Here is a 115,343-nt window from a genome sequence, read left to right on the forward strand (position 1 = left end):
GAGCCGCGCGACACGCCTGTCGGCTTCACCAGCCGACACGCCGAGATAATCGGCAATTGCAGTGATGCCCTCATCGTTGAGAACATTGCACTTGGCCGGCTGTATCTCGCCCGCGACAGCCTGCTCGGCGAATGCCCGGCAGCCGGGAAGACCACAGGCTCCGCAGTTCACGCCGGGCAGCATCGCCGCAAGCACATCTATTCGCGGATCCTCCCACACGTGCAGCTTCGAGTGCGCGAGCGCGATCATGATCGCGAACACCAGCCCGACTCCGCCGAGGATCAGAACCGCGAGCAGCGTATCAGGCATGAGCCCTCAGGCGACGCCAGCGCGACTGGATTGATCGAGCAGCCAGGCGGTGAGCCGTTCAGCAGGATCCGCGTTGCCGCCCCCTATCGCCGCAATCAGTGCGTCAGCCGAATTCGCCGGCAGAACGGGTTGCTCGACGAGTGCTTTCAGGTGAGCCAGATCGTCGCGCTGCTGCCACGCGCTCCGAGTGCCAAGTGACTTTCGCGGCTGCGTGTCGGGCATATGAGTGACTTCGATGCGCTGCCATATCGCCGACCCGGCGCGCGGGTCGTGAACGAATCGCGCCTCGGTCCCTTTCATGACGGCGATGACCGCCGGTCCATCGAGGTCAGCCACTTTTTCGACGACTTTCATGTCCCCGGCTTGAGCGACGAAGACACCGGGTGAGACGAGGCGCGCAAGAGGCGCGGGCGGACACGGCTCGTCTACGAGCAGAACGAGGCGCACGCAGCCGTCAAGGAGCGGAGCGAGCTCGAACGCGTCGAGGTCACGACCGTCGACGCGCACCACAACAGGCGGGGCGAGCTTGCGCTCGCCGGCCGTCCATTTCTCGAAGGGATGTTCCTTGAAGGGCAAACCGTGCTGCACAGGATCGTAGGTACGCCGTCGTACCAGCTCGACCAGAGTCGCGGCTCCGAACGCGGAGCCAAGAGTCGTCATGCGCGCACGAATCGCGGCGGCGGGGGATGTCCCAGGGTGCACGTCCACGACGAACTCCTCGTCGCCCGCCCGAAGGAGAGATTCGAGTGCCTCGGCGGCGCGCTCGACGACCGCGCGGCCGATCACGTCGAGCGGGGCCGAGCCCGCGGAAACCATCGCGAAGCGGTCGGGATCTATGCGTCCGCCGGCGAAGTCACCCAGTGCGACGCGCGTCTGACTCGGGCCGGACTCGGAAGCTAGCGTGGCTCTGGCTCGCTCGAGAGTGCCGGAGACGGCGAAACGAAAGAGCGCGATTTGCGGACGAACGGCGGAAAGCGCCGCCACGACGCGTTCGTCAGACTGCATAGTGGTCGAGCTCCGCGTTCAGGAGTGCGATTCGCTCGCTGCTCGTCACCTTGGGCGGCTTCCGCAGCAGATCGTAGCGCGCCCGGGCTTCGTTCCTGTAGAAGAGGCCGAGCCGGATGTGACCGCCGTCTTCGGCGAGCCGTCTCGCGGCATCGAGATCCGAGGGATCGTGAGCAACGCGATTCTTGTAGATCTTGTCGAGCTCGGGAGCGACGACGCCGTCGTCGTGAACCAGGAGCTCGATCATCCCAGGATTTCTCACCGCTTCGTCGTACATCCCCTGCGTGAACAACGGACAGCGCTGAAGAATGCGCACGAAAGCGAAGCCCTGGTGCCGATATGCCGCGCGCAGTGTGGCGTAGAGATGCGCGGGAACCCACTCAGCCGTCTGCGCGACGAAAGATACGTTCGTGGTTCCCAGCGTCGTTGTCAGCGGATTCAGGGCCGGGAGGAAACTCCCGAACGGTTGAGTGTTGGTCTTGAATCCCTGCGGCGTGGTGGGCGACGTCTGCTTCTTCGTGAGGCCGTAGATGCTGTTGTCCAGCAGCATCACTACCATGCGGATGTTGTAGCGAATGGCGTGAATCCAGTGCCCGGCGCCGATGGAGCAGCAGTCGCCGTCTCCCATCACGACGAAGACCTCGAGATCGGGACGATGCAGCTTCACTCCGGTGGCGACGGGCAGCGCGCGTCCGTGCAGTCCGTGAAAGCCGTATGTCTTAAGATAGTGAGGGAATCGGCTCGAGCATCCGATTCCCGACACGAACACCGTTTGCTCCGGCTTGAGCTGCTCTGCGACGAGAAGTTTCTCGACAGCGGTGAGTACCGAATGGTCTCCGCACCCGGGGCACCAGCGGGCCGTGACTCCTTCGTAATCGTCGAGCTCGAACTCGCGATCGTCGTCGTCGAGGACCGGCAGGATGGCGCAGTGTGAAGTCATGGCTGGTCTCCGCCCGGCGTGAGCGCCGCGTCGCGTATCGCCTTGTGAATGAGTCCCGGGCGTAACGGCTCGCCTGGCACGCGTGTCCAGCAGTCCACGTCGCAGAGCGTCTGCGCGCGGAGAAGCATGGCGAGCTGCCCTCGCCGCCTGTTCTCTTCGGTGATGAATGGATCACCGCGCTGGTCGCTGTAGTTGATCTCGACCGTCATCACCTTCCGGAATCGCGAGAAGATCTCCTTGAGTCCCGGCTGCAGCGGCGACAGGAAAGTCAGATGCACCGATGATGCGCGAATCCCCTCTGCGCGTGCCCGGTCGACGGCTTCCTCGATAGCGCCCTTGGTGCTGCCCCAGCCGACGACGAGAAGGTCGCCGTCCTGGTCGCCATAGAGGGCGGGCCGGAGCAGCGTTTGTTGAAGGACCGCGAGCTTGCGGCTTCGCATCGCTGTCGAGTGCTGATGAACGCCTGCGTCGTACGCGACTTTACTCCCCTCGTCGTGCGAGAGCCCGGTCACGGTGAACATTCCGCCAGGCTGCCCTGGTATCGCGCGCGTTGAGGTGCCCATCCGCGCGTCCCACTCGTAGGGACGTTGCCCTTCCTTTACCGGCGCGAGGTCCAGCTCGGGAGCGAGCCACTCCTTCTTCAGCTGCGGACGGGGGAAGGGTTGAACTCCCGTCGACAGATTCGCGTCCGAGAGAATGATCACCACCGCGCGGAAGGTTTCAGCGATCTGGCGCGCGGTGATCACGGAGTGGAAGCATTCCTCGATCGTCGCCGGGGCGATCACCACACGCGGCGCGTCGCCTGGCTCGGCGAACAACGCGGCGAGGAGATCCGACTGCTCCACCTTCGTCGGCAGACCGGTGCTCGGCCCGCCGCGCTGCACGTTCATGACGACGAGCGGAGTCTCGGTCATGACAGCCAATCCGATGAACTCCGTCTTCAGCGCGAAACCGGGGCCGGAAGTGATCGTGAACGCGACCTTTCCGGCGTATGATGCGCCGATCGCGACACCGACGGCGGCGATCTCATCCTCTGCCTGATGCAGGATTCCGCCGAACTTCGTGAAGACTTCAGCCAGATAGTGGGAGACCGAAGTCGCCGGCGTGATGGGATACATCGCGCAAAGCTCCATTCCCGACGCAAGCGCACCCATGCCGAGCGCCTCGTTGCCGTTCATCACGACGAGGGCTTCGGTCGGCGGATGAGTTGGAACGTCAATCCTGAAATCGAGATTCGCGGCGGCCCATTCGACGCCCAGCCGCATGAGCGCCACGTTTCTCTGGAAGACCTCTTCGGATTTCTTGCGGAACGCGTAGGCGATCTGGTCTTCGATCCGCTCGAGGCTGCGGTCGTAGATGTACGCCAGCAGTCCCAGGGCGAACATGTTCTTTCCTTTCCGCGGATTCTCGTCGATGGTGAGGCACTGCTCTTCCATCGGGACTTCAATTATCCGGTACGACTGCGCGGAGAGCTCGGCGAGCGCCTTGTCCCAGGCGGCCCTGATGTCGGGATTCGAGTTAGTGGCCCAGGAGTTCTCGAGCAGAACAATGGCGTCGCCCGCCATCGTGCCGAGCAGATGGCGGCCGAGGAGGACCTGTTCGTTGAAGGCGATGACGAGGTTGGTTTCGTCGCCCCAGTTGGTGACGGGGCCCGTGCCGAATCGGATGCGGTTGCCGCTTGCCCCTTCAGCGGTCCGGGGCGGGGGCTGGATCTCGGCGGGGATTATCTCCACCGTCCACACCCCATTGCCCATCTTGGCGGAAACGGCGCCGAAGATCTGGCCGCATTTCTGCGCACCTTCTCCGGAGTCGGAGACTATTTCTACAGTATGCTCCGGCCGTTTGAGGACGGTCGGAGCGGGACGAAGCCCAGATTCAACAGGCACGGCGACGGCGGTCATTGGCGGAAATGCCTCCTCTCGAGAAAACCGCGGATGCCGTAATTTCCCCCTAAGGCATCATGGTATCAGTCGGCGATAAGTGGGAGATCTTGTCAGGGATTCCCTTGTATTACCGACTTTACGGGAGACATCGGGATTGTAAGCGTCGAGGAGATGAAGGCGATCGTTCACGAGTGGCTTGTGACGCCGTTCGATGGCGGCCGGCACGCGCGAAAAAGTCGCGAGATCGATCAGCCGGAAAACGCAAAGTTGTGATTGTATAGACAAAAAGGTATATTTCTAGAATCTCCTTGTCGTAGAGCTGGTTATGGCCTTCAGCATCAAGAACCCTGAAACGGATCGTCTCGCCAAGGAGCTCGCGAGAGTCACTGGCGAGAGCCTCACAACCGCGGTCACGATTGCGATAAGAGAGCGCCTGGACGAGGTCGGCCGAAAACCCGGGAGCCCGCGTCTGGTCGCGGAGATCCGTCGAATTCAGGAATACGTCGCATCGCTCCCCGACAGAGACTTGCGGAGTCCTGAAGAGATCATCGGGTACAACGAGACCGGACTGCCCCGCTGACAATGGTGATCGACACGTCGGCGATACTGGCGTTGCTGCTCGGAGAGCCTGAAGCAGCCGCGATGGCAAAAGCGCTGTCGGAGGACAACATGAGACTCGTCGGCGCGCCCACACTCGTCGAAGCCGCTGCCGTGATGCTCAACCGAAAAGGAAATGCCGGAGAAGTGGCGTTGGATGCGCTGCTTCAGCGTGCGGACATCACCGTCGTCGAGATGACACCAGCCGCAGCGGATTCAGCGCGCGATGCCTACGCGCGCTATGGAAAGGGAGTGGGGACGCCTCCGGTTCTCAACTATGGAGACTGCCTCGCCTACGGTGTCGCGATGGCGCTTGGGCAGCCGCTGCTGTTCAAGGGTTCGGATTTCGCGAGCACCGACGTGCCGGCAGTGCCGTATTGAACTTGAGGTGCCGGGTCGTCTACTGCACCGCGTTGATCATGTCGAAGATCGGCAGGTACATGGACACCACCATTCCGCCGACCACAACGCCGAGGAACACGATCATCACCGGCTCGAGCAGCGACAAGAGGTTGCTCACCGCTGCATCCACCTCTTCGTCATAGAAATCGGCGATCTTCGAAAGCATCTCATCGAGTCCACCGGTCTGCTCTCCGACAGAGATCATCGAGATCACCATCGGCGGGAACACGCCCGACTTCTTGAGCGGCGCGGCGATGGTGTCACCACCGGCAATGGATGCGCGCGATTCCATGATCGCATCCTGCACCACGCGGTTGCCGGCGGTCTTCGCCGTAATCTCGAGGCCGTCGAGAATGCTCACGCCCGAGCTCACCAGTGTTCCAAGTGTACGCGTGAATCGGGACACGGCGGACTTGCGCAGTACGTCGCCGAGCACGGGAACCTTCAGCAGGAGCCGGTCAATCTTGAGCCGACCGTCCGAGGTGGCGGCATACCTCTTGAACAGGAACACGCCGGCGCCGATCGTGCCAAGCACGATGTACCAGTAGCCCTTCAGGAACCTCGACGCACCCATCACGATTCGCGTCGGCAGCGGCAGCGCCAGGCCGGCGGAAGCGAACATGTTCTCGAACACCGGAATCACGAACATGAGCAGCACGGTCACGGCGATTCCCGCCACGGCCATGATGACGCCCGGATAGATCATCGCGCCCTTCACCTTCCGGATCAGCGCGTCGTTTTTTTCCATGAACGTCGCGAGACGCATCAGAATGGTGTCGAGAATACCGCCCGCCTCACCAGCCGCGACCATGTTCACGTACAGGTTGCTGAACGCCTGCGGGTGCTTGCCGAGCGCATCCGCCACGGTGTTTCCCGACTCCACGTCGAACACGACCTTCCGCATGACATCCGAGAGTGTTTTGTTCTCGCTTTGTTCCGCGAGAATCGTCATCGCCTGTACGAGCGGCAGACCGGCGTTGATCATCGTCGAGAACTGGCGCGTCAGGATGACGATGTCCCGCATCTTGATGTTGCCGCGCTTCGGCTTCTTCGGCGTCGCCTCGTCAATCTTGACGACGTTCAGCCGCTGCCGCCTGAGCTGGGCGATCACGTCATCGCGTGACGCCGCCTCGAGTGTCGCGGTCCGCATTTCGCCCGCGAACGACCGAGCAGTATATGTAAACGTCGCCATCCGGATTCTCCGTTACGTCCTTGAGTCGTCCCCCACCCGCACCGGCACCCCCTCTCGGCTGCCGGCACGGACGGAGGACACAGTTCTATCGCCTGCCCAGCCCGCCGGTGAGCGGCCTCGACGGCGGACCTGGCTTCTGCTCCGCCTCCGGCTCCTTTCCGATCATCCGCAGGAACGCCTCAGGCGAGGAGGTCACCTGGAGCGCGGCTTCCTCCGTGATGTCCTTGCTCATGTAGAGCGCATACAGCGCGTCGTTCTGCGTCTGCATTCCGAACTTCTTGCCGGACTGCATGGAAGAGTAGATCTGATGCACCTTGTCGTCGCGAATCAGCGCGCGAATCGCGGGCGTCACGACGAGCACTTCGGCGGCCATGGCGCGCCCGCGGCCATTCGCGCGGGGCACGAGCGTCTGCGTCACGATTCCCTCAAGCACGAACGACAGCTGCGTGCGCACCTGGGACTGCTGATGCGACGGGAACACATCTATGATTCTGTTGATCGCCTCGGCGGCGGAATTCGTGTGGAGCGTCGCTAACGCGAGGTGACCGGTCTCGGCAATGGTGAGCGCGGCCTGAATAGTCTCCAGGTCGCGCATTTCACCGATGAGAATGACGTCCGGATCCTCACGCAGCGCGTACTTGAGGGCGTTGGCGAACGACTTGGTGTCAGTGCCGACCTCGCGCTGATTGATCAGGCATCCCTGGTGCTTGTGGATGAACTCGATCGGGTCTTCGACGGTGATGATGTGACCCTTTCTCTCGCGGTTGATCTTGTCAATCATCGCCGCGAGGGTCGTGGACTTTCCGGATCCGGTGGGACCGGTGACCAGCACCAGGCCGCGCGGCTTCTCCGCCATTCTGGCGATGGAAGGGGGAAGCCCGAGATCCTGGAACGTCTTGATCAAAAACGGAATCTGCCGGATTACCATCGAGACGCAGCCGCGCTGCCTGAAGCAGTTTCCGCGGAAGCGCGCGAGACTCGCTATGCCGAACGAGAAATCGAGCTCGTCCTCGTTCTCGAACCGCTTCTTCTGGTTCTCGGTGAGGACGGAGTACGCGAGCTGAAGCGTGTCCTTGGGGCCGAGCACGCCGCCGGTGCTGGCGCTCGTGATCTCGCCGTCAATGCGAAGCTTGGGGGATTCACCGGCGACGATGTGCAGATCGGACGCGCCGGCCGAGACCATCTCCTCGAGGAGCGTGCGCAGGTTGAGGGCCATCGCCGGCGGCGCAGGCCCGATCACCGGAGGCGGCCGGGGCGGCTCATGAGCCGCCGGGCCGACAGGTGGTACTGGCGGGGCTCCCAGCGCTGGGCTCGCTTGTGTCGGGTCCGGCTGAAGGATGGCACTCATTCGGTGGCGCTCCAATCTCAGAGGTTACTCGAACAAGGACGATTATCGTCACCCCGGGGTAAACAGCGCCGGGAGCTAAATGCTCGTCTCCCGGACTACGTGACCAAGCGAAGCGATGCCCTTGATGACCTTGAGCCATCCGTCCATGCGCAGCGTCAGCATGCCCTCCGAGATCGCCGCGGCGCCGATCTCCGCCGCTCCCACGTTTTTCATGATGAGCTTACGGAGCGCCGGCGTCATGTTCATTGTCTCGTAGAGTCCCTGCCGGCCCTTCACGCCCGCACCCTGGCACGACTCACAGCCCCGTCCGCGGAAGAAGGGCAGCTCGCAGATCGGCGTGTCCAGCGTCACCTTGGCGAGATACGGCGCGGCGAACTTGGTGGCGCGGGGTTTGGTATCAGCGAGGGCGACGTCGCTGAACTTGAGATCGCGAAGCGTCATGCGCCCGTTGACCTTGGCGATCGCCAGCTCGGCGTCCTCCGGCATGTACTTCTCGGCGCAGTGCACGCAGATCTTCGGAACGAGACGCTGAGCGACGATGAGGTTGATAGCCGACGCGACGTTGAAGCTCTCGATGCCCATGTCGAGGAGACGCGTCACCGTCTCGGGCGCCGAATTGGTGTGAAGCGTCGAGAGCACGAGGTGACCGGTGAGCGCCGCCTTGGTGGCGATGCTCGCCGTCTCGAGGTCGCGGATCTCTCCCACCATGATGATGTTCGGATCCTGGCGCAGGAACGCTCGCAGCGCGGCGGCGAAGGTCATTCCGATCTCCGAGCGCACGAGCACCTGATTGATTCCGAACAGGTTGTACTCGACGGGGTCTTCCGCCGTCATGATGTTGACGTCTATGCTGTTGACCTTGGAGAGCGCGGAGTAGAGCGTGGTCGTCTTTCCGGATCCCGTCGGCCCCGTAACCAGAACCATCCCGTACGGATTGGCGATGGCGTCGAACACCTCGCCCTCGGCGCGGGGCTCGAGTCCGAAGCTGCCGAGGTCGAGGTTGAGATTGCCCTTGTCGAGAATTCGCAGCACGACCTTTTCGCCGAACAGAGTCGGAAGGGTCGAGACACGGTAGTCAATCACGCGGTTCAGGATCTTGAGCTTGATGCGCCCGTCCTGCGGTACGCGGCGCTCCGAGATGTTGAGGCTCGCCATGATCTTGAAGCGCGAGATGAGCGCCGACCGCAGCTTGAGCGGCGGTTTCATGATTTCCTGCAGCACGCCGTCAATGCGATAGCGGACGCGGAGCTCGTGCTCGAAGCATTCGAAGTGAATGTCCGACGCGCCTCGCGCGACGGCATCCGTGAGGAGGGCGTTGATGAGCTTGACGACGGGTGCGTCCTGAACGGCGATCGAGAGCGCCGCCGCCGACATCTCCTCGTCAATCTGCTCGACCAGCTCCACTTCGGTATCGCCGAACTTCGCGATATCCTTGAGGAGCGACTCCATCTGGACTTCGTTCGACTCGTAGTACCGCTCGATGGAGTTTCGGAGCGTATACTCGCCGGCGATGACGGGGAAGATGTCGCACCGGGTGATGAACTTGAGATCTTCGAGGACGCTCGTGCCGGTGGGGTCCACCATGGCGACGGTGAGCGTGCGGCCGTCGCGCTTGAGGGGGAGCACGAGGTGCTTGATCGCCATCTCGGCCGGAATCAGGCGCGCGATGCGCGGGTCGACCTCGAAGTTGGAGAGGTCTACCGCCGGCATGCGATACTGTCGGGCAAGCATTCTCGTCATGTCGGTTTCCTTCACGTACCCGAGCTTGACGAGGTTGTAGCCTACGCGAGTACCGTTTTCGGTCTGTTCCTGAAGAGCATGGTTGAGCTGTTCGCGCGTGATGAGTCCTTCACGTACGAGCATATCCCCGATGCGCTCGGAGATTACGGCAGGTGCGGTCAATTCTCTGTCTCCCCCCGACGCGGTTTCCGTCGGCCCTTGGCGTGACGGGAAGACCGCAAAGATTCTGTGCTTGAAGGACGTGGAAGGAGCGAAAAGGTCACGCTGGAGTCGATCTTCAAGGAGAGCCTGGGACCGATGCCTTTCACACGTTGCAGCTCGTTCAGGCTGCCGAACGGACCGAGGCTGTCGCGATCGGCGACGATCCTGCGCGCCATGGCCGGCCCGATGCCCCGCAGCGTCTCGATCTGCTCCGCGGTGGCGATGTCGAGGTCAATGACCGCGGGGACGACGACCTCGGGTTTCTTCGACTTCCTTCCCTTCCCCTTCTTCCGGCCATGCTTGCGAGCGGAATCCACCGCGTCTATCTGACGCTCGATCGCCGCCTTCGCCGCGGGATCGGCGTGCGCCTCTCCACCGATCGCTCGCGCGACCCGCACGCTTCCGCCGAGTACGATGACGGCGCTGAGGAAGAGCAGCGCCTTCCGTTCGCCGGGGGTTCCCATGTGCGCATCATATCGCTGCGTTTGCCTCTGCCGTCATCGTCTGGTCTTGCGCGACATTCCAATCACGCGCCGGAGCCCCGGAAAAAAGCGCTATCGCAATAACGCCTCGGCAACCTCGCCGACAATGGACAGCGACTTCGTCGAGATCTTGTCGATCGTATCAGTCGGCCGGTGATGGTACGGATAGTCGATGTCGATCACATCGATCACACGATAACCGGCCTGCAGAAGCGGAACGTGATCGTCGGTGATCGCTGACTGCTCCACCGGGAGAAACACCCGGTCGTAACCCAACTCCGCGGCCTTGGACCAGACGCGATCGACGACCTCGGGAGCCTGCTGAACCGAATATCCCTCCTTCTTGATCGCGAGATCCTTGTCGCCGATCATGTCCCACAGCACTCCAAAGATCGGCCTGTATCCCGGCTCGGGTGGATTCTTCGCGAAGAACGCGCTCCCGATCAGAACATCCGCGAGCTTCTCATCGAACTGACCGTAGTCCTCGCCATCCACGAACAGCAGATCAACGCCTGCCGTCGTGGGGTTCTTCTTCAGGGCGTCGCCGAGCGCGATGAACAGTCCGACACCTGACGCGCCATCGTTGGCGCCAGGAACGGGCAGCTGCCGCTGGTTCGGATCCTCCGCGTTATCGCTGACCGGGCGCGTATCCCAGTGCGTCACATAGAGAATGCGATCGGCCGCCTTCGGATTGTAGCGCGCGAGAATATTTCGCATCGGCAGCTGCTTTCCATCCAGCGTCACGTGCGTCCAACTCTGCACGATCACAGTGTCGGCGCGTGCGCGCATCTGCTGAATGATCCAGTCGCCGGCGCGTTGCGCGCTCGTGGTGCCCGGAATGCGCGGTCCAAAGTCCAGCTGCGCCTTCGCATAACGGAGCGCCCCTTCACCGTCGAAGTTACCGCCCTTCGGCTCCCTGCCGCGGCATGCAATGGCCGAGATCAGAACGACGACGGCAAGCGCCACCGCCGCGCGCGGCGAACGCACCCGCGGAATTCGTCGAAGCCTGGAAGAATTGCGATACGCGTGTTGCGAGGGTTCGGCGGATGTCACTTCATGTCCCCGGCAAAGAATTGAAGGTGCAGCACCGCGCTCAGCACGGTCTGGGTAAATCGGCGGTTCAGGTTCTTGTCGAAACTCTCCACGCGCGAGAATACGAAGCTCGAGGAAAGATTCTCGGCAACGTCCGTATCGGCGCTGAAGCTGAACGCACGCCGGCCGTTGTCGGTGAGCCGGCTTTCCTGGCTCAGAGCCAGCGGATTCAGAACGAAGTTATCGCCACGCGTGTCCTGATAGCTGAGCCGGGTACGGATATCGCTGCGCAGCTTCCAATCGGGCGGGACAGCCCACGGCTTTGACAGCTCCACGCTGATGTCGCTGTTCGCGTTCTTCGAGCTGAGCCCCGGACGGGTCTCGCTCCGCTGCGAGAACGCGTATCCCAGACTCGCGGACAGCGGCCGCTGGCCGGCGAACACGACTGCGAGATTCGCGGGATAGCTACGCACCACGGTCTCGCCGCGGTCTACCGCGAACGCCGGCTGTGCCAGCGCATCGGCGCTCTCCGTGCCCCCACCTGGCGACGTAAACAGCTCGGGCTGCCGGCTGTTGACCTGCCGCGTCTGCACGGCACGCGCGCTGCCGCCGATGCTCGATATCACGTTCCGCAGACGATCGGGCTTCATGCTCCACCTGAGGGACAGATCGGGGAACACGACCTGCGTGCCATCGGTCACTGCCTGGCCGTCATCGAGACGGCGCGTCCAGTTCCGCGCGCTGATGAGCTGATACCGGTTGGCGAGACTCGCTCCCAAGGGGAGCAGGATCGTGTGGTTCGCCGAAAGCTGGTTGATGATCCCCGCACTCGTGGCGGCGCTTCCGCCGATCTCCCTGAATCGCCCGACCCCTCCGAACGCCAGCTGATACGACAGTGGCGGCGAGAATGGAGTCTGATCGAAGACGGAAAGCAGACTGCGATTGTAGTTCACGTCAATGGGTTGAATTGCGGTGAGCAACCGGTGCACCCAGCCGGTGCTGTCCAGATAAAGCTGCGCCGCGCGCGGCAGATCCAGCGTCACGCCCGCGGTGCTCGTCTGCGAGCTGCCGAGCCGGCGTGGAAGGCGAACGGTCCCCGCCGAATCCTCGATTCGCAGCAAGCTCAACGTATTCGGATCGCGCAGCATGTTGTACGAGCTTCCGAAATCCACTCGCGGACGCAACCACGCGGAGAACGCCGGCGTGTAGCTGAGGCCCGCCTGCAGCTCTCGCTCGCGCTCGAGACCGGCGTCGGCGCCAAGTATGCGGACGCGGTCGCTGCCGGTGACGATCCCGAGCGGCGTATCGTCGCCATACCCGCGAAGATCCCGAACTGAATTGAAATCGAGTCGCCCAGAAAGCGATTTCGTCGGCCTGAGCTGGAATGACGTGCCGTTCCGCCAGGTACTCATGAGTCCCGCAATCTGACGCGGGATGTCGTCGCGCGCCTCGGCCGGCTTGAGGAATGTCAGACGGCGGTCACTGCCGCGCGTGTACACGCTCGTTACGTGAAGCTCCGCCGGGGACCAGCGCGAAAGCTCCGGCAGCAGCGCCCGCGAGAGATTGTAGTCGAGGCCGACAGTGAGATTGTGCGCTCGCCCGTTCTCGTACTCCGTGCGGGCGGTGCCGGACGTGTATGTGGCGGCGAGCGAAAGATTGTTCAGGAGCGGCGCGAAGCGGGAATTCTCCAGAGGCCTCGCGCGCGACATCGCGAACGTCACCGACGTCGCCGCCGACTTCGGGGTGCGCAAACCCTCGACGATGTCTCCCTCGACGTCGGTGCGCGAGACGAACAGCGGATCACTCGATGTCGCAGCGTAGTTGACGCTCACCGGCACGGACCAGCCGAACCCGCGCGGCAGCAGCTTCTCAAGATGGAACGCGGAGCTGATGTTGAGCGCGTTATCCGTGAGGAAGCTCGGCTCCTCCGCGAGCTGCCGAAAGTTGGGGTCGCGCCGGCTGACGTTCATGCGGATGTCGGCGAAGTCGCCGGCGAGAATCGAAAGCGCCATCTGGCCGGCGAATCCTGCTTCGTCCACGACTCCGCCGAGGCGGATGTCGTCCACCCACAGCTCCATCGTATCGCCCGGTGCGAGCGGACGCGCGGATACACCGACGCCGGTGCGAAGCATTCCAACGGCGAGCTCCTGCACGGACGCGAGATTGGGAGGACTGATTCCCGGATCCGACGTGTACGCGATGTAGCCATCGGAGCATGCCACGTATCGCACTCCGTCCAGGGGAAGCGGAGTCCGCGCGATCAGAACGGAATCGAGCGCGGTGCATGAGTTCTGCGTGATTCCCTGCAGATACGCGTTCTGGATCTCGCCGCGCAGGCGGAAGAGCCGCTGGAAATCCACCTTGACCTCGGGCAGCCAGGCCGAGCGATCGGTGCCGCCGTTCAGCGGCGTCCGATACATGTAGAAATTATTCGGATCGCGGCCGATCTTGACGAAGAATTGAAGGTCGCCGTCCGATCCCCATCCGTTGCGAACTCCGCGCGCCCAGAGCCGGAGCTCCTTGTACGCCATGAAGTTCTTCTGGCCCTCGGGAAAACGGAAATACGCCTCCGCGCGCTCGTACTGGCCGAGTCCTCCGGCGGTGAGACGCAGCGACCGCTCGTTGATCTGAACGCGATTCGTCTGGAAGTTGCTGCGTTTGGTATCGGGCTCGTCCACGACGCCGGGCGGAGACTCGTAGCTGATTCCGCTGGCGAGATTCCTGTCCTGCGTGCCGATGACGCCCGCGTTCACATAGCCGGACCCTCGCTCCTCGGCTCCGACCCCGCGCAAACCGGCATCGCTCCGCTTGAGCCACGGCGCGCCAGTGAGCCGAAGGCGCGCTATCGGCACTTGTGTGAATTCGTTGTCACCGATGCCCGCTCCGGAGATCATCGTGATGCGGAACGCGCGCATCCTTCTCAGCAACGGCGCGCCAAGCGAGTCATCGGCAGTCCGGAACGGAACCCTGAAGAGCACCCAGCAGACGTCCTCCGGCGGTGGTCCGACGACGGTGCGCGGGCTGGTCGAGCACCGTCCGACCCGGCTGAATCCCGCGGAGTCCGCCAGGTTCACGATGTAGCGCCGCAGCTCTTCGGCGTCACGCTCCCCGCTCGCCAGGTTGAGGACGTTGTCGGCGTCCAGGTCCTCTTCGTCGAGACGATTGTTGCCGACCGTGCAGTCGGTGCGCGAGTCGCCGAGTATTCGGATCAGCGAGTATCCGCCATGGCAGATCGCGAAGTTGCCAACCGTTGCCACGACAGCGGGGCGGCCGGGAAGAGTGTCGTTGATCACCGTGATGGCGCCGGCCACATCGCCCGCGAGACCGTTGTCATTCACTCCGACATTGAACGCGCGCGAGAACTGGTCGCGCTCGCTGTCGAGCCTGTCGAATCCCTGGAGCGACTTGCCCGTGTAGGTCGAATCGCGTGCCGAGGACTCCCCCGGCGTGCGTCGCACGGTGAGCGTATCCGGTGAGAAAGAGACTGAATTCTCGGAGATATCGCCAAAATCGAGCACCAGCACCGGATTGCGCGCGCGGCGCGCGCGGCTCACGGGAATCTGTGCCCAGAACTCGATGCTCTCGATGCGCGACAGGTCAGCGCCGGTCGGTCCGAGCGGCGTGCGGATGGAGCGCCATCTCCGCCCTGGCGGTGTCCTTCCCACCGTCCACTGAAACGCTCCCTCGCTGCGCAGCCCTCCGACCGAGAGGGGATAGAGCGTCATCCAGAGCAAGGGCTCGGGGGCCGACAATCCGGTTCCGATGATGTTGGTGAGAGGATCTATGTCCTCGATGCGCGGACGGATCGCGTTGCCGCGCGCGTCGAGGCCGTCACTCTGCCACGCCATCGTCGCCGCCCGGCTGAGATCCAGCGCGTCCGATCCGAAGCGAGCGGGAATCTGACGACCGCGTGCAGGCTGGCTGCTGTAGTACCACTGGGCGTCGGTCAGCGGAACCTGAATGCCGCCCTCGCCCTCGAACGATTCGATGAACGCCTGCCCGGTGGCGTTCGGCTTGGGACGGCTGGCGGCAAATTCACCGGAGACGTTGATGCGCGACGGCGCTGATGTTTCGCCATATGGAAGGCGCGACATGAGCGACGTCAACGCAGATGCATCGAAGCTGAATTGCGCCGTTACGCCCGCAACGAGCGACGCAGCGGGCTCGAATCCGAGCGGCGGACGGTTGAACGTGCTGTTCTGCGTCTGCGAGATGGCGGTGAAGTTCACGCTGCCGTTGGTGAGTGGGAACTCGGCCGTCACGCCCAGTATCGAAGTCGGCGTTTCCGCGAACAGCGGATTCTCCTCGAACTGCGCGGTGACTTGCCGCGGCCTTGGGAAAAGCGTGTCAGGCCGCGCGAAAGTCACCCGTCCGAGATCGTAATCCACCGAGTAGTCGGTCCCGCGAACGAGCGGAATCCCATCCACCGAAAGACGTTCGGAGTTGGGTCGCACCTGCACGGACCCCAGCATGAGCGAGCCGCCCTCCCCGCTTCCCTCGGCCTGGTATCGCACGCGGATGTGATACACCGACTGGGGGCGCTGCGCCGATTTCACGTACTCGGACGGCGTCGTGTAGATAGTGTCATTGGACGGATTACCGCCGCGGGCAAGGCCGTTTTTCGCGAATGGCCGCAACGATGGGAAAACAAGGAACTGATCCCGTATCACGGGGGCCGCGGATGCGCCAAGGCTGAGCTCGAAGTTGGGGTCGGAGGGGCGCGGCCAGAGTCGGTTCTCGATGTCGAACGTGGACGTGTTGGTCCGCTGCGCGAGACCGAACAGCTGCAGATAAGTGTTGGCCGTCTGCGTCTTCGATTCGACCGCCTTCTCCTGATCGTCGCTCGTTCCCGTCACGACCTTCACGACGACGCTCGGCCGCCGCATTTCCGGCCCGCCGATGCGGTAGACGCTGCGGATCTCGCGCTCGAACGCCGGGTCCGAAGGAGTCACCTGTGGATCCCAGAGGAGATTCGCGAACTGCTCGGCCTGCGACCGGTACTCGAGATCGGGGGTGCCGCCGGTGGAAACGTGAATCGTGTCCTGCCCGTTCACGCGGACGCGATACGCGACGATGAGGCGCTCGTTGTTGAGCGACAGCGGACGCACCAGCGCGATCCACAGCTGGGAAGGATCGACATAGTAGTCCACGCCTTCACGCAACCGCTCGTACACCGGGCCGCGCCGCGACCGTGGATCGCCGAGAATGCGGAATTGTGGCCCGCTCGGATTCGGAGGCTGTCCGCCGATCAGCAAACGGTAGAGATAGATGCGCGTGGGCCGCAGAGTGTCGGGCAGCGACATCGCCAGCTGCTCCATCCGGCGGCTGTCCAGAATGTCAATGTTGGGATAGGTCGCGCCGAGCAGCTTCGGCGGGATCGTGAAGAAGAATCGCCGCGCCTCGAACTGGTGATCCTCGATACGCCGGTCCACCGCCGACACCGTTCGGTCGCCGACCGTGAAGACGCGGTCACTCACGATGTTTCCCTTCTGTTGGGCGATGATTCCGCGGAAGCGGGCGGAGCCGAGCTTCGCGATCGCCTGGAGCCCGTAGTTGCCGCTGGGAATTCCGGCGGTGATGAACCGCGATACGGGCGGCTGGAAGGTGACGTTGCCGAGCTCGATCCGCTGGATCGTCTCGCTTCCCTTCCCTTCATAGCTCACCGAGATGTTGTTGGATCCGTCGAACTCGCGCTGCGTGTCGTAATCCACGTCCACGTGGACGCGGTCGGCGACCACGCCGCCGGAGCGCGTGTTGAACTGGAAGTCAATGAGTGGGAGGAAGTTGCTCTGGCAGTCGAACACGGGCTGCACGAATCCGCTGACTGCGCAGCGCTCGTTGAGATTCTTCTCACCGCGGAGCTCCATTCTCGCGTTGAGCTGAAGTGTCAGATCGGAATGCTCGGCGATGATGTCGCCGGCGCGGGCGGCGACTTTTCGCTGCGACTTGTCGTCCGGCTCGGTGGCGAAGGACGGGGGCTTCTCGGATGTGGCGAAGGTTGAGGCGGCGACCTGTCCCCATACCGCCTGGATGATGGCACGGGTGTTCTGCTGGAAGGCGGTCGCGCGGGCGGCCTCGATCTGCTCGACGGCGCGCCGATAGCTCTCGCGCTCGGCCCGGGACAGAACCGAGGGCAGGCGTATCGGGACCGAGTCCTGTCCGATTCGAATCCGCAGGCCAGGAGGCACGGCGACCGTATCGCGCGGCACGGGAATCGAGTCCCGGACGGGCGGCTTGACCGTATCCGCCGGCACGATTTGGGCTTCGGCGGGGAATGCCACGCACGCGAGCACGACGAGCGCGCATATCGCGGCCCGGAGGTGTACGAGATCTGACCGTGACCAGCGCGCCTCCGGCGCGGGGTCACAGGTGCATCGGCCCCCCGTATATTTCACCCCGTGAAGATACTCCACAAATACGTCCTCAAGGAGCACTTCGGACCCCTCGTCTTCGCAATGACAGCGCTCACGTCGTTGTTGCTGCTGCAATACATTGCGAAGCGGTTCGGAGAGCTGGTCGGCAAGGGACTCCCGTGGAGCGTCATCGCGGAGTTTCTCGTGCTCTCCATTCCGCTGACCGTCGCACTGTCGCTTCCGATGGCCGTGCTGGTTGCAACCTTGTACGCCTTCAGCCGGCTGGCGTCGGAGAACGAGATCACGGCGCTAAAGGCGAGCGGGGTGAGCCTGCGCAATATGCTCACTCCCGTCCTGTGGGCAGCCGTCGGAGTGACGCTGTTCATGGTAGCGTTCAACGACCAGGTTCTCCCACGCGCGAATCACCGGCTTCGCACGCTTCAGGGAGACATTGCGCAGAAGAAGCCGACGTTCGGGCTACGCGAGCAGGCGATCAACGAAGTAAGCCCCGGCAAGCTGTATCTCCGCGCCGGGCGGCTCTCCCAGACTTCCAACGTCATGCGAGAGATCACCATCTACGACCTCGGGGATCCGACACGCCGCCGCACGATCTACGCGGACAGCGGGCACATGGCGATGTCGGCCAATCAGGCCGACCTGCAGCTGACGCTATACAGCGGAACAGTGCAGGAGGTTCCGACCGACAAGCCGGAGCAGCTTCAGCGACTGTACTTCAAGACGCAGCTGATCCGCGTTGCCGGCGTGGGCAACGAGTTCCAGAAGACGACGAACGACACCTACAAGGGTGAGCGTGAGATGTCTGTCTGCGAGATGGAGCGGAACGCTGCAGATGCCCGGCGCCGCTTCGTCGAGGCGAGAAAGGAGTATCGCGAGAAGGTCGCACTGGCTGGGCAGCGAAAGGTGAAGCTGTCCAGGGAAGCGCTGGCGACGCGGACAGTGGAGCCGGTGGACATTGGCCTTGGTCACGCTTACTGCGCGCTCCTCGCCAGGACCAGGGTGAAGGAGCTGATCGCGCAGACGTCGGCGGTGCAGGATCCGGTGAAGGCGCGCACCGATTCGACGCGCGCCGGCGTGGATTCAGCGGCAGCCACGAGCCTTGTGCAGTCCGCGCCGGTGCAGTCCGCGCCAGTGCAGTCCGTGCCGGTGCAGTCCGTGCCAGTGCAGTCCGTGCCGGTGCACGCGCCGCCCGTGCGCGCTCCGTCGCAGGGCGTCTCCATTCCGGCACCTTCCCCGAGTGCGGCGAACACCGGCTCGGCCGTACCGCCGCAGGCGATTCCGAATGAAGTCATACCGGGTCAGGTCGAGGCCGCACGGCTTCGGCTGATCGACTCGCTCCGCAGCATCAACCGCTTCGACGTCGAGATCCACAAGAAATTCGCGCTCGCTGGGGCCTGCTTCATCTTCGTGCTCCTCGGCGCGCCTATCGCGCTGCGCTTCCCGCGCGCGGGGGTCGGCCTCACGATCGGCGTGAGTCTGGTGGTGTTCGGCCTGTACTACGTGGGCCTCATCGCCGGTGAATCGCTCGCACGGAGAGGTATGGTGCCCCCGTTCGTCTCGATGTGGATCGCGAACGCCGTATTCGGCGTGCTCGCGCTGGTGCTGCTGGCGCGGATGGGCAACGAAGCGGCCTCGTCACGCGGCGATTTCCGCGAGGTGCTCGACAACCTGAGGTATCGGTTCAGGCGCCGTCATCAGCGGGTGGCCATTCCGCGGAGCTCCCCTCGGGCCAGCGAATCGTGAGCCTGGTCCGCCCGTTGGACCGGTACGTATTCTCGGAGTGGTTCAAGATCTTCCTGGCGACGTCGCTGGGTTTTCCGCTGCTCGTGATCCTCTTCGACGCGACGGACAATCTCGACAAGTATCTCGCCAGGAAGCTGCCGCCCGGCGACATCGCGATGAGCTACCTGTACGGGCTGCCGGACTCGGTCTTCCTGATCCTGCCTGCGGCGGTTCTTTTCGCGACGGTCTTCTCCATCGGCTCGTTCACGCGTCACTCGGAGATCACTGCCGGCAAGGCCTCGGGAGTGAGCTTCTACAGATTCATCGCGCCGATCTTTCTCGGCGCGGTGATCGCCGCCGCGATGGGGCTCGTCATCGGCGAGTACGCACCCCTCGCCACCAAGCGGAAGCTCGAGTTGCTGGAGCGGCAGACGGTAAACACGACGAGCCAGCGATATAATTTCGCGTATGCCGCGGACGCCGGACGGGTCTACAAGATCCAGACGCTGTTCGTGGCGCGGAAAGCGATTGACGGCGTGACGATCGAGCGGAAGGGCATGGGCCCGAGCTATCCGTCATACATTCTCAGCTCGCGGTCGGCGACGTATGATTCCCGGAAGGGATGGAAGCTGGCGAACGGAACGATGCACGTCCTTCTCGATTCCCTGGACAACATGACCTACTCGTTCGACTCGGCGCGCGACAACAGGTTCACCGAGCAGCCGCAGGATCTGATGCTCACTCCCAAGGCGCCGCAGGACATGAACTTCCGCGAGCTGGGGCGATTCATCAGGGCGATGGAGCGCTCGGGCGCCGATGTCAACGTGCTCAAGGTCGAGCAGATGCTGAAGATCGTGATCCCGATCACCAGCGTGATAATCCTGCTGTTCGCGGCATCGCTCGCCACGAGCACGCAGCGCGGAGGAGCCGCCTACGGCGTGGGTCTCGCGCTCGGAACCACGGTGATCTTCATCTTCCTCGTGCAGCTCACGAAGGGGCTCGGCGGGAACGGTCTGATTCCGCCGGAGATCGCTGCGTGGACGCCGAGCATCGTATTCGGCTTGCTCGGCGTGATCCTTTTCGCGAGGGTCCGCACCTGACGCGCGCGCTCAAGACACTTTTCGCGCGCATCGGCGAGCGGGGGTATTTCCTTCGCGACATCGGGCGCGGCTTTCGGGATCCGAAGACGTACGGCGCGGAGACGATCCGCCAGATGAGAAACATCGGCGTGGATTCCCTTCCGCTCGCGGCGATCGTAGCGGCGTTCATCGGCGCGGTAACGGCGTTCCAGACGAGGTATCAGCTGTTCGGTGGGGTGCAGCTTTCGGTCGTCGGTCTGATATCGCGCCAGTCCATCATCCTCGAGCTCGGGCCGCTGCTGACGGCACTGGTGCTCACGGGACGAGTCGGGGCGCGCATCACGGCCGAGATCGGGACGATGCGCGTCACGGAGCAGATAGACGCGCTGGAGACGCTGGCGTACGATCCGATTGCGTATCTGGTGGTGCCGCGACTCATCGCTGCGATCATCATGGTGCCGATCCTGACGATCCTCGCCAATGCGATCGGCGTGGGGACGGCGTTCATGACGGCGGTCCTCGCGACTGACGTGACGAGCGCCGCGTTCTCCGAGGGACTGCGGCTGGCGTTCGCCCCGTTCCAGATCGTGTACAGTATCATTAAGGCCACGGCCTTCGGTGGAGCGATCGCCTTCTTCTGCTCCTACGAAGGGTACAACACGACCGCGGGCGCCGAGGGAGTCGGGCGCAGCACGGCGCAGGCCGTGGTCATCACATCCGTGGCAATCCTCGTTCTGGATGCGCTCACCGCACTCCTGCTCGCACCTTACCTACAGGCATGAAGAAACGCGACGACGTACTCGTTGGAATCGTAATGGCGGTCGCACTAATCGTGGCGATCATCGGCTCACTCTGGCTGGCGCGCGGTGGCCTCTCCAAGGGCTATGCGCTGTACGCCAAATTCCCCTGGTCATCGGGTCTCAAGCAGGGACAGCCGGTGCTGCTCGCCGGCGTGAACGTCGGCTACGTGGACCAAGTCGAGCTTCGCCAGGACGGAACGGTTCTCACGACTTTCCGCGTCGGGGATCAGTACAAGGTTCCGCAGGGAACTGTCGCGACTGTGATTCCGAACGGAATCTTCGGGGACATGGCGATCGCGCTCACCCCGAGGACGCCGAATTCGCTGTTTATTCCGAAGAACGACACGGTGGCGGTGGGCCCGAGCGCGCCGGGCCTCGCACAGCTCACGGGCAAAGCCGATTCAATCTCGACTTCGGTCAACGCGATAACGACGGCATTACAGAAGGAGCTCGTCGCATCGGGTGGCATCACCGATCTGCGCCGCAGCCTGGCGGCGTCGAATCAGCTCATGGTCAGCATGAACCGGCTGGTTTCGGAGTTCAGCGTCATCGCCGCGGAGCAGAACCGGCAGCTCACCGCCACCCAGGTGTCGCTTCGAAGCGCGACGTCAGGCGTCGATTCGGCGAAGATCGACTCGACTCTCAGGAACGTGCGCGAAACTTCCGCGAACATGGCGGTGCTGACGGCCGACTTCAGGAAGACGAGTACCCGGCTGGATTCGATCGTGAACAAGGTCAATCAGGGCACGGGCACCGTCGGACTCGCGCTCAACGATCCCGGCGCGTACAACGATGTCCGCGCATTGATTCAGCACATGGATTCGATACTCGTGGATTTGAAGCGCAATCCGCGGCGGTATATCAACCTCAAAATCTTCTAGAAGACCGTTACCCGCTACCCGCTACCCGCTGCCCGCTACCCATGCCACCGCGTCCATACGACGATGGCAGCGCAGTCGTTGGGATTGGGGCTGAACTCGGGGGGCACGGTGGCAATGCCGTGGTATACCTCAATCGCCTCGATATCGAGCGGGCTCAGCGAGAAGTAATCCCTGAACGGGTCGTGACTGCGAATACCGTCTATGTATACGTTGACCGTTTCGCAGCGCAGGAACTGGACTGACGGGGTATTCCCGCGATACCGGACGCGAACGCCGGTGACCATGCGTAGCAGGTCTTCCGATTTCTGCGCGTTTCTCGCGTCAATGATCTCGCGCGTCAGAAATGTCCCGAGACCCTGCGACCTCCTTCTATAGAAGTCGTCGAATCGCCCGGTCCTGGCGTAGCGCTCCGGCTTCAGAGCGCTCGCGCGCACAACCACCTTCTTCAGGTCGGCGGCGACCGACTTGAGCTGGTAGCGCGCATCCCGACTCACGCCAGGAGTGACGGAGATCGGTATGGACAGCTCGGAGAATCCGAGACGCCTGATGCGCAGCACGGCCTTGCCGGTTGGTACCGCGACGAGCACCACTCTTCCCGCGTCGTCGGTGCTCCCACGAAGCGAAGTGCCGACGACCTGAACCTCGGCCCCTGACAGAGGTCGGCCCGCGGTGTCGGTGACGAATGCCACCACGATAGAAGTCTGGTCCTGGAGCTGCTGCGCCTGCACGCTTGCCGGCCGCATGGCAGCGAGTGCCACGAGCGCCAGAAAAAGGCGCGCGACGGGTGGTGGGAATCCGAAACCGCGTGGTGTGGCTCTCATGTGCGGCTCTACGTCAGCTCTTTCTCTAACGTAGGTACCGTACCAAGGGCCCGCAACGGCCAGATTGGCTGGCGGGAGCGGGGCGTGTCGACGGCCTTCTATCTGGACCGGGGACCGATCGATACCGAGACAATGAAGGACCGCCCGGCCCCCGGCTCGAACGCCACCGGCACGCCGTTCACGATGTCCGGATTCACGAATGCGGATCCGATGTAACGCTGATCGGTCAGGTTCTCGACGGCGAGAAACGCCTTGAGGGACAGATTACCAAACGAGATTCCGCTTGCCGTTGATACGGTCGCCCCGAACGTCCGATATCCGGGCACGGCAACCATGTTCGCGTCGTCCACGAAATAGTCTCCGACACCGCGCATGCTGACCTGGAGGCGGAGCGGAATGTTCTCGCTCACCGACCTGCCCGCGGTCAGATTGTAGAACAAGCCCGGGATTCCGGCGACGTCGTTGTCGGCGTAATCCGCCGACCTGCCTGGCCGGCCGTAGTGAACGGAATCGACCGTGTAGTGGATGTAGCGGTTCTGCGACATCGTAACGCTCCCCGTAAGCTCGAGATCGCTCCCCCCAAGCACCGACGCCCCAAGCTCGGCTCCTCTCCGCCGCACTTTCCCGGCGGTGAAGTAGAATCTTCCGCCCCGGTACGGAACGATCTCGTTCGCAACGTCTATTTGATAGAGCGCGATGTCATATGAGACCGCCGAGATGCTGCCGCCGGAGAGCGGAAGCATGTGTCTCGTTCCGACTTCGTAGCTCGTCGAGCGGATCGGGTCGAGGAGAGGATTTATTGCGGTGACGGTGTCCTGCCCGAAGGTCGAAGCGGGATCGGTCTCGTTGCCGGCCGGGGCCTCGACTCCCCCGCCGACGTTGGCGTAGAAGCTGTGTGCGGGTGTGACGCGGAAGTTGACGCCGACCTTGGGCGAGATACGGGCGAAATCCTTCGCGTCGTTCAGCCGCGGATCCATGAAGCTTCGATAGTCGTAGCGGATCTGGTCCCAGCGCGCGCCGATGTCGGCGCCCAGCCGGTCTCCGAAAAGAAAGGATTGCTGGAGGAAGACGCCGGTGTTCATCGCCGCCTCTCCCTTGTTATCGCGGAGCTCCGTTCCGCGCTTGCCGTCGCTGGTGAGCGAGTAGAACAGGATGGTTCCGTTCTGGTATGCGCGATCGGCCCCGGCTACCGTGCTGGCCGAAATACCCGGCTGGATTTCGTAGCCCGCCCGATATATCGCGTTTCCGCCCAGGTGATACCGGTTGAAGTCGCGGAATGTCCCGCGCTCGGAGCGCTGGAGCACCTTGGGATTCACGAACAGCATTCCGGACAGCGAGCTCGCCTCGCTGAGCGCGTGGCGAAGCGAGACACCGATGCGGCCGACGCGATTGTAGCGTCTTTCGTCACGCGCCGCGTAAGTCGCGTTAGCACCCCGCGGATCGGAATTCACCTCGGCCAGCGTCAGAGGGCCCGGAATATGGAAAAGATCGTTGGCCGCGGAAATGAACAAGCCGAAGTCCGTGGATTCTCCGAGCGGGGACGTCATGGACACGTTGACGAGGGCGCGCCGGCTGTCGGAGTGCGCGCGATATCCCTCCTGCATCGTGTTCGTGAATGTGAGTGCGAGCGCGGCGGGGCCGAGATGGGTGCCTCCCTGAAGGGAGGTGCGCAGGAATCCGTAGCTGCCCGCCATCTGCTGTGCGGTCGCGAAGGAGCCATGGAACTCGGGAACCGTGCTGATGTTTATCACTCCGCCGCCGGCATTCCCCCACAGAGCGGAGGCATTGGATCGGACGACCTCGATCCTGTTCGCGGCGGCGAGGTCCACCATGTCGAACGAAGTCCGGCCGTCGGGCTCGGTCTCGGGAATGCCGTCAATCAGGACGCGGATGCCGCGCGACGTTCCAGCATTGGAGCGATCGCCCGCGCCGCGCGCGCCGAAGCCGCGAATGGTGAGCCGGATGTCGCTGGCTCCATACCTGGACTGCGCGAATACGCCGGGCACGGATGACAATGCTTCGTCGAGCGAATAGCCGCGCTTGTTCTCGAGCTGCGGCCGGCCGACGACCGTAACTGCCAACGGAGTGGAGAATATGGAAGTTGTCTGACGGGTAGCGATGATGGTCACGGGCGCCAGGCGCACCCGGGCGGAATCAGTGGAATCGGCGGGCGCGGCCTGAGCGCTCGCGCGCACCGGAAGCACCACGCCGGCAGCGAGAAGGACGAGGGACAAAAATCTCATGATCGATCGGGTATGAAAGCATTGCGGGCACGGACCTTCATCCGTGCCCGCAATGTGTCTGCACGCGTCGGATTCAGTCGAGCCGTACCGCTAGTTGAACGTGTACCTCACGCCGAGCTGCACCCTGAAGACATCCCCAATGCCGGCGGTCTTTTCCAGGGAAGTTGTCATCAGCTCATTGTTTATCGTGCGAAGCCTGTACTGCGCCCGTCCCTGGGCGTCGGCAGCACCGCCCTGGGTGCTGGACGGCACGATCAAGGGTTGTGTGTTGACGAAACGCTGGCCGACGCCCCAGTTCTTGTTGAGCAGATTGCCGACGTTGAGGATGTCGGCTCTGATCTGGAGAGAGTTCCGCTTGCCGGCCAGATCGGTAAAGACTTCCTGCGCGATGCTGAAATCCGCGCGGTTCACCATCGGCAGGAAGACCGCACCGCGTACCGCATACTGGCCGCGATGCGATTTCAGATAGTCGTCCTGCCCTATGTAGGCTTCCCACGCCGCCGCCTGCTGGGCGGAGGTGAACGTCTTGGCCGACGCACCCGATCCCGAGGTGAACTGCTGGAAGTTCATCTCGGAAATGTCGCGGGGGATGTAGATCAGGTCATTGCTGAATCCGCCATCGCCATTGAGGTCGCCGGAATAGGTATAGCCCGCGTTACCGATGGTAGCCGCCTGCCAGAACATGGAAAGCGTGGTAGCGCCGAAGCGGAAATATTCCCGCCGATAGGACGCGGCGGTGAAGAGCCGGTGGCCCGGTGATGCACCAGAAAAGCCAAGTCCCGGATTGTTTGGATCCCCAGCGTGCTGATTGTTGTTCCAAGACCCGAAGGCGATCGAGCCGGGGTCAACAGTGTTCTTCGCCTCGCCGTAGCTGTACGCGCCCTTGATGTAGAGCCCGTTGCTGAAAGGCTTTTCCAGCGAGCCGGCAATGTTCCACGAGCGGCCCTCGTTGGCATTTTTCAGGACCACCGCGTTTGCCACGTTGGAGTTGATGCGGTTGCTCGTAGTCCACCGCGGGCGGTTGTCCGCTCCACTGAACTGCGTGTTGGACGGGGCGAGATTGGCATTTATGTAATAGATGCCGTTGACATCGCGATTGTAGAGAAACTCCGCAGTTCCGATCAACCCGAACGGCAGCCTCTGATCCACAGCAAGGTCGGTTCTCCACAACTGAGGGAACTTGAAATCGGGATCGGTCAGAGCGAGCTCATAGCTGGATGCCGGAGCTCCCGTAACGTTCGTCGGCTTGTAATGATTCGGATCGGGATTGAACGGCCGCGTCTTCGTGTTGCTCAGATCCTGGAAGCCGGTGAGGACTCCAGTATTGCCGATCTGGTTTGAGATCCACACATACGCCGGACGTCCCGTGAACACGCCCGTGCCACCGCGGATCTGCGTGCTGCGATCGCCGCGAATGTCCCAGTTGAAGCCCAGGCGAGGGGAGAACAGAAGCTTCGGATCGGGCAGCTTGCCCGTCGAATACTTGACTGTTTTCCCGTTCTCGTCCCTGAACGACAGCGCGTCGGCGCTCGGGTTGTCAAACGCGGTATTTCCGAAGAACGGCACGTCGACCCTCAGGCCGACGTTGACCTTGAGGTTCGGCATTACCCGCCACTCGTCCTGCCCGTAGAGTCCCGTGTATACGACATCCAGCGGCTGCAAGGGCTTCTCGCTGCCCGGGATATTGTTCCACCGCACCTGGAATCGCCGCAGGGTGACCGGAGAGAGGGTACGATTCGGATTCGCAAGGTAGTCGTTCGCGTCGGTGTAGAAGTCCGCGAGCGAGTTGTAGATGTAGACGCTCTGAGAGCCTGGGAAGAACACGTTCTCCGAGTGATACTTCTCCGCGGTCACGCCGAATGTGAGGTCGTGATTGACGCCGTAACGGGTGAGGTTGTCCTGGAACTGGTACGTGCCGTAGCGAAGCTCGTTGCTCGGCGTGAACGGCTCAAAGCCAAAGGACGTGTAGGTGGAACCACTTTCAAGCACATCGACCAGCGGGAAGAACGTGCCTCTCGACGCGCGGCTCTCGTCCTGGTACGTGTAGCCCGCAATCAGGTTGTTCGCCATGTTGGAGCCGATCGTAGAGTTCAGCTCACCGACGATGGATCGGATGTTCTCCAGAATCTGGTAATTCGAGTTCTGGAAATTCAGGCTGGTGGTGTTGCTACGTCTGCTGCCGAAGCCCAGCGACGACGAGTTGGACTCCAGTACATCGGTGTGAGAGTCGAGATGGTTGTAGCGGAGACTCACCTTGTTCCGCTCGTTAAGGTTGAGGTCGAGCTTGCCCAGGAACCTCATCGCGGGCGTCTCGCCGCTGTAACCCTGATACGGCCCCGGATCGTAGTTGAGCTTGGACTTGAGGAAGGCGGAGAGAGCGTCGAGATCGGAAGCCTTTACTCTCGTGACGCTTCCCCCTACTGTCTCGGTGCCGGTATTCGCCCTGAACGTGGTTCCCGGCTCGGTCAGCCCTTCATTCTCGTAAGTCAGGAAGTAGAAGAGCTTGTTCTTGATGACGGGCCCCGCCACCCAGCCGCCGATATTGTTGTAGTTGAAGGTGCCCGGGTCGAACTTCTGCGAGCCCGCCTTGGTGCCGACGAAGCTCTCGTCGCGCTTCGAATAGTAGAGCGAGCCGCGCAAGTTGTTGGTTCCGCTTCGGGTCACAGTATTGATCGCGGCACCGATGAAATTGCCTTGGCGCACATCGAACGGAGCGACGTTGACCTGGACCTGCTCGACTGCAGCGAGGGATATCGGAGCGACGCCCGTCCGGTCGCCGGGGGTGCTGGCGAGGCCGAACGAGTTGTTGAAGTAGGATCCGTCAACGGTGATGTTATTGAGCCGGCTGTCCTGTCCGGCGAAGGACATTCCGCCGCCGGACTGGGGCGTCAGGCGAACGACCGACTCGAGTCTCCCCGAAATGGTGGGAAGAGTCGCGAGCGCTTCCCGGCTGACGAAAGTTGCGGCCCCGGTTCTCGACTCGCTGAACGTCTCGCTGCTCCCGGTGACCGTCACGTCACCCAGCTGCGTCGCGGCCTCACGCATCACGAACTGCAGATCCGTCGAAACACCGAGGGTCAGGAATACATCTTGTTGCATCTCGCTCTGGAGACCGATGAAAGCCGCAGTAACTCTGTAAGGCCCGCCCACTCTCATTCCCGCGAGAGTAACGCGACCATCGGCCCGCGTGCGTCCCTGATACCGTGATCCTGACGGCTCGTGCACCGCCGTCACACGCACGTCCGGTCGCGGTTGACCCTGGGCGTCCCTGACGATCGCGCTGATAGCAGAGGTTGTGACACCCTGCGCCGCGACCGACGTGCACGGTACGATCACAAGTAATGCCGCGATTGCGGTAAATAACGAACGCCTTCGAATCATAGACTTAGGCTCCTGTACGAACGGAACGGGTTAAGGGACGTCTGACCAGGAAGGAGGGCAGAGTGTGTAGTCAGCGGCGGGTTCCGAATCGCGTAAAAATATCCCGCGGGACCCATCCCGGCAAGCAAGAAATCGGGTCGCCAGGTAACGCTCCGGCAACAGTGCCGCGGACAGGATTATCCCCGCGCTCGATTCGGCCGCCGTCCCACAGTCATATAGTAGACGGGAATTCCCGCGACGATGCCGCCGAGGACTCCGAGAGTCGGCCACCGGCTCGACGGATCGAGGATCGCGTTCACGAGGAGAAGCACGGTTGACACGATGAAAAGCAGCGGCACGACAGGGTATCCCGGGACCCTGAACGACGGATCATAATCCGGCCTCTTCCGCAGCACGAACACGGACGCCACCGCCAGCGCGTAGAACGGGACGATCGCCGTCACGAAGGCATCCGCCAGCTGCTCGAACGTCCCGGCCAGTACGAAGATCGCCGCCAGGATCGCTACGACCGTGATGGACACGTAGGGAGTCCGGAAGCGCGGATGCACCTTCGCCATCCCACCGAAGAGCAACCGGTCTTCGGCCATCGCAAAGAGAATCCTCGGCCCGGTGAACATCGAGCCATTGAGGCCGCCGAAGGTCGAGATCATCACCACCGTCGCGACGAATGCGACGCCGGTGCGCCCGAGAAGCCGGTCAGCGACGTCCGCCGCCACGAGCTTGGACGTCCGGATCTCCTCGACGGGAAGGACCGCGAGGTAGCCAAGGTTGGCGAGCAGATAGATGACGATGATGCCGCTCGTGCCGAAGATCAGGGCGCGAGGGAGATTGCGCCGCGGATTCTCCACCTCGCCCGCGACGAAGCTCAAATCCGCCCACCCGTCGTAGACCCACAGCACCGAGACCAGCGCCAGCCCGAAGCCAGCAAGAGTGAAGCTGCCCGATGGCGCGACCGGAACATAGTGACCCCCTGTCTGCGGCAATCCCATCCCGAATGCGAGCACCACGATGAACAGAAGACCACCGACCTTCGCCAGGGTCGTGAGATTCTGCACGGTTCCCGCCGTGCGCACCCCCACATAATTGAATGCCGCTGTGATCAGGATCGCCGCCGCGGCAACGTAGTGCACATATGCCGAGTAGGGCGCGACTCCCGGATCGTGCCCGGTGACTCTGATGAAATACTCGGCGAAAGTCGTCGAGATCGCCCCAAGCGCAGCGGCGCGGATCATCACCAGCTCCGACCATCCGAACAGAAAGGCGCAGAGACGGCCCCATGCTTCCCTGATGAAGACGTACACCCCGCCCGTCTTCGGAAACGCGCTCGCCGCCTCGGCAAGCGTAAGCGCACCGCACAGTGCGAAGATGCCGCCCACCAGCCATACGCTCAGAAGCGGGAGCGGTCCGGGCAATCTGTTGGCGATGCCCGCGGGCGATCTGAATATCCCGGAGCCGATGGTGGAGCCGACCAGTATCGCGACAGCCGTCCACAGTCCGATGCGACGCGGCAGGCCGTCGGGAGTGCTGATGTCGGGCGATGTTTGCGGCGCGTCCGCTGTGCGAATAGCGGAGGAAACGCTCGGAATCGGCTCTGTCATGCGCAAACGGTACTGCAAAGCGTTCGGGTGCGCGAGTAGTTTTACCCGCGATGAACACACTCCCCGTGGGAGCGAGCGGCTCTGTATCACACTGACGGAATAGCTCACACGCTTGCTGAGCCGATCTTCTGGATCTCCGCAGCGCTGTGTCTGATCGCCGAGCTGGCGATTCTGCGCGCCGCGTTCACTCCGCGTAGCGACGACGGCTGGTCGGGGCCGATCCCGCATTCACCCCGCGGCGCGGAGATGATGTGGGCCGTCATTCCCGCGATCGCGCTCATTTTCCTGTTCGCCGCCACGTGGCGCGCGATTCACTGATAAATCGCCAATGCAAACACTGAAGCGTCTATCCGCAGTCGCACTCGTACTCGCGTTCGCCGAGATCGTTTTCGGCGCCATCGTCCGGATCACGGGATCGGGAATGGGATGCGGCGAACACTGGCCGAAGTGCGCCGGGCTGTGGTTCCCTCCGCACGACCGCATGGACCTGATCATCGAGATCACGCACCGATACATCGCGCTCGGTCTGTCGCTCGTGATCGTCGCGCTGCTCGTGGCGGCGTTCACGCGGCGCAATGAGCCGGGAGTCGCCGGAAAGGGCGGAGTGCTGCGCCCGGCAACTCTCGCCGGGACGCTGGTCGTAGCCGCCGCGCTCCTCGGCGCGGTCACGGTGAAGATGGCGCTCAATCCGCTCGTCATCGCGTCGCATCTCACTATCGCGATGTCACTTCTGGCGACGCTCGCGGTAGCTCTTGGCCGCGCTGGCGGTCTGGGAGCGAACGCCGATCTGACAGGCGGGACACAGCGGACCTTCAGATCGGCGAGAGGCGCCGTCGGGCTCGCCATCGTTACGCTGGTGCTCGGCGCGCTCACAGCGAATCTTCCGGACGCAGCGGCGTCGTGCGGCGGCTTTCCGTGGTGCCGCACGATCAACTTCGGCGGGACGGCTCTCTGGGTGAACATCATCCACCGAATCATCGCGTTCGCGCTTTTCGGTCATCTGTGGAGAATGGCTGTCATGGCGGGCAAGCGCCACGATCCGGCCATCGTCGTACGGGCGGCGCGGTTCGCGTTCGCCGCGGCGGTACTGCAGGTGCTCGTCGCCGCGGCGATGGTCGAGATGCATTTCCCGGCGTACCTCAGATCGCTGCACCAGGCGGCGGGCACACTGGTGTGGCTGGCAGTCGTCATACTCGCGATCGTCGCGACGCGAGCCAGACGCTTCGCCGAATCGCAACCCGTGGTGCGAGCAGCGGCTTGACATCTGCGCAGGTGACGCCGGCGGCGGAGCGCTCGCTGCTCCAGGACCTGGTGATGCTCACCAAGCCGAGGATCATCTCGCTGCTGCTGGTGACCACCATCGCGCCGATGTTCGTAGCGGGCAGTCCCGGCTGGCTGCTGGTGCTCATCGTGGGCATTGGCGGATACCTGATGGCCGGCGGCGCCAACGCGGTGAACATGTACATGGACCGCGACATAGACGACAGGATGGCCCGCACGCGGCTGCGTCCCATCCCGAGCGGGCGCATGAGCGGAATCTCCGTGCTCGCCTTCGGCGTCGCGCTGGCGACTGCGGCGACGTTCCTGTTCGCGTACTTCGTCAACGTCCTCTCCGCGGCGCTGGCACTGGGCGGATTCTACTTCTATGTCTTCATCTATACGCGTTGGCTGAAGAGGACGACGCCGCAGAACATCGTCATCGGCGGGGCCGCGGGAGCGTTCCCGCCCCTCGTCGGGTGGGCGGCGATGACCGGCGGCATTGATCTCGTCGCTGTTTATCTCTTTCTGATTGTGTTCTACTGGACGCCACCGCACTTCTGGGCGCTGGCGCTGCTGAAGCAGGGGGATTACGCCAGGGCCGGCGTACCGATGGCGCCGCTCGTGTGGGGCGAGCGCGAGACGATGAACCAGATGCTGTGGTACACGCTGATCCTCATCCCGCTGACCGTGCTGCCCTTCACCTTCGGCGCGTTCGGACTGCTGTATCTGGTTTCGGCCGTGCTGCTCGGGCTGATACTTCTCGTGGGAGTCGTGCGGATGCGTGCCGCGAGGGAATGGACTGCTCCCGCGTGGTGGGTTTACAAGTATTCCCTGCTCTATCTCGCGCTCCTCTTCGTGGCCATGGCGGCTGACCGCAAGCTGGCCGGTCACGACGTGAGGACGCTGTCGCTCGAGGATCTTCGCGGCGCGATCGGGATGGTGCCGCAGGAGCCTGCGCTCTTCAGCGGGACCGTGCGTGAGAACATCGCATATGCGCTGACTGATGACGGGCGCATGCCCCCCGATGAGGACATTCGGCGCGCGGCGTCGGCCGCACACGCGACCGAGTTCATTGACCGGATGGTGGAGGGGTTCGACACGCTGGTCGGAGAGCGGGGAGTCAAGCTGTCGGGCGGACAGCGGCAGCGGCTCGCGATCGCGCGCGTTTTCCTCAAGGATCCGGCGATCGTGATTCTGGACGAGGCGACCTCGAGCCTGGACAGCGAGAGCGAGCGGCTGGTCGAACAGGCGATGCAGGAGCTGCTTCGCGGACGCTCCACGATGATCATCGCGCACCGCCTGAGCACGGTTCTCCGCGCCGATCGTGTGGTGGTGCTGGATCGCGGGCGTGTGGTGGAGGAAGGCAGGCACGCCGAACTGGTGGCGTCCGAGGGAGTGTATTCGCGGCTTTATCGCGGGCAGTTCCGCGATGACGAGGCGTTCCTCGCGCGCTAGCTGGTTGTCGCATCCCCGAGGCAATTCAAAAACTTTGCAACGCTCTTGATCTTAGCGCCACGATACTAGCGCGGCGCGGCACCGGAATCAGACACAGGCGCGGGCGCTGCGACCCCAAGCTTCAGTGGGACAGTAGCGGGCTGCCCCGCGACGAAGGTGACGGTCTGCTCGGCGACGCCCAGCAGCGGGTGCCAGGCCTTAATGTGCCAGGTGCCCGGCGGAATGTCGTCTATCGTGAACGTCCCCGTCTTCTCCGACACCGAGAAATACGGGTGATCGAACACTAGAATCCATGCCTTCGACCATGGATGCAGGTCGCAGGTGACCTCCAGCTGCGCGGGCTTGTCCAGCAGCCGATCGAACGGCACGACTTCGCCATTGTCGTTGAACGGCGCGATGGCTTCGGTCTCACCGGTTCCAACATTGACGATGCGATTTCGGTGCATCGCCACATCCTCGCTCGCCATGTTGAGCGTGCCGGGGGCGAATACCGCCTGGACGCGCGGGCTGAGGAGGCAATCCGTGTTCACGAGCTCGAAGCGACGCTCGACGGGCAGACGCTTGCCGGCGCGGATGTCCGTAAGCCAGACCACAACGCCACCGATTCGTGTACCGGTACGCTGGATCGAGGGGTCGGTGATGGACCGGCCGCAACCCGGCTGATCCGTCGGCAGCGTGATGACGGAATCGGCGGGAACCGGACCGTCGAAATCGATCGTTCCGGTCAGGCGCGCACCGCCGGTGACCGTCATCTGCCTGTACGCCTCCGTTGGCGTCGAAACGACCGTCGGACGCGGAGCGACATCCCCTTCCTTCAGGCGCGCGGGCTGAGCCGCGTCGGCTTTCTTGTCGGTTGAACAGCCCGCCAGCAGTACGACGGACAACAGTAATGTGCCGGACAGACGCTGATTCATTCTTGATTTCGCTTGCATCGATGCGGTGTGGAGGGGCAACGGACGTGCCACGCCCACAACTACGGACAGTTATCTCTTCTCGTACACGCTTCGCCCGCCGAGCCATGTGGACATGACGCGGGTCTGAAGGATTTCGCTCGCGGGAACGGTCATGATGTCGCGATCGAGTACCACGAAGTCCGCGTATTTCCCGGGAGTGATGGAGCCCATCACGTTCTCCTGGAACGCGGCGTAGGCCGGCCAGATCGTCATGGACTCGAGCGCCTCCGAGCGCGTCATGATCTGATCGGGATACCATCCGCCGGGGGGCCAGTTCGACGCATCCTGCCGCGAGACGGCGGCGTGAAACGAGATGAGCGGGTTGACCTCTTCGACGGGGAAATCGCTCCCGTTCGGAATTATCACGCCGGTATTGAGGAGCGATCGCCACGCGTACGCTCCCTTGATCCGGTCGGGCCCGACACGTACTTCGGCCCAACGCATGTCGCTGGTCTGGTGACTCGCCTGCATTGACGCGATCACACCGAGGGTCGCGAACCGCGGGATGTCTTCGAGAGAGATGACCTGGGCGTGCTCGACGCGGAAGCGGTGGTCGGCAACGGGCACCGCTTTCAGCGCGGCATCGAAGGCGTCCAGTACGACGCGATTGCCGCGATCGCCGATGGCGTGCACTCCCACCTGGAATCCCTTGCGCAGCGCCAGAGTCGCCACGCGCTGGATGTGAGCCGTCGCGGAGACGAGCAGGCCGGTGTTGCCAGCGTCGTCAGCATACGGAGTGAGCAGCGCCGCGCCGCGGGAGCCGAGCGCGCCGTCGGCGTAGAGCTTGATGCTGCGAATCCAGACGCGCCCATCGTAGAGAGCGCTTTGCGGTCCGCGCGACATGTAGTGCATGATGGCGGCGCTGTCGTCGGATATCAGGACGTAGTTGCGCAGGTTGAAACGTCCCGCCCGCGCAAGCGACTCGTAGATGTCTATCGTGCTTCTGCTCGCGCCGGCATCGTGAATTCCGACGAGGCCCCACTTGTTCGCTTCGGCGATCGCCTCGAGAATCGCCTGCGTCGTCTGCGCGCGCGTCGCTCGAGGCACCGCGCGTCCCACGAGACCTTCGGCGTTGTCCACGAACACGCCGCTCGGGGACTTGTCCGGCATCCTGATGATGCGCCCACCGGAGGGATCAGGAGTCGCGGCCGTCACGTTGGCGGCGCGCATCGCCATCGCGTTTGCGAGAATCGCGTGGCCGTCTATGCGAACGAGGACCACAGGATTCTGCGGCACCGCGAGAGAGAGAGCTTCGTGCGTCGGGAACTGCTTGTCGGGCCACAGGTTCTGATCCCAGCCGCGCCCCTCGATCCATTCGCCCGGCTTCATCTGCTTCGCGCGCGCGACGACGCCGGCGATGACCTCGTCGTAGGATTTCGATCCTGCGAGCTGCACGTTTCGAAGCGACGTTCCGAGGCCGAGGAGGTGCGCGTGCGCGTCTACCATCCCGGGAATGACTGCGCCGCCTCCGGCATCTATCACACGTGTCCGCGGTCCCGCGAGTGAACGCACTTCGCGCTCGGAGCCGGCGAAGAGAATCCGTCCACCCTTCACGGCGAACGCGGAAACCATTGGGCGCCTCTCGTCCACCGTATAAACGCGTCCGTTGACGAGTATGAGGTCGGCGGAGCCGGAGGGACGCACCGCATTGGACGTGGCGGAAGCCTGCGCGATTGCCGGAGCGGGCGCCGCGGCGACCAGCGCGCAGATCAGAGCACGAAAAAGATTTGTCATTCGCATGTCGGGATTTTGGCTCCGGGACGGAGCGATTGCCAGATCACGCGCGGCAAAGCTTTGCCATAATTTCCATGATGCTCATCAGCAAGAGGAGCGCGGTGGCGCTCGCCGCGACAGTGATTGCGGGCGGCGGTCTCGCCTGCGCGAGGCTGCCGGGAGCACTGCCGACGCCGGCGACGGTGTGGCTCGTGCCCGCGCCCGGCGCGCGCGACGCGCTCACGGCGAGCGGATCGGTGGGCTCCGCTTCGCCATTCGCGGGACCACTTATCGTACTCGACAGCACGACGCTACGGCCGGTAGCGCTCCTCACCTCTGCGCGCGAGGTGAGTCGCGCGGGAGATTCCGCGACAGCTCGGATCGCGGTGGTGACGACGTATCAGGGAGGACGCTACCGACCAGAATCGGTTCGGGCCCTGTCGGACGACAGAGACGTTCTCGCTGCATCCGGGGGCGCGATCGCGCTGGCCGTATCCATGGTCGCGGGCGGAGTGTTCATGGATTTTCAGGGCGGAACTCCGAACGATCTCCCCGGTCTCGTCGCCCTCGCGCGGGCGACCGCTGACTCCGCGCGTGCGCGCGGGCTCGCGCCGGTGGGAATAGTGGTTCCGCCGGGAGACACGGTCGGATATCCGACCGCGGTCCTGGCGCGCATTGCCGATCTCATCGTGGTGCGGCTTCAGGGAGAGCACCGGCCGGGCACTTCACCGGGGGCGCTCGCTTCTCCTGGCTGGGCGGCGCGTCAGCTCGCGCTGCGCACAGTCGAGATCGGAGCGAATCGCGTGGTCGCAGAGCTCCCGCTGTTCGGCTATCGCTGGGATGCGGGCGGGAGCGCCCGACCGATCACGTTCGCTGGCGCGCAGGCGCTGGTCGCGGCTGAGTCGGGCAGCTTCAGACGTGATCCGGCGACGGGATTCCTCACCGCCGTGGGCCGTGACGGATGGACGATATGGGTCCCTGACTCGCGCTCGATCGAGCTGCTCATCGCGGCAGCCCGCCGAAGCGGCGTGCACCGGATTGCGCTATCCGGAATCGAAGGCGCCGATCCGGCCATCGTTGACCGGTTGCTCGGGTCGATCAGACGATGATCAGCTCTTTCTGGTATTGGTCCGGCGTGATGACGAGCTGACGCTCGCCGATCCAGCCGTTGACCTCGCTTCGCATTCCGACATCGCCCGTGAGATAGATCCCCGGCTCGATCGAGAACCCGACGCCGGGAATCAGCAGACGCTCTTCTCGCGTCTCGAGATTGTCTATATGCGGCCCCGAGCCATGCAGGTCGCGGGGATCGATCGAATGTCCGGTGCGGTGGATGAATCTCTCGCCATGGCCGCGTGAGGTGATGACCGCGCGTGCGGCATCGTCAACTTCTCCTCCCTTCACCGGAATGCCCGCCGGAATCCGTTCGCGTAGAAGCGTGATGGCGGCATCTCTCGCATCGCGAACGGCTTCCCAGATTCCGATCTCGCGCTCGCCCGGCTGGCCGAGCGATCCCATCCAGGTCTGATCGGCGAAGACGCCGTTCTCTTCCCTCGCCCAGAGATCGATCAGCAGGATGTCTCCATTGCGGATGAGCGCGCTCTCTTCCGCGGGCGGACTGTAATGCGGGTTGGCCGCGTTGGGACCGATGGCGACGATCGGACCGTGGTCCGTCTCCAGCCGGTTTTTTGCGAATTCGCCAAGTATCCATTGCTGGAGGGCGAATTCGGTGATGGGGGAGCCGGACCGGGCCGCATCGCCGGCACGCTGCATCGCTTCGTGGGCAACGCGAGCGATGACCACCGCTGCTCGCCGATGCGACGCGAGGTTCTCCTCTGTCCAGACCGCGTAGAACCGGCTCACGAGGTCCGCGCTCGATACAACCGTCGCTCCGGCGCCACGAACCATCTCCAGCACCCCAGCTGGAACCCTGTCGAGATAGGGAACCGCGTCGCCCGGCGAATACTCCATCGCTACCCGCTTGCCCTTTACCAGTGTGGCGAGCTGCGACTCGAGCTCGCGCCAGCCGCTGTATTTCGTGCGGCCCCATTCGGCGGGCCAGAGCCGCCATGGACCCTGTTCGATGGCGTGCGTGATGGCGACCGGACTGCCGGACCTTGGTATGAATGCGAAAATCCTGCGCGTCGCCATGCCCTCGAGGCCGAGCATTCCAAGGGCAACCGGATTGAGTCCGTGGAAATCGAAGATGAGCCATCCATCGAGGTCCGCGTCGGCGAGTGCCGCCTGAAGCGGGGGAAGCAGTTCCGGATTCAGCATGGTTCGGTGGTCACTCGTTGTGGCTTCGCCATTCCGCGCGCCATTCGCAGATGCCATCGCCGCGCTGAACGCAGTGGACGTGATCTATCTGTCCGCCGCCATTGATAAGCAGTCGGATCAGCTCGCGGAGGGCATATTCGTAGAAGACGCAGCCGCCGGATTTCGGGGTCCCGTTGACCGTCGCGGAATTGGGGATCTTGAGCGTAATGAAGGAGCCGCTGCGCTCGAGCGTTCCGCCGAATTTTTTCTCGACGACGACGCGGAGCTGCTTGAGCGCCATCCGCCGGCTTATGAAGGCCGGGCCGACCCGGATCGTTCCGCGACGCGTCGGCGACAGGGATTGGTAAATATCGCGCGCGAGGATGACACCCGCGTTCCTGAACAGCTCCTCGGCATCGGGGCGGCGTCCGATCAGCGTGCCCAAGCCTTCGGCTTCGGCGAACGGGACCTGCTGGCCGCGCTTCATCGCGTCGGTGTACCGCCTTATCTGGGTGTACACCGTATCGCTCAGCCCCAGTCGCTTGTTTCGGAGCTCAGGGACATATTCGGCCTCCACCTGATCCTCCGGTGTATCTATGCGGCGAATTGCTTCGAGAAGGCTTAGCGGGATGCGAGCGTTGACTGTCGGGGGCATTTGCTCCGTAAGATGGGTCCGGCATCGGCCGGCGACAGCGAAAGTTATTGCAAACCGGTCGAAGGTGAACGACTGACAGACATCTTTTTCGCGTCCGCGGCGGCCCGCGTTCTCGCCGGAGTCGCCATGGTGACAGTCATCGCCCTCGCCGCGCGCCGGCTCGATTCGCTGTCCGGGAGTGGCGCCGTGGCGGCAGTCGTCATCGCGACCGCGTGCATGGCCGCGGGCCGGACCTGGGCACTGCTGCTCATCGCGTTCTTCATCACCGGCGTCGGACTGTCGGCAACATGGAAGAAAGCGAAAAGCGTGCGCACCGGAGACGTCGTCGAGAAGGGTGGCGCCCGGGATGCGTGGCAGGTGCTCGCGAACGGTGGCGTGCTCGCCGGGGCGGCGATGGGCAGCGTGCTTTGGCCCTCGCCTTCATGGCAGGTGCTCGGCGCCGGTGCGATCGCGGCGTCCACCGCCGACACGTGGGCGACCGAGATCGGCATGCTGTCGTCACGGCCTCCCCGGTCGCTGGTTTCGTTCGCCACGGTAGCGCCCGGCACCTCCGGCGGGGTGACGTGGCTCGGAACGATTGCGGCGGCCGGAGGAGCGCTCTTCATCGCGCTAGCTACGTTTCTTTTGAAGTGGCCCCTGCACGCTGTCTGTGCCGCGGCGATCGGGGGATTCGCCGGTTCCATCCTCGATTCCCTGCTCGGCGCAACACTCCAGGCCACACGCTGGTGCGAGCACTGCGGTCGCGCCACGGAACGAGAGGTGCACTCGTGCGGTACTGTCACACTTGCGACTGGAGGCATTCGCTGGCTCGACAACGACGCAGTCAACGCCCTCAGCTCGCTCGGCGGAGCGATCATCGGGATGCTCTGCCTGTTGTGAAGCGATCCTTGGGGGCTCGATGAGATCCACCGATTCAGCGAGCTCTTGCCCGCGCGACGGAGCCCGAGTCCTGCTCGTTAGCACCAACCGCGAGAGGCAACCCTACCCGGTGGTGCCCAACGGGCTGGCATGCGTCGCGTCGGCTCTCGAGCGAGCCGGACATGAAGTGCGGTTTCTGGACCTGTGCTTCGAAGCGGATCCAGTCGCGGCGGCATCGCGCGCGGCGCGCGAGTTCCAACCGACTATCGTCGGAGTTTCGGTGCGAAACATAGACAACAGCGACGCGATCGCGCTCCGTCATTACATGCCTGAGGCGCGCACCATCTTCGCTGCGCTGCGAGAGGCGGTTCCGGCGGCGAAGATCATCGCCGGAGGAGCGGCGTTCGGCGTCGCACCCGAGGCGCTCTTCCGCGATTTCGGCGTGGACTTCGCGGTCGCCGGAGACGGCGAGCGCGCGAGTGTCGCACTCGTGGGAGCGCTCGCGCGCGGCGAAGACGTGACGGCCCTGGCGGGTGTCGTTCGCTCCGTGGATGGAAGAGTGCACTTCACTCCGCCCGGAGAGGACGCCGACCTCGACGCCCTGCCATCTCCATCGCTTCACCGCTGGATAGACCTGAGGCGCTACGAGAGGCATGGCGCAACGATCCCGATCCAGACGAAGCGCGGATGCGTTTACAAATGCGTCTACTGCACCTATCGGAACGTCGAGGGGTGGGGATATCGCACCCGCAATCCGGAGCGCGTCGCCGACGAGATCGAAGAGCTGTGGCGAAGCGCCGGCGTTCGCAACTTCGATTTCGTGGACTCGACGTTCAACTCGCCTCAGGGGCACGCGATCGAAGTGTGCGAAGCGATCATCCGCCGGAACATGGGCGTCCATCTGGACACGACCAATTTCACACCCGCCGCGGTCTCCGATGAGCTTCTGGACGCGATGCGTGGAGCGGGCTTCCGCACGCTCGGCATCACCGCCGAGAGCGCCAGCGATCCGGTCCTCGAGCGCCTGGAAAAAGGATTCAGCGCCGCAAAAGCGCGCGACGCGGCCGAGAGGGTGGAGCGGGCGGGGATTCGCGCACTGTGGATCTTTCTCGTCGGCGGGCCGGGAGAAACGCCACACACGCTCGAGGAGACGCTTGAGTTCGCGGCGTGGCGGCTGCGCCGGGGCGACGCGGTTTATCTGACTGTCGGACTGCGCATCTATCCAGGCACGACGCTGCATCGAATCGCAATTGACGAAGGGGTGGTGGTCGCGGAAGCGTCGCTGCTCGATCCGACATTCTATTTCAGTCCCGGGCTCGGGTTCGACGCTGCGGTAGATCGTCTTCGCCGTTTCTCCGCCGATCACCCCCGCTTCATGTTCTCGGCTGATTCGCGATCGGTGCTCCTCCCATACCTTACGCGAGTGGCGTCCATTCTTCGGCTGCCAAGGCCGCACTGGCAGTACATGGGAATCTTTCAGCGCGTCTCGCGCGCCGTTTTGCGACGTCCCGCCGCGGTATCGCATGCCTGACGCGCAGGTGATCGTAGTGGGCGGCGGCCCCGCAGGCTCGTCCACCGCGTTCTTTCTCGCGCGCGCCGGCGTGGATGTACTGCTGCTCGACCGCGCGTATTTCCCGCGCGACAAGACGTGCTCCGAATACATGAGCCCACAGGCATCGCGGATCCTGGCGGAGATGAACGCTCTCGACGCAGTCGAGGATGCGGGCGCCGCACAGCTCGCCGGGATGCGGGTTCACGCGCCCAACGGGTCAGTCATTCACGGGGAATTCGCGGCTGCCCACCGATTTCGCGGATACCGCGACCGGGGGCTGGCTGTCCGTCGGACGATACTCGACGCAATTCTTCTCGAACGCGCCCGCGCGGCGGGCGCGACAGTCGAGGAGGGCACGCGCGTGACCGACATGATACGGGATGACCGCGGGCGCGTCAGCGGCGTGATCACCGCCGGCGCAAGTGGAGTCGCGGAGAGGCGTGCGCGGCTGATCGTCGGCGCGGACGGCCTTCGCTCAGTCGTCGGACGACGTCTCGGTCTCATCCGCTCGTCGCGATGGCCTCGGCGAATCGCGCTCGTCACCCACTATTCGGGGGCAGAAGAAGTTGGCCGGTTCGGTGAGATGTTCGTGGATCGCGACGGCTACTGCGGAGTCGCCGATGTCGGCAACGGGCTCACCAATGTCGCCGTCGTCGTTCCCGTGTCGCGCGCCGCAGAGGTCGCGGTGGACCGCACGGAGTTTCTCGAGAGCTGGATCGCCGAGCGGCCACGAATCGCGGCGATGTTCGCGCGCGCGACGCGCGTGGATCCGGTGCGCGCCACTGGCCCGTTCGCGACGTCGGCCCGAAGGGGATGGGCAAGAGGTGCCGCGCTCGTCGGCGATGCGGCGGAGTTCTTCGACCCGTTCACCGGCGAGGGCATCTACACCGCGCTGCGTGGCGGCGAGCTGCTGGCGGATTTTGCGGCCGAGTCGGTGCGCGCCCGGGACGGCGCGACGGCGGATGCCCCGCTCCGCGCCTACGAATCAGCGCGCCGCGCCGAGTTCTCGGGCAAGTGGAGGGTCGAGCGCCTTGTCGGAGCAGCGGTCGCAATTCCCGCCCTCATCAACCGCGCTGCCGACGTGCTTTCACGACGGCGAGACATGGCCGACCTCCTCGTCGGAGTGGTCGGGGATTTCGTTCCCGCGCGGGAGGTTCTGCGGCCCGGCTATCTTCTCAGTCTCATATTCTCCCCTTCGGGCCGCGCATGACCGTAGACCAGGACTCATTCCGCTCTGTACTCGGCCGCTTCGCAACAGGTGTGACCGTCGTCACGACCGTGGACGCCAGTGGTCGCGACGTGGGGATGACCGTGAGCGCGTTCGCGTCGGTAAGCCTGAATCCGCCGCTCGTCCTCATCTGCGTAGATCACGCGGCTTCCATCTACGACGTGCTGTCGAAGGCGAGCCACTTCATAGTCAACATCCTGTCAGAGGGACAGGAAGCGCTGGCGCGGCGGTTCGCGGAGAGTGGACAGAACCGGTTCGACGGAATCGGCTACGACCGCGGCCAGACCGGTGCGGCAATCCTCGACGAAGTGCTTGGGTACATCGAATGCAAGGTGGTGACACGGCGCGAGGCGGGAGACCACGACATCCTGACAGGAGCGGTAGAGGTCGCGGTCGCGAACGAAGGCAAGCCGCTGCTCTACTATCGCGGGGGTTACGCGCAGCTGGAGCGCTGATTGTGACCGGACTACTGACGCCTGCGCGGCGGCGCGGTATCGAGATACTCGACGATCCCGCCGTGGATCCCGCACTGATGACGCGCTCGATGCGCGACGTTGCCCGCGCCAACATCCTGTTCGGCGGCCGGAGGGCGGCGATCACCGAGCTGATGCCCGCGCTGCGGGAGATGCATGGATACGGGTCAATGCTCGACGTCGGAACAGGCGTCGGCGACATACCGGCCGCCGCGAGGCTTGCCGCAGCCGGCCTCGGCGTGAAGCTGCGCACCATCGGCATGGAGATGTCGGGTCCACTCCTGTCCGCGTACGGGAGCGCCAACGACACCGTGGTGTGCGGAGATGCTGTCGCGCTGCCTTTTCGCGACCGCAGCGTGGACGTCGTGATGGCGTCACAGCTTCTGCATCACTTCATTGCCGCTGACGCCGCCGCGCTCGTCCGCGAGATGAATCGCGTGGCGAGGAGCCGCGTCGTGATCAGCGATCTTCGTCGCAGCTTCGTGGCGGCGGCGGGAATCTGGCTCACATCGTTCCCGCTGCGCTTTCACACGGCGAGCCGGCACGATGGTGTAGTTTCCGTGATGAGAGGGTTTCTTCCCGATGAGCTCGCGGACATCGTCGAGGCCGCGACCGGCGAGCGGCCGGTCGTGCGACGGCGCTTGGGCTATCGCATCACCACGAGCTGGATACCGCGGACATGACGGCGATCGAGAGACAGCCGTTCGAGCTCGGACCGATGCCTCCTGGCCGTTGGATGGAGACGGTGGATGAGCGGCTCGTTCGTGCGCCATGGCGCACCATCTTCGGACTCGCGCGCAGAGTCGAGGAGTGGCCGGCGCATCTTCCGCATTACCGGTACGTGCGCTTTCGCGAGCGCGCGAGGGACGGCGGCGGAATCGTGGAGATGGCAGCGGACCGGCCTTTCGGACCGGTCGCCTGGCCGACGTGGTGGTTGTCCGAGATGTCTGTGGATGATGGAGCGCCGGTAATCCGATTCCGTCACATCGCGGGTATAACGAAAGGCATGGACGTGGAGTGGACGTTCCGCGCGGAATCCGGCGGAACCCGGGTAAGGATTCTGCATGTGTGGGATGGCATCCCCGTTCCGTTCATCGGAATTCCGGTGGCCACGATCGTAATCGGGCCTGTCTTCATTCACGGTATTGCGTCACGAACGCTGGCGGGGCTGGCAGCGGTCGCGGAGCGCGAAGCGGGCAGTCGCAGCGGCGCCGGCCCGGGATAACTCAGCGGAGCAGCGATTGTCGAAGCGGAGAGTGGTAATAACTGGAATCGGTGCCGTCACCCCGATCGGATCCACCGTCGAAGGCCTGTGGGAAGGCCTGCGTCGCGAGCGGTCCGCGGTGGGGGCTGTCACGCGCTTCGACCCGTCGATCTTCAAGAGTCACAATGCCGCGGAGGTGAATGACTTCGTCGCGACCGATCACCTCGAGCGGAAGAAAGCCAGGCGGCTCGATCGCTTCGGGCAGTTTTCCGTGGCGACGGCGCGAATGGCGATCGAGGACGCGGGCATCCATCTCGAGAGCGAAGACCGGGAGCAGATCGGCTCGACGATGGGGAGTGCGCTCGGCGGGCTCGAATTCGCGGAAAGCCAGTTGAATCTGTATCTGAAAGAGGGGGTCCGCGCGGTGGATCCGATGCTCGCGCTTTGTGTCTTCGGCGGAGCGGCGAGCTGCAACATCGCCATCGAGCTCGGTGTGTCCGGACCGAACTCGACGAACTCGATGAGCTGTGCATCGGGCACGCTGGCGATCGGCGAAGGATTCCGGTTCATCCGCGATGGATACGCCGACGTGATGATATGCGGCGGTGCAGAGGCGCCGCTCGCTCCGCTGTGCTTCGGCGCGTTCTCGATCATCCGGGCAATGTCAACGCGGAACGAGGACCCGGGAAGCGCATCGCGTCCGTTCGACAGGGACCGCGATGGCTTCGTGATGGGAGAGGGCGCGGCCGTAGTGATTCTTGAGGAATACAATCGCGCAGTCGCGCGCGGGGCGAAGATCTATGCGGAGGTGGCGGGATTCGGGTTCACCAACGACGCGTACCACATGACGGCGCCGCGGCCTGACGGCTCGCAGGCGGCGAGATCGATGCGACTCGCGCTGAGGGACGCGCACGTCGGCCCGGAGGAGATCGGCTACGTGAACGCGCACGGCAGCTCGACTCCGCTCAACGATCCGACGGAGACAAAGGCGATCAAAGACGTCTTCGGAGATGCGGCCTACTCCGTGCGGGTGAGCGGGACGAAGGGGTACTACGGCCACGCGCTCGGAGCTTCGGGTGCGATCGAAACGGCCATATCGGCGCTCGCGATCGAGCGCGAGTGGCTTCCTCCGACAATCAACCTCACCGTTGCCGACGAGGCCTGTGACCTTAACTTTCTGCCCGGAACGGGACAGAGCGAGAGAGTGGAGCATGTTCTCACGAACTCGTTCGGATTCGGCGGCATCAACGCCGCGCTCGTGCTCCGCCGCGTGAACTGACGCGGTGAGGGTGCCGCGGCCCTCACGTCAACAACGGAGCTTCCTTATGCGGGATTCCTGGCGCCATTTCGTCGCCGAGTTCATCGGCACCTTTGCGCTCGTCTTCGTCGGCGGCGCCGCGATCATGATCGCCAAGGACTCCAATAGTCCCGCGGGGCTCGTCGGCATCGCGCTTGCGCACGGACTGATTCTGGCCGTGATGGTAAGCGCGCTGATGCGGATCTCCGGTCACTTCAATCCCGCGATAACGCTCGGATTTCTCGCGGCGCGCCGCATCGACGTGCCAATGGCGGGGGTCTACATCCTCGCTCAGATCATCGGCGCCATTGTCGGCGCGTACGCTCTCAAGTGGACGTTCCCGATCGCGCTTTTCGAGGCGACGCGCGGCGGCGGTCAGGCCATCGCTCTGCAGGTGACTGGCGGACAGGCATTCCTCCTCGAGTTCATTGCGACGTTCTTCCTTGTGCTCGTCGTGTTCGGCACGGCCGTGGATCCGAAGGCGCCGAACATTGGCGGCCTTGCAATCGGTCTAACGGTCACGGCGGACATGCTCGCGATCGGGCCTCTCACCGGCGGGTCCATGAATCCTGCGCGATCGTTCGGACCCGCCGTCGCGAGCGGAATCTTCGAGGCACAGCTCATCTACTGGGCGGCGCCGATAGCTGGAGGAATCGCGGCGGCACTGCTGTATGAGTACCTGTTCCTGCGGCGCGAGATGGAGCCCGTATCGCATGGGACGCTGCGGCCCGCGGCGACCACGCGCGAAAGGCCGCGGGCGTAGCGTCAACATGGATCCAGGCTTCCTTATTTTCTTGGTTGACGGCAACGACATTGCTACCATCCATAGCCGTAACGATCCCGACGTAGCACGCCGACTCGCAAACCGCTGTCAGAACCAAAAGCAGTTGTCTTTCTCTGCGGTCTCGACGGTCTCTGTGTCGACAAGCGGCAGTTCATTGGCCTCCAAATTTGCAGGAGCCAGCCGTTCGAGAGGGTGTCTGGAACGTAACCTGCCATTCGGGTACGACGATGTGAGGGCTCACAGGAGAACCAGATGACCGCGATGAGACGGATCATGCTGCTGGCGGCGAGTGCCGTGCTCACCGCATGCGCAACAACCGGGACCACGGCGCAAACCGACCGGCATCCCGCGACGACCGTGGAGGTGGACAATCAGGCGCTGCTCGACATGACGATCTACGTCCTGAGAGACAGCCAGCGCATGCGCCTCGGTATCGCGACCGGACTATCGAAGACACGCTTCACGATTCCCGCCGGAATCATGTTCGGCGTCACCACACTGCGGTTCATTGCCGACCCAATCGGCGCCAATCGCTTGCCAGTGACCGAGGAAATCACCGTCAGCGAGGGCGACGAAGTGGTGTTGAGGATACCGCCTTACTAAGCGAGCAGCGACCGGTCCACCGACCCGATCGAAGTCAGGCCGGAGAACGCGAGCTGTAGATCTATCTCCGCCATCATCGTGCGGATGATGTGACGGACCCCTTGCTCGCCATGGCTGGCCAGACCTTCGTCTCTACAAGGCTACGGTCCGACGCGGAGGTACTTCTCCTCATACCGCTCCATGGACGCCTGGATGATCTCCATGGCGGCGTCGCTCTTCTCCCAGCCCACGATCTCGACTCGCCTGCCCTCGAGATCCTTGTAGATGTGGAAGAAGTGCTCGACCTCCTTCAGGTAGTGCTGCGAAAGGTCGGCGATGTCGAAATACTCGTTGTAGAACGGATCGAACGACGGGACAGCGATGATCTTGTCGTCGGGCTCGCCGCGGTCGAGCATCTTGAGCACGCCGAGCGGCCGGCAGTCTATCTGACATCCGGGGAACGTCGGCTCGTTGATGCTGACGATGATGTCGAGCGGATCGTTGTCCTCGTGCAGTGTCCGCGGAATGAATCCGTAATCGCCGGGATAGTGAACCGCCGAGAACAGCACGCGGTCGAGACGAAATTGTCCGCTCTGCTTGTCGAGCTCGTACTTGTTGCGGCTTCCGCGCGGAATCTCGATGACGGCGGTGACGACTTCAGGAGGATGCGATCCCACGGGGAAATCGTGCCATGGGTTCACGAAGCCACCTTCACGGCCACGTCGGTCCCGGCGAACATGCGATACTGCATCTGTCGGGTCTCCTGGTTCAGACCTAAAACTACCCCGACTTGCGGGCATGTGAACTACCGGCTGAGCTCCAGGCGCAGAGCCCGGGCCGCATCCACGGCGAAGTAGGTCAGAATGAAATCGGCTCCCGCCCGGCGGATCCCCACGAGCGACTCCATCATGACGCGATCGCGATCTATCCAGCCCTTTTCGGCGGCTGCGCAGATCATTGCGTACTCTCCGCTCACCTGGTAGGCGGCAACAGGATAGCCCGTCGCCTCTTTCACTCGGGTGATGATGTCGAGGTACGGGCCCGCCGGCTTGACCATCACGGCATCGGCTCCCTCCTCGATGTCGGCGAACACCTCGCGCAACGCCTCCTCGGCGTTGGCGGCATCCATCTGGTATCCCTTTCGGTCGCCACTCTTCGGCGCAGACTCCGCCGCCTCGCGAAAGGGACCGTAGTAACCCGATGCGTACTTGGCCGCATAACTGAGGATGGGAGTGTTCGCGAAACCGTTCTCATCGAGCGCGGCGCGAATCGCTCCGACCCGCCCGTCCATCATGTCGCTTGGCGCTATCATGTCCGAGCCGGCGGCGGCGTGCGAAAGCGAGGCGCGCGACAGAAGCTCGAGAGTCGCGTCGTTCACGACCTCGCCGTCCTCGAGAATACCGCAGTGACCGTGATCCGTGTACTCGCACATGCAGACGTCGGTGATGACGACCATCTGCGGCAGCTCGCGCTTGAGGAGACGCACCGCCTGCTGAACCGCGCCCTGCTCGGCCCATGCTTCAGTGCCGGTCGCATCCTTGGTGTCGGGAATCCCGAAAAGGATCACGCCCCCGACCCCCGCCTCGGCGGCAGCAGTCGCGTCGCGCAGCAGCTCGTCGGGCGAGGTCTGCGCCGTGCCCGGCATGGACTCGATCGGACGGCGCAATCCGGATCCACTGCGTGCGAAGAGAGGGAGGACGAGCTGCGATGGGACGAGCGTCGTTTCACGCACGAGGCGGCGAAGTGCCTCGGTCCGGCGCAGTCGGCGCCCACGATATACGGGAAAAACAGGCATGTTTACTCGGGTTGCGGCGGATTGAGCTGCCCGGAATTGCGCAGCTCCAGCAACAAGCTCGATGCGCCGCGCGTGCGCAAGTCCGCGGCGAGGGCGCGACCTGCGTTCTCGGGCGAATCTATGTCCACAATAGTGGATCCGCGGACGGCATCGCGTCCGCGCACATCGCTTACGAAACCATGCAGTGTCCAGTTGCCGGCGCTGTCCGGCGTGGCGAGCGCTCCGATCGGAACCTGGCATCCGCCCTCAAGCGCAGCGAGAAACGCCCGCTCCGCCCGTGTCGCGATCTGCGTCGGACGGTGATCGACGTGCGACAGGATCTCCCGCATCTCATCGTCGTCTCCGTGAATCTCGACTGCGATTGCGCCCTGCCCTGCCGCCGGCAGCCACTCCGGTGGCTCGAGGAACTGAGTGATCCGCTGGCGAGCGTCGAGCCGGATGAGTCCCGCCGCGGCGAGAATCGCGGCATGCACCTGGCCGGTGTCCACCTTCTTCAATCGGGTAGCAACGTTGCCACGCAGCTCCACTACCTCGAGGTCGGGACGGATCGCCATGAGCTGCGCTCTCCGTCTGAGACTCGAAGTGCCGACGCGCGAGCCGGCCGGAAGTGAGGCGAGATCGTCCGCCTGCGTCACCGGATTCACCACCAGCACATCGCGTGGATCTTCGCGCTCGAGGATCGCACCGAGCACGAGCCCGTCGGGCAGCTCGGTGGGAAGGTCCTTCAGCGAATGGACGCAGCAGTCCACCTTCTTCTTCTCCAGCGCGACTTCGAGCTCGTGCGTGAACAGCCCCTTGGCGCCGATCTCGCTCAGCGGCTCGTCGAGGTGCTTGTCGCCAGTGGTCTTGAACGTGACGATCTCGCACGCGACCCCGCGCGTCCCGAGCAGGGATTCCACCATCCGCGCCTGGCGCAGCGCCAGCTCCGACGATCGTGTCGCGATGCGGACGACGCGGTCACTCATTTCAGCGCGCGCTCCACGGCGGCGACGAGTCCGTCGGTGGTGGACTCCGTGGCTTCACAGAGGAGCTCGATCCCCGCCGCCTCGATCGCCTCGGTCGTCCGCGGTCCAATGGAAGCCGCGGGCGCCTTGAGCGCGAGCTCCTCGCCGACTGCGTCAACGTATGCGCGCACGGACGACGCAGACGTAAATGTGGCGGCGCTGACCGTGCCGCCCTCCAGAGCACGCTTGAGCCGCGCCGCGCCGGCTCCATCCTGAATCGAGCGATAGGCGGCGATGAGTTTCACCTCGGCGCCCATTTCGGTGAGCCCGTCGGGAAGGATCTCGCGTGCGCCTTCCGCCGTCACGCAGAGAACGCGCGCGCCGGCAATGTCGTCGCGCTCGGCGAGCTTCTCGAGCAATCCTTCGGCGACGAAACGCTCGGGGATGACATTCACAGCGATGCCGTGCTCGAGCAGCGCTCCCGCTGTCGCCGGACCGACGGCGGCAATCCTCAGCCCCGCCAGCGAGCGCGCGTCACGTCCGCCGCCAAGCAGCTGTTCCCAGAAAATCGACACTGCATTCTGGCTGGTGAAAATGAGCCACTGATAGTCGGCGAGGCGCGTCATCTCTTCCCTGAGCGGCGACAGGTCGAGGCGCGCGATCCGCGTCGCGGGCATTTCGAGGACATCGGCGCCGAGCTCCGCGAGCTTGTCGCTGAGTGCCGATGCCTGCTGAGCAGCACGTGTAACGACGATGCGGCGGCCGAACAGAGGCCGGTTCTCGAACCAGTTGATCTCATCGCGCAATAACACGGTCCAGCCGATGACCGTGATGACCGGAGCGCGCACACCCGCGGCGGTCGCCTTGTCCGCCAGTGTCGCCAGCGTCGCGGTGACGGTGCGTTGCTTCGGATGCGTGCCCCACTGCACGGCGGCGGCCGGAATATCCGGAGACATGCCGCCCTCGATCAGTGCGGCGGCGATCGCGGGCAGTGTTTTCACTCCCATGTACAGCACGATCGTTCCGCCAGCCTTCGCCAGCGCATTCCAGTTGGTCTGTGTCGTGGGTTTCGCCGGATCCTCATGTCCGGTGACGAACGTGACCGACGTGCTGAGCCCGCGGTGCGTGACGGGAATGCCGGCGTATGCGGCGGCCGCGATTCCCGCGGTGACACCCGGCACCACCTCGAAGGCGACCGAGGCATCGTTGAGGGCCTGCGCCTCTTCGCTCCCTCGCCCGAACACGAACGGGTCGCCGTCTTTCAGGCGCACCACGCGCTTTCCGTCGCGAGCGAGGCGCACGAGCAGGTCGTTGATCTCGTCCTGCGTGACGGATCGGCTGTCGCCGCCCCGTTTCCCGACATTGAAGAGCTCGGGATGTCCCGTCTCCCGCGCGTCGGCCGGCAGCAGCTCGCGATTGGCGAGAGCATCGTACACGATCGCGTCGGCGCTTTCGATCAGCTTGCGGCCGCGCACGGTGATGAGACCGGGATCACCCGGTCCCGCACCGACGAGAAACACGATGCCCTGCTTGTCGCTCACGCGTACCTCCGGTCGTCACCGCCCCGAATGGTCTCCCGATCCACGCCGGTCCACTCACACCACGCGGCGATCTCGCACGGCACCACTGTCTCCATCATTCCACCGAGCCACCGCCGCGCCGCTGAGCCCTGACGCGCTTGCGCCTGGCAGTCAGAAGCAACGCATATCCGAGGTAGATCGCGGCCGCCACTGCGTACGCGAGACAGAAAAAGCGCGAATTGTCAGGCAACGTACGACTCCGGAGGATGCGCGTCGTCGCGCTCGACGGCGTAGCGGTAGCGCGCCCGCAGCAACGCCACGTACAGCAGCGTGAATGCGGCGAACGCCAGCAGCAGCGTCGTCAGCATCTCGCCCGGAAGTGACGGCGCGCTCAGCTTTATCAGGATCGGCCGCGGATGCAGCGTTCTGAAGAGGTAGACGCTCAGATAAATGAACGGTATGAGCAGCGCACCGAGAATTCCGAGGACCGCGCTGTAGCGGGCGCGAACTTCCCTGTCGTCGAGCGCGCCGCGAAGCACCAGACAGGCGACATAGATGAACCACAGGAACAGCGTCAGCGTGAGCCGCGCGTCCCAAATCCAGTAGGCGCCCCAGGCCGGCTTGCCCCAAAGTGGCCCGGTCGTGAGAACGACCGTCGTATAGACGACGCCCACCTCGGCCGACGCTTCGGCGATTCGGTCGAGCCGCTCCTCGCCAAGCCATAGATAGAGCGCGCTCGCGAGGGCGACGAGTCCGAACGCCATGAAGGCAACCCATGCGGCAGGGGCATGGATGTAGAGAATCTTCTGGGCGGGGCCCTGGATCGCCTCGAGAGGCGTGAAGAAAATGGCGCGAATATACGTAACGACGACCGCCACGATCGCCGCGACGGTCAGAGGAGTCGGTTTCATTCCTCGAGAGTGAATGGATAGGCCAGAGCGCACGCGACGACGAAGACAATGTCGAATGCCACCAGCAATTTAAGCCATGCGACGGCATCTCCAACCGGGCGCCCGCTCATCAGCTTCGCTGTTGCCTGCGCGGCGGGGATGACGATGGGAACGAAGAAGGGCAGCGCGAGCATCGGAAGCAGCAATTCGGCATCGCCAGATCCGACGGAGAGCGTCACGCCATCCACGGCCCGGCGCGTCCCGAAAGACCTGGTCAGGTTCTCAGTGGCGACGACTGTGCCGGTTGCGGTTTGCATGTGTCCGAAAGGTGACACTCTGGCGCGTCCCGTGCAAAACGGGATAATGTTCGCGAAACACGCACACTCTCCGGCAACATGACAAACATCGACGTTCTTCTCCAGGAACACCGCAAGTTCCCGCCGGGCGACGAGTTCCGCGCCGCGGCGCTGGTCTCATCGCCCGATCTTTACGACGAGGCGGCCCGGGACCTCGAGGCCTTCTGGGCGAGAATGGCCGCCGAGCTGGAATGGATCGAACCGTGGAACAAGGTCCTCGACTGGAAGCCGCCGCACGCGGAGTGGTTTACCGGAGGGAAGATCAATGTCGCGGTGAACTGCATTGACCGGCACATCCGTGGGGCGCGCCGCAACAAGGCAGCGCTGGTCTGGGAAGGTGAGCCCGGCGACAGGCGAACACTCACGTACTGGGACCTCTATTGCGAGGTCAACAAGTTCGCCAACGTGCTCCGCCGACTGGGAGTGAAGAAGGGCGACCGCGTCGCGATTTACCTGCCCATGATACCCGAGGCGGCGATCTCGATGCTGGCGTGCGCGCGCATCGGCGCAGTCCACTCCGTCGTGTTCGGCGGGTTCTCTCCCGAATCCCTGAGCGACCGCATCAATGACGCGCAGGCGAAGGTGCTCATCACGGCCGACGGCGGTTATCGCCGCGGCCAGGTGATTCCGCTCAAGCGCAACTCCGACAAGGCGCTCGAGGAGACGCCGTCCATCACCGACGTGATCGTCGTGCAGCGCCGTCCGGGCAGCTCAGGCGACGAGGCCTTCGCCGACATGCAGGAGGGTCGGGACCACTGGTGGCACCGACTGATGAAGACCGCGTCAATTCGATGCGAGCCGGAAGTGATGGATGCCGAAGATGTGTTGTACATCCTCTATACATCGGGTACGACAGGCAAGCCGAAGGGAATCGTGCACACGACCGGTGGATACCTCACCGGCGTGACCACAACGATGCGGATTGTTTTCGACCTGAAAGAGGATGACGTCTTCTGGTGCACGGCCGATGTGGGCTGGGTGACCGGGCATTCGTATCTCGTATATGGCCCTCTGGCCAATGGCGCTACGTGCGTGATGTACGAAGGTGCGCCGGACTGGCCCGAGAGGGACCGGTTCTGGGAAATCTGCGAGCGGCACGGCGTAACGATTCTCTACACCGCGCCGACGGCGATTCGCGCGTTCATGAAATGGGGTGATGAGTATCCCGCCGCTCATGACCTGTCGAGACTGCGACTACTTGGCACGGTCGGTGAGCCGATCAATCCCGAGGCATGGATGTGGTATCGCGAGCATATCGGGGGCAACCGGTGTCCGATCGTTGACACATGGTGGCAGACGGAGACGGGCTGCATCGTGATCTCCCCGCTTCCGGGCGTTACGGCGACCAAGCCGGGTAGCGCCACAATGGCGTTACCAGGCTTTTCCGCCGATCTGATGGACGCGAAGGCGGAGCCGATTCCCGTGGGCGGTGGTCTGCTCGCACTCACCCACCCGTGGCCGTCCATGCTCCGGACCATCTGGGGCGACGACGCGCGGTATGTCGAGACCTACTACACCAAGTGGCCCGGCCGCCCGGATCTTTATTTCCCGGGTGACGGGGCGAAGCGCGACGAGGAGGGCTACTTCTGGATCCTGGGTCGGGTGGACGACGTGCTGAACGTTGCCGGTCACCGGATCGGGACGATGGAAGTCGAGTCCGCTCTGGTCGAGCATCCGTCGGTAGCGGAAGCCGCCGTGGTCGGCCGGACTCACGAGCTTAAGGGTCAGGCGATCGCCGCGTTCGTCACCCTCCGCGAAGGTCGGAAGGCGAACCCTGCGCTGCGCGACGAGCTCAGGCAGTTCGTGGCGGACAAAATAGGGGCTCTGGCGAGGCCGGACGACATCATATTCAGCGCCGATCTCCCGAAAACCCGCTCGGGGAAGATCATGCGGCGGCTGTTGAGGGATATCGCCGAGGGGAGGACGCTGGGGGACACCACCACGCTGGCGGACCCGAACGTGGTGGCCAGCCTCAAAGACCAGTACGAGAGCGAAGAGGGGTAGCGTCGGAAGATCGGTGCCCATAGTGGAGCAAACGCAGCTCCTTTGAAAGCGTAATCACAGATGGCGCACAGATGACACAGAAAAGGCGGGAAAAGACTTAGGGGGAACTACGTGGCTGGGTGCCCGGGGGATCGGCGCGGATGCTCCCGACGGGCGTCGCCTGACCATGGTATGAACCCTGCCTTAGATTTCGGCTGTAGAACTCAGATACCCGGGACGGTCACATGCTAGGTGGTTTGTTTCCTGAATCGATTTTCGGCAGAAAGCTGAACCCCAACGCGGAGCGGCGTCTTCGACTGTCGCAGGCGCGTGCCGAGGAGACCGTCATCCGCGCTCATGTGGACAATGCCCTGATGTTCGTGGACACCCTGGCCGAAGATCTCTCATTCGATCGGGCGATCGACACCTATATCCGGGTCATGGGGATCCCCGAGCCGCTCGCCAGCACCGTCGCAACGCGGGCTCTGGTGAGCCTGGGCCGGGATCTGGTCCCGTTCCGCCGCCGTGCCCGCGAAGACGGTCAGGAGGACGAGGATGTGAAGCCGCGCCTCCGCCTCGACGACGCCGCTGCCAGGCAGAGGAGCATCAAGAGAGCGTAACCCGTTACCTGTTACCTGTTACCCGTTGCTGTGAGCAGCGGGCAGCGGGCAGCGGGCAGCGGGTCCTACTTGGGCGTCGCGACTCGCTGGGGGAATCCGCGGAAGGCCGCCTGCAGTGTATTGCCAAGGCCACCGAAGACGTTTGAGCCCCAGCAGTATGCGTTGCCGTCCGTGCCCACCGCGCTGATGCTGGCGAACGTTGCGATGGCTTCGCCTCCGGAGACGGGGATCGGCGTAGTACTGTGCACGACGCGTGCATCGCCGAGTTGTCCGAAAGAGTCAGCACCCCAACAATAGGCTGCTCCAGCAGTTGTGAGAGCGCATGTGTGCGCGCCGCCAACGGTTATCGAGTTGAACGTCAGAGCTGAGGTTACGAGAGTCGGCTGCGCACGATCGCCGGTCTGTCCGTTGCCGATCTGTCCGAACGAATTCATTCCCCAGCAATACGCACGACCCGCAATGCTGATGGCGCACCCGGTGGAATCTCCGCTCGCGATCGTGGCGAAATCGATGTCGCGGGAAATCCGTATAGGCAACAGGCTACACGGTGTCGCTGCGGAAACGACCGAATCACCTGAGATTGTGGTCGTCTGGTTTTCCGGGAAGCAAGTCGAGTCGGCTCTAGCCCCGAGTTGGCCGTGGTTATTAATACCCCAGCAGAAGCCCTGACCGAGACTGATCAGGCCACATCCGGCGTCATCCCCTGCTTCGATGCCGTTGAGCAACGAGTTCCCATTCAGGAATACACGCGGAAGGACGAGAAGCGCTCCCGTGCCAGTCACTCCCTCGCCGAGAGCGGTAATGGATACGCTTCCCGACCCGGAGGTAGCCAGCTTGGCGGTGGAATCACTCGTTTGAATGACCGAGACAGAGTTATTCGACGCACCAAAGGTGAATCGCACGTTCGATACGCGTGCGCCATTGGGCCCGAAGGCGCGGGCAGTAACCGTTGCCGTATCGCCGGCGACAACGGCAGTTCGAGCGGATGCGGCCAATGCGGCTTCAGAAGGCAATCAGACGATGTCGCCCGGCCAACATAGAACTCCTGCCGAAGAGCGTCAATGCACTAATGCAATGGTTGTTCGCTTTCGCGTGTAGTATCTCGTTTCCGTTACAAGAAAAATTGCGGTGGAACGTGGTTCAATCGAGCAAGCACTCAGTCCCGCTCAGGTATCCCCGGGATCCGACCCACGCCTCGTGTCCCGGTAATCAGCGACACACACCAGGAAGATGCTGGTCACGATGATCGCCGACATGACGCACCACTGACAGATCGCGTGGATCACGAACAGCTCGAGGTACGTCAGCCACGCCGAGAAGAGGACTCCGGTGCCGGCTGCGGTGACGAGCGCCAGCGACACGGACACCGACTCGGCGTAGCGTTCCCCAGTGCTCGCGACGGCCAGCACGAACATCCCGCCGTAGAACGCGACTCCCCAGCCGGCGACCGGGATGCCAAAGAATGTCGCCCACCTGCTGGTGTTCACCGTTTCGCACGAGCCGATGCTGCACGTGAGCGCGCCGACCATGCCCAGCTTGTACAGAAGCAGATAGAGCGCGACGAAGATCCCGGCGAGCGAGAGCGCCGCCACGACCATCCGCTTCGTCACTTCTGCGTTGCCGAGTCCACGATTGCCTTGAGGGCGTCGTAGGGCAGCGCGCCAGGGTACATCTTGTCGGCGATGATAAACGTCGGCGTCGTGTCCACCCTGCGGCGCTCACCTTCCGCCTGGTTCGCCATGATGCGGCCCTGATACTTGCGCGAATCGTAGCAGCTCTCCCAGACGTTCGTGTCGAGGCCGATGTCGGACGCGTACTTCTCGAAGAACGGCTTCGGATTGTCGGTCGCCTCCGTGTTCCACTGATCCTGGGCCATGAAGATGCGGTCGTGCATCTCCCAGAACTTCCCCTGATCGTTGGCGCAGGCAGCGGCGTTGTGCGCGCCCTGGCTGTTCTTGTGCTGCGGGAGGGGGAAATCGTAGAAAGTCAGGCTGGCCAGCCCGGTGTCTATGATCCGCTTCCTGACGTCGGGCTCCGTGACGGTGGCGAACTGGCCGCATCCCGGGCACTCGAAGTCCGCGAACTCGACGATCTTCACCGGGGCATCGGACTTGCCCATGGTGTAGCCTTGCGCGGGGCCGACGGTGGCGAGGTCCACCTTGACCTCAGTGCCGACTGCACCGGCAGGTTTGCGGAGCAGCGTATAGCCCAGTATGCTTGCGCCGATGACCGCGATGGCGGCGAGGACGTAGTAGAACCCGGTTGGCCGGGTTGATGCGTTGCGGACGGTGCTCCGTCGCTTGTTCTTGTTGTCAGCCATTACCGAGCCGTGTTAGAGTGTTTCCAAGCGTCGTGAAGACGCGTGACCGAGGCTGAAAAGCTAGGGGAGAGTACCCGTTATGCAAGCTGATGTTCTTCGCGTACCAGTCGGCCCGGGCGCGATGCACGTCGAAAGATTCGGTCACGGTGGCACCGCCGTCATTCTGATACACGGCTTCGGCACCTCCAGTTTTCTCTGGCGCAACGTCGCGCCTGCGATCACCTATGCCGGTCATACTGCGTACGCCATAGACCTGTTCGGGCACGGCGAATCGGACCGTTCGCCGGACGCCGATTTCGGCATCGCTGCCCAGGCGGAATACCTGGACGCGGCGATGACGGTGCTGCGCGTCGCGCGCGGCATCGTCGTCGGAGTGGACATCGGAGGAGACGTGGCCCTCCGACTTGCCGCCACACGCCCCGAGCGGGTCGAGAAGCTCGTGCTGATCAACACACCCGCGTTCGACGAGATCCCCGCGAAGGACATCACCCAGATGCAGCGCAGCACGGCGAAGTTCGCCTTCCGCACCACGCGGGGAATACTCGGAGCCGCGCCGCTGATCGAGGGCGTTCTCCGGGGCAGCGTCGCCGATCCCGACACTAACATGCCAACCCGGCTGGTCGCGCGGTATCTGGCACCGTTCGTTGGCAAGGACGGCGTCAACCATCTGCTGACTCTCGCAAGCTCGATCACCGATGAAGACATGGAGGAGATAGACCTCCGCACCATTCACGTGCCGACGCTGATTCTCTGGGGAGAGCGCGACACATGGGTGGACCCGAAAATCGCCGACCGGCTCGTCAACGCGTTGCCCGACGGGCGGCTCGTGCGGTTTCCCGGAGTTGGACGCCTCATTCCCGAGGAGAATCCCGAGCAACTGAACGAGCTCCTGCTCGAATTCATGAGACGCCGCGCAGTTGCCTGAAAGACTGTAAAAACGACACTTTTCGATTAGATTTCGGGTATCAATGTCAAATCTTTTACCCGGATTAATGAACAAGCAGAAGCCTAAATACACGAGAGGCGCCGCGCCGGTCACGACTCCGTTCGAGGAAGCGCGCGACGAGATGTTTCAGCACATCATGAAGTGTGGCGTCATCGGGTCTATTCCCGACGACCAGAAGGAGTGGTTCGACGGCACGATGAACTACCTTGCGGAGCGCTACCACGAGCTCAGCCCCCGCCAGATCGGTGAGCTGAGAGTACTCGGCGAGCGGTTCTCGCAGCCCGCCAAGGTCAAAGCGGCAGTCTAGTTCTCCGGCGGCAGCACGTGCGGAGCGCGCGTCAACGCCGCCGCTCCGCAGCCGCCCGGCGGATTATCACACCGATCCGCCCGCCACCTCCGAGGCCAGCCTCGACCGATGTCGTGAAGCCGTGGTGTACCGGTCCGTCCACGCCCGCGAACACGAGCAGATAGACGCGCCCCAGCCTGCTCTCGTCAAATCGCGCGCTCAATCCGCCTCCCCCGTATGGAGCCCATCGGTGCTCGCGGAACGGATCCAGGTGGAATCGGTTGATGAAATCAATTCTTCCGCTCAGCCCGTCACGACCGGCTCCCACGCCGGTAACCATTCCCGATCGCAGGTACGTCCCGACCGGGGTCGTGAAGCCGGCACCGGCCTGGAGCGCGCTCACTGACGCGACGATCGCGTCTACGCGGGCCTCCACATCCATGCGGTGGGCATTGCTGCCCTGGGCGTTCGCCACGATTGGCATGGCCAGCGCGGCGGCCAGCCACAGACGGTTACCGGGCGGCTTTCGCGGCACGTCGCGCTCGCTCCAACGCTACCGTATAGTCCACGATGGACACGGCTGACAGCGCACCAATGAGCAGCACAAGCGGCTGCACTATCCGCGGCGCCAGCAGCACCGCCAGAAGCAGCGCGAGCTGGAACGTCGTCACCGTCTTGCCCAGCAGCCGGGCCTGAAATGCCGAGGCCGTGAGTCCCGGAATGAATCGTGCCACTATGAAGCCGACAGCGGTGGCGATGTCTCGCGAGAGGAAGATGAAATACTGGCCGGTGGTGATGCTCCCTTCGACCAGATATGACGACACCGCGGCGAGAACGAAAACACGGTCAGCAAAGGGGTCAATCAGCGCGCCGGCGACCGTCGAGCTGTTGCCCCGGCGGGCCATCCATCCGTCGAGGTAATCCGTCGCGGCCGCTGAAAGGATGAGAACCACACGCTGCCACGGACCAGCGATTATTACGAACGCGAGCGCCAGAAGGAGGCGGGAAAGAGAGATGCTGTTGGGAAGAGTGAAGATCTTGCCGCGCTCCATCGGCCAAAGCTAGGTGGCGTGTTCGACGCTTGCCAGCATGTCAAGTGAACTCTAGGTTCCGGTCGTGTCAGGAGCCCTGAGCCAGTACCCGCTGCTTCCCGCGCTGTATATCGCAGCAGCGGCGATCATGGTGATGTGGGACGTGCTGGTCGCCGGCCGCGTGTCGCAGCTGCGCCGCGCTCCGCGCATTTTCGCGGCGATCAGCGCCTTCGCCGGGCTTCTGATCGTCCCCGCGCTTCTCATCGCCTACGCATCGGCGTCCATTCTCTACGGACGCGCCATTCAGCCGGTGGCATGGGTGTGGCCGGTGACCACTGTCCTCTTCGCGCTGCAGGCGACGTACGCGCTCAGCCGGCGACTCGTCACGCCGCTCTTCGGCGTACCGATATTCGTCTACAACCTGCTCATCGCGATCGTTGCGGTTTCGAGATTCTCGATCGCGCGCGGCCTCACTCCGCCGGACTTCGGTCTCGCGCTTTCGGTGGCACAGGCGAGCGCGCTCGGCCTCTTCTTCGGTGCGCCCGCTCTATGGGGACCGGCATACATCCTTGTCCCGTTGATGTCGCCGTCGCTGCCTGCGCGGTGGCGGTTCAGCCGGCTCGTGCGCGCCGGGATCGCAGTCTCCGCAGCGGCGCTTGCCGGGCTGATACTCATCGAGATGCCGAACGCGTTCGAGACCAACAAGAGCTATCTCCGCTACGCCAGGGAGCAGCTGCAGGAGCATCCCGACGGCGATTTCAAGATCGGGCTCAAGATCTTCCCGGATCTTCGCGGGCCGCCACCTCCCCTCGCGCTCGAGCTTGACATCGCGCTCGCCGATTCGCTCGACGTTGACGCGGTGTCGATGGTGATCGATCCCGAGGGTGCGCGACTCGCCGCGCTCGACTCCATCGCGCGAACGGTGGACGACAAGCGCGCGGACAGCACGCTCATCATCATCGCACTCGGATACCCGAAGGACGCGGCGCGGAAGTTCCGCAAGTCGCCGGAGCAATACACGCGCGACCGGATCGCAGACGTGGACCGAATCGCCCGTCGGCTGCGGCCCGACATTCTGATACCGGCGGTGGAACCGTACGGAGAGGGATCGCGAGCGATCGGCACGCAGCCGCCGGAGTACTGGATTGACTACGTCACCCGCGCGGCGAAGATCGCGCATTACGTGAATCGCCGCATCCGCGTCGCCGTGTCGGCGTCGAGCTACGGCGCACGCGACAGCACACTCTACTTCTGGGCGGCGGCGCGCAATTCTCCCGTGGATGTGCTCGGCTTCTCGATGATGCCGGGCTTCGACGGCGCAACGTCGCTCGAGACACACATGCGCGTCGCGCAACGCTGGATGCGCGCATTTCCCACGCGGCCCAAGCCGCACTGGGTGTTCTCGGCAGGCGGCTATCCCGCGGCGCATGGAGAGGAGAGCCAGGAACTCGCACTCTGGGGGGTGCTGGCGTGGGCGACGACGCAGACGCCGATCAAGGGACTCGTGGTGACGGAAGCCGGCGACTACGACGTTCTTCGCGGGCTGCTCACCGCGGGAGGCCGCTATCGCTCCTCGGTTTCAGCGATACTTCGCGCCGAAAGAGGATTGAGGGAGACGGTCGCGCCGCAGTAGCGCTAGACTATTTTTCCCACGCCGCGAACCACCCCTTCGACGCGGCGTGCGGGATCGAAAAAAGTCTGCGCCAGCTCCTGGATCCCGGCAGAAGTCACGGCCAGAACGCGACCGTCATGCTCGGTCAGCTCGCGCAGGCCCGACCCGAGCGTCCACGCATCCAGCAGATCGCCGAGCACCGCGGCGCCGCTCTCCTGGCGAATCGCGTGCGATCCGATCGCGTAGCGCTGCGCGCGCCCGAGCTCCTCGTCGGAGACCCGCGTTTCACACAGCTTCGCGAATTCCGCCAGGAGGCCCTGCCGCGCGACCTCCTCCTTCTCCGGCGAAGTGGCGATGTACGCGAGAAACATCCCTGCAAGCTGATGCTCGCTCGTATATGCGTGAACCGTGTACGCGAGCGATTGCCGGTCGCGCAGCTCGTCGAAAAACCGTCCGCCCAGCCCGCTCGCAATCGTCGCCGTGAGCTGAGCGGCGAACCGCCGGTCATCGTCGCGGGGGGGACCGGGAAACGCGAGCGCCAGTGCGGTCTGTGCCTTCTCCCGCGACTCGACGACAACCTTCCCGTCTGCGGGCCACGAAGGTGCTTCAAGAGTGCGTGGCTCGCCCGGACGCAACGAATCGAGTTCGCGCGCGACGACCGCGGCGGCATCGGCCGGAATCACGTCGCCGACGATCCCGATTACGAGCGGCGACGAGAGAAGCCGTCCGCGATACCATTGCCGCACATCTTCGACACTCAGCTCACGCAGTGATTCCTCGGTGCCGAGTGGCGAGAGCGAGTACGGATGCCCCTGGTACGCGCCCAGCATGAGAAGGCGGATCGGAAAACGGAACATGTCGTCGCGCAGCGCCGCGAGATCGGAGAGCGTGACCGTCCGCTCGGTCTCCAGCGCATCCTCCGGGATCACTGCGTTTTCGACGACGTCGGCCAGCAGACCGACAGCCGCCTCGAGGTGTTGCACGGGAACGGACATGGACCAGCCGAAGCTCTCCGATCCCACGCTCGTCCCGATGCTCCCGCCGAGCATCTCGGAATCCTCGGCGATCTGAGCGGCGGTTCTCGAGGTCGTTCCCTTGATCGTTGTGCGCATGGCGAGTGTCGTCATGCCCGCGCGCTCGCGCGGCTCGTCGCGGACGCCTCCGACGGCGTGCAGTCCGATATGCACGATCGCGGCTCCCGGCTTGGGGCGAACGAGGATCGGCATACCGTTGGCCGTCCTGAACACCGACACACCGGCTTCCACGCTTTCCAGTCGCGGTGCGGAAGCATCGCCAGGCACGTAGAGAGTCTCGCGCCGTGGCAGAGGATCGAGCGGCTCCGGCCGGGCGGCGTCCAGCAGAGAGAGGATTCCGCTCGCATCCGACGCGACGGACGGCGAGACAGCCGGACGGTAGATGACGACTCCGGCTCTCTCGGGACTCAGATGTCGTGACACGACGTCGTGAATCTGCTCGATCGTAACGGACATGAACCGCGCGTAGTAGTCGTCGCCAAGCTTCCAGTCGCCGAACGCTTCCCATTCGGCGAGATAGTTAGCCTGACCCTCCATGGACTCGAAGCGCCGCATCCACCGCGCCTCGAAGATGCGCCGGACGCGCTCGAGCTCCGCCGGCCTGATCGGATCCTCACGCAGAGCGCGCACCTGGTCCCACGCCGCGCGCGCGGCTTCGACAGCGCGCTCCGGACGGGTCTCCGCCTGCACGACGAACACGCCGAGCTCAGTCGGCGTGTAGTTGTAGGCGCTCACCGACGACGCCAGCTGCCGCTCGCGCAACGCGCGGTAAAGACGCGATGCCCGCCCTGCGGCGAGGATGTGAGCGGCAACGTCGAGCACCGGCGTGTCCTCGTGCATCGCGTTCGGCGTCCGCCAGCCGAGGACAACCTGCGACTGCGAGATATCGCCATTCAGCTCGCGATACCGGAAATCATCATGGTGCGGCTCGGCAGGACCGGGATTCCGCTCGGCGCACCCGTCGGACAGCGGCGCGTACAGCTCCTCGACGCGGCGCATCACTTCGTCAACGTCTACGTCGCCGACGATTGACAGGATCGTATTCGAGGGCTGATAGAAATTACGGTAGAAGCGTGTCATCGCGTCGCGATCCAGCGCCCGAAGTCCCGCCTCGTGACCGATTCGCCACCGGCGCATGCGATGCTCATCGTGCAGCAGCTCGTACAACGTCTCGACGGCAAGCGCCGGCGGATTGTCCGCCTTGCGCTTCGCCTCCTGGATGATCACCTCGAGCTCCCTGGTGAGTTCGGATGCATCTATGATCGAGTTGGCGTACGCATCGGCCTGGATGTCGAGACCAGCCGCGAAGCTGGACGACGGCAGAACGGTGTGATATACGGTGCCGTCGTAGATCGTGTGCGCGTTGAGGTAGCCGCCGCTCGCCTTCGTCTCCTTGGCGATGTCGCCGACGCCGCGCCGCTCAGTCCCCTTGAAGAACATATGCTCGAGAACATGCGCAATTCCGTTGACCTCATCGGTCTCGTCGAAGTAGCCGGCCTTCACGTGCGTCACGATGGCGACGACCGGCGCGGAAGTGTCGCGGCGGACGAGTACGGTGAGACCGTTGGCAAGCACCACGTGGTGCACGGTGGATGGATCAATGAACGAAGTCATGTTCTATTGATGGCAATCGCCCGTCAGGCGAAAGGACGGCGCCGAAGTACGTAGAGTCCGGCCGCGAAGCACGCGGCGCTGTATCCGAGCAGCCAGATGGCATCCTGTGCGTTCACCGTGCCGCGGTCGAGAAGATCGGGCAGCGCGCCCTGCAGCTTGTACAGCGGGGGGAGAATGCTCAGCACCACTCTCCTCCATCCTTCCTGCGCCTGCCACATGGACTGGAAGATCGCGGAGCCGAGAAACACGGCCGCGAGAATCGGCCAGTCGTAGCGAAAAAGACTCGAGATGAGGAATGCGATGCCGCCAAACGACAGGAACACCAGCGCGCAGTACACAAGCGGCGCGACAGGAGACACGGGACGCGCAAAAATCGCGAACACGCCGAGGAGCACGGCGCATACCGCCATGAAGCCGACGAAGAACACGACGAACTGCTGCGCATAATACCCGGGGATGCTCACCGGCTTCGAGAAGAGAAAGCGGTAGTATCCCATCTTCCTGTCGTTCGACACGATCCCGTTGAGCGCCACGAACGACGCGATGTACGAGACCTGCGACAGCAGGATTCCAAGCACGCGCACCGCCGTCGCGTCGTCGAGGGCGCCGCCCACGGCGCGAATCGGTCCCACAATCGTGAACCCGATCGCGAGCCCGATCAGCAGCAGCGCGAACGCCCGGTCGCGAACGAAATCCCTGAATTGCCATAGCGCGTAGCGCCGCAGATTGCTTCCCATCAGCTTGTCTCTCCGACCGCTTCCCTGAACTGCTGCTCCAGCACCGACCGGGCCGGTACCACGCTGGCGACCAGAACACCCCCGCCGATCGCACGACCCAGTGCCGCATTCAGCTCGGCGACATTGGCGATCGGTATCTCGAACTCGCCGCCGCCGAGATCCACGGCCGTCGGAAACATCTCCTTCATCCGGTCGGCACCGCTGACCACGGCGATTCGATACGTGCCCGCGGTCTCCGCGGTCTGATCGTATCCGGTGCGCACCAACCGCTGCAGCCGCCCCCGATCAATGATCGCCACGCGGTCGGCGAGCCGCTGCAGCTCGTCGAGATTGTGCGACGCGATAATGATTGTGCGCTCGGGACGTCTCAGGCCTTCGACGATTCCGCGGAACCTCTGGGTCCACACAGGGTCGAGACCGTGCGTCGGCTCATCAAGAACCACAACCGTCTCGTCGCGGAGAAGCGACTGCGCCAGGCCGACCCGCTGGAGGTTTCCCTTCGACAGCGCCTTTACCTTCTTCGACCGGTGCTCGCCGATTCCGAGCTGCTCGATCACCGCGTTGACGCGGGCCTTCACGTCAGCCGGCGGAACCGCGGCGAGCGTTGCGAACCTCGTGAGCGCCGCCTCCGCCGTCCAGTTGGGATTGATCGTCATCAGCTCCGACAGGTAGCCGATGCCGTTCCGCTCGACGTATTTGCGCGGCGAGAGTCCGGCAATGGTGACCGATCCGTGCGTTGGCGCGACATAGCCCAGCAGCAGCGATATGAGCGTGCTCTTCCCCGCTCCGTTCGGGCCGGCGATGCCGAGCACTTCTCCTTCCGCCACCTGCAACGAAAACTCCTCGACTGCCGTGACCGAGCGGCCGAGGAGCGATCTGTAGATCTTGGTGGCGGAATTGAATTCGATCACAGAGGGCGGTTGGGGAGACAGGAGCTCCAGCTCCCGGGGCCGGCCCGGATGATGAACCGCTGCGCTTCGTCGAACCGGTTGAGGCGAGCGAGCGCGCATCCGAGATATCCCTGCGATGCCTTGTCGGCGGGATTCGCGTTGAGCGCGCGCACGAAGAACCGCCGCGCCAGCTCGTAGTTGCCGGCGGAAAACAGTATCAGCCCCATCTCGCGCAGCGCGATGGCGTTGGCCGGCTCGAGCCGGATCGCCGTCTCCAGCTCACGCCGCGCTGTTCCGAGGTCGCCTTCCTCGCGAGCCAGTCGCGACAGGAAGACGTGAGGAGTCGCCATGTTCGGGTTCTCGCGCGCGATCTCCGCGAAAGCGCCCCGCGCTGCCTCGCGACGTCCCGACTGCATCGCCGCGACTGCTTCGTTCATCTGCTTGTCGGGATCGGCTCGGCGCGTGTACACCATATACCCGCCGATCGCCGCCATGATCAGCACGGCAAGCGCGATGATGAACCACAGGTTCGCCGGAATGCGGCTCGGCCTGTCGGTGTACGTCGGCTCCTGTGAAGCCGGAGGAGCGCCCGCCGGCGGAGACGTGCTTGCCGGTGGCGGAGAATACGATGGCGGAGGACGCCGCGGGGGCACCGGACGCGAATAATCGGGTCCCGATGCCGGCGACGGCGCCGCTACCGGCGGGACAGCGGCAGCGGCCTGGTCGCCCGCAGGCGCGGCAAGTCCGGCCTCGAGCTGCCTGTATCCCTCACGTGCAACGACGACGTCATTGTCGGTGGCACGGTATGTGGTGCGATTGGCGCGGTCGCGCGCGCCGAGAAACTCGAGCAGCGCGTAGGCCTGGCCGAGTGAGATCATCTCGCGCTGGCGCAACTCGCGGATGAGTCCCTGACCGCTCAGCGAAGACCCGCCCATGAGTGCGCGGAGCGCGTTCTCGGTTCCCTGCCAGAGCTCGAGGATATCGGCGGCGCGGTCCTCTCCGTCGCGAGAGCGATCGAGCCGCGCGACTATCGGCTCGGCCGCCCTCAGAGTGGCGAGCGCGGACTGCTGGTTGCCGTTCATCTGACTATCCGCAGAAGCCCGGCGTTGGCGCTTCCGCGGATAAAGCTCTCCGCATCCGCCGTGGGAATGGAATATCCCGTGAGCGAATAGCCGCGGCGCGCCTCCGTCTGCATGAACTCCTTCAGCGAGCTCTCGCCCGCGACGCCTCGTGCCTCGCTCATCTTAAGCAGAATCTCCTCCCAGGTTCCTTCGAACGAGTGGTCCTCGTCGATGGTGATGCAGTGCTCGTGCGGCTCCGCCGATTTGTCGCTGGCGAAATTACTCAGCAGCGCTCCGAACAACTCCAGCTGGCCACGGGCCTCGCCCTCGGCAGCTTCCGCCGCCTTGGCCTCGATCTCCGCCAGCATCTCGTCAATGTCGTCCGGCTCGCCGGCAAGCTCGGCCAGGCGTTCTTCCCATGGCTTGAGCTCCGGGTCACTGTCACGCAAACGATAGACCATCTTCTTCAACTCGATGAGTCTCCAGATGCCCAGCTCGTCCCAGTGATCATCCGGCGTCGAGCGATCCAGATGGTACAGGGCCGCCTCGTAGTCTCCCCGGTCGTAAAAAATGTTTCCGAGGTAGATCCGGGCCTCGGCGTGATCCTCATCTATTTTCAGCGCGCGCCTGAGCGTGGCGATCGCCGAGTCGTCCTCGCCGAGCCGGTGCTGCGCATAGCCGATGCAAGACACCGCTTCGGCGGAATCGGGCGTCTGGCGTGCCGCCGTCTCGAAGTACTCGCGCGACTCCTCGATCAGTCCTTCGCGGAAAAGTGCGCGGCCAACCTGAAGCATCAGCTCGATGTCGTCCTCATAGCCGAGCTCGAGCGTGCGGCGGAAGCTTTTCAGCGCCGCGGCCCGCTGCCCGAATCTGAGAAGGGTTTCTCCGAAGCCGGCTAACGCGTCCTCGTGCTCAGGGTCGAGGACCAGGGCTTCCTCGAAGCTCCTGCGCGCCCACGCGTATTCCTCGCGGGCGTGATAGGCGTAACCGACGCCGATGTGCAGCTCCACCGCATTAGGGTAGAGCGCGAGCCCCTCACGAAGTACGTCCAACGCGTCATCGTACTGGCCTTCGTTGTACAGCTGATGCGCTCTCTCATCGTACTCCTCGGAACTCAGAAACGGGGTAGTCATGGGCGGTCACAACCTCCGACTGATCGAGTTGCCATATTGTACTATTCGAAACCGCTTTTGTTCAAGGCAGATTTTGCACAGATTTTGCGCCGAACACGCGGCTACGAGAGCAATTCGTTCCTCTCTTTCGACGCGTTGCGTCGCTTTCACGTCACGACGGCCGTTCGCTCCGTGAAGCGCTCCCAGGAAGCGGTCTCGAGAGCGTCGTCTATCGCCTCCATGAGCGTGTCCACCTCGTCGTCACGGTTGAAGAAATGCGGAGCGACGCGGATGCCCGCTCCGACGCGATAGTCCACGAGAATGTCGCGGGACAGGAGCACCTGCGTCACCTCGTAGCCGTGCGGCACGTCAACGGCGACGGTGCCACCGCGCCTCTTCGGGTCGCGATGGGCGAAGACGCGATAGCCCCGCGCATCGGCCAGCTGGATGAGCCGCGATGTCTGGCGGATGCTCTTCTCCCTGATGGCATCAACTCCGGCGCGCCGGATGATCTTCACACCTTCCGCTGAGGCGTAAAGCGCGGGGATCACGGGCGTGCCGTTGAGCCAGCGGAATGGTCCGGGCGTGTACTCCATCCGCTCTTCGAACGCGAACGGGCGCGAATGCGCCTGCCAGCCCGTGAGCGCGGGAGCCAGCGTGTCACGGATCTCCGGCGATACATAGAGAAAGCAGCCGCCGGGACCGCCGCACAGCCACTTCAGCACGCCGCCGGTGAGGAAGTCCACGCCGCTTCGCCTCACGTCCACGGGAATGATTCCGACCGAGTGGAACGCATCCAGCGACACCAGCGCGCCCATGCTGTGCGCGCGGGCACAGATCGCGTCCGCATCATTAATAAACGCGGATTTGAAAAGCACGTGGGAGATCGCGACGAGACGGGTGCGCTCGTCTATCGCCGCGAGCAGGCGATCCTCGTCTATCGAGATGCCGTCGTCGGAGCGCACCACCACCACCCTCGCGCCGAATCGCTTCGCCAGCTCCTCGTACGCGTATCGAACGGATGGAAAGTCGAACTCGGTCATCACGATCGTGTCTCGTGGCGCGGTGAAATCGATGGCCGAGCAGACCGCGGACTGGGCGATGGTGACGTTGGGCATCATCACGACTTCGCCCGGGCCGGCATTCATCAGCGGCGCGATCTCGTTGCCGACATCCACCGGCATCTCCCACCACCCGCGCGCCCACGCCTTGACGCCAAGCCCGCCCCAGTCAGCCGCGTACTCCGCCAGCCTGCCCGGCACCGATCGAGGCATGGGGCCGAGCGAGTTGGAGACGAGATATGTGGTCCTCTCGAGTATCGGAAATTCTTCGCGGTACTCGAGCAGCCCGTCGGTCACGCGCTACTTCCGCTGCTTGTCGCGCAGCGGCTTGAACTCGGCGTCGGCATTCCACGTTGGGACGCCGGGCGCGTTGGCGAGCTGCCAACCGAAGCGCTGCACGATCCCGGAGAGCTGGACGGCGCCGGAGAGATCCCATCCGGCATGGTACTCGTCGGACGGCTGATGATAGCGGTGGGCCGTATAGTCGTCGTGCTGCTTCGCGCCCCACTCCTTCGGTAGCCCGACGAAGTCGTTGCCTTCCCCGATGGAGACCGATGGGATTCCAACCTTGGCGAGCGAGAAATGGTCGGAGCGGTAGAAGTAGCCTGCTTCCGGATGCGCGTCAGGTGAGAGTCGCATTCCCGACTGTGCAACGAAGCGTGCAAGTGATGGCCCGAGCGAGCTCTTGGTGTCGCCCAGGACGTGCAGATCCTTCACGCGACCGAGGATGTTGCCGCCGTCGACGTTGAGGTTGGCGATGATGCTCGCCGCGGGGACGGTCGGATTCTCCCCGTAGTACTGCGAGCCCAGCAGCCCCGACTCCTCGGCGGTTACGAAGAGAAAAAGCTGGGACCGGCGGGGTTTCGGTGACGCAGCGGCTGACCGGGCGATGGCGAGGACGTCGGCGACCCCTGAAGCATTGTCGCTCGCGCCGTTGTAGATCGAGTCGCCGTTGACGACCGGACCTATGCCGTGGTGATCCCAGTGTGCGCTGTAGGCGACGTACTCGTCGCGGAGCTTCGGGTCGCGGCCCCGCACGACTCCGACGACGTTGGCGGACTTGAGGTGCTCGACCTTGTTGGTGAAGTGCGCGTCCATGTCTATGCCCGTGGCGACCGGACGAAAGTCGCGCGATTCGGCCTGCTTGCGCAGTGTCTGCATGCTGAGCCCCGCCTGAGCGAGGAGGGCCGTGGCCGCGCTGTCGGTGATCCAGCCGCGCACTCCGATCGGTGCGGGCGGCTTCGGGTCGCGGGGAAGCATGCGCTGCTCCTTCGCCCATGAGCCGACGACGGTGTGCCACGGATATCCGGCGCGGTCGGTGGTGTGCACGATGAGCATCCCGGCCGCGCCGCGGCGCTCCGCTTCCTCGAACTTGTAGGTCCAGCGGCCGTAGTAAGTCATCGCCTTGCCGCCGAACAGATTGGGCTCGCTCGCGGGCGCCGGGGGGTCATTTACCAGCACCAGAAGCACCTTCCCCTTCAGATCCATTCCCTTGAAGTCGTCCCATCGGTACTCTGGGGCGAATGCACCGTATCCGATGAATACCAGCTCTCCTCGCGCGACACTCGTCGGCGTGGCGGAGCCGGCCCAGACGACGACGCCCTCGGGATAGCGGAGAGTTGCGGTGGCCTTTCCGCTTGCCGTGACGCTGACGGAGCCGTTCGTCGCGCCCACGACGTCAATCGGCACTTCCTGGAAATAGGAGCCCGTGACTCCCGGTTCGACGCCGAAGGCCTTGAGCTGTGTGGCGATGTATTCCGTGGAAAGCTTGTCGCCGCGGGTCGCCGGTGCGCGCCCCTCGAGGAGATCCGACGCGAGGAACTGGATGTGCGCGTCTATCTCATTCGGCGTGATGCGCTGGAGCTGTGGTACGGCCTGAGCGTGGAGTGAGGCAAGCGGCGCAAGGAGCGCGGCAACGAGAACGAGGCGGGCTGATTTCATGTCGGCGATGTTATGCGGTTGGGTGGTGGATCGTAAGATAATAGCGAGTCGCACCTTCTTCTGAATCCATGCCGTCACTCAGTCTCGATTATCCGTCCCGCGCCTCCGCGCCGCACCCGCGAAAGATCGCCCTCGTACTTGGCGGCGGTGGTCTCAAGGGGTTCGCGCACATTGGCGTGCTGGCCGCGCTCGAGGAGAAGGGAATCGTGCCCGCGGTACTCGCGGGAACCAGCATCGGATCGCTGATCTGCGCGGCTCAGGCAGGCGGCATGTCCATAGATGACATGACCGACCACGCCAAGGCACTGCGGCGACGGGATCTGTTCCGCTTTGACCGGCTGGGGATGCTTCTCGAGAGAGCACACGCACCATCCATCTACCAGGGTGGTCCGCTGCGCGATGTGTGCGCATCGATAGTGCGTGATGCGCAATTCGACGAGCTGGACACAACTCTGCTCGTGAATACCGTGGATCTCCAGCGCGGATCACCCGTCGTGTGGGGAGTTCCCGGGCTGCGGGACGTGAGCGTGCTCGATGCCGTTTACGCGTCGTGCGCGCTGCCGGGGTTCTATCCGCCGGGCACGGTGGGAGACCGGACCTGCGTGGACGGCGGTGTGATTGACAACCTTCCGGTCGGGGTAGCGTCTCAGGGAATGGACGCGGTGATCGCTGTGGATACCGGCAGCAGCTCGCTCGTCACGCAGCGCGACATCGCCCGGAACGGATTCACGGCTATCTACATGCGAGCCGCGACGACGATGATGCACGCCCTGCAGTTGTCTCCGTTGGAGCGATGGGCGGGTCCACCGATGATCCTCGTCAGGCCGCGCGTCTCGCACATCGACTGGTTCAGCTTCACGCAGACCGATGAGTTGATCGAAGCCGGGTACAAGGCGGCGATGGAGGCGCTCAAGCACTTCGACGAGACCCTCGAGGCCGAGAGCGGCATCTTCCCGCGGCGGGCCATGCGCATCTCGGTGAACCGGGAGAAGTGCATCGGGTGCACGCTGTGCGTTGCGCTGGCGCCGCAAGTGATGGCAATGGACGATACCGGCAAGGCGGTTCCGCGGATCCCTGTGGTGGACTGGTCACCCGCTGATGGAGACTTCGTGCATCACTGCCCGACCTACGCGATCGGGGCCGAGCCGGCCGTAGCGAATGGGAAGGAGAACATCCATGAGGCGATTGAAGCCAAAACGCCCGAGGAGAAAGAAGAGCGGCTGGAAACGGCTTGAAGGTGAACCGAGCACCCGCCCAACTCCGGATTCCGTAGTGGGTCAGTTTCGAGTTGGCAGGATGGAGGCGAGCCGCCCTGCGTGCCACGGAGAATGGAGGCCCTCAGCACCGCACTATGCGTGGTCCCGCAGTTCCCCCAACAACCGTTTTCCTCCGTGTGCTTCGTGTCTTGTGGCAAGTGCAGAGACATGGCTAAACTGACCCACTACTCCGGATTCCACCACGACACGCGTTCGTCTCGCGATATGCTACATTTAGAATAGCCTGACGCCCGCCAAAACCCAGGGCGCCAGTGGCTCAGAGCAACCGGCCAGCGCACGGCGCGGCCTGTTCCAGAGAAAGACACCATGACACACCCGAATTCCTTCGGAAGCCGGTCCACGCTCGAGGCCGGGGGGCGCCAGTACACCATCTACCGCCTCGATTCGCTCGAATCGGTCTCCGGCGGCAAGGCCGCCAGACTCCCCTACAGTCTCAAGATTCTCCTCGAAAACCTGCTCCGTAACGAGGACGGCAAGTTCGTCAGGCGCGAGGACATCGAAGGCCTCGCCAACTGGGATGTGAAGGGCAAGACGGAGAATGAGATCGCCTTCAGAACCGCCCGCGTCCTCCTTCAGGACTTCACCGGCGTTCCTGCCGTGGTGGACCTCGCGGCGATGCGCGACGCGCTGGCACGGCTCGGCGGCGATCCGAAGAAGATCAATCCGCTTCAGCCCGTGGATCTCGTGATCGACCACTCGGTGCAGGTGGACGAGTACGGCTCCGAGGCGTCGTTCCTGATCAACGCAAATCTCGAGTTCGATCGCAACCAGGAGCGCTACGCATTCCTCCGCTGGGGACAGAAGGCGCTGCAGAATTTCCGCGTCGTTCCGCCCGATACCGGCATCGTGCACCAGATCAATCTCGAGTATCTCGCGCAAGCTGTCTTCGTTCACGACGCCAATGGGGAAACGACGGCTTATCCCGACTCGCTCGTCGGCACGGACTCGCACACCACGATGATCAACGGCCTTGGCGTACTCGGCTGGGGCGTCGGCGGAATCGAAGCGGAAGCGGCGATGCTGGGACAGCCGGTATCCATGCTGATTCCCGAAGTCGTGGGATTCAAGCTGTATGGCAAGCTTCCGCCCGGCGCCACCGCCACGGATCTCGTGCTCACGGTCACGCAGCTCCTCAGGCAGAAGAAGGTCGTCGGCAAGTTCGTCGAGTTCTACGGAGCGGGACTCTCGTCCCTCTCGCTGGCTGACCGCGCGACGATCGCCAACATGGCGCCGGAGTACGGCGCGACCATGGGCTTCTTCCCGATCGATGCGGAGACGGTCAACTACCTTCGCTTCACGGGACGCGACGAGGCGCAGGTTCAGCTCGTCGAGGCATATGCAAAGCTTCAGGGCCTGTATCGCACCGACGACACGCCCGATCCCGTTTTCAGTGACACGCTGGATCTCGATCTTGCGACCATCGAGCCGAGTCTCGCGGGGCCGAAGCGGCCGCAGGATCGCGTACCACTCAAGCTTTCGAAGCAGCTCTTCCGCGAAGCGCTGGCGGGCGATCTGCAGAAAACCGGCACGCTGGCAGGAGTCGCCGCGGCGAAGCAGGCAATGTCGGTGTCGGCATCACCTCAGCTCTCGCCCAGTGTTGTCGCCACGAGTCACGACGAGCAGGCGGGGGCGGACACCGCTGTGCCGGTGGAGATGAACGGCGAGAAGTTCGGTCTGCGCCATGGCTCGGTCGTGATCGCCGCGATAACGAGCTGCACCAACACGTCGAACCCGAGCGTGATGCTCGCGGCGGGTCTGCTCGCGCGGAACGCGGTCGCGAAGGGACTGAGCACGAAGCCGTGGGTGAAGACAAGTCTCGCCCCGGGATCCAAGGTGGTGACCGACTACTTCACGGCGGCGGGCGTTCTCGAACCGCTCCAGAAGCTGCGGTTCAACGTCGTCGGTTACGGATGCACGACGTGCATCGGCAACTCCGGTCCGCTGCCGCAGCCGGTCGCGGACGCGGTCGAAGCAAACAAGCTCGTCGTGGTGGCGGTGCTCTCGGGCAACCGCAACTTCGAGGGGCGCATCAATCCTCTCACGCGGTTCAACTACCTGGCGTCGCCGCCGCTCGTCGTTGCGTACGCGCTCGCCGGGCGGATGGACATTGACTTCAACACCGAGCCGCTTGGTGTCGGCAAGGACGGGCCGGTATTCCTGCGCGACATCTGGCCGGCTCCGAAGGAAGTCGAGGACGAGATCCTGCGCTCGGTCAAGGCGGACATGTTCAAGACGCAGTACGCGAACGTGTTCGATGGCGACGACAACTGGCGCTCGCTGCCGGTCCCGGAAGGCGATCTCTACGCGTGGGATCAGGACTCGACCTACGTGAAGAATCCGCCGTTCTTCGACGGAATGACGCTGACGCCTCCCGGTGTGCACCCGATTCACGAGGCGCGTGCGCTGGCGATGCTCGGCGACTCCATCACCACGGATCACATCTCACCGGCGGGCTCGATTCCGGCGGCGAGCCCCGCGGGCAAGTGGCTGATCGCGCATGGAGTGAAGACGACCGACTTCAACTCGTACGGCGCGCGCCGAGGCAACCACGAAGTGATGATGCGCGGAACATTCGCCAACATCCGGCTGCGGAACGAGCTCGCCCCAGGGACGGAGGGCGGCTGGACGGCGGTGTCGCACGGCGGTGACGCCGTGACGATCTACGACGCGTCCATGGAATATCAGCGGCAGGACGTGCCGCTGGTGATCATCGCCGGAAAGGAATACGGCACCGGATCGTCGCGCGATTGGGCGGCGAAGGGTACACTGCTGCTCGGCGTGAGAGCGGTGATCGCCGAGTCGTTCGAGCGCATTCACCGGTCGAACCTGGTGGGGATGGGAGTGCTGCCGCTCGAGCTCATCAACGGGCAGACGCGGCAAACGCTCGGGCTCACCGGCTTCGAGACGTTCGACATCGTCGGCATGTCCGACGAGATGAAGCCGCGCGCGACTCTGACCGTGCGCGCGACGGGCGACGATGGCGCGGTGAGGGTATTCCAGGCGGTATCGAGAATAGATACGCCGGAAGAGATGAGCTACTTCAGGCACGGGGGCATCCTTCCTTACGTGCTGCGGCAGCTCGTCGGCTGACTACCCGGCCATCTCCGTCTTCTTCCTGGTGAAGCGGAGCCGCGGAATCGCATCGTGTATCTGCTCGGTGACTTCGCGCTGCATGCGCACCGGATCGAGAGGCTGCAGCATGTCCCTCAATTCGGGATCGTTCCCCACGGTATGGCCCAGCCGGGTGTACAGCCCCGCAATGAGATGCAGTGTCTTGGTGACCTCTTCCTCGATGCGGAGATTTATCTGAAGAGCCAGCTCTTCCCTCAACTCGCCAATCGCCGACTCCCTGCTCTGGCTCATGAGCACGAAAATGGACAGGAAGATGGCCTCGAGTGAGACGATCATCGTCAGAAGTCCGTACGGGAACGGATCGAACTTCGGAAGAGCCGTGAATTTGCTGTTCCAGACAAGCCAGGTTGTAAACGCGACCGCGTGAGCGACGAAAAAACCGGTCGAGCTCGCGAGGCGCGTCAGCCAGTCCGCAGCGACCTGCATCCGTGTGTGCTCGCCGGAGTGTTGCGCCTTGATGGCGCGAAAGGTGGTGTGAATGCGGCTGCTACGCCGGGTACGCCGGTCGTATCCCGCCGGCAGCGGGCTTCCATGCTGCGTCCTCAGCATCTCCGGCAGAATCGTGTCTTGGTTGAGGTCGTCTTCGGTCATGGCAATTGGTCGAGGATGTTGATGGCTACTGAAACACAAAGAGTCCGAATATCGCGATGAACATCGCTAAAGTGGCCGCCGAAAGTGGGTCAACCCACGCGAATGCGGCGTGAGTGATGTGGTGAGAATGATAAAATACATCGCGACATTCGATGCGAACGTGCCAATCCCTACGTCCAGCTTTCTTCGCTGGATCTCGAACTTCGACGCGCCGATCCGATCCACCACGCGCCGCCTTCCGATGAGCTTCTCCTCCTCCACTTCCTGAGACGTCTGCCAGAAGCCCTTACTGGCCGCATCCTCGCGAGTCTTCGTACGCCTGTCGCTTCCGCGGAGCAGAATCTCCGCAGGCCGTTTTTTCGGGAGAACCTTCAATCGGATCGCAAGTCTGGTGGAAGGTTTCGAAATCGGGGTAAACGTACCAGCTTTCAGAAGCCATGAATACGACAGTCACCGTCGGATTGATCCAGGAGTCCGTGACCTCCGACGCGAACGCAAATGTCGAGCGCGCCGTCGAGCGGGTGCGCGAGGCGGCCTCGCGCGGAGTACAGATCATCTGCCTCCAGGAACTCTTCAACGCCCCCTATTTCTGCAAGGCGCAGAAGTCCGAGCGCTTCGACCTCGCCGAGCCGATTCCGGGCCCAGCGGTGGAGCGGATGCAGAAGGTCGCGCAGGAGCTCGAGGTTGTTCTGATCGTTCCGGTCTTCGAGCGGCAGGCCGCAGGTGTGTATCGCAATTCAGCCGCGATTGTCGACGCCGACGGATCCATGCTCGGCGTGTATCGCAAGATGCACATCCCCGACGATCCGCTGTTCTACGAGAAGTACTACTTCACCCCCGGCGACTCGAACGTCTCGTACGATGGCGCGCACAAAGGGGCGAGCGGGTTCTGCGTGTGGAACACCCGCTACGCGAAGATCGGCGTGCTGATCTGCTGGGATCAATGGTATCCGGAGGCGGCGCGCATCAACGCCCTGCTCGGCGCCGAGATTCTTTTCTATCCGACGGCGATCGGGTGGCATCCCTCGGAGAAGGCGGAGTTCGGCAAGGCGCAGGTGGATGCATGGCGGACGGCGCAGCGCGCGCACGCAATCGCCAACGGCGTGTTCGTCGCGTCTCCGAACCGTGTCGGCCACGAGGACGAGGAAGGGACGGACGGCATTGAGTTCTTCGGTCATTCGTTCATCTCCGATCCGTTCGGGCGCATTCTCACCGAAGCGGGTACGGAGCCGGCGGTTCTGGTCGCCGAGTGCGACCGCAGGCTGATCGAGGATACGCGTCGCAACTGGCCGTTCCTGCGGGATCGGCGGATAGACGCCTACGGCCCGATTCTCAACAGGTACATCGGATGACAGCCGCGAAGCCCGCGGTGGCACCGTGGGCTGTCGTGACATCGTCACATCCTGCCGGAAGTCGCATCATGCCGGCGGAATGGGAGCGCCATGATGCCACGTGGATCGCGTGGCCGCACGACGAGCCGGACTGGCCCGGCAAGCTGGGTGCGATTCCGTGGGTGTACGCGGAAATAGTTCGTGCGCTGCACACGCACGAGCGCGTCGAGATTCTCTGTCATGACGAATCCGTCCGAAACGCGGCAAGAGTGGCGCTCGATGCTCACGCCGTGGACTCCGCCGGGTACCGTCTGCATCTGGTACCGAACGACCGGGTGTGGCTACGCGATTCGGCTCCGACGTTCGTGTGGAACGAGACCGGCGCGATAGAGATGGTGAACTGGCGCTTCAACGGGTGGGCCAAGTACCACAACTACACGCGCGACGAGAGGGTCGGCGAGGCGGTGGAGAAGATCACCGGCCTCCCGCGCGTGACGGCGAAGCGCCCCGACGACGGCTCGTGGCTCGTCATCGAGGGTGGCGGCATCGAGACGGACGGCGCCGGATCGCTGCTAGTGACCGAGGAATGGCTGCTGAGCGACGTCCAGATCCGGAATCCCGGCATGACGCGGCAGGACTACGAATCGGCGTTCGCCGAGTATCTCGGCATCACCAATACCATTTGGCTGGGCGAGGGATGCGTCGGTGACGACACGCACGGTCATATAGATGACATCGCGCGGTTCGCTGCCCCGGGGGTCGTGCTGCTGGCGTACGAGGATGATCCTGCCGATGCCAATCACCCCCAGTCGGCTGATAACCTGTCGCGACTGGAAAGCGCGGCGAAGCGCAGTCCGTTGCGGGTCGTCCGCCTGCCCTACCCCCGGCCGGTCATCATGGAAGGTCAGCGCTTGCCGGCGAGCTACGCGAATTTCTACATCGCCAACGACGTGGTGCTCGTTCCGACATTCAACGATCCGAACGACCGCGTCGCGCTGGAGATGATCGCGCGCGAGTTTTCTGGCCGCGAAGTCGTGGGAATACACGCCGTGGATCTGGTATGGGGACTCGGCACGTTGCATTGCCTCACACAGCAGCAGCCGGCTCCCACCGGTAATGATTCTGGCAGCGGAAGCGCTGTGTGAACTCAGGGTCGCCGGAAGCGGTCCGCTCCGGCTTGCCGGGTCGCCCTTATACGGTGGTGTACGACGGTCACTGCAACGTATGCAGGAGACTCGTGCGGATGGTCACCAAATGGGACAGGCGCGGCGACCTGGAGATTCTTCCTTCACAGACGCCGGGTCTTCACGCACGCTTTCAGTGGATTCCGGCGCACGCCTTTCTCGAATCGGTGCAGGTGGTCGAGAACGGAACTGGATTGACGTGGCAGGGCGCGGCCGCACTCGAGCGGCTCCTCGATACCCTGCCGAAGGGACCGCTCATCTCGTGGATTTTCTCGATTCCATTCGCGCGGCCGATCGTCGAGCGATTCTACCGCTGGTTCGCGCGTAATCGGTACCGGCTCGGCTGCGGAGAGCACTGCCAGCTCCGCGAGCCGAACCTCGACTGCAAGGGTTGAAGTAGCGACTGAGAAGCCATCGGCCCGTGACCACGCCCCGCCACCCTCGTCCAATTGACGGGTGGGGATGCACCGCGCCCCTTCGGAGAAATACTTGAGACTCACGGGACTTTTCATCGGTCTGGCCTTTGTCGCGGGATGCAGCAAGGGCACGAACTCATATACGGTAGGCGCCGCGGGTCCCTGGAAGGAGGGATACGGCGTCATGAGCCGCCGCGGGATCGATCTTGCGGTAGATGAGATCAACCGCAACGGCGGGATCAACGGCGTACCGCTCAAGGTCGTTCCCCGCGACGACGAGGCCAACAGTGCTCGGGCGGCGGCGATCGCACAGGAGTTCGTCGCCGATCCGAGCGTGCTTGCAGTGATCGGCCACGTCAACTCGGGTGCGATGCTCGCCGCGGCCCACATCTATGACGGCCAGCTGACCGCGGTCGCGACCACGGCGTCTTCGCCGGATCTCACCGGGGTGTCGAAATGGACCTTTCGCGTCATCTCGAGCGATTCGCTCAACGGCGTCATTCTCGCGCGGTTCGCATCGCGCATCGGCGGTACGTCGGCCGACCTGAAGCAGGCGTCGGTTCTCTACGAGAACGATTCCTATGGACGCGGTCTGGCTGACGCGTTCCGGCGCGCCTTCCGCGGCACGATCATCAGCTTCGATCCGATCAGCGAGCACCTGGATCCCGAGCCGTTCGTGTCGTACCTGAAAATGCGCCGGCCCGGCATCGTGTTCGTCGCCGGGCGCGAGACGTCTGCGCTGCGTCTTCTCCGTGAAGCGAGGCGGCAGGGGCTCGAGGCCGTATTCATCGGCGGCGACGGTTGGCAGAGCATCGTGTCCGACACGGCGGCGTCGAACGGCGCCTACGTCGGTACGTCGTTCAACGCCGAGGACCCGAGTCCCGAGGTTCAGCGGTTCGTGAAGGCTTTCCGCGGGAAATACCAGACGAAACCTGACGCATTCGCCGCGCTCGCCTACGACGCGACCCAGCTGATCGCCCAGGCCCTGGCGAAGAAAGGCGCGAACCGGGCGGGCGTACGCGACTATCTGGCGTCCCTCAACTCGGCCAACGCGTTCGACGGGGTGACTGGACCGATCTATTTCAATAGCAGCGGAGATCCCATAGGGATGGGATTCCATGTCGCACAGGTGGTCTCGGGGACGCTCACGTCGAGCGGCTCCCGCATTGCGGCGGTCGTTCCTGTTCCTCCAGCGCAGGCGCATCCATGACCAGCCGCTTCAATCCGACCCAGACGATCCGCCGCACGCTCGGGCTCGGATTCGCGCTCCTCATCCTCCTGCTTCTTCAGGCGGGATTCGTGGGCTGGGCGTCCATCTCCAATCTTTCCGATGAAGTCGGCGTGACATTCCGTCATGCCAACGACGTCACGCAACAGTCCGCGCGGTTCTCGCACGTCATAACGCAGGAAGTGCAGGCGGCGACAACGTATCTCTCCGACGCCGACCCGGTATCGGAGGCGGATTTCCGCCGTCTTGGCCTCGAAGCCCACAAGCTTCACCGCTCGTTCACCTCGCAGCGCACGGAGCTGGCGGGCGAAGTGGCCAACACGATCGCGGTGGACGGCCGTCTCGCCGAAGTGGAGAACGCTTTCGCGATCGCGCATCGTCTGAGTGATCTCGGACGTACCGAAGAGGCGCGGGACCAGACGCGGGTCGCCCGGCGGCTCGTCGGACAGCTGCTGGTGGAGCTCCAGCGCGTAGACAAGGCGAACAATCTCGCCTTCATTCGCGCCTCGGACGCGCTGAACGAGCACGCGATCAAGCGCTCGGCGCTTCTTATCTCGGTGATCGGCTTCGCGCTGCTGCTCGCATTCATCATCGTGATACGCACATCGCGGGAGATAGGGCGCCCGCTTCGGGCCCTCGTTCGTCACGCCTTGCAGCTGAGCCGTGGCAATCTGCTCAATCGGACGCCGACACCGGGCATGCCCGGCGAATTCCGCATGCTCGCGGACGCGATGAACCACGCCAGTGAATCGCTGTCGCGCGTCGTGTCCGGCGCGGCTCATACCGCCGATGACGTCGCGCGCTCCGCGGGCGATCTCGCATCGGCGTCAAAGCAGATCGCCGATTCAGCCGGACAGGTCGCGGAGGCGGTCGGCGAGGTCTCTCTCGGCGCCGAGTCGCAGGTGCAGCAGCTGAAGAGCGTAAACGACACGCTCGACGGCATTCGCGCCCGGGCCGACGGAATGGTCGCGGGAGCGGGCGAAGTTCATGCCCTCGCGGGGGCGATCGAATCGGAGGCCGAATCGAAGCGGTCGGAAGTCGAACGGGCGCTGCAGATTCTTCTCGACGTGAGGAACGTGGTGCAGAAGGCGGCGGCGGAAGTGAGCGGCCTCACCGCGACGGCGGCCGAGATCAATGGATTCGTCGTCTCGGTCAGTCGGATCGCCGAGCAGACGAACCTCCTGGCTCTGAACGCATCAATCGAAGCGGCACGCGCCGGCCCGGCCGGACGCGGCTTCGCGGTCGTTGCCGCGGAAGTCGCGAAGCTCGCCGACCAGACGCAGACCGCCGCCGACGACGTCGTGCGCCTGACAGAAGCGGTGGCGACGCGGGTGACGACGACTTCGCGCGCGATGGAAGGCAGCGCATCTCATGTCGTCGAGATCGAGCGCGTCGCCCGCGAGCTGAGCGGTGCACTCGCGACAATCGTCGCCGCCGCTGAGCGGACGAGGCACAGCGCCGCCGCGGTGTCGTCGGCCGCCGAGGAGAACGTACGAGCCGTCGAGGGCGTGGTGGAGAACCTGACTCTGGTAGCGAAGACCGCCGAGAGTCACGCCGCGGCAGCGATGCAGGTTAGCGCGTCAACAGAGGAGCAGAGCGCCGCGTGCGAGCAGATGACGAGCGCATCGACTCAGCTCCTGGTCGGGAGCAGGCAGCTCAAGTCACTGGTCGGCGAGCTTCGCACCGCGGCCGCCTGACTGACCGTTACCCGTTGCCCGTTACCCGTTGCCCGTTACCCGCTACCCGCTACCCGTTGTCTTGAGCCATTCCGAAATCTCTCCCTCGGGTGAGATGAACGTCTACTGCACACAGGCGGCGGCCGGATCTCCGACAGGCTTGTCCACCTTCGGACGGTGATCGAGGTTCGCGACGCGCACGGCAATGTCGCGGACGAAGTCGGCCACACGCGTCATATGGTCGTAGTCTATGTACTGCGGCTCGTCCGTTAACTGATGGTAGTCCGGGTGCAGGCCCGTCGTGAAGAAAGCGATCGGGATGCCGTACCGGGCATACATGTAGTGGTCGCTACGGCAGTAGATGCGCTCGGGGTGCCCGTTGGCATCGAACTGGTAATCGAATTTGAACGGCCTCGGGCTCGCCGAGTTCGCCTGCTCGACGATGTCGCCGAGCTCGGTGGACACGCGGCGCGAGCCGACGATCTGCAGATAGTCGGGGCCGCCGCCGGCGATGTCAGCGGCGCTTCCGCGTCCCACCATGTCCATGTTGAGCTGGGCGACTATCTGATCCCGCGGAACGGTCGGATGGTCGGTGAACCACTTCGACCCGAGCAGACCCTTCTCCTCGCCCGTGTGCCATACGAAGATGACCGATCGCTTCGGCTTGACCGGCGCGGAAGCAAGCGCCTCGGCGATCTCCAGCACTGTCACAGTGCCTGATCCATCGTCGTCGGCACCGTTGCTGATCGAGTCGAGACGTGTCGGACGAATCCTGCGAAGACTGTCCACGTTGATGTGGATCACCGCGCGAAGCGAATCGCGGAGCGCGCGCTTGCTTCTGTCCCAGACCGGCGCGCCGAGCCGCGTGAGCTCGATGTTGTAGGCGCGCAGCGAATCGTGATCCACTGCCGTCGTGCGGGTGCCGATGTGATCGTTGTGCGCTCCAATGGCGACGTATTCGTTGCGGAGCACTGGATCACTCCCTCGCAGGATGGCGATTACGTTTCTCGCCGTGCCCGGCGGGGCGTCGCCCGCGAAACGCGCTGACGTGGACTGCATGTCCTGGAAATACGTCCCGTTCTCACCACCGGGCTCGAGCCCCATCCGCGCCACTTCGGCGGCGATGTACGTCGTGGCTTTCTGGTTTCCGATCGTCCCCGTCTCGCGACCCATCATCGAGTCGTCGGCGTAAGTGTAAAGGCGCGTCCGGAGATCGCCAACGGTGATTCCCGGAGAAGTCCCACGTGGTGAGGGCGAGCTGCGCACAACCTGCTGGGCGCACGCGGTGACTGCCGCTGCCGCGGCGATGAACGACATGGTGCGCAGTGTTTCCGAACGTTTCACTTCTCTTCTCCCTTTGACGTTTATCTTAAAGATCATGGACCGGAAAAAAGCCGTCCTCCTGCTTAGCGGCGGCCTCGATTCGACGACGCTCCTGGCGCTTGCCACGAGCGAAGGTTACGCGGTGCATGCTCTCAGCTTCCGTTACGGCCAGCGTCACTCCGCCGAGATCATGGCAGCGCGAAAGATTGCCGCCCGCCATGGCGCAGTCCAGCACGTCGTCACCGAGATAGACCTTCGGGCCATCGGAGGATCCGCGCTGACATCCGATATTGACGTCCCGAGGGACCGGCCAATTGACGGAGTCGCCGAGATTCCCATCACCTACGTGCCGGCGCGGAACACGATCTTTCTTTCGTTCGCTCTGGCATGGGCCGAGGTGCTCGGCGCAGCCGACATATTCATCGGAGTCAACGCGCTGGACTACAGTGGCTACCCCGACTGCCGCCCCGAGTTCATCGAGGCGTTCGAGCGGATGGCACGCCTCGCGACGCGCGCCGGAGTTGAGGCGGAGGACGGCGTGCCGTGGATCAGCATCCGCACTCCGCTGATAGACATGTCGAAGAAGGAGATCATCGAGCTTGGGCTGCGGCTTGGCGTGGATTATTCGCTTACCACCAGTTGCTACGATCCGTCGGCGAGTGGCGAAGCGTGCGGCCATTGCGACGCCTGCCAGCTCCGCCTCCGCGGCTTCGAAGAGGCTGGCGCCGTGGATCCTGTGCGATACGCAGGCGCAAACGGGGTGAAGAAGTGAGCTACACGGTGAAGGAGATTTTCTACACTCTCCAGGGCGAGGGCGCGAACGCCGGGAAGGCCACCGTCTTCTGCCGGTTCAGCGGATGCAATCTGTGGACGGGACGCGAGGAGGATCGCTCGCGGGCAGTGTGCAACTTCTGCGACACCGATTTCGTCGGCGTCGGCCCTGACGGCGGGAGATTCACCACGCCGGAATCGCTTGCCGCTGCGATCGCCAACGCGTGGCGAGGCGAAGACATGCCGGTCGCGCGGCTCGTCGTGTGCACCGGGGGCGAACCGCTTCTGCAGATGGACGAGCCGTTCATCGCCGCGGTACACAACGCCGGCTTCACGATTGCCATCGAGACGAACGGAACAATGCACGCGCCGCGCGGCATTGACTGGATCTGCGTGAGCCCGAAAGCCGGCGCGTCTCTCGTGCAGAATACCGGCGACGAGCTGAAGCTCGTCTTTCCGCAGCCCGCCGCGATGCCCGAGGAGTTCGAGGCGCTCGACTTCGATCATTTCTTCCTCCAGCCGATGGACGGCCCGGCCGTCGCCGAGAACACGCGCCTCGCGATCGAGTACTGCATGCGGCATCCGCGTTGGCGGCTGAGCCTTCAGACCCACAAGCAGCTCGGTATCCGCTGACTTCTCCGTCCCTATGAACGTGGGCCTCCTTGCGTGCTGCGCGGGTGCTGTCGTGTCAACATTCTCCGTCACGGCGATGGCGCAGGAGACGGCGCCTGTCCGTCTCGACACGGTCGTGGTCACCGTGGATCGAGGGCCGGGGCGTTCCGTGCTCACCTCTCCCTTCGCGCTCTCCGTCGTCCGTCCCGACAGCTCGCGCCCGGGGCAGCGTCACACTTCGATTGACGAATCGCTGACGCTCGTCCCGGGACTCCTGGCTGTCAATCGCAACAATCCGGCTCAGGATCCGCGAATCTCGATCAGAGGATTCGGCGCGCGATCGGCGTTCGGCGTGCGCGGCGTGCGCGTCCTGCGTGACGGCATGCCGCGCGCGGGAGGAATTACGAGCCCGCGGCGGGGCGCAACGCGTACGTGGGAATCTCGATTCGCGCCCAGCGGTAGCGACGAGCTGAGGCGGACCCGCGGCCTCAGCCAAGCGCTTCGAGGTACTTGATGCCGGCGCCGGTGTTGAACAGCACCACGCGCTCGTCCACACCGACCTTATTCGCGCCGAGAAGCTTTCGCAGCGCCGGCAGGCACGCGCCTCCCTCGGGGGCGACGAACAATCCTTCGGCGGCTCCGATCTCCCGCACCGCCGCGATCAGTTCCGCGTCGCTCACCGCGACTGCCGCGCCCTGCGATTCACGAATCGCGTCGAGAATGAGGAAATCCCCGATCGCCTTCGGCACCCGCAGTCCGGACGCCACGGTCCTGGCATCCGGGAACATCGGGGCGAATCGCTCTCCGGCCTCGAACGCCTTCACGATCGGCGCGCAGCCTTCGGACTGGACCGTGATCATGCGGGGACGGTCGGCGCTTATCCAACCCATCTCTTCCATCTCGTCGAACGCCTTCCACATCCCGATGAGGCCGGTGCCTCCTCCTGTCGGATAGACGATCACGTCGGGCAGTGTCCAGTCGAAGAACTCCGCGAGCTCGTAGCCGAGTGTCTTCTTTCCTTCGACGCGATATGGCTCCTTGAGAGTGGACATATCGAACCAGCCTTCTGCATCCTTGCGCTTCGCCACTTCCGCGCCGCAATCCGTGATGAGTCCATCCACCAGCGTAACGTGCGCACCGACCTGCTCGCATTCCACGACGTTGGCCCGCGGAGTGTCGCGGGGCATGAAGATGTGCGCCTCCATTCCGGCCCTTGCGGCGTACGCGGCCAGCGCACCGCCCGCGTTTCCCGCGGATGGAGCGGCCACCTTCGTCACGCCAAGCTCCTTCGCCATGGACACCGCGGCGGACATACCGCGCGCCTTGAAGCTCTGCGTCGGATTCAGCGACTCGTCCTTGATGTACAGCTCGTTCATGCCGAGCGCGCTGCCCAGCCGCACCGCGTGAAGCATCGGAGTCCAGCCTTCTCCAAGCGAGACGATGTTCGCGTCGGAGGCGACCGGCATCACTTCGCGGTAGCGCCACATGTCGCTGCGTCGGGTCCTGAGCGAGTTGCGCGTCAGCGAGCGCTGGGCTTCCTCCAGGTCATAGCGGACGAGCAGCGGTTTCCCGCACTTCTCGCAGACGTTGTACAGCCGGGCAGGCTCGTACCGGGTTGCGCACGCGGCGCACTCGAGATGGGTGACGTTGGTCATAGGCAGGGCTAAGTTAAGCGAACCATCCTCCATTCGCTTCAGCCCCGCGACGACGCAATCTCGCCTCTCATGATCGATTCGATCCGGCTCGTACTCGTGACGCTCGGCATCGCCGTGCTGACGCTCCTACTCGACCGCAGGGCGCGAAAGTAGTGTACGCGGGCCACATCGGTGTCGCACTTGGCGCGAATGGAATCAGGAGAACGATTCCGCTCTGGCTTCTCGTTCTCGCCAGCCAGCTGCCCGACTGGAGCGACGCCACACTCTGTATCGCCGGCGTGCGCCCCTCTGTGCCGGGCATGTTGTCCCATTCTCTCCCCGCCGTGGCAATCCTCGCGGCCGCGATCGCGCTCGCATTCTACGCCAGGGAGCGCGACACTGCGGGAGCGATGCTCGTCCTGGCTGTCGTTCTGTCGCATGCCGGCGGCGATTATCTCACCGGGATCAAGCCCACCTGGCCCGGCGGGCCGATGATCGGGCTCGAGCTCTACGGTCGGCCAATGATGGACTTCGCTGTCGAATCCGTCGTGATCGTGGCGGGGTGGCTTCTTTACCGGAGGTCCTTCCCCGAAGACCGGCGTGGAACGAGGGCGATGATGGCGATCCCCGTCGCACTCATGGCGGTTCAGCTCGCCGCCGATATTGTATTCACGCTGACACCCGGGCTGAAAAAATGCTAAGGATCCCTGGTGGCCCATTCCCGCACGGCAGCACCACCTCTACTCCCGAGAATCCGTTGACTGATACGGTCCCGTCACGCGAGGAGGCGCTCGCAATCGTACACGAGTACACGGCGAGCGATTCGCTGCGCAAGCACATGCTGTCGGTGGAAGCCGCCATGCGCGCCTACGCCGCGCATTTCGGAGAGGATCCCGAACGCTGGGCAATCACCGGTCTCGTGCACGACTTCGACTACGAGCGGTTCCCCAACGAAGCCCATTCGCCGACCGAGGAGCACCCCGCCGAGGGGGTACGGATACTGAGAAGCCACGGCTTTCCCGAAGACATCCTCGAAGCGATCCTGGGACACGCGAACTACAGCGGCGTCGCGCGCGAAACGAGAATGGCGAAGACTCTTTTCGCCGTGGACGAGCTGACCGGCCTGATCACGGCGACGGCGCTGGTGCGTCCGAGCCGGAGCGTGCTGGAGGTCGAAGCGAAGTCGGTGCGCAAGAAGATGAAGGACAAGGCCTTCGCCCGGGGCGTGAGCCGCGACGACGTGATCAACGGTGCCGCCGATCTCGGCGTGGACCTTGACGAGCACATTTCCTTCGTGATCAGCGCGATGCAGTCCGTCGCGGCTGAAATCGGTTTGGCAGGGTCATAGCGTCGTGGTGCGTGTCTTCGACTCCACGTGGTATCCGCGCGGTCGCGCGGGGGGGAAGCATCGAGCGGTCAAATTCCGCGACGAGCATTTCCGCGCGGGCCTCCAATGACGTCGTCGCGATTCCGACGTTCTGGGTTTCAGCCTTAACGGGGGTGACGCCGAGCGCGCCTCAGTCCATCACGAACTCGCGCCTGAACGCGACGTCGAACGAGAATGTCTTGCGCTTGGTCTTCTGCTCGATCACGCCCGCGATCCGTTCCAGCCGCGCGGGGATCTCCATGATCTTCTGCTGCGCCTTGCGCCCCGTGTCGTTCAGCCCTTCGAGCGTGTCGATCGCCCAGAACTTGATCTGCTCTTCGACGATCTTCAGATAATCGCGCGGTCCGTAGATGCCGGCGCGGCGCACCACGTCGGCCAGCTCGCGGAAGTGCGGCATGCTGACTCCCGGCATTTCTATCGCCGGCATGATCTTCGCCGCCGATTCCAGCGCCTGGTTAGGATCACGCTTCAACACCTCGCGGAACACCGTACGGTAGAACGCGAAATGCCGGGCCTCCTCCTTCGCCACGTTCGCCAGCACCACTCCGATCGTCGGCTCGTACTCGGACGCAAGCTTGCCCGTGTTAGCGTGCGAGATCTGCGTTGCCCGCTCCTGCAGCGACGTATACACGAACACGCGGTACGGGTCCCTGTCCCAGTCCGGCGAGAACCCGGCGCGCAGATAGTCGAACTGCATCTTCTCCACTACGACCCGGTCGAAGACCTGCGCGTCGCGTGTGTAATCGTGCAGGATCAGCCCGTGTCTGTCTTCTTCCGCGGTCCACAGATTGGTCCAGTGGCGCCAGTGGCTCTCGTTGCCGAGATAGACCGCCAGAATGCGGTGGAAGTGTGGCAGCCCCTCCTCCGTCAGAAGATTCAGCGCGAGCGCGACGCGCGCGGGCGGGCTGATCCCCTCCGCTCGCTTCCTCAGCTCGCGGATGTGACGATCGGGATCCGTATCCGGCGCCGGATCCAGGATCTCGCTCGGAAACCACAGTACCCGCTTGGCCTCGTGCTGGGCCATGAGCTCGGCAACAAACGGCTCGAGATCCGCCAGGACCTCGATCCTGGAGAGCATTGCGGCGTCAGCCGTGTTAACGGTCACATCATCCCTTGAACGGTGTAACGGGCAGTTCCGGCCGCCGGGTGACCCGGACCCGGAAATAAATTATCGTCCGTAGCGGAAATTGCATCAACCGCGCCCAATCCGGCCACGGTTGCCAACTTCTACACCATCGGCGCCGATTCGGCCGCAAGCTCGGTCACTTCGCTGAGGGTGCGCTCGATCTGCCGGCGATGCCGCTCCTCGTGCTGCGCCACGAACAATCCCCACTGATACATGTCGAGCTCGCCCAGCAACGGATTGGGCCGCTTGATGGACTTGAGATCCAGTTCTGAAGCCGCCGAAAGCGTATCGCGAAGCCGCGCCCGCGCCACGGTCATCACCGTGAGCGACTCGGGAACGGGCGTGTTGTCATCCGGCGTGGTCGTCGGTGGCGCCGTGATCTTCTTCACGACCTCGGTCACCCTGAACCTGTCGAGGCTCGACATGATCGAATCGTCGGACTCGTCGCCACCGATCCCTTCTTCACGCGCCTTCGCGATGGCGCTCGAGACCATCCTGGCGACGATCTGCTCCACGATCGCCAGATGGGCCACGACTTCTGCCGCCGACCAGCACGCGCCACGCGGACGAATCATCGCCACGGCAGGATTGATGTCACCTGCGGTCGCGATGAGCGCGGCGCGCGTCTCATCCATGTACGCAAACAATTCCGTCAGCCGTTTCCGCATTTCAGCCACCCGCGTCCTCGATGATGGACAGAATCTCCGACATAATCGTCTTGCCCCTGTCACGCGCATACCAGGCGCGAATCAGAGGATATCGTTCGGGCTTCGGGAGCGCGAGACCCTCAGTCACCACCCACTCCTGCAGCGGGCCCGGCCGCGGCCCCCACCAGCCCTTCTCGGCGAAATCGTCATCGTAGACGATCACCACCGGAATGGACCTCGACCCGCGTGTCAGATGGGCATCCATCAGGTCACGATTGCTGTCTCTGCCGAGGAGGCGCAACTCGATGTTCGGCGCCGCTTCCTCGAGCCTGGCTACATACGGCAGGATGTTTACCGAGTCACCGCACCAGTCTTCATTCAGAACGAGGAGATGCCAGCGCGGACGCACCGCCTTCGCCCGATCTTCGGCTTCCGGGGTCAGCAACGCGCGCTTGAAGACCGCATTCCACATTTCGGAGTTTTCTTTCGGTCTCGCCAAGAGCTCGGCGAACGTGGATCCGGCGAGAAAGCGCTCCTTCAGCGTGAGCGGACGATCATCCACGCCGCATGTCCACGTGCCAGATGTCGTCTTCGGTGTACGGCTCGGTGACGCGCTGGAAACCGAGCCCCTCGTAGAACCGCTCCAGATACATCTGGGCCGCGATGCGGATCTCCTTTCCCCAGCCTTCGGACTCGATTCGCCCGATCGCCTCGCGCATCAACGCCTGGCCGGCGCCCGCCCCGCGAACGTCGGGATGCGTCACCACCCGCCCGATCGACGCTTCCGCGTACTTCACGCGCGGCGGGAAGAGCCGCGCGTACGCGATCAGCCGCCGCCTCCTGTCCTCCGTCACCCAGCCGAAGAGATGAGTCGCCTTCTGGTCGGACCCGTCGGCATCCATGTAAGGGCAGGTCTGCTCGACGACGAACACTCGCTGCCTGAGCTGCATCGCGGCATAGAGATCGTCGGGAGTCAGGTCCTGGAACGCCGTGCACTGCCAGGAGATGGCCGAAATGGGCGTTGCGGATTGTGGCGTCATTCCGTCGCGTGACAGGTGAAAGCTCAATATATGTCCGCGGGTCTTACCTGTTTGCCATGGGACGCGAATATTCTTCGGGTTGCCCCGCGCGAAAACCCCTTCGAAGCATCAGGCATGATTTTCAGAATTCTGGCCCGCATCGCAACCTGCGCGGCTCTTTCCGCCGTGGCCGCCGCCTGCGTGGCGTCCACCACCCGCGGCGTCCGTGTCGCGACGAAGGAAGCGGCTGGAACGCGGACAGGCGCAGAGCCGCTGGATGCCACGATCGGATTGCGTCTCGATCCGGCCATCGCGTCGCTGCTCGGCGAGATTTCACCCAGCCGGATTCGCCAGACCGATTCGATCCTCGTCGCCTTCGGGACGCGCCACACGATGGCCGACACGACGAGCGCGACACGAGGAATCGGTGCGGCACGACGGTTTCTCTTCGAACGGCTGAGCGGATACAGCCGCGACTGCAACGGCTGCCTTCGCGTCGAGTATGACCCGGCGATGATCGAGGTCACCCGCCATCCGCAGCGTCCCAGGGTGAATGTCGTCAACGTGCTCGCATGGCTTCCCGGACGCGACACCAGCCGCGTCATCGTCATTGGCGGGCATTACGATTCCTGCATCTGTAACGTGGACAGATTCGACTTCACGTCCGACGCACCGGGCGCTGACGACGACGGATCGGGGACTTCGGCGGTCGTGGAGCTCGCCCGCGTCTTCTCACAACGCTATCCCGGGGGATTGGAGGCAACTGTCGTCTTCGCGCTCTACTCCGGGGAGGAGCTCGGACTCCTCGGCTCGACGCACCTGGCTCAGCGGCTGCACGACTCCGGCTACAAAGTCGCCGCCGCGGTCACCAACGACATCGTCGGCAATGTCGTCGCCGACGATGGGCGCGTAGACTCGACAAGCGTGCGCGTTTTCGGCGCGGATCCCGACAATAGTCCCAGTCGCGAGCTGGCGCGTTACGCCTGGGCATCGGGCATGCTCTACAGTCCCGCATTCGCGGTGTATCCCGTCTTTCGTCTCGATCGGATTTCGCGGGGCGGTGACCATTCGCCGTTCGTGACTCACCGCGACGCGGGACTTCGCTTCACCGAGCGGCTCGAGAACTACAAGAGGCAGCATCTCCCGACGGACCGTCTCGCGGACGTGAATTTCGGCTATGTCGCGAACGTCGCGCGCCTCAACGCGGCCACACTCGGCGCCCTCGCAAGTGCGCCCCCCGTCCCCGACAGCGTGACGGCGAGACGCAACCAACCTTCCGGTGGCCAGAAGTGGATGCTCTCGTGGAAGCCCGTGCCGGGGGCCGTCGCGTACGAAGTTCTCGTCCGCCGTACCATCGCTCCCACGCATGAAAAACTCATTCGCGTCAACGGAGCGACATCGTATCTGCTGAGTGATCAGCTCGACGATCTGTGGGCCGGCGTTCGATCGGTGGGTGTCAACGGACACAGGTCTCTTACTGTCGTCGTTCCACCCCCGACCTTCGTGACCCGCTGAAACCGGTCGCCCGTCCCGGCCATCCGAGCATAGGCGGCGACTCACTGCCTCTCGTAGGACGCGCAGAAGAGCTGGCTCTCATCGCCGAGATCCTGCGCGACGCGGCGAAGGGAGCGGGCAGAACCCTGATTATTTCGGGTGAAGGCGGCGTCGGCAAGACTCGCATTCTCACCGCCGGCGCGGAACGGGCGCAGAAGGAAGGATGGAACGTCGTGCTCGGGCGCGCCTACGCGGTGGAGACCGGCATCCCGTACGCGTTGTTTTCCGACGCGCTTCTCCCGCTGCTTCGCAAGCTGGAACCGGGCGCCCTCTCCGTTCTGACCCGCGGCGGAACCGCGGAGCTCGCGTATCTCTTTCCAGCGATTGCCGGGCCGGGCGATCGTGAGCGGGCGGCTGCTGCCGTAGATCCATCCGAGCTCAAGGCGCGCCTCCTGTGGAATTTCACGCAGTTCCTCTGCCGTCTCGCAGCGCGCCAGCCGCTCTGCATCGTGCTCGAGAATCTTCAGTGGGCGGATGTGTCGTCGCTCGAGCTCCTGCATTTCGTCGCGCGCCAGATCCCCAGCCATCCCATCGCGCTCCTCACCTCGTACAACGACGCTGAGCGCGATTCGAATCCGGTTCTCCGCACGACGGAACAGTCGCTCATCAGCCTCGGTGTCGCCGTGCACCGCCGTCTGGGCCCCCTCTCGCACGCGGACGTGGGGCAGATGCTGGAGGAGAGATTCGGCGCCAACGGATCGGCGCTTCGCCAGTTCACGGCGCTCCTCTATGGTTGGACACGCGGGAATCCATTCTTCGTCGAGGAAACGCTCAAGTGGCTCGTGGAGTCCGGAGTTCTCCGGCAGGAGGACGGACGGTGGGTTGGATGGGATATCGAGTCGCTGCAGCTGCCGCCCACGGTACGTGACGCAGTCGCGGCCAGAATGGACCGGCTCAGCTCACCGGCGCGGGATATCGCGAATCTCGCGGCGGTGGTCGGAACGCGGCTCACGTTCGAGCAGCTCGCGGCGTTGTCGCCGCTTCCCGAATCGGCGCTCGCAGACGCGCTCGACGAGCTCGGCAATCATCGCGTGCTGGAGGAAGTTCAAGGCCCTGAAGGACAGGCGTACGATTTCGCCCATCCGATCCTCCAGCAGGTGAGCTACGGCGCCCTCGGCGCCGCGCGTGCGCGACTGCTGCACGCCAGCGTTGCCGAAGCACTCGAGAGCTACTATGGAAAACACGCGGCATCTCACGCTGGCGAGCTCGCATTCCACTTCACCCGATCCAGCACGCTCGCGCCGAAGGCGATCCTCTACCTGAACCAGGCGGGGCGAACCGCGCTCGCGAGCTACGCGAATCGCGAGGCGGCGAGCTATCTCGCTTCGGCGTTGCAGCAGATGGAGCAGACGGAGGAAAGCGCTGTGGAACGCGACGAGATCATCCGCAACCTCGCGCGGGCGAAACAGCGGCTCGGAGACTACGACGAAGCCCTGGTGCTCTGGGCGACAGCGCGTGATTCCGCCGTCGCGCGCGGGGATCATGAAGCGCTGGCGATGATCGAGTATCGAATGGGCCTCGCCTGCTTCTGGAGCGGACGGTTCGACGAAGCGCTCGCACACTACGCGAGCGGATTGGAGGCGGCCGAGCGGCAGAGCGATCGCGCTGGAGTGGTCCGGCTTCACCTCGCGAAGGCGATATGCCTGCAGGAGCTGGGACGCCTCGATGCGGCCAAGGAGGAAGTGGAAAGCGCGCTTTTTGCGGCGGAGCAGACGGGAAGCGATGCATTGCTCGCACGCGCTCACCGCGCCCTTCTGCTGCTGTATGCGTGGACTGGCCCCGCCGACGTCGCTCTCTCGCACGGAAAGAAAGCCATCGCATTCGCCGAAGCCGCCGGCGAGCGAATGCTCGAGTGGACCGCTCACTGGGGGATGGGATTGCTCGCAGGACTCACGGGCAACGGCCCCGAAGTCATCGCGCATATCCATCAATGTGAGCGGATCGAGGAGCAGCTCAGGTCGCCGCTGCTTCCGCTCTGGACAGCCGAGCTGTCGCTGCAGTACGCGTCGTGGGTCGGCGAATGGGATGCCGGGCTCGCCACTGGAGAGCGCACGATCGCGTTGGCGCGCTCGCTGCGCCAGCGCACTCTCCTCCCGCGGCTTCTCGTGTGGACGGGACTGATCTACCTCTGGCGCCACGATCTCGAGCGCGCGCGCTCCTATTTCGACGAGGCGTGGGATCTGTCGGGTGCGGGGACGGCGACCGAGCACCGCGTGGATGTGCAGACGGTCGTGCCCGCACACATGGGTCTGGCGACGTATCACCTCGAGACAGACAACTACGCGGACGCGATCCGCATCGGCGAGGCCGGGCTCGAGCTTGCCGACAAACTCGGCTATGTCGCGTGGACGCTTCAGTGGCTGCTGCCGGTGGTTGGCGAAGCGGCACTCTGGAAGAGGGATTTCAGGCGCGCCGAGGCGCATTCGGCGCGCATGAGGCGCGATGGGCGGCGGCTGAGCAATCCCGTGGCGCTGGCGATGGCCGACGCGTGCGATGGCATGCTGTTTCTTTTCCGCGACGCCAGCGTCGAGAAATCAATACCGCTCTTGCGTGCGGCAATCAGCGCGTTCGAGGCGATTCCTCTTCCCGATGCGGCGTCGAGGGCGCGCCGGGTGCTGGCCGGCGCGATGAAGCACGCCGGTGACAGAGAAGGAGCGATGCGCGAGCTCCGAATCGCGCACGACGTCTTTGCGCGACTGGGGGCGGCGGGCGAGCTCGACAGCGTTCGAAACGAGCTGCGACAGCTGGGCGCGCGGCTCCCCGCTCGCACCGTCGCTACGGGAATGGCGGGACTGACAGGCAGAGAGCTCGAGATCGCCCGGATGGTGGCGCAGCGGAAGTCGAACAGGGAGATCGGCACTGCCCTCGACATTTCGGCGCGGACGGTCAGCACGCACTTGTCCAACATCTTCGCGAAGGTCGGCGTCGGGTCGAGGGGAGAGCTGGCCGACTTCATCCGGGCCAATTCGCTGGCCGCGGAATGACCGGAGTCGTGACTTCGCGCGAACACTTCGCCTCGCCGGCCAGCTCGCGCACCGTGCGCGTACATGCCGGAAAGACGTAACTGATTCCCGCGATAGAGGGGATCGCTGGCGAGCGGCGGTATTTCGGGTCATCCCCGGTCTTACCCCAAGAGCGGGGCCTTGCGGCACGAGTAATGATGTACCTGGAAGCATGGCCCAGCAGACGTTTTCCCGACTCTGGCGCGGTGCCTCGCCGGATGCCGCGCTGATCGGCGAGATTCAGTCTCTCGCCCGTCCGCTGCGCACGCCGGCCGACCTCGATCCACTTCTCGACTCGATCGGCGACGCGCGCTACGTGCTGCTCGGCGAAGCGACGCACGGGACGTCCGAGTTCTACACGTGGCGAACGGAGATCTCGCGCCGGTTGATCACCGAGAAAGGCTTTTCGTTCATCGCCGTCGAAGGCGATTGGCCGGACTGCTACACCGTGAACCGGTATGTAAAAGGGCTGACCGGCGGATCAGCGGAGAACGTGCTGCACGCGTTCGCGCGATGGCCCACCTGGATGTGGGCGAATCGAGAGGTTGCGGAGCTCGCGGAGTGGATGTGCGATCACAATGCCCGTCTCCCGGCGGAACGGCAGGCGGGATTCTACGGGCTCGATGTGTACTCGCTATGGGAATCCATGCACGTGGTTCTGGAATACCTCGAGAAAATGGATCCCGAGCTCGCCAGAACCGCGCGCCGCGCATATGCGTGCTTCGAGCCGTACGACGAAGATGCGCAGGAGTACGCGCGCGCGACTACGCTCGTTCCCACATCGTGCGAGGACGAAGCGGTGAGCATCCTGCGCGCTCTTCGTGGGCGCGCATCGGAATTCCGGGATGACGGACCCGATGCGTACTTCAACGCCGAGCAGAACGCGCTCGTGGCGCGCAACGCGGAGCTGTATTACCGGACGATGGTTCGCGGCGGGCCGGGATCGTGGAACGTGCGCGACAATCACATGGTGGAGACGCTGAACCGGCTGATGTCGCACCATGGCCGCGGCGCGAAGGCCATCGTATGGGAGCACAACACGCATGTCGGAGACGCGCGATTCACCGACATGGCGACGTCGGGAATGGTGAACGTCGGCCAGCTCGTGCGTCAGGAGCACGAGCGCGATGGCGTGGTGCTCGTCGGGTTCGGAACCCATCGAGGCACCGTGATCGCGGGGCGCGAGTGGGGCGCCACGATGGAACGGATGCGCGTTCCAGAGGCAAGAGAAGGCAGCTACGAGCACGCGATGAAGCTCGCTGGCATCGAGGATTCGCTGTTCATCTTCCCGGCCGGTGAGAGCGACGAGACCCGTGAGCTCCGCGAGCCGCGCGGTCATCGTGCGATTGGCGTCGTGTACAATCCGCACACCGAGCACTGGGGGAACTACGTGCCGACGATACTTCCCGGGCGGTACGACGCGTTCATTTACATCGAGAAGACCGAGGCGGTGGACGCCTTACACATGGCCGTTCTCGTTGACGGCGAGGTTCCTGAGACTTTCCCGAGCGGCCAGTAAAAGAGGTCGATTGTGGTCAATGGGTTTTCCGCCCTTCAGCCCTCGCCTGACGAACAATTTCCCTGACGTCTGCGAGTAAAGCCGGCGCATTGTATGGGATCCCATCCTTTATCGTCCACTGAACTCCACCGGTATGGACTTCCTTCCCGTTCACGATCTGGTCCACGCCGGTTGGATACAGCACCTTCAGGTTCTCGAGCGGATTTCCATTCACGACAATGAGATCCGCGAGATAGCCAACCTTGATGCGTCCCAGATCCGATTCCCGGCCGAGGATCTTCGCATTGTTCGAGGTCGCGTGCTGAATGACCTTGATCGTGTTGAAGCCGGCTTCCTGGTGCAGCTCGAGCTCGCGGATTAACCCGAAGCCGTACATCTGGTAGATGAATCCGGCGTCATCGCCGGCGCCGATCACCCCGCCCCGCCTCTCGAATTCGCGTAGCGCATTCATCCAGATGCGGTAGTTCTCCTTCCAGAAGGTCTCATCGGTCGAAGTCCAACCGAGGAAGTACGAGCCGTGATTGTTCGAATTCGGCCTGAAGTACTCCTCGAGTGTCGGGTGCAGGTAGTCCCTGAACCATGGCTGATTCTGCGCGCGCTGGAGATCGCGGCTCGCCTCGTAGATATCGAGAGTCGGAACCCACGCGACGTTCTTCGCGACCATGCCGTCGAGAACCGCCAGAAGTCTGTCGGCATCGGCTTCGCGCCACAGATGGCCGGCGTACCTGAAGCGGTCCACCTCGTTGTTGTAATTGTACGAGGGCGGGAAGTTCTGCACGCCATCCTTCAACGCCGCGTCGGGGATCCCGTACCAGTGCTCGATGCTCGTGGTGCCGAGGCGGATGTCGTCCCACGCTGTGGTCTCCTCGACACCGACGTGGTGCGCGATCCGAAGCCCGAGCTTGTGTCCCTCGTCCTCCATCGCGGTCATCACATCGCGATCCACAAGGAGAAGCTTGATGCCGTCCGCTCCCATCTTCTTGAGGTCGCGCACCCGTTGCCGCGCGGCGTCGGGAGTTTCGGGAGAAGGAGGATTCGAGAAGCGACCGTAGACGAAGATGCGCGGTGAGGCCACCTCGCCCCTGTCGCTGCGCCCGCGAAGATCGATGATGCTCTGCGTATCGTTGGCGCCAACTTCTCTGACGCTCGTGATTCCGCACGCCAGCCAGATCTTGAGCTCGTAGTCGAGTGGCTGCGGGATCCCTCCCCGCTCGTCCTGAACGTGCGCGTGGGCGTTGATGAGCCCGGGGAGAACGTACTTCCCCACCGCGTCTATCTCGGTCGCCGCCGCCGGTCGTCGCGCGCGACCATTCGCAACCGACACCGGATCCAGCCAGACGATCTCGGCGATGCGGTTGCCGCGGATCACGATGTCCGCGGGCCCGATTGCGGGGGTCCCGGCCCCGTCCACAATCATCGCATTACGGATCACCAGACTCTCGGCCCGCTTGCCCGAGACCGGGGCCTGCGCATGCGCGCTAGACGTCAACGCGATCGATACGGCCAGGACGCACGCGACAACTCTCACCTGTAAACTCCGATTCGGGACGCGCAGAAGTTACCGAAGATCAACCTGGAACGACACAGGTCCGAGGTAGATTTTATCCCACATGTGACCTCTAATCTTCAGTTGATCGTCTGTTAATGAAGACACTCATCATTCGAATCATGATCACAAAGACTTGTAAGACAGCTCTGTTCACAGCGGTCATAATGGCAGCCGCCGGTTGCACCGACACGGCGGGCCCCGGCACGGGAGTTCTACCGGAGCTCAAGCACGACCCGATTCTCTTCGTCCACGGCTACGCCGGAAACGGCGGCAACTGGCAGGACATGAAAGTGCGATTTCTCGCGGACGGGTGGCTCGACGTCGAGCTCTACGCGTACAACTACAGCGTTCTCTCGTCCAATGCGGTGAGCGCGGCCGAGATCCGCGATCAGGTTGACAACATCATCGCGAAGACGGGCGCGGCGAAGGTGGACATCATCGCCTTCTCGATGGGCAGCGTCTCGTCACGCTACTACCTCAAGAATCTCGGTGGCACGGCGAAGGTGGACGCCTGGGTCTCGCTTGCCGGACCGAATCACGGCACCGACGCCGTCGAGAACAACAACTGCTCCTTCACTCCGTGCAAGGAGATCATCCCGGGCTCGGCATTCCTCACGGCGCTCAATGCCGGCGACGAGACGCCCGCGCTCGTGCGGTACGCAACATGGCGCTCGCCCTGCGACTCGACGATCAACCCTGACGAGAGCGTAATCCTGCTCGGCGCGACGAATAATCTCAGCGCGTGCATCGCGCACCTGCAGTTCCTGACCGACGAGACCGTCTATCGCCAGGTGAAATCGTTCGTCGAGTGACTCACGCGGCTCAGCGTCCGAAGCTGAACCCCAGCGAAGCGTAGGTATGGGCGTCGGCGGGCTGCACGCCATCGAATTGATTGTACGTGACGATGTCGCCGCCACTGACCATCCCGAGTTCTCCGACGATCCGCACCACCTTCGCGTTCATCCAGACCGAGCCGAAGAGGTTATTGCGCGACAGCTTCTGGCCGAGCGCGATCGGTCCGCCCGTGCCACCCTGGGTAAGCGCTCTCGGCGCGACGATCACGGTGATGTTCGCCCTGGAATCGTACGTGTCGCGTCCGATTCCCGCGCCCGCGCCCAGGAAGAGAAAGCTTTTTCCCACGACAGCTCTCCACGATCGAGCACGCACGGTGACGTCGTCGAGGAGCAGCTTGTCGTCACCCGATGTGCCGGTGATGTTCACCCGCGGCAGCTCGCGATCCAGGAAGCTCACCGAGATTCCGGGGCGCACCGCCGTCTCCTTCAGCAATCCGAGCTTGCCTCCGAACCCTACCTTGAAGGAGCCTGACGGGACGCTCACGTCTATCGAAGAGTTGCTGTACTCGGGGATGTACGCCGCGCTCACGAGCAGATCCACCGCGCCGAAGCCGCTCGAGGCCCGGCCCGGCAACACACCGAGCGCCAGATCCGCCGTCACGAAACCGATGGGCTGCGTGTCGAGAGTGTAAGTGCTTTGCTGTGCGCCTCGTGTGTTCGGCACCACGCGATCCACTTCGGGCAGCGATCCCCGGAGCGCGTTCACTCTTACGCCGAATGAGAAATGCCCGATTCCTCCGAGCGTTCCCGACACTCCCTGAGTGGGATTCCCGCCGGCGAGAACGGCGCCGAGCTGAGGCGCCATGTACCTGAACAGGTCTATCGCCTTCTGACACGCGTCCTGCGCAACCATGGTATTGTCGGGCTGTCCGAGCGAGTTCGAGCTGCCCGGCGGGCACTGCGGGTCTATTCCCTGGGCAGCGAGACGGGCCGGACCGAAAGTGATTGCAGCGACAAGAATGGCCGCCGCGAACGTGCCTGAATTCATCGTTGATTCCTGCTGTTTGACGTGTATTGAACGACGCGCGGAACGACCCCGCCGTCACTCGGGATAATGGCGAATGGGAAGAAGCGGACCGCCGATCCGCTACAGCGCAAAATTCTCCGGCCGTTTGGCGATCACGCCACGGTAGAAATCCCTGAGCTGCGCCATGTCGCGGTCGCCATCGCCCGTCGTCCAGAACGGAGGCCCGATGCGCACAACTTTCTTCCCGTAATCGAACGCGACCGGAACGATCGGCACGTTTGCACCGTGCGCGACATGGTAGAAGCCGGTTTTCCATTCGGTGACGCGCTTTCGCGTTCCCTCCGGCGCCACAGCCAGAATCAGCTGGTCGGCAGCGTCGAACGCGGCCACAGTCTCGCTCACCCTGTCGCGGCTCACCGATCTCTCGACGGCAATTCCACCGAGCCACCGCACGAACACCCCAAGGGGCCACTTGAACAGCGTGTGCTTGCCGAGAAATGAAACGCGGAATCCCAGCGAAAAGAGCGCGGCCACGCCAAGCGTGAAATCCCAGTTCGAAGTGTGCGGCGCGACGATGATGACGAACTTGGGCTGGTTCGGCATCGCACCCTCGAACTTCCACCGGATGAGCGACATCGTCGCGCGCCCGATGGACCGCGAGATGACGTTGCCGCGCGCCGGGATCAGTGGGCCGAGGGGTGGGATGTACATCCGATTGATTTAATCGTCTCGACAAGCCACGGCCACCCTCGCGAGTGGCCGTCGGTCCCCAAATCCGCGTTGTTGGGGGGTGCGGCCGGACTACCGCCTCCGATCGCGGCGGGTCAGAAGCGAGCACGTCGCGTTGTACGCCTTCGACGCGTCGCTGCCGGTCCTGACCCGATCCCAGGCCATGTACTGGATGTCGCGTGGATTGGGCTGCGACCCCTCGCGCACTACGGCGCCGTTGGCCGAGTAGAACGATTCGGTGAGCCGCTTGACGCGCACCGGCGTGCAGCGGAGCAGCGCGGACTGCGTCATGGACAGGTACGGCCGCCTGCTCTCCAGCGCATGGAGCTTCGCGTAATCCCAGCGCGTCCGCGTGAGGTACGATCCGTCGGCATTGCGCCTGGCGTTGGCCGTATCGAGCGCCACCGCGACCCTCGCATCCTTGAATACCGTCGGCCAGGGTGCCTGGGCGCGCGCCGCGGGAGCGGCGGCGGCAAGCGCCAGCGCGCCCATGAGGAATACACTCTTCATTTTCTGTCTCCGTCTGATCAACCCGGCTATCAGGCCACCGGGAGCGTAAAGTTGAATTCGGCGCCGCTGTTGGGGGGACTGTCCACCCAGATCCGTCCGCCGTGGGCTTCGACGATTCCCTTTGCAATCGACAGTCCAAGCCCAGTCCCCAGCTTTGCCGTGGACTTGGCCTGCCAGTACCGGTCGAAAACGTGGGCGGCGTGCTCCGGAGGGATTCCCGGACCCGTGTCGGCCACCGTGAAACGCACTTCGGCGCTGTCGCAGTTCGCGAGTATGCGAATTTCGCCGCCTTTGGGAGTGAACTTGATCGCGTTGCCGATGAGGTTCGCGAACACCTGCAGAACACGCTCCCGGTCGGAGGCAACGCAAGTGGCGACCTCGGGCACGGTGAAGCTCACCTTGATCTGGGCCGCGGTCGCGAGCGGGGTCGCCGCCTCCACGGCCTCGTGCACCAGTGAATTCACATCCACCGGCACCGGAACCACGGCCAGCCCGCCGGCCTGGATGCGCGCGACGTCCAGGAGATCCTGGATGAGGCGATTGGCCCGCATCGCCGACCGCTGAATCACCTCGAGCTGACGTCGCGCCGTGAGACGGCGATCGTCCTCCGGCGCGATGTCGAGCAGGAACGACGCCGCCATGTTGATCGTGTGCACCGGGTTCCGCAGATCGTGCGAGACGATCGCGACGAGATCATCGCGCGCCCGCGTGGCGTCCTGCGCCGCGCGGAACAGCCGGGCGTTTTCCAGCGCCACCGACGCGAGCTGCGACAACTGCGTCATCACCGCTTCATCGGCCTCGTCGAACGGTGCGCCGTCCTTCTTGTCCCAAAGCTGGATGGTGCCGAGCTTGTGTCCGTCGCGACCCACGAGATCGCACATCAGAGTGTTGGGAACGTGGAAGCCGGTCTTTCCCAGATCCACGGCGTCCGGGTTATTCGCCAGCATCGCCAGCATCTCGGGCGTTATTCCGGTCATCTCGTCGCGCGTGGCATCGGCCCACGACGTGAGCTCCTTCTCTCCGTCAGCCGGCGCCGAAGCGCGCCACATCGCGGTCTGCGCCTCGAGCGTGTCGCCGCTCGCGTCAGGCATCGCCGTGAGGCGCGTCTCGGCGTATCGCGCATTGAGGATCCTGCGCGCATTCTCGGTGGTCGCCTGGAGCATCGCGTCCACCGCGAGCGTGGAATTGATCTCGACTGCCGCCTGGGCGACGGATCTCAGCTGCATCGCGTATCGCCGCAGCTCGACGTCGGCGCGACTCGCCTCGATCTCCGCCTGATGGATACGAAGCACGCCGCGAAGACTCTGTGCCAGCCGCTCGGGAGTGAGCGAGCTCTTCGGGATGTAGTCCGCGGCCCCGGCTTTCATCAGCTCGACTGCCGTCTGCTCATCGCCGAAACCGGTGAGCATGATGAACGGCGTGAGCAGTCCGCGCTCGCGCGCGCTGCGGACTACTTCGAGCCCGTCGCTTCCCGGCATGCGAAAGTCGAGCAGCGTGCAGTCGAAGTGTTCCCGCGTCAGGCAGGCAAGCGCGCTCTGGGCGTCCTCGGCTTCGGTGATGCTCGCCTCGAGGCCCGTCGCCTTGAGCGCACGGCGCACCGCCATGCGATCGACGTCGTCGTCGTCAACTACGAGAATCTTCAACCCGTGCTCAGCCATGCGATCAGGGCATCTCCACCAGCATCCAGTACTTGTTGAGCGTCGCCATCCGATCGCAGAAATTACTGAACGTCACCGGCTTCAGCAGATAGCCCGCGACGTTGAGGTTGTATGCGTCAATCTTGTCCTGATCGTCGTTGGACGTCGTGAGCACGACCACCGGCGTGCCCGCCAGCTCGGGATCGGCGCGCAGCGCCTGCAGGAACTCGATGCCGTTCATCTTCGGCATGTTCAGGTCCAGCAGGATCAGCCGCCGCTCCCTGGGAATCCCGGCGCCGCGGAGCATCTCCAGGGCCTCAAGGCCGTTGCCCGCCACGAACAGCGGATTGGAGACTTTGTTCCGCTCGAACGCGCGCCGGACGTTCATCACGTCCACCTCGTCGTCCTCCACCAGCAGGATATTCAACACTCTGTCGGACATTCAGACACGCTCCCGCGATTTTGCCTTTGGCCAGAGGAACTTGAAACGGGCGCCCTTTCCGACCTCGGATTCCACCCACACCCTGCCGCCCCTCGCTTCCACGATCTTTTGCACCACTGAAAGCCCGATGCCGGTCCCCTCGACCTTGTCGCGGGCCTCCAGTGTCTGGAATATGCCAAATATGCGCTCGTGATACTGCGGCGCGATGCCCTGGCCGTTGTCCCGGACCAAGAATTCGTAGAACAGCCCAGCGTCGCTCCATCCGATCTCGATCAACGGGTTGACATTGCCCGTGTGCTTCATCGCGTTTCCGATCAGGTTCATGAACACCTGCTGGAGCGGGATCCGCTCCGCGCTGACGGTCGGCATGTCGGTCGCAATCTGCACTTTCGTTTCTTTCGGAGGAGCGATCAGCTCCACGACATCCTTCACCAGAGCCCCTGTGTCTATGTCCTCCGGTCTCGCCTTTGCCCTGCCCGCACGCGAGTACTGGAGGATTCCGTCAATGAGCGCCTCCATGCGATGCACCCGGCCACGCAGCATCTCCATCTGTGATTTGTTCTCGCCACCAAGCCGCTCGCCGAGATCCTCCTCGATCCACTGCGAGAGGTTGGCGATGCCGCGAAGTGGTGCCTTGAGATCGTGCGACGCCACGTAGGCGAACTGGTCGAGCTCCTGGTTGCTCCGCGCCAGCGCCTTCATGAGCTGGTTGCGCTCCGCTTCCGCCTTCTTCCGGGCGGTGATGTCGGCGAACGCCACAACCGCTCCGCGGTGCTCCCCGTCCGCGATGATTGGCGAGCTCGAGTATTCGACTGACAGGGGCGATCCGTCCTTGCGCCAGAAAACTTCGTGCTCGCTGGCCGCGCTGCTGCCGGTGCGCGATGCCTGCCTGATCGGGCAGTCTTCCGCGGGGTACGGTGTGCCGTCAGGGTGATGATGATGCACGGTCATGTGCAGGTCCTTCCCGATCAGCTCGTCCACCGCATAGCCGAGCATTGCTGCGCCGGCGCGATTGATGAAGGTGCAGTTTCCGTTCGGGTCCATGCCGTGGAAGCCGGCTTCGGTGGACTCGAGCAGCGCGGTCATCTGGCGGGCGAGGCGTCCCTGTTCCTGCTGTGCGACCCGAGCATCGCGCAGAGCGCTCTCCAGCTTCTCCGCCTGCCGCTTCAGCTGGCGAGTCTGCTTTTCGATCACCGAGCGCTGGAGCTCGCGCTCGATGACGTCGGCGCGAATGGACCACATGATGAGCAGCGAGAGAATGAACGCCAGCGCGCCGCCGATGCCGATGACGAGATAGGCGAGCCGCTGATTCTTCTCCTGCCGTACGGTGCGTATCCGGAGAAGCCGGCTCTCTTCCATCTCCATCGCCGCGGTGACGGCACGCGCGTGGTCCATCACCAGCTTGCCCTGACCGGACCTGATCAGATCGCTCGCCAGGCGAAACCCGTCTGTGCCGCGGAACCTCGCGATCTGATCGTTCAACTGGAGCTGCAGCATTGCCACGCTTTCCAGCGTGTCCAGACGAGCCTGCTGTGCCGGATCGGACGTGAGTGCGCGCAGCCTGGCTATGGACGCCGGCACACCCGCGTGGGCGGCGGCGAGCGGCGTGAGAAAGGATGAATCACCCGTCAGCACGAACCCGCGCGCCGATGTCTCCGCGTCGGCTAGTCCAGCGAGAACCTTCTGCTGCTCGAGAAGAACCTGACTCGTGTGGTCCACTTCCTCGGACGACCGCTCCGCCCGCGAAACCGTCCAGAACGATATCGCCGCGACGATCGCCACGAGCACTGAAGTGACGAGCCCGGCGGCGATCTTGGTACGAAGTGGCAGGATGAAGCTGTCGCTCATTGAGGCGCGGGAAGGCGATGAGATTTCGTGGGGCGGCGGTTTTAATTTATCGCCGCGTCGTCACTCCCGGCGCATACCAAAGAAGTACCAGAGCACGAGCACGATGAGCGCGATTGCAGAGGCCACGACCACCATCTCGGTCTTGTCGAGCATCACGCTTCCCCGATTGGCGGCGCGCGGAAACCGCGAAGCCGCAGACTGTTGCCGAGCACCGAGACGCTGGAAAGCGACATCGCCGCGCTGGCGAGAACCGGAGACAGAAGCCACCCGGTGACCGGATAGAGCAGCCCGGCTGCCACCGGTATGCCGATGACGTTGTAGACGAATGCCCAGAACAGGTTCTGCTTCACGCTGCGGATTGTCGCGCGGGACAGCGCGATCGCCGTCACGACACGCCTCAGATCGCCGCGCAGCAGCGTGATGTCTGCCGCCTCGATCGCGATGTCGGTCCCCGTTCCGATAGCGATCCCGACATCCGCCTGGGCGAGCGCCGGCGCGTCGTTGATTCCGTCTCCCACCATTCCAACGAGAGAGCCGGAGCTCTGGAGCCGAGCCACCTCGGTCGCCTTCTGGTCGGGGAGAACATCGGCGACGACCCGGCGAATCCCGACGCGGGCCGCGACGGCGTTGGCTGTGCGCCTGTTATCACCGGTCAGCATCACCACCTCGAGTCCCATTCGCTGCATTTCCGCGATAGCAGCGGCCGATTCGTTGCGGACTTCGTCGGCTACCACCACCGCTCCCAGCAGATTCCCGTCCGCAGCCACGACAATCGGTGTCCCGCCGCGTGACGCGTGCTCGTCCATTTCCACCTGCAGCGCGGACATATCCACGCCGCGGTCCCGCATGAACGCGGGGCTTCCGAGCAGGACATTTCTGTCGCCGATGACCGCTCGCAATCCCTGCCCCGGCAGCGCCTCGAATTCCGTCGCGCGCTCACGGGCGAGGCCGCGCTCATCCGCCAATCGCACGATCGCCTTCGCGATGGGGTGCTCGCTCCCCGATTCCGCGCTCGCGGCCAGGGCAATGAGATCGAGGTCGGTGATTCCGACCGGGAGAACACCGGTGACCGCCGGCTCTCCTCGTGTGATCGTCCCCGTCTTGTCGAGCACGATCGTGGACAGCTTGTGAGCGGTCTCCAGACTCTCGCCGCTTCTCACGAGAATGCCGTTCTCCGCGGCGACTCCCGTTCCCACCATGATCGCCGTCGGAGTGGCGAGACCCAGCGCGCATGGACAGGCGATGATGAGTACCGCGACGAAGTTGACGAGCGCCATCGTGAAGCGCGTCTCGACCGGAGCGGCGACGAACCAGATGGCGAACGTGGCGATCGCGATGCAGAGCACCACAGGCGTGAAGATGCCGCTCACGACGTCCGCGAGCCGCGCGATCGGCGCCTTTGATCCCTGCGCCTCCGCGACCATCTCGACGATGCGCGCGAGCACAGTGTCGCGGCCGACACGCGTCGCCTCGAATCGGAAGGAGCCGGTGCGATTGATAGTCGCGCCGAACACCGTGTCGCCGGGCGCCTTGTCCACCGGCATGCTCTCTCCGGTGAGCATCGATTCGTCGATCGTCGAGCTTCCCTCGCAAACCGTTCCGTCCACCGGGATCTTCTCGCCCGGTCTCACGACAATAATGTCGCCGCGCACGACCGATTCGATCGCAACGTCCGTCTCGCGATCTCCGCGAATGACACGCGCCGTCTTCGCCTGCAGTCCGATGAGCCGTCGTATCGCGTCGGATGCGCGTCCCTTGGCGCGTGCCTCGAGCATTTTTCCGAGGAGGATGAGCGCGATTATTACCGCCGCCGCCTCGAAATACACGGGGGGAGACATGTCTTTCCCACCGTGCGTCGCAGTGAAGAAGCCTGGTTCGACAAGCGCAGCGACAGAGTACAGGTACGCCGCGCCCGTGCCGAGCGCGATAAGCGTGTTCATGTCCGCCGCGCGGTGGCGGAGCGCGGCCCACGCGCCGCGATAGAACTGCGAGCCGGAGTAGATGACCACCGGAGTCGTGAGGGCGAGCTGAAGCCAGCCGGAGCCGGCGAACTCGAGCGCGACAATTCTTCCGTGCGCCATCGCCATCACCAGCACCGGAAGAGCGAGCGCAGCAGCGACGATGAACTTTCTTCGCAGCCGCCCGTAGTCGTCGCGCCTGATGAGTGCTTCCGCTTCTTCTGCCACAGAGGGCGCGGTGCCCGCCGGCGATGGGAGAATCGCGTCGTAGCCCGCGGCGCGAATCGTTTCCACGATCCTGTTCACGTCGGTCACCGCGGGGTCGAACCGGACCATCGCGCGTTCGGTCGCCAGATTGACCGCGGCTTCGGTGACCCCTTCCGCCTTGCCAAGCGATCTCTCGATGCGCGCAGCACAGGCGGCGCACGTCATGCCGGTTATCGGGAGATCGACGCGATCGCTCTCCGCAGCCGATGGTGGAGCGACAGTCACACTCGTCATGCTACCGCCCGCTCCTGTACATCAGATCCACGATCTCGTCGTATATGACGCTCGCTTCCTGCTCGCTCGATCTGATGGCCGTGGCCGCGCAGTGCTTGAGGTGGTTCTTCATCAGATCCCGCCCGGTTGCCGGCAGCGCCTCGTGCACGGATTCGATCTGCGTCATTGGGGCTCTTCGGTCTGCTAGTTCGGCAGCGTCCAGCGACGTGCCGGCGCGGCGAATGGCCGCCCGGTCTTGCCTTCGCTGTCGGAACCTTTGCGCGCGTGCCGGTAAACCGCGACAGGGTACCGTCGGCAGTCGGGGGTATTGGTGCCGCGCACGCAGCCATTGTATCCAAGCAGCGCCTGCGGCAGCGTCCTCGACTGGCTGAGGTTGTCGGCAAGAATCGCCACCCCATGGCAGATGTTCGATTCGATGTCGAAGAGGTCGGACGACGGACAGCCCCACTTGCCGGCGTGGAACGGCATCACCTGCATCAGCCCTCGAGCGCCGACGAAGCTGGTTGCGCGCGGATCGAGCCACGGATTCTCGGTGAGCAGCACGCCGACGAGAAGCGACGATCCCACCTTGCGCCTCCGCGCCTCCTTCACGAGAGCCGCGGCAATCCGGTCGGCGCGCGCACCGTCCCTGGTGTACGCGCGAAGGATCTGCGAGACGTGACCTTCATCACTTCCCAGAGGGAATCCGCCTCGACTACCCGAGCCGCTGGCGAGCTGCGCCGCCGTCGGCCGGTCACGCAGAACAATGTCGAGAATCTCGGATAGAGTGGGACGCCTGGCGACCACCACAGCGGGCGGGAGTGACTGAATCGGCGGGACAGCGGCAGGTCGGACCACGCCACGCGTCACCGCTGCCGGAGGGGCTCCCGAGCCGATCTCCATGCCGATGATTGTCGCGCCCGCAATCACTGCCAGCGACGTTGCAGCCACCGCTGCCCGCTTTCGATCCATGGTTCTTATACTAACGTATTGGGATCGAGTTCATACGAACACGCGCGAGTGGCTTTCAGAGTCTCCACGCACCAATATCATCGGTACCATGCCCAGACTTTCCAGGATTACCGCGCTCGCCCTGCTCACTTTCGCCGCCACCATCGCCGGCGCGCAGCAAACCCAGGTACGGCTGTACCGGACCGCGAACGAGCACCGCATACTCGGCGAATTCATGCAGCTGCTGGCGATCCCCAACATCGCGTCGGACAGCGCCGGGATCGCTCGAAACGCAGCGCACATCATCGCGATGATGGAAGGGCGCGGGCTCGCTCCCCGTCTCCTGACAGGCGCCGACAAGAAAGCGCCACCTCTCATCTACGGCGAGTGGCGCGTTCCCGGCGCCACCCGCACCGTCGTGCTCTACGCGCATTATGACGGACAGCCCACTGATCCGGCGAAGTGGACTGGAAGCCAGCCGTGGGTTCCGGTCCTGCGATCAAGGGCGCTCGAGAGCGGTGGCCAGACGATCCCAGTCCCTCCCGAAGGAACCCGCATTGATCCCGAGTCCCGCATTTACGCTCGCTCCGCATCGGACGACAAAGCCGGCGTGTTCGCGATCCTCACCGCGATCGACGCGATCAAGGCGTCGAACCTCACGCCGACGACGAACGTCCGGATCGTGTTCGATGGAGAGGAGGAGGCCGGCTCACCCCACCTCGGCGACATCATCCGCGCCAACGCGGCGCTGCTGACTGGCGATGCGTGGCTGATTTGCGACGGGCCGGTGCACCAGTCGGGGCGCAAACAGGTCGTTTATGGAGTGCGGGGCGACATGAACGTGGACGTCACCGTCTATGGGGCCAACCGGCCGCTTCACAGCGGACATTACGGGAACTGGGCACCTAATCCCGCCCTTCTCCTCGTGCGACTGCTGGCGACGATGAAAGACGAGTCAGGTCGCGTGCTCATTCGCGGCTGGTATGATGACGTACAGCCACTCAGCCCGCTCGAGCGCCAGGCGATCCGCGATCTGCCGCCGTTCGACGACACGCTGCGCACCCAGCTCGGCTTCATGCATCCCGAAGGCGGAGGCAGATCGCTCGCCGATCTGATCAATCAGCCGTCGCTCAACATCAACGGGATCGTGAGCGCCGAGGCGGGCCCTGGCGCGCGGAACATCATTCCGACGACTGCAATGGCGACCCTCGACCTGCGACTGGTGAAGTCGGTGGACTACCGCCGCCAGATGCAGCGGCTCGTCGAGCACATCCGAAAACAGGGATTCACCGTGCTCGATCACGCGCCGGCGGCGGCCGAACGACTGAAGTATTCGCGCATCGCAATGGTGAAGCAGCGACCCGGTGGATACAACGCCGAGCGCACTGCAATGGATCTGCCCATCTCGCGATCAGTGCTCGTCGCGATCCAGTCGGCTTTCCCGGGACGCACTCTGGCGATTCCGACGCTCGGCGGAAGTCTGCCGTTGTCCATCATCAGCGATGCACTTCACGTTCCGACGATAACGGTGCCGATCGCCAACTATGACAACAATCAGCACGCCGAGGACGAAAGCATCCGGATTCAGAATCTGTGGGACGGAATCGAGATGATGGCCGCTCTGATGATGCTCAGGTAGGCGAACCGGACTCTGGAGGGAACGATGGAAGCAACAGGCAGCGCCGTGACACTCGGCACGATCGGGCAGATCGCCATCAATGTCCACGACCTGTGGATTTCCTTCTACAGAGATTCGGAGGACAACCACTTCGCCCTCATGAGTGAGGTCCCGCGCGCCTAGCCGATTCGCCTGTTTATTTGTTCGCCGTGTATGGGATTCGTAAAATCGACGAATTTCGACACTAACCGACGAACCTTTCGTAGTGCCCTCATGTCCAACGAGTATATCGAAATCATCACCGCTCGTTTTCCAATCAGTGAGGCGATATGCAGGCACCATGGCAAGAGGGCGACGTAGCATCCACCACGTGTACGGTATGCGGGAAGCAGGTTCACGCCCGTTATGAGACCCGCGACATCCGTATTAGTCGGTCGGGCGTCACGTTTTCGAATATTCTCGTGAGCGTTTGCAGCGAATGCAATTCGATGATCTCGCTGCCGCGGCAGTCTATCGCGCAAATCCGCGAGTTGAGCAGCTGGAAGTAGCAGGCTTCAGATAAAATCTGGACGTCTCCCTCGTATGCGCCCTGACACCCGCTTCCGCACCTCGATCGTCGCGTCGCTGATCGTGATCGCGTCGCTGATCGCGCCCGCGTCGCTCTTTGCGCAGAATGGGGGCGTGCACCCGCAGCCCGCGCCCGTCGCGACAGCCGTCCGATTGACTTCGCTTGTGACGATTGATGGAAAGCTCGACGAGGACGTGTGGCGGACCGCGCCCGCGATCACCGAGTTCAGGCAGTCGCAGCCCAACGAGGGGAAGCCGGGGACCCAGCGCACCGAGGTCCGGTTCGCTTTCGACGATCAAGCCATATACATCGGCGCGCGGATGTTCGATTCGCTTGGCGCAAAAGGCGTAGTGACGAGACTGCTGCGCCGCGACGCGCTCACCGAGAACGACAGCGACATCTTCCAGCTCACCTTCGACAGTTATCACGATCACAGCTCGCGCTTCATCTTCTGGATCAACCCCTCCGGCTCCAAGCGCGACGGCACCGGCGATCCGACGTGGGATCCGGTCTGGGAGGCGAAGACCCAGATTGACTCGGCCGGATGGACGGCGGAGCTGCGCATTCCATTCAATCAACTCAACTTCTCGCGCGACGTTGACCAGACGTGGGGCGTTCAGGTCATCCGGTTCATCCACCGTCTCAACGAGAGACAACACTTCGCGTGGTGGCCGAACAACGAGGTGGGCGGGCCACAACGCTATGGCCACATCGGAGGGATCAGGATCGGCGACCGGCCGCGGGGAATGGAGATTCTCCCTTACACCGTAGGACGCGCGCGATACATCAGACCTCTCGATTCGTCGAACCCGTTCACAAAGACCAGTGACAAGGACTACCGCATCGGCGGCGACCTCAAGTACCGCCTGACGTCGAACCTGACTCTCAATGCGACCTTCAATCCGGATTTCGGGCAGGTCGAAGTGGATCCCGCGGTAGTGAACCTGTCGGCCTTCGAGACGTTCTTCTCGGAGAAGCGGCCTTTCTTCATCGAAGGACAGAACGCATTCGGGTTCGGGAACTTCAGCTGCTTCTTCTGCAGCAACGTCAGCGGTCTCGACATGTTCTACACGCGTCGCATCGGCCGCAGTCCGCAGCTCTTTCCGGCCGGCACGTACGTGGATCAACCGGAGAACGCGACGATCATCGGCGCGGGCAAGATCACCGGACGAACGAAGAGCAACTATCTCGTCGGGATTCTGGACGCGGTGACGCGGAAGGAGATGGCGAACGTAATCACCGTTGACCCCGCCACGGGCTCTCGCACAGCGTCAAAGGCGGAGGTCGAGCCGCTCACGAACTATTTCGTTGGCCGGGCGACAAAGGAATTCCAGGGAGGCGCCCAGTCGTTCGGCGGGATTCTGACGTCGGTTGATCGCTTCACGAGCGATTCGCTGGCCGAGGTGCGGCTTCCGAGCAATGCTCGCGGCGCCGGGTTCGACTGGGTCACCTCATGGAAGAACCGCGAGTACTCGTTCATGGGACAATATGCGCTGAGCGACGTGCGCGGGTCGAAGCTCGCAATGCAGCGCACTCAGCGCTCGAGCGCGCGCTATTTCCAGCGACCGGACCGCAGCCCGGGCGGAAACGGAATCTTCTCCGACGAATTCGATCCGGACGCGACGAGTCTCACCGGATACGGCGGATACGCGCGCCTCGCCAAGGACGGCGGCACATGGCTGTGGGAGGCAATGGTCAACTACCGCAGCCCCGGTTTCGAGGTAAACGACATCTCGTTCAACACGACGGCGGACTACGTGTATATGAACGGCAACATCGCGCGCTCGGTCACCAAGCCCGGCCCGATCTTCCGCAACTACGCTGCGGTCGCCGGCGCGCAGCAGCAGTTCAATTATGACGGTGATCTGACGGACCGCGAATACTCGGTGGGGATGTTCACGCAGCTCCTCAACTTCTGGCAGGCCAACGCGTTCATCATCCGGACACCCAAGGTGTACGACGACCGTCTCCTGCGCGGAGGTCCCGTGATCCAGAAGAGAGGATACCGGTACCACCAGGTCTTCCTCGGCACGGATGCCCGCAAGACAGTCTCCTTCTCGATCAACCCGAGTTTCAACGACTTCGACTACGGACCCGACGCGCTGAACCTGAACGCCAACGTCACGTGGAAGCCGACGTCCAACGTCCAGCTTTCCGCCGGACCGTCGTACCGGCGCGATGGCTCGGTGAGCCAGTTCGTGACGTCGGTCGCCGATTCCACCGCGACTGCCTTCTACGGCAGGCGGTACATCTTCGCCAAGCTGCAGCAGAAGCAGCTCGCGATGAGCACGCGTGCGAACGTGACGTTCACTCCGCAACTGACGTTCGAGCTCTTCGCCCAGCCGCTTATCGCCAGTGGAGACTATGTCACCTTCAACGAGTACGTCGCGCCGCGGAAGCGCACGTTGCACACCTTCAGCGGAAACGAGATCAGCTCGACGGTCGTGGACGGCCAGCGGCGCTACACGATCGATCCTGACGGACCCGCGGGACCCGCAGCGCCGTTCAGCGTATTCGATCCCAACTTCAACTTCCGCGCTCTTCGCGGGAACGCGGTGGTGCGATGGGAGTACAGGCCCGGCTCCACGATCTTCTTCGTATGGCAGCAGAACCGGTCGGATTCGGAGCCTATCGGCAACTTCGACTTCAGCCGCGACCGGTCGGCGCTGTTCAACTCGCACCCGGACAACATTTTCCTGGTCAAGGCGACGTACTGGATAGCGTTCTAGACCCTCAACGATCGCTCACCGGCCTTCCCATCCTCCCCCCGAAGCGGGGGCAGTGAGTCGCTGACCAGACTCGGCAGCCGGGGGGTCGGGAGCGGACAAGCCGCTCGCGGGTAACGCTGGCACGATTTCTGTCGGCTCTCTCAGGCTATCGGAAATCTCCTGAACGCGCCAATGTTCTCGAAGCGGTCCGATGGAAGCGACCCCTTATCGAGGAGAGTTCCTATGGCGGCGAGGAAAGCGGGAAGAAGAAAAACCGCGAAGAAGGCAGGGCGAAAGTCCACCACAAAGAAATCCACCCGAAGGAAACCGGCGGCGAAGAAGTCCTCGCGCCGAAAGGTCGCTACGAAGAAGTCAGCGCGACGAAAGCCTGCCGCGAAGAAGGTCGTGCGCAGAAAACCGGCGGCGAAGAAGTCAGCGCGACGAAAGCCAACCGTGAAGAAGGTCGCACCCAGAAAACCAGCGGCGAAGAAGCCCGTGCGACGGCAATCGCCGGTGAAACGGGCAGTCGCTCCTCCGGCCCCGCCGCCGCCCCAGCCGCCGCAATCACCCTACGCCGCGAGCGAGCCGCCTACCCCGCCGCCAATATCAGGACCCGGGACGGACACAGGCGTAATTTGAAAAACGAAACCGCCGTCATCGAGACACTTAATGGCGGCGGTTTCGCGTCAGATCAACGACCGGACGCTCGAGCGGCGAAGCCGGCACGTGGTTGAGGACCTTCGCGATCAGGGCGCTCGCCGCGCGATGAATTCCCAGCGCGCGGAGGCAACCGCGGTGATGGTCAGATCTGCCGGTGTGAGATTGGTTGGAACTGGACCGTAGCTGCTCGAGAGAGAACTCGTCGCCACAATGTACGCTTCCCGCATGTAGCCGGGTGACATCGACGTGGAGAGCGCCATCAGCTTGCCAAGCGAGCCGCCCGCGGCGGCAGCGAGCGCCTCGGCGTCGAGACGGGCTTCCCTCACGGCGATCGCCAGGGCCCGGCGACGCGCTCCCTCAATGTCGGGCCCGAGAAACTGCACCGGCAGAACCTGCGTCGCGCCCCCGGAGAGCGCGGCATCAATGAGCCTGCCGACGTCGGCAATGAGCGGAACTTCGATACGAAGTGTGTTGCGCGCCATGAACCCGTTGGGCCGCCGGCTGTTGTTGCTGGCCTCATAATCCTGCGCGACGGAATAGCTGCCATTGGTCAGCTCCGCGGGCTTCACGCCGGCCGCGTGAAGCGCTGTAATGGTCGCGTCCACTTTTCGCGCATTGTCAGCCGCAGCCCGCGCCGCGAGCAATGCTCTGCTCTCGACAGTCACAATGAGAACAGCGCGATCCGGCGTGATGTTCACCTCACCCCGGCCTACCACGGAAACCTCCGGACCGATCGGTGACGGGGGGACTTGAGCGATTCCCGTGCGCGATGCTGCGAGTGTCGCCGCGATGCCCAGCCTGATGAAACAGTGCATGTGCGAGCTCCTGTGTGCTGTTCTGTTCACTCAATAGTACCGTGCGGGAGCGAGGCGGGGCCGCACGGGGTATCATGGGAAGGCCAGCGGCCACGCAACCGGTCCCGAAAGAGATAGCCCTCAGCGACCAGACGCCCCGGCCCCCTCGAGTGCCTCAGCCAGCCGGCTCGCGAACCGGCTGTTCGGCGCCTGGCCTTCTCCTCGATACCGTCAGCATCTCCACCGCCGCGTCCACCGATTCCCGCGTCCCCGCCAGCGCCACTACGTCGCCGAGGCGCAGCGTCTCCTTTCCGGAAGGCACCACCACCTTGCTCCCCGACTCGCCGCGTCGAGTGATCGCCAGAATCGTCGCGCCCGTCTTCCCGCGGATGTTGAGCTCGGCAAGACTGCGATTTAGCGCCGGACTGGTCGCGTCTATCTTCACCGGTACCGGCTCGCCAAGTCCGGGCAGCATGATGGCGATGTGCTCCATCGTACGGAACAGATTCTCAGAATCGTCGTCGCGTGCGAGCTGCGGCGTGAGCGCCGCAACGATCACCTCCGCACCGGCGCGTGCATGCTCCTGCAGATTGAGCGCGCTTCGCCAGAACGCGAACCCGAGAACGATCGTCAGTATCCCCAGAAGCGGGAACCCGGAAAAGTTCGGTATGAATGGCTGGGTTACAGCGACGATCGGCGCACCGACAATCAACAGAATTCCGAGTTGAAGCATCGTCACCAATGCGCGACGAGGAGCGGCGGCGAAGTCCGCCTTCCTCCTTCCGGCCGATGGCAACGCACGCATGGCAAGCACGAACCCGAGCATCCGCGCGCTGCGAATCATCCCGAGAAGCAGCGGAACCGCCACCACCGCGGCTCCGAGCACAACGACGAGCAACGAAGTTCGCTGCGTTGCGCCCGTCCAGTTGCTGAACATCGTCGTGAATCTGCCCCGCTCCGCCCCCGCCCCGATTATCACTCCCGCGAGCAGGAATGCGTCTAACAGAATCAGCCGGACGAGGCGCCGCGTGCGCGATCGCCCTGCCGTTGGAGGCGCGCTGCGAATGCGATCCACCCACGACGCGTAGAGCGCCACCGACGTCTGAATCGGCCGCGGCAGCTTGCGATCCACCCACAACGCCGCCGGACCCGCCGCCCTGATGAGCCACGGCGTCGTCAGAGTGGTGATCGCCGACACCGCCACCGCCACCGGATACAGGAAGCTCCGCGTCGCGCCCGCCGCCAATCCCACCCCCGCGATGATGAACGAGAACTCGCCGATCTGCGCGAGGCTCATTCCCGCCTGCATGGATTTGCGCAAACCGTTGCCGGTGATGAACGAGCCCGCCGTCACCGCGACGACCTTGCCCGTGATGACGACGGCGCTCAATACGACCACCGCGACCCAGTGCTCGGCGATGAGACGCGGATCTATCAGCGACCCCACCGACACGAAGAAGATCGCCACGAACATGTCGCGGACCGGATGCACCAGCCGCTCGATCCTCACCGCCTCGCCCGATTCCGCCACAAGCGATCCGACGATGAATGCTCCCAGAGCCACCGAGTAGCCGAACGCGTACGCCACGTA

Annotated in this window: 100 protein-coding genes (2 of these 100 running past the window's edge); 42 read left to right on the top strand and 58 right to left on the bottom strand. The window is 63.8% G+C overall.

Translation table 11 applies throughout. The features are described 5' to 3' along the window. The 4 genes in view from Q7S20_11940 to Q7S20_11955 are tightly spaced (at most 6 nt apart) and all read right to left on the bottom strand, a layout consistent with a single transcriptional unit that may run on beyond the window. On the bottom strand, positions 1-309 hold the 5' end (the start) of the coding sequence (locus Q7S20_11940) for an RnfABCDGE type electron transport complex subunit B (protein ID MDO8502543.1). It extends 546 nt beyond the left edge of the window; only the first 309 of its 855 coding nucleotides appear in the window; the start codon lies at positions 307-309; the stop codon falls past the left edge of the window. Positions 310-315: 6 nt separating this feature from the next. After that, positions 316-1,314 (bottom strand): hypothetical protein, encoded by a 999-nt coding sequence (locus Q7S20_11945; GenBank protein ID MDO8502544.1) that lies wholly within the window; start codon positions 1,312-1,314, stop codon positions 316-318. Next, complete coding sequence (locus Q7S20_11950) at positions 1,304-2,254, bottom strand: thiamine pyrophosphate-dependent enzyme (GenBank protein ID MDO8502545.1); 951 nt, start codon at positions 2,252-2,254, stop codon at positions 1,304-1,306. Before Q7S20_11950 ends, Q7S20_11945 begins: the two co-directional genes overlap by 11 nt. Further along, the gene (locus Q7S20_11955) at positions 2,251-4,155 is read right to left on the bottom strand and encodes a 2-oxoacid:acceptor oxidoreductase subunit alpha (GenBank protein ID MDO8502546.1); all 1,905 of its coding nucleotides are present in this window, start codon (positions 4,153-4,155) and stop codon (positions 2,251-2,253) included. The genes Q7S20_11950 and Q7S20_11955 overlap by 4 nt, the downstream gene beginning before the upstream one ends. Before the next feature lie 307 nt (positions 4,156-4,462). Between Q7S20_11955 and Q7S20_11960 the strand changes: the two genes are divergently transcribed. Both Q7S20_11960 and Q7S20_11965 read left to right on the top strand, forming a co-directional pair. Then, positions 4,463-4,717, top strand: a complete 255-nt coding sequence (locus Q7S20_11960; protein MDO8502547.1) for a type II toxin-antitoxin system VapB family antitoxin — start codon at positions 4,463-4,465, stop codon at positions 4,715-4,717. Positions 4,718-4,719: 2 nt separating this feature from the next. Further along, the gene (locus Q7S20_11965) at positions 4,720-5,115 is read left to right on the top strand and encodes a type II toxin-antitoxin system VapC family toxin (GenBank protein MDO8502548.1); all 396 of its coding nucleotides are present in this window, start codon (positions 4,720-4,722) and stop codon (positions 5,113-5,115) included. 19 nt (positions 5,116-5,134) lie between these two features. On the opposite strand, the gene Q7S20_11970 is transcribed toward Q7S20_11965, so the two are convergent. From Q7S20_11970 to sprA, 6 genes are all read right to left on the bottom strand, one after another. Then, a complete protein-coding gene (locus Q7S20_11970; GenBank protein MDO8502549.1) occupies positions 5,135-6,328 on the bottom strand; it encodes a type II secretion system F family protein in 1,194 nt (397 codons plus the stop codon). Between the two features lie 85 nt (positions 6,329-6,413). Beyond that, the gene (locus tag Q7S20_11975; protein MDO8502550.1) at positions 6,414-7,568 is read right to left on the bottom strand and encodes a type IV pilus twitching motility protein PilT; all 1,155 of its coding nucleotides are present in this window, start codon (positions 7,566-7,568) and stop codon (positions 6,414-6,416) included. Between the two features lie 183 nt (positions 7,569-7,751). Further along, positions 7,752-9,578, bottom strand: coding sequence for an ATPase, T2SS/T4P/T4SS family (locus tag Q7S20_11980; GenBank protein MDO8502551.1), 1,827 nt, complete (start codon positions 9,576-9,578; stop codon positions 7,752-7,754). Beyond that, positions 9,575-10,081 carry a helix-hairpin-helix domain-containing protein gene (locus Q7S20_11985; GenBank protein MDO8502552.1) on the bottom strand — a complete coding sequence of 169 codons (507 nt, stop codon included), beginning with the start codon at positions 10,079-10,081 and terminating at the stop codon, positions 9,575-9,577. Before Q7S20_11985 ends, Q7S20_11980 begins: the two co-directional genes overlap by 4 nt. A 90-nt stretch (positions 10,082-10,171) precedes the next feature. Beyond that, positions 10,172-11,086 carry a M28 family peptidase gene (locus Q7S20_11990; GenBank protein MDO8502553.1) on the bottom strand — a complete coding sequence of 305 codons (915 nt, stop codon included), beginning with the start codon at positions 11,084-11,086 and terminating at the stop codon, positions 10,172-10,174. A 62-nt stretch (positions 11,087-11,148) separates the two neighbouring features. Further along, complete coding sequence (sprA, locus tag Q7S20_11995) at positions 11,149-17,412, bottom strand: cell surface protein SprA (protein MDO8502554.1); 6,264 nt, start codon at positions 17,410-17,412, stop codon at positions 11,149-11,151. Positions 17,413-17,529: 117 nt separating this feature from the next. On the opposite strand from sprA, the gene Q7S20_12000 reads away from it, so the two are divergent. Genes Q7S20_12000 through Q7S20_12015 form a run of 4 tightly spaced genes read left to right on the top strand, consistent with a single transcriptional unit; the run spans position 17,530 to position 21,984 of the window. After that, positions 17,530-19,245 (top strand): LptF/LptG family permease, encoded by a 1,716-nt coding sequence (locus tag Q7S20_12000; protein ID MDO8502555.1) that lies wholly within the window; start codon positions 17,530-17,532, stop codon positions 19,243-19,245. Further along, positions 19,242-20,324: an LptF/LptG family permease gene (locus Q7S20_12005; GenBank protein ID MDO8502556.1), complete on the top strand. Its 1,083-nt coding sequence runs from the start codon at positions 19,242-19,244 to the stop codon at positions 20,322-20,324. The genes Q7S20_12000 and Q7S20_12005 overlap by 4 nt, the downstream gene beginning before the upstream one ends. Further along, on the top strand, positions 20,261-21,085 hold the full coding sequence (locus Q7S20_12010; GenBank protein ID MDO8502557.1) for an ABC transporter permease: 825 nt from the start codon (positions 20,261-20,263) through the stop codon (positions 21,083-21,085). Before Q7S20_12005 ends, Q7S20_12010 begins: the two co-directional genes overlap by 64 nt. Then, entirely contained in the window at positions 21,082-21,984 is a 903-nt protein-coding gene (locus Q7S20_12015) for an MlaD family protein (GenBank protein ID MDO8502558.1), read from the top strand. The genes Q7S20_12010 and Q7S20_12015 overlap by 4 nt, the downstream gene beginning before the upstream one ends. 35 nt (positions 21,985-22,019) lie before the next feature. On the opposite strand, the gene Q7S20_12020 is transcribed toward Q7S20_12015, so the two are convergent. From Q7S20_12020 to Q7S20_12040, 5 genes are all read right to left on the bottom strand, one after another. Next, positions 22,020-22,805 (bottom strand): carboxypeptidase-like regulatory domain-containing protein, encoded by a 786-nt coding sequence (locus tag Q7S20_12020; protein MDO8502559.1) that lies wholly within the window; start codon positions 22,803-22,805, stop codon positions 22,020-22,022. 98 nt (positions 22,806-22,903) lie between these two features. Continuing rightward, complete coding sequence (locus tag Q7S20_12025; protein ID MDO8502560.1) at positions 22,904-25,048, bottom strand: TonB-dependent receptor; 2,145 nt, start codon at positions 25,046-25,048, stop codon at positions 22,904-22,906. A 90-nt stretch (positions 25,049-25,138) separates the two neighbouring features. After that, positions 25,139-28,429, bottom strand: coding sequence for a carboxypeptidase regulatory-like domain-containing protein (locus tag Q7S20_12030; protein ID MDO8502561.1), 3,291 nt, complete (start codon positions 28,427-28,429; stop codon positions 25,139-25,141). 176 nt (positions 28,430-28,605) lie between these two features. Further along, positions 28,606-30,027: an amino acid permease gene (locus Q7S20_12035; protein MDO8502562.1), complete on the bottom strand. Its 1,422-nt coding sequence runs from the start codon at positions 30,025-30,027 to the stop codon at positions 28,606-28,608. 104 nt (positions 30,028-30,131) lie between these two features. After that, positions 30,132-30,308: a hypothetical protein gene (locus tag Q7S20_12040; protein ID MDO8502563.1), complete on the bottom strand. Its 177-nt coding sequence runs from the start codon at positions 30,306-30,308 to the stop codon at positions 30,132-30,134. A 47-nt stretch (positions 30,309-30,355) separates the two neighbouring features. Between Q7S20_12040 and Q7S20_12045 the strand changes: the two genes are divergently transcribed. Next, positions 30,356-31,288: a COX15/CtaA family protein gene (locus Q7S20_12045; GenBank protein MDO8502564.1), complete on the top strand. Its 933-nt coding sequence runs from the start codon at positions 30,356-30,358 to the stop codon at positions 31,286-31,288. Continuing rightward, a complete protein-coding gene (locus tag Q7S20_12050) occupies positions 31,285-32,742 on the top strand; it encodes a heme o synthase (GenBank protein MDO8502565.1) in 1,458 nt (485 codons plus the stop codon). The genes Q7S20_12045 and Q7S20_12050 overlap by 4 nt, the downstream gene beginning before the upstream one ends. Before the next feature lie 65 nt (positions 32,743-32,807). Here the strand turns inward: Q7S20_12050 and Q7S20_12055 are convergent, their stop codons facing one another. Both Q7S20_12055 and Q7S20_12060 read right to left on the bottom strand, forming a co-directional pair. Next, entirely contained in the window at positions 32,808-33,656 is an 849-nt protein-coding gene (locus Q7S20_12055; GenBank protein ID MDO8502566.1) for a hypothetical protein, read from the bottom strand. 69 nt (positions 33,657-33,725) lie between these two features. Then, positions 33,726-35,429, bottom strand: a complete 1,704-nt coding sequence (locus tag Q7S20_12060; protein ID MDO8502567.1) for an amidohydrolase — start codon at positions 35,427-35,429, stop codon at positions 33,726-33,728. A 74-nt stretch (positions 35,430-35,503) separates the two neighbouring features. Here Q7S20_12060 and Q7S20_12065 point away from each other — a divergent pair, with 74 nt between their 5' ends. After that, the gene (locus Q7S20_12065; protein ID MDO8502568.1) at positions 35,504-36,517 is read left to right on the top strand and encodes a hypothetical protein; all 1,014 of its coding nucleotides are present in this window, start codon (positions 35,504-35,506) and stop codon (positions 36,515-36,517) included. Here the strand turns inward: Q7S20_12065 and Q7S20_12070 are convergent. Next, positions 36,507-37,685 carry a Xaa-Pro peptidase family protein gene (locus Q7S20_12070; protein MDO8502569.1) on the bottom strand — a complete coding sequence of 393 codons (1,179 nt, stop codon included), beginning with the start codon at positions 37,683-37,685 and terminating at the stop codon, positions 36,507-36,509. The genes Q7S20_12065 and Q7S20_12070 overlap by 11 nt on opposite strands. Positions 37,686-37,695: 10 nt before the next feature. Next, complete coding sequence (locus Q7S20_12075; protein ID MDO8502570.1) at positions 37,696-38,319, bottom strand: hypothetical protein; 624 nt, start codon at positions 38,317-38,319, stop codon at positions 37,696-37,698. Between the two features lie 12 nt (positions 38,320-38,331). Here Q7S20_12075 and Q7S20_12080 point away from each other — a divergent pair, with 12 nt between their 5' ends. The 9 genes from Q7S20_12080 (at position 38,332) to Q7S20_12120 (ending at position 46,318) form a co-directional block, all read left to right on the top strand. Further along, positions 38,332-39,198, top strand: a complete 867-nt coding sequence (locus tag Q7S20_12080; protein MDO8502571.1) for a DUF92 domain-containing protein — start codon at positions 38,332-38,334, stop codon at positions 39,196-39,198. A 19-nt stretch (positions 39,199-39,217) separates the two neighbouring features. Next, complete coding sequence (locus tag Q7S20_12085) at positions 39,218-40,708, top strand: radical SAM protein (GenBank protein ID MDO8502572.1); 1,491 nt, start codon at positions 39,218-39,220, stop codon at positions 40,706-40,708. After that, positions 40,701-41,939: an NAD(P)/FAD-dependent oxidoreductase gene (locus Q7S20_12090; GenBank protein MDO8502573.1), complete on the top strand. Its 1,239-nt coding sequence runs from the start codon at positions 40,701-40,703 to the stop codon at positions 41,937-41,939. The genes Q7S20_12085 and Q7S20_12090 overlap by 8 nt, the downstream gene beginning before the upstream one ends. Continuing rightward, positions 41,936-42,412 carry a flavin reductase family protein gene (locus tag Q7S20_12095; GenBank protein ID MDO8502574.1) on the top strand — a complete coding sequence of 159 codons (477 nt, stop codon included), beginning with the start codon at positions 41,936-41,938 and terminating at the stop codon, positions 42,410-42,412. Before Q7S20_12090 ends, Q7S20_12095 begins: the two co-directional genes overlap by 4 nt. Positions 42,413-42,414: 2 nt before the next feature. Continuing rightward, on the top strand, positions 42,415-43,113 hold the full coding sequence (locus Q7S20_12100; GenBank protein MDO8502575.1) for a methyltransferase domain-containing protein: 699 nt from the start codon (positions 42,415-42,417) through the stop codon (positions 43,111-43,113). Further along, on the top strand, positions 43,110-43,655 hold the full coding sequence (locus tag Q7S20_12105) for an SRPBCC family protein (protein MDO8502576.1): 546 nt from the start codon (positions 43,110-43,112) through the stop codon (positions 43,653-43,655). Before Q7S20_12100 ends, Q7S20_12105 begins: the two co-directional genes overlap by 4 nt. Before the next feature lie 16 nt (positions 43,656-43,671). Continuing rightward, on the top strand, positions 43,672-44,913 hold the full coding sequence (gene fabF, locus Q7S20_12110) for a beta-ketoacyl-ACP synthase II (GenBank protein ID MDO8502577.1): 1,242 nt from the start codon (positions 43,672-43,674) through the stop codon (positions 44,911-44,913). A 46-nt stretch (positions 44,914-44,959) separates the two neighbouring features. Beyond that, complete coding sequence (locus Q7S20_12115; protein ID MDO8502578.1) at positions 44,960-45,694, top strand: aquaporin; 735 nt, start codon at positions 44,960-44,962, stop codon at positions 45,692-45,694. Positions 45,695-45,967: 273 nt separating this feature from the next. Next, entirely contained in the window at positions 45,968-46,318 is a 351-nt protein-coding gene (locus Q7S20_12120) for a hypothetical protein (protein MDO8502579.1), read from the top strand. 140 nt (positions 46,319-46,458) lie between these two features. Here the strand turns inward: Q7S20_12120 and Q7S20_12125 are convergent, their stop codons facing one another. From Q7S20_12125 to Q7S20_12155, 7 genes are all read right to left on the bottom strand, one after another. Next, entirely contained in the window at positions 46,459-46,998 is a 540-nt protein-coding gene (locus Q7S20_12125) for an inorganic diphosphatase (GenBank protein MDO8502580.1), read from the bottom strand. A gap of 104 nt (positions 46,999-47,102) precedes the next feature. Further along, positions 47,103-48,092, bottom strand: a complete 990-nt coding sequence (hemB, locus tag Q7S20_12130) for a porphobilinogen synthase (protein MDO8502581.1) — start codon at positions 48,090-48,092, stop codon at positions 47,103-47,105. Between the two features lie 2 nt (positions 48,093-48,094). Beyond that, positions 48,095-49,057, bottom strand: coding sequence for a hydroxymethylbilane synthase (gene hemC / locus Q7S20_12135; GenBank protein MDO8502582.1), 963 nt, complete (start codon positions 49,055-49,057; stop codon positions 48,095-48,097). Next, positions 49,054-50,577, bottom strand: coding sequence for a uroporphyrinogen-III C-methyltransferase (gene cobA, locus Q7S20_12140; GenBank protein ID MDO8502583.1), 1,524 nt, complete (start codon positions 50,575-50,577; stop codon positions 49,054-49,056). The genes hemC and cobA overlap by 4 nt, the downstream gene beginning before the upstream one ends. A 94-nt stretch (positions 50,578-50,671) precedes the next feature. Beyond that, entirely contained in the window at positions 50,672-50,806 is a 135-nt protein-coding gene (locus Q7S20_12145; protein ID MDO8502584.1) for a hypothetical protein, read from the bottom strand. Further along, entirely contained in the window at positions 50,799-51,467 is a 669-nt protein-coding gene (gene ccsA, locus Q7S20_12150; protein MDO8502585.1) for a cytochrome c biogenesis protein CcsA, read from the bottom strand. Before ccsA ends, Q7S20_12145 begins: the two co-directional genes overlap by 8 nt. Further along, the gene (locus Q7S20_12155; GenBank protein ID MDO8502586.1) at positions 51,464-51,763 is read right to left on the bottom strand and encodes a heme exporter protein CcmB; all 300 of its coding nucleotides are present in this window, start codon (positions 51,761-51,763) and stop codon (positions 51,464-51,466) included. Before Q7S20_12155 ends, ccsA begins: the two co-directional genes overlap by 4 nt. 78 nt (positions 51,764-51,841) lie before the next feature. On the opposite strand from Q7S20_12155, the gene acs reads away from it, so the two are divergent. Both acs and Q7S20_12165 read left to right on the top strand, forming a co-directional pair. Beyond that, positions 51,842-53,806, top strand: coding sequence for an acetate--CoA ligase (acs, locus tag Q7S20_12160; protein MDO8502587.1), 1,965 nt, complete (start codon positions 51,842-51,844; stop codon positions 53,804-53,806). Between the two features lie 236 nt (positions 53,807-54,042). Next, positions 54,043-54,405, top strand: a complete 363-nt coding sequence (locus Q7S20_12165) for a hypothetical protein (GenBank protein MDO8502588.1) — start codon at positions 54,043-54,045, stop codon at positions 54,403-54,405. 65 nt (positions 54,406-54,470) lie between these two features. Here Q7S20_12165 and Q7S20_12170 read toward each other — a convergent pair whose 3' ends face one another. From Q7S20_12170 to Q7S20_12180, 3 genes are all read right to left on the bottom strand, one after another. Beyond that, positions 54,471-55,400, bottom strand: a complete 930-nt coding sequence (locus Q7S20_12170; protein MDO8502589.1) for a hypothetical protein — start codon at positions 55,398-55,400, stop codon at positions 54,471-54,473. 171 nt (positions 55,401-55,571) lie between these two features. Continuing rightward, positions 55,572-56,015, bottom strand: a complete 444-nt coding sequence (locus tag Q7S20_12175; protein MDO8502590.1) for a vitamin K epoxide reductase family protein — start codon at positions 56,013-56,015, stop codon at positions 55,572-55,574. Then, entirely contained in the window at positions 56,012-56,725 is a 714-nt protein-coding gene (locus Q7S20_12180) for a thioredoxin domain-containing protein (GenBank protein ID MDO8502591.1), read from the bottom strand. The genes Q7S20_12175 and Q7S20_12180 overlap by 4 nt, the downstream gene beginning before the upstream one ends. A 79-nt stretch (positions 56,726-56,804) precedes the next feature. Between Q7S20_12180 and Q7S20_12185 the strand changes: the two genes are divergently transcribed. After that, positions 56,805-57,650, top strand: coding sequence for an alpha/beta hydrolase (locus Q7S20_12185; GenBank protein MDO8502592.1), 846 nt, complete (start codon positions 56,805-56,807; stop codon positions 57,648-57,650). Positions 57,651-57,717: 67 nt separating this feature from the next. Beyond that, entirely contained in the window at positions 57,718-57,978 is a 261-nt protein-coding gene (locus tag Q7S20_12190; GenBank protein ID MDO8502593.1) for a hypothetical protein, read from the top strand. Between the two features lie 31 nt (positions 57,979-58,009). On the opposite strand, the gene Q7S20_12195 is transcribed toward Q7S20_12190, so the two are convergent. Next, positions 58,010-58,492 carry a hypothetical protein gene (locus tag Q7S20_12195; protein MDO8502594.1) on the bottom strand — a complete coding sequence of 161 codons (483 nt, stop codon included), beginning with the start codon at positions 58,490-58,492 and terminating at the stop codon, positions 58,010-58,012. After that, entirely contained in the window at positions 58,470-59,009 is a 540-nt protein-coding gene (locus Q7S20_12200) for a CDP-alcohol phosphatidyltransferase family protein (GenBank protein MDO8502595.1), read from the bottom strand. The genes Q7S20_12195 and Q7S20_12200 overlap by 23 nt, the downstream gene beginning before the upstream one ends. A 64-nt stretch (positions 59,010-59,073) precedes the next feature. On the opposite strand from Q7S20_12200, the gene Q7S20_12205 reads away from it, so the two are divergent. Beyond that, positions 59,074-60,621 carry a hypothetical protein gene (locus Q7S20_12205; GenBank protein MDO8502596.1) on the top strand — a complete coding sequence of 516 codons (1,548 nt, stop codon included), beginning with the start codon at positions 59,074-59,076 and terminating at the stop codon, positions 60,619-60,621. A 2-nt stretch (positions 60,622-60,623) separates the two neighbouring features. Here Q7S20_12205 and Q7S20_12210 read toward each other — a convergent pair whose 3' ends face one another. The 7 genes from Q7S20_12210 to Q7S20_12240 all read right to left on the bottom strand — a co-directional run bounded on the left by Q7S20_12210 (position 60,624) and on the right by Q7S20_12240 (position 70,128). Then, positions 60,624-63,248 (bottom strand): pitrilysin family protein, encoded by a 2,625-nt coding sequence (locus Q7S20_12210; GenBank protein ID MDO8502597.1) that lies wholly within the window; start codon positions 63,246-63,248, stop codon positions 60,624-60,626. A gap of 23 nt (positions 63,249-63,271) precedes the next feature. Beyond that, positions 63,272-63,985: a hypothetical protein gene (locus tag Q7S20_12215; protein MDO8502598.1), complete on the bottom strand. Its 714-nt coding sequence runs from the start codon at positions 63,983-63,985 to the stop codon at positions 63,272-63,274. Further along, complete coding sequence (locus Q7S20_12220; protein ID MDO8502599.1) at positions 63,985-64,896, bottom strand: ABC transporter ATP-binding protein; 912 nt, start codon at positions 64,894-64,896, stop codon at positions 63,985-63,987. The genes Q7S20_12215 and Q7S20_12220 overlap by 1 nt, the downstream gene beginning before the upstream one ends. Next, positions 64,893-65,957 (bottom strand): hypothetical protein, encoded by a 1,065-nt coding sequence (locus Q7S20_12225; protein ID MDO8502600.1) that lies wholly within the window; start codon positions 65,955-65,957, stop codon positions 64,893-64,895. Before Q7S20_12225 ends, Q7S20_12220 begins: the two co-directional genes overlap by 4 nt. After that, on the bottom strand, positions 65,954-67,069 hold the full coding sequence (locus tag Q7S20_12230) for a tetratricopeptide repeat protein (GenBank protein MDO8502601.1): 1,116 nt from the start codon (positions 67,067-67,069) through the stop codon (positions 65,954-65,956). The genes Q7S20_12225 and Q7S20_12230 overlap by 4 nt, the downstream gene beginning before the upstream one ends. A 146-nt stretch (positions 67,070-67,215) precedes the next feature. Then, positions 67,216-68,406 carry an aminotransferase class V-fold PLP-dependent enzyme gene (locus Q7S20_12235; protein MDO8502602.1) on the bottom strand — a complete coding sequence of 397 codons (1,191 nt, stop codon included), beginning with the start codon at positions 68,404-68,406 and terminating at the stop codon, positions 67,216-67,218. Positions 68,407-68,409: 3 nt separating this feature from the next. After that, positions 68,410-70,128: a M28 family peptidase gene (locus tag Q7S20_12240; protein ID MDO8502603.1), complete on the bottom strand. Its 1,719-nt coding sequence runs from the start codon at positions 70,126-70,128 to the stop codon at positions 68,410-68,412. Here Q7S20_12240 and Q7S20_12245 point away from each other — a divergent pair. Further along, positions 70,119-71,285 carry a patatin-like phospholipase family protein gene (locus tag Q7S20_12245; GenBank protein ID MDO8502604.1) on the top strand — a complete coding sequence of 389 codons (1,167 nt, stop codon included), beginning with the start codon at positions 70,119-70,121 and terminating at the stop codon, positions 71,283-71,285. The genes Q7S20_12240 and Q7S20_12245 overlap by 10 nt on opposite strands. Positions 71,286-71,633: 348 nt before the next feature. After that, a complete protein-coding gene (gene acnA, locus Q7S20_12250; protein MDO8502605.1) occupies positions 71,634-74,417 on the top strand; it encodes an aconitate hydratase AcnA in 2,784 nt (927 codons plus the stop codon). Here the strand turns inward: acnA and Q7S20_12255 are convergent, their stop codons facing one another. Both Q7S20_12255 and Q7S20_12260 read right to left on the bottom strand, forming a co-directional pair. Then, positions 74,418-75,050 (bottom strand): DUF1003 domain-containing protein, encoded by a 633-nt coding sequence (locus tag Q7S20_12255; GenBank protein ID MDO8502606.1) that lies wholly within the window; start codon positions 75,048-75,050, stop codon positions 74,418-74,420. A gap of 66 nt (positions 75,051-75,116) precedes the next feature. Continuing rightward, complete coding sequence (locus Q7S20_12260; protein ID MDO8502607.1) at positions 75,117-75,425, bottom strand: hypothetical protein; 309 nt, start codon at positions 75,423-75,425, stop codon at positions 75,117-75,119. Positions 75,426-75,487: 62 nt separating this feature from the next. Between Q7S20_12260 and Q7S20_12265 the strand changes: the two genes are divergently transcribed. The 5 genes from Q7S20_12265 to Q7S20_12285 all read left to right on the top strand — a co-directional run bounded on the left by Q7S20_12265 (position 75,488) and on the right by Q7S20_12285 (position 80,906). Continuing rightward, positions 75,488-76,402 (top strand): carbon-nitrogen hydrolase, encoded by a 915-nt coding sequence (locus Q7S20_12265; protein MDO8502608.1) that lies wholly within the window; start codon positions 75,488-75,490, stop codon positions 76,400-76,402. Further along, entirely contained in the window at positions 76,399-77,526 is a 1,128-nt protein-coding gene (locus Q7S20_12270) for an agmatine deiminase family protein (protein MDO8502609.1), read from the top strand. Before Q7S20_12265 ends, Q7S20_12270 begins: the two co-directional genes overlap by 4 nt. A 56-nt stretch (positions 77,527-77,582) precedes the next feature. Further along, positions 77,583-77,960 carry a DUF393 domain-containing protein gene (locus Q7S20_12275; protein MDO8502610.1) on the top strand — a complete coding sequence of 126 codons (378 nt, stop codon included), beginning with the start codon at positions 77,583-77,585 and terminating at the stop codon, positions 77,958-77,960. A 94-nt stretch (positions 77,961-78,054) separates the two neighbouring features. Beyond that, a complete protein-coding gene (locus tag Q7S20_12280; GenBank protein ID MDO8502611.1) occupies positions 78,055-79,191 on the top strand; it encodes an ABC transporter substrate-binding protein in 1,137 nt (378 codons plus the stop codon). After that, a complete protein-coding gene (locus tag Q7S20_12285; GenBank protein MDO8502612.1) occupies positions 79,188-80,906 on the top strand; it encodes a methyl-accepting chemotaxis protein in 1,719 nt (572 codons plus the stop codon). Before Q7S20_12280 ends, Q7S20_12285 begins: the two co-directional genes overlap by 4 nt. A 102-nt stretch (positions 80,907-81,008) precedes the next feature. Here the strand turns inward: Q7S20_12285 and Q7S20_12290 are convergent, their stop codons facing one another. Then, positions 81,009-82,229 carry a M20/M25/M40 family metallo-hydrolase gene (locus Q7S20_12290; GenBank protein ID MDO8502613.1) on the bottom strand — a complete coding sequence of 407 codons (1,221 nt, stop codon included), beginning with the start codon at positions 82,227-82,229 and terminating at the stop codon, positions 81,009-81,011. A 34-nt stretch (positions 82,230-82,263) separates the two neighbouring features. Between Q7S20_12290 and queC the strand changes: the two genes are divergently transcribed. Genes queC through Q7S20_12305 form a run of 3 tightly spaced genes read left to right on the top strand, consistent with a single transcriptional unit; the run spans position 82,264 to position 84,105 of the window. After that, entirely contained in the window at positions 82,264-82,980 is a 717-nt protein-coding gene (gene queC, locus Q7S20_12295) for a 7-cyano-7-deazaguanine synthase QueC (GenBank protein MDO8502614.1), read from the top strand. Then, positions 82,977-83,612: a 7-carboxy-7-deazaguanine synthase gene (gene queE, locus Q7S20_12300; GenBank protein MDO8502615.1), complete on the top strand. Its 636-nt coding sequence runs from the start codon at positions 82,977-82,979 to the stop codon at positions 83,610-83,612. The genes queC and queE overlap by 4 nt, the downstream gene beginning before the upstream one ends. Positions 83,613-83,664: 52 nt before the next feature. Continuing rightward, positions 83,665-84,105 carry a TonB-dependent receptor plug domain-containing protein gene (locus tag Q7S20_12305; GenBank protein MDO8502616.1) on the top strand — a complete coding sequence of 147 codons (441 nt, stop codon included), beginning with the start codon at positions 83,665-83,667 and terminating at the stop codon, positions 84,103-84,105. On the opposite strand, the gene Q7S20_12310 is transcribed toward Q7S20_12305, so the two are convergent. Next, on the bottom strand, positions 84,080-85,246 hold the full coding sequence (locus Q7S20_12310; protein MDO8502617.1) for a threonine synthase: 1,167 nt from the start codon (positions 85,244-85,246) through the stop codon (positions 84,080-84,082). The two genes, Q7S20_12305 and Q7S20_12310, sit on opposite strands and share 26 nt — an antisense overlap. Positions 85,247-85,398: 152 nt before the next feature. On the opposite strand from Q7S20_12310, the gene Q7S20_12315 reads away from it, so the two are divergent. Beyond that, positions 85,399-85,926, top strand: coding sequence for a metal-dependent hydrolase (locus Q7S20_12315; protein MDO8502618.1), 528 nt, complete (start codon positions 85,399-85,401; stop codon positions 85,924-85,926). A gap of 56 nt (positions 85,927-85,982) precedes the next feature. Next, positions 85,983-86,573 (top strand): HD domain-containing protein, encoded by a 591-nt coding sequence (locus tag Q7S20_12320; protein ID MDO8502619.1) that lies wholly within the window; start codon positions 85,983-85,985, stop codon positions 86,571-86,573. A gap of 169 nt (positions 86,574-86,742) precedes the next feature. On the opposite strand, the gene Q7S20_12325 is transcribed toward Q7S20_12320, so the two are convergent. The 4 genes from Q7S20_12325 to Q7S20_12340 all read right to left on the bottom strand — a co-directional run bounded on the left by Q7S20_12325 (position 86,743) and on the right by Q7S20_12340 (position 89,425). Next, positions 86,743-87,717, bottom strand: a complete 975-nt coding sequence (locus Q7S20_12325; protein ID MDO8502620.1) for an acyl-ACP desaturase — start codon at positions 87,715-87,717, stop codon at positions 86,743-86,745. Between the two features lie 122 nt (positions 87,718-87,839). After that, a complete protein-coding gene (locus tag Q7S20_12330; GenBank protein ID MDO8502621.1) occupies positions 87,840-88,406 on the bottom strand; it encodes a DinB family protein in 567 nt (188 codons plus the stop codon). 1 nt (position 88,407) lies between these two features. After that, positions 88,408-88,947, bottom strand: coding sequence for a thioredoxin family protein (locus Q7S20_12335; GenBank protein MDO8502622.1), 540 nt, complete (start codon positions 88,945-88,947; stop codon positions 88,408-88,410). Continuing rightward, positions 88,940-89,425 carry a GNAT family N-acetyltransferase gene (locus Q7S20_12340; protein ID MDO8502623.1) on the bottom strand — a complete coding sequence of 162 codons (486 nt, stop codon included), beginning with the start codon at positions 89,423-89,425 and terminating at the stop codon, positions 88,940-88,942. The genes Q7S20_12335 and Q7S20_12340 overlap by 8 nt, the downstream gene beginning before the upstream one ends. Before the next feature lie 114 nt (positions 89,426-89,539). Between Q7S20_12340 and Q7S20_12345 the strand changes: the two genes are divergently transcribed. The 3 genes from Q7S20_12345 (at position 89,540) to Q7S20_12355 (ending at position 95,479) form a co-directional block, all read left to right on the top strand. After that, positions 89,540-90,919 (top strand): M28 family peptidase, encoded by a 1,380-nt coding sequence (locus Q7S20_12345; protein ID MDO8502624.1) that lies wholly within the window; start codon positions 89,540-89,542, stop codon positions 90,917-90,919. Next, positions 90,835-93,942 carry an AAA family ATPase gene (locus Q7S20_12350; protein MDO8502625.1) on the top strand — a complete coding sequence of 1,036 codons (3,108 nt, stop codon included), beginning with the start codon at positions 90,835-90,837 and terminating at the stop codon, positions 93,940-93,942. Before Q7S20_12345 ends, Q7S20_12350 begins: the two co-directional genes overlap by 85 nt. A gap of 190 nt (positions 93,943-94,132) precedes the next feature. Beyond that, a complete protein-coding gene (locus Q7S20_12355; GenBank protein ID MDO8502626.1) occupies positions 94,133-95,479 on the top strand; it encodes an erythromycin esterase family protein in 1,347 nt (448 codons plus the stop codon). A gap of 16 nt (positions 95,480-95,495) precedes the next feature. On the opposite strand, the gene Q7S20_12360 is transcribed toward Q7S20_12355, so the two are convergent. Continuing rightward, positions 95,496-96,911, bottom strand: coding sequence for an amidohydrolase family protein (locus Q7S20_12360; GenBank protein MDO8502627.1), 1,416 nt, complete (start codon positions 96,909-96,911; stop codon positions 95,496-95,498). Positions 96,912-97,192: 281 nt separating this feature from the next. Here Q7S20_12360 and Q7S20_12365 point away from each other — a divergent pair, with 281 nt between their 5' ends. Next, entirely contained in the window at positions 97,193-97,840 is a 648-nt protein-coding gene (locus Q7S20_12365) for a triacylglycerol lipase (protein ID MDO8502628.1), read from the top strand. 10 nt (positions 97,841-97,850) lie between these two features. Here the strand turns inward: Q7S20_12365 and Q7S20_12370 are convergent, their stop codons facing one another. The 9 genes from Q7S20_12370 to Q7S20_12410 all read right to left on the bottom strand — a co-directional run bounded on the left by Q7S20_12370 (position 97,851) and on the right by Q7S20_12410 (position 107,425). After that, complete coding sequence (locus tag Q7S20_12370; protein ID MDO8502629.1) at positions 97,851-98,870, bottom strand: hypothetical protein; 1,020 nt, start codon at positions 98,868-98,870, stop codon at positions 97,851-97,853. Positions 98,871-98,969: 99 nt separating this feature from the next. Further along, positions 98,970-99,560: a lysophospholipid acyltransferase family protein gene (locus Q7S20_12375; GenBank protein ID MDO8502630.1), complete on the bottom strand. Its 591-nt coding sequence runs from the start codon at positions 99,558-99,560 to the stop codon at positions 98,970-98,972. Positions 99,561-99,650: 90 nt separating this feature from the next. Further along, a complete protein-coding gene (locus Q7S20_12380) occupies positions 99,651-100,088 on the bottom strand; it encodes a hypothetical protein (protein ID MDO8502631.1) in 438 nt (145 codons plus the stop codon). A gap of 29 nt (positions 100,089-100,117) precedes the next feature. Continuing rightward, positions 100,118-101,746 carry an ATP-binding protein gene (locus Q7S20_12385; GenBank protein ID MDO8502632.1) on the bottom strand — a complete coding sequence of 543 codons (1,629 nt, stop codon included), beginning with the start codon at positions 101,744-101,746 and terminating at the stop codon, positions 100,118-100,120. A 4-nt stretch (positions 101,747-101,750) separates the two neighbouring features. Then, complete coding sequence (locus Q7S20_12390) at positions 101,751-102,167, bottom strand: response regulator (GenBank protein MDO8502633.1); 417 nt, start codon at positions 102,165-102,167, stop codon at positions 101,751-101,753. Next, the gene (locus Q7S20_12395; protein MDO8502634.1) at positions 102,168-104,015 is read right to left on the bottom strand and encodes a CHASE3 domain-containing protein; all 1,848 of its coding nucleotides are present in this window, start codon (positions 104,013-104,015) and stop codon (positions 102,168-102,170) included. Positions 104,016-104,167: 152 nt separating this feature from the next. Continuing rightward, complete coding sequence (locus tag Q7S20_12400) at positions 104,168-106,474, bottom strand: heavy metal translocating P-type ATPase (protein ID MDO8502635.1); 2,307 nt, start codon at positions 106,472-106,474, stop codon at positions 104,168-104,170. A 1-nt stretch (position 106,475) separates the two neighbouring features. Then, the gene (locus tag Q7S20_12405; protein ID MDO8502636.1) at positions 106,476-106,640 is read right to left on the bottom strand and encodes a metal-sensing transcriptional repressor; all 165 of its coding nucleotides are present in this window, start codon (positions 106,638-106,640) and stop codon (positions 106,476-106,478) included. Between the two features lie 17 nt (positions 106,641-106,657). Continuing rightward, positions 106,658-107,425: a lytic transglycosylase domain-containing protein gene (locus Q7S20_12410; protein ID MDO8502637.1), complete on the bottom strand. Its 768-nt coding sequence runs from the start codon at positions 107,423-107,425 to the stop codon at positions 106,658-106,660. Positions 107,426-107,513: 88 nt separating this feature from the next. Here Q7S20_12410 and Q7S20_12415 point away from each other — a divergent pair, with 88 nt between their 5' ends. The 3 genes from Q7S20_12415 to Q7S20_12425 all read left to right on the top strand — a co-directional run bounded on the left by Q7S20_12415 (position 107,514) and on the right by Q7S20_12425 (position 112,319). Continuing rightward, entirely contained in the window at positions 107,514-109,043 is a 1,530-nt protein-coding gene (locus Q7S20_12415) for a M20/M25/M40 family metallo-hydrolase (GenBank protein MDO8502638.1), read from the top strand. A 24-nt stretch (positions 109,044-109,067) separates the two neighbouring features. After that, entirely contained in the window at positions 109,068-109,205 is a 138-nt protein-coding gene (locus Q7S20_12420) for a hypothetical protein (protein ID MDO8502639.1), read from the top strand. Positions 109,206-109,604: 399 nt separating this feature from the next. Next, positions 109,605-112,319, top strand: a complete 2,715-nt coding sequence (locus Q7S20_12425) for a DUF5916 domain-containing protein (protein ID MDO8502640.1) — start codon at positions 109,605-109,607, stop codon at positions 112,317-112,319. Between the two features lie 725 nt (positions 112,320-113,044). Here Q7S20_12425 and Q7S20_12430 read toward each other — a convergent pair. Both Q7S20_12430 and Q7S20_12435 read right to left on the bottom strand, forming a co-directional pair. After that, complete coding sequence (locus Q7S20_12430; protein ID MDO8502641.1) at positions 113,045-113,773, bottom strand: SIMPL domain-containing protein; 729 nt, start codon at positions 113,771-113,773, stop codon at positions 113,045-113,047. 154 nt (positions 113,774-113,927) lie between these two features. After that, positions 113,928-115,343, bottom strand: the 3' portion of a protein-coding gene (locus Q7S20_12435; GenBank protein ID MDO8502642.1) for a cation:proton antiporter. The gene runs 864 nt beyond the window's last position; only the last 1,416 of its 2,280 coding nucleotides appear in the window; the start codon falls outside the window, past its right edge; the stop codon is at positions 113,928-113,930.

Source organism: Gemmatimonadaceae bacterium (genome assembly GCA_030647905.1).
Classification (GTDB): Bacteria; Gemmatimonadota; Gemmatimonadetes; order Gemmatimonadales; family Gemmatimonadaceae; genus UBA4720.

Coding starts and splice junctions, on each gene's coding strand:
- Q7S20_12340 (MDO8502623.1), bottom strand. CDS start 89,425: ATGACGCCACAATCCGCAACGCCCATTTCGGCCATCTCCTGGCAGTGC.
- Q7S20_12070 (MDO8502569.1), bottom strand. CDS start 37,685: ATGCTGAATCCGGAACTGCTTCCCCCGCTTCAGGCGGCACTCGCCGAC.
- Q7S20_12385 (MDO8502632.1), bottom strand. CDS start 101,746: ATGGCTGAGCACGGGTTGAAGATTCTCGTAGTTGACGACGACGACGTC.
- Q7S20_12060 (MDO8502567.1), bottom strand. CDS start 35,429: ATGACAAATCTTTTTCGTGCTCTGATCTGCGCGCTGGTCGCCGCGGCG.
- Q7S20_12115 (MDO8502578.1), top strand. CDS start 44,960: ATGCGGGATTCCTGGCGCCATTTCGTCGCCGAGTTCATCGGCACCTTT.
- Q7S20_12400 (MDO8502635.1), bottom strand. CDS start 106,474: ATGACGAGTGTGACTGTCGCTCCACCATCGGCTGCGGAGAGCGATCGC.
- Q7S20_11945 (MDO8502544.1), bottom strand. CDS start 1,314: ATGCAGTCTGACGAACGCGTCGTGGCGGCGCTTTCCGCCGTTCGTCCG.
- Q7S20_12215 (MDO8502598.1), bottom strand. CDS start 63,985: ATGGGAAGCAATCTGCGGCGCTACGCGCTATGGCAATTCAGGGATTTC.
- Q7S20_12185 (MDO8502592.1), top strand. CDS start 56,805: ATGCAAGCTGATGTTCTTCGCGTACCAGTCGGCCCGGGCGCGATGCAC.
- Q7S20_12210 (MDO8502597.1), bottom strand. CDS start 63,248: ATGACTTCGTTCATTGATCCATCCACCGTGCACCACGTGGTGCTTGCC.
- Q7S20_11955 (MDO8502546.1), bottom strand. CDS start 4,155: ATGACCGCCGTCGCCGTGCCTGTTGAATCTGGGCTTCGTCCCGCTCCG.
- Q7S20_12200 (MDO8502595.1), bottom strand. CDS start 59,009: ATGGAGCGCGGCAAGATCTTCACTCTTCCCAACAGCATCTCTCTTTCC.
- Q7S20_12395 (MDO8502634.1), bottom strand. CDS start 104,015: ATGAGCGACAGCTTCATCCTGCCACTTCGTACCAAGATCGCCGCCGGG.
- Q7S20_12420 (MDO8502639.1), top strand. CDS start 109,068: ATGGAAGCAACAGGCAGCGCCGTGACACTCGGCACGATCGGGCAGATC.
- Q7S20_12225 (MDO8502600.1), bottom strand. CDS start 65,957: ATGAACGGCAACCAGCAGTCCGCGCTCGCCACTCTGAGGGCGGCCGAG.
- Q7S20_12415 (MDO8502638.1), top strand. CDS start 107,514: ATGCCCAGACTTTCCAGGATTACCGCGCTCGCCCTGCTCACTTTCGCC.
- Q7S20_12085 (MDO8502572.1), top strand. CDS start 39,218: ATGAGATCCACCGATTCAGCGAGCTCTTGCCCGCGCGACGGAGCCCGA.
- Q7S20_11965 (MDO8502548.1), top strand. CDS start 4,720: ATGGTGATCGACACGTCGGCGATACTGGCGTTGCTGCTCGGAGAGCCT.
- Q7S20_12055 (MDO8502566.1), bottom strand. CDS start 33,656: ATGAATCAGCGTCTGTCCGGCACATTACTGTTGTCCGTCGTACTGCTG.
- Q7S20_12375 (MDO8502630.1), bottom strand. CDS start 99,560: ATGTACATCCCACCCCTCGGCCCACTGATCCCGGCGCGCGGCAACGTC.
- Q7S20_12190 (MDO8502593.1), top strand. CDS start 57,718: ATGAACAAGCAGAAGCCTAAATACACGAGAGGCGCCGCGCCGGTCACG.
- Q7S20_12045 (MDO8502564.1), top strand. CDS start 30,356: ATGCAAACACTGAAGCGTCTATCCGCAGTCGCACTCGTACTCGCGTTC.
- Q7S20_12090 (MDO8502573.1), top strand. CDS start 40,701: ATGCCTGACGCGCAGGTGATCGTAGTGGGCGGCGGCCCCGCAGGCTCG.
- Q7S20_12080 (MDO8502571.1), top strand. CDS start 38,332: ATGGGTCCGGCATCGGCCGGCGACAGCGAAAGTTATTGCAAACCGGTC.
- Q7S20_12330 (MDO8502621.1), bottom strand. CDS start 88,406: ATGCGGAAACGGCTGACGGAATTGTTTGCGTACATGGATGAGACGCGC.
- hemB (MDO8502581.1), bottom strand. CDS start 48,092: ATGCCTGTTTTTCCCGTATATCGTGGGCGCCGACTGCGCCGGACCGAG.
- Q7S20_12410 (MDO8502637.1), bottom strand. CDS start 107,425: ATGGATCGAAAGCGGGCAGCGGTGGCTGCAACGTCGCTGGCAGTGATT.
- Q7S20_12285 (MDO8502612.1), top strand. CDS start 79,188: ATGACCAGCCGCTTCAATCCGACCCAGACGATCCGCCGCACGCTCGGG.
- Q7S20_12025 (MDO8502560.1), bottom strand. CDS start 25,048: ATGAGATTTTTGTCCCTCGTCCTTCTCGCTGCCGGCGTGGTGCTTCCG.
- Q7S20_12030 (MDO8502561.1), bottom strand. CDS start 28,429: ATGATTCGAAGGCGTTCGTTATTTACCGCAATCGCGGCATTACTTGTG.
- Q7S20_12355 (MDO8502626.1), top strand. CDS start 94,133: ATGGCCCAGCAGACGTTTTCCCGACTCTGGCGCGGTGCCTCGCCGGAT.
- Q7S20_12095 (MDO8502574.1), top strand. CDS start 41,936: ATGACCGTAGACCAGGACTCATTCCGCTCTGTACTCGGCCGCTTCGCA.
- Q7S20_12345 (MDO8502624.1), top strand. CDS start 89,540: ATGATTTTCAGAATTCTGGCCCGCATCGCAACCTGCGCGGCTCTTTCC.
- Q7S20_12035 (MDO8502562.1), bottom strand. CDS start 30,027: ATGACAGAGCCGATTCCGAGCGTTTCCTCCGCTATTCGCACAGCGGAC.
- acs (MDO8502587.1), top strand. CDS start 51,842: ATGACAAACATCGACGTTCTTCTCCAGGAACACCGCAAGTTCCCGCCG.
- Q7S20_12265 (MDO8502608.1), top strand. CDS start 75,488: ATGAATACGACAGTCACCGTCGGATTGATCCAGGAGTCCGTGACCTCC.
- Q7S20_11985 (MDO8502552.1), bottom strand. CDS start 10,081: ATGGGAACCCCCGGCGAACGGAAGGCGCTGCTCTTCCTCAGCGCCGTC.
- Q7S20_12255 (MDO8502606.1), bottom strand. CDS start 75,050: ATGACCGAAGACGACCTCAACCAAGACACGATTCTGCCGGAGATGCTG.
- Q7S20_12120 (MDO8502579.1), top strand. CDS start 45,968: ATGACCGCGATGAGACGGATCATGCTGCTGGCGGCGAGTGCCGTGCTC.
- ccsA (MDO8502585.1), bottom strand. CDS start 51,467: ATGAAACCGACTCCTCTGACCGTCGCGGCGATCGTGGCGGTCGTCGTT.
- Q7S20_12405 (MDO8502636.1), bottom strand. CDS start 106,640: ATGACGCAGATCGAATCCGTGCACGAGGCGCTGCCGGCAACCGGGCGG.
- hemC (MDO8502582.1), bottom strand. CDS start 49,057: ATGAGTGACCGCGTCGTCCGCATCGCGACACGATCGTCGGAGCTGGCG.
- Q7S20_12310 (MDO8502617.1), bottom strand. CDS start 85,246: ATGACCAACGTCACCCATCTCGAGTGCGCCGCGTGCGCAACCCGGTAC.
- Q7S20_12075 (MDO8502570.1), bottom strand. CDS start 38,319: ATGCCCCCGACAGTCAACGCTCGCATCCCGCTAAGCCTTCTCGAAGCA.
- acnA (MDO8502605.1), top strand. CDS start 71,634: ATGACACACCCGAATTCCTTCGGAAGCCGGTCCACGCTCGAGGCCGGG.
- Q7S20_12390 (MDO8502633.1), bottom strand. CDS start 102,167: ATGTCCGACAGAGTGTTGAATATCCTGCTGGTGGAGGACGACGAGGTG.
- Q7S20_12270 (MDO8502609.1), top strand. CDS start 76,399: ATGACAGCCGCGAAGCCCGCGGTGGCACCGTGGGCTGTCGTGACATCG.
- Q7S20_11960 (MDO8502547.1), top strand. CDS start 4,463: ATGGCCTTCAGCATCAAGAACCCTGAAACGGATCGTCTCGCCAAGGAG.
- Q7S20_12155 (MDO8502586.1), bottom strand. CDS start 51,763: ATGCAAACCGCAACCGGCACAGTCGTCGCCACTGAGAACCTGACCAGG.
- Q7S20_11950 (MDO8502545.1), bottom strand. CDS start 2,254: ATGACTTCACACTGCGCCATCCTGCCGGTCCTCGACGACGACGATCGC.
- Q7S20_12380 (MDO8502631.1), bottom strand. CDS start 100,088: ATGAAGAGTGTATTCCTCATGGGCGCGCTGGCGCTTGCCGCCGCCGCT.
- Q7S20_12425 (MDO8502640.1), top strand. CDS start 109,605: ATGCGCCCTGACACCCGCTTCCGCACCTCGATCGTCGCGTCGCTGATC.
- Q7S20_12230 (MDO8502601.1), bottom strand. CDS start 67,069: ATGACTACCCCGTTTCTGAGTTCCGAGGAGTACGATGAGAGAGCGCAT.
- queC (MDO8502614.1), top strand. CDS start 82,264: ATGGACCGGAAAAAAGCCGTCCTCCTGCTTAGCGGCGGCCTCGATTCG.
- Q7S20_12245 (MDO8502604.1), top strand. CDS start 70,119: ATGCCGTCACTCAGTCTCGATTATCCGTCCCGCGCCTCCGCGCCGCAC.
- Q7S20_12105 (MDO8502576.1), top strand. CDS start 43,110: ATGACGGCGATCGAGAGACAGCCGTTCGAGCTCGGACCGATGCCTCCT.
- Q7S20_12015 (MDO8502558.1), top strand. CDS start 21,082: ATGAAGAAACGCGACGACGTACTCGTTGGAATCGTAATGGCGGTCGCA.
- Q7S20_12040 (MDO8502563.1), bottom strand. CDS start 30,308: ATGAGCGCGATCGCGGGAATGACGGCCCACATCATCTCCGCGCCGCGG.
- Q7S20_12370 (MDO8502629.1), bottom strand. CDS start 98,870: ATGAATTCAGGCACGTTCGCGGCGGCCATTCTTGTCGCTGCAATCACT.
- Q7S20_12365 (MDO8502628.1), top strand. CDS start 97,193: ATGGCAGCCGCCGGTTGCACCGACACGGCGGGCCCCGGCACGGGAGTT.
- Q7S20_12180 (MDO8502591.1), bottom strand. CDS start 56,725: ATGGCTGACAACAAGAACAAGCGACGGAGCACCGTCCGCAACGCATCA.
- Q7S20_12065 (MDO8502568.1), top strand. CDS start 35,504: ATGATGCTCATCAGCAAGAGGAGCGCGGTGGCGCTCGCCGCGACAGTG.
- Q7S20_12430 (MDO8502641.1), bottom strand. CDS start 113,773: ATGCACTGTTTCATCAGGCTGGGCATCGCGGCGACACTCGCAGCATCG.
- Q7S20_12020 (MDO8502559.1), bottom strand. CDS start 22,805: ATGAGAGCCACACCACGCGGTTTCGGATTCCCACCACCCGTCGCGCGC.
- Q7S20_11970 (MDO8502549.1), bottom strand. CDS start 6,328: ATGGCGACGTTTACATATACTGCTCGGTCGTTCGCGGGCGAAATGCGG.